At 53.8% G+C, this 113,794-nt stretch carries 103 protein-coding genes and 5 tRNA genes (1 of these 108 cut by a window edge); 58 read left to right on the top strand and 50 right to left on the bottom strand.

What is annotated here, in order from left to right:
* The 8 genes from ychF to FKN99_RS06520 form a co-directional block, all read right to left on the bottom strand.
* Positions 1-186 carry the 5' portion of a redox-regulated ATPase YchF gene (ychF, locus tag FKN99_RS06555; protein WP_172117130.1) on the bottom strand. The gene continues 906 nt to the left of window position 1, outside the view, so the window shows 186 of its 1,092 coding nt (coding positions 1-186); its start codon is at positions 184-186; its stop codon lies beyond the left edge, outside the window.
* An 81-nt stretch (positions 187-267) separates the two neighbouring features.
* Complete coding sequence (pth, locus tag FKN99_RS06550) at positions 268-849, bottom strand: aminoacyl-tRNA hydrolase (RefSeq protein WP_172117129.1); 582 nt, start codon at positions 847-849, stop codon at positions 268-270.
* A gap of 196 nt (positions 850-1,045) precedes the next feature.
* Positions 1,046-1,678 (bottom strand): 50S ribosomal protein L25/general stress protein Ctc, encoded by a 633-nt coding sequence (locus FKN99_RS06545; protein WP_172117128.1) that lies wholly within the window; start codon positions 1,676-1,678, stop codon positions 1,046-1,048.
* Between the two features lie 96 nt (positions 1,679-1,774).
* Positions 1,775-2,716, bottom strand: a complete 942-nt coding sequence (locus tag FKN99_RS06540; protein ID WP_172117127.1) for a ribose-phosphate pyrophosphokinase — start codon at positions 2,714-2,716, stop codon at positions 1,775-1,777.
* A 57-nt stretch (positions 2,717-2,773) separates the two neighbouring features.
* Positions 2,774-2,848: transfer RNA gene (locus FKN99_RS06535), tRNA-Gln, on the bottom strand.
* Between the two features lie 30 nt (positions 2,849-2,878).
* Positions 2,879-3,742: a 4-(cytidine 5'-diphospho)-2-C-methyl-D-erythritol kinase gene (ispE, locus tag FKN99_RS06530; protein WP_172117126.1), complete on the bottom strand. Its 864-nt coding sequence runs from the start codon at positions 3,740-3,742 to the stop codon at positions 2,879-2,881.
* 55 nt (positions 3,743-3,797) lie between these two features.
* Positions 3,798-4,439: a lipoprotein insertase outer membrane protein LolB gene (gene lolB, locus FKN99_RS06525; protein WP_172117125.1), complete on the bottom strand. Its 642-nt coding sequence runs from the start codon at positions 4,437-4,439 to the stop codon at positions 3,798-3,800.
* An 82-nt stretch (positions 4,440-4,521) separates the two neighbouring features.
* A complete protein-coding gene (locus tag FKN99_RS06520) occupies positions 4,522-6,300 on the bottom strand; it encodes a tetratricopeptide repeat protein (protein WP_172117124.1) in 1,779 nt (592 codons plus the stop codon).
* 246 nt (positions 6,301-6,546) lie between these two features.
* On the opposite strand from FKN99_RS06520, the gene hemA reads away from it, so the two are divergent.
* Genes hemA through FKN99_RS06495 form a run of 5 tightly spaced genes read left to right on the top strand, consistent with a single transcriptional unit; the run spans position 6,547 to position 11,100 of the window.
* The gene (gene hemA / locus FKN99_RS06515; protein WP_172117123.1) at positions 6,547-7,857 is read left to right on the top strand and encodes a glutamyl-tRNA reductase; all 1,311 of its coding nucleotides are present in this window, start codon (positions 6,547-6,549) and stop codon (positions 7,855-7,857) included.
* Positions 7,854-8,942: a peptide chain release factor 1 gene (gene prfA, locus FKN99_RS06510; RefSeq protein ID WP_172117122.1), complete on the top strand. Its 1,089-nt coding sequence runs from the start codon at positions 7,854-7,856 to the stop codon at positions 8,940-8,942. The genes hemA and prfA overlap by 4 nt, the downstream gene beginning before the upstream one ends.
* Positions 8,942-9,790 carry a peptide chain release factor N(5)-glutamine methyltransferase gene (prmC, locus tag FKN99_RS06505; RefSeq protein WP_172117121.1) on the top strand — a complete coding sequence of 283 codons (849 nt, stop codon included), beginning with the start codon at positions 8,942-8,944 and terminating at the stop codon, positions 9,788-9,790. The genes prfA and prmC overlap by 1 nt, the downstream gene beginning before the upstream one ends.
* Before the next feature lie 31 nt (positions 9,791-9,821).
* Entirely contained in the window at positions 9,822-10,322 is a 501-nt protein-coding gene (locus FKN99_RS06500) for an Lrp/AsnC ligand binding domain-containing protein (RefSeq protein ID WP_087106768.1), read from the top strand.
* Between the two features lie 4 nt (positions 10,323-10,326).
* Positions 10,327-11,100: a HesA/MoeB/ThiF family protein gene (locus tag FKN99_RS06495; protein WP_172117120.1), complete on the top strand. Its 774-nt coding sequence runs from the start codon at positions 10,327-10,329 to the stop codon at positions 11,098-11,100.
* A 296-nt stretch (positions 11,101-11,396) separates the two neighbouring features.
* On the opposite strand, the gene ahpF is transcribed toward FKN99_RS06495, so the two are convergent.
* Together ahpF and ahpC are read right to left on the bottom strand one after the other, a co-directional pair.
* Complete coding sequence (ahpF, locus tag FKN99_RS06490; protein ID WP_172117119.1) at positions 11,397-12,953, bottom strand: alkyl hydroperoxide reductase subunit F; 1,557 nt, start codon at positions 12,951-12,953, stop codon at positions 11,397-11,399.
* Between the two features lie 232 nt (positions 12,954-13,185).
* On the bottom strand, positions 13,186-13,749 hold the full coding sequence (gene ahpC / locus FKN99_RS06485) for an alkyl hydroperoxide reductase subunit C (RefSeq protein ID WP_172117118.1): 564 nt from the start codon (positions 13,747-13,749) through the stop codon (positions 13,186-13,188).
* Between the two features lie 358 nt (positions 13,750-14,107).
* Between ahpC and FKN99_RS06480 the strand changes: the two genes are divergently transcribed.
* The 4 genes from FKN99_RS06480 (at position 14,108) to FKN99_RS06465 (ending at position 18,287) form a co-directional block, all read left to right on the top strand.
* A complete protein-coding gene (locus tag FKN99_RS06480) occupies positions 14,108-15,211 on the top strand; it encodes a polyamine ABC transporter substrate-binding protein (protein ID WP_172117117.1) in 1,104 nt (367 codons plus the stop codon).
* A 94-nt stretch (positions 15,212-15,305) separates the two neighbouring features.
* The gene (gene potA, locus FKN99_RS06475) at positions 15,306-16,523 is read left to right on the top strand and encodes a polyamine ABC transporter ATP-binding protein (RefSeq protein ID WP_172117116.1); all 1,218 of its coding nucleotides are present in this window, start codon (positions 15,306-15,308) and stop codon (positions 16,521-16,523) included.
* A gap of 34 nt (positions 16,524-16,557) precedes the next feature.
* Positions 16,558-17,469 carry an ABC transporter permease subunit gene (locus FKN99_RS06470; RefSeq protein WP_172117115.1) on the top strand — a complete coding sequence of 304 codons (912 nt, stop codon included), beginning with the start codon at positions 16,558-16,560 and terminating at the stop codon, positions 17,467-17,469.
* Positions 17,466-18,287, top strand: a complete 822-nt coding sequence (locus FKN99_RS06465; protein ID WP_172117114.1) for an ABC transporter permease subunit — start codon at positions 17,466-17,468, stop codon at positions 18,285-18,287. Before FKN99_RS06470 ends, FKN99_RS06465 begins: the two co-directional genes overlap by 4 nt.
* An 18-nt stretch (positions 18,288-18,305) precedes the next feature.
* Here FKN99_RS06465 and FKN99_RS06460 read toward each other — a convergent pair whose 3' ends face one another.
* Positions 18,306-18,515, bottom strand: coding sequence for a CPXCG motif-containing cysteine-rich protein (locus tag FKN99_RS06460; RefSeq protein ID WP_087106752.1), 210 nt, complete (start codon positions 18,513-18,515; stop codon positions 18,306-18,308).
* A 136-nt stretch (positions 18,516-18,651) separates the two neighbouring features.
* Here FKN99_RS06460 and FKN99_RS06455 point away from each other — a divergent pair, with 136 nt between their 5' ends.
* Positions 18,652-19,080, top strand: coding sequence for a DUF3617 domain-containing protein (locus tag FKN99_RS06455; protein ID WP_172117113.1), 429 nt, complete (start codon positions 18,652-18,654; stop codon positions 19,078-19,080).
* 104 nt (positions 19,081-19,184) lie between these two features.
* Here the strand turns inward: FKN99_RS06455 and FKN99_RS06450 are convergent, their stop codons facing one another.
* Positions 19,185-22,292 (bottom strand): efflux RND transporter permease subunit, encoded by a 3,108-nt coding sequence (locus tag FKN99_RS06450; RefSeq protein ID WP_172117112.1) that lies wholly within the window; start codon positions 22,290-22,292, stop codon positions 19,185-19,187.
* Complete coding sequence (locus tag FKN99_RS06445) at positions 22,292-23,371, bottom strand: efflux RND transporter periplasmic adaptor subunit (protein ID WP_172117111.1); 1,080 nt, start codon at positions 23,369-23,371, stop codon at positions 22,292-22,294. Before FKN99_RS06445 ends, FKN99_RS06450 begins: the two co-directional genes overlap by 1 nt.
* Before the next feature lie 132 nt (positions 23,372-23,503).
* Here FKN99_RS06445 and FKN99_RS06440 point away from each other — a divergent pair, with 132 nt between their 5' ends.
* The gene (locus FKN99_RS06440) at positions 23,504-24,688 is read left to right on the top strand and encodes a BaiN/RdsA family NAD(P)/FAD-dependent oxidoreductase (RefSeq protein ID WP_172117110.1); all 1,185 of its coding nucleotides are present in this window, start codon (positions 23,504-23,506) and stop codon (positions 24,686-24,688) included.
* Positions 24,689-24,709: 21 nt separating this feature from the next.
* On the opposite strand, the gene FKN99_RS06435 is transcribed toward FKN99_RS06440, so the two are convergent.
* The 4 genes from FKN99_RS06435 to FKN99_RS06420 form a co-directional block, all read right to left on the bottom strand.
* On the bottom strand, positions 24,710-25,027 hold the full coding sequence (locus tag FKN99_RS06435) for a YqjK family protein (RefSeq protein WP_172117109.1): 318 nt from the start codon (positions 25,025-25,027) through the stop codon (positions 24,710-24,712).
* Positions 25,002-25,406 carry a phage holin family protein gene (locus FKN99_RS06430; protein ID WP_172117108.1) on the bottom strand — a complete coding sequence of 135 codons (405 nt, stop codon included), beginning with the start codon at positions 25,404-25,406 and terminating at the stop codon, positions 25,002-25,004. Before FKN99_RS06430 ends, FKN99_RS06435 begins: the two co-directional genes overlap by 26 nt.
* Complete coding sequence (locus FKN99_RS06425) at positions 25,406-25,738, bottom strand: DUF883 family protein (protein WP_172117107.1); 333 nt, start codon at positions 25,736-25,738, stop codon at positions 25,406-25,408. Before FKN99_RS06425 ends, FKN99_RS06430 begins: the two co-directional genes overlap by 1 nt.
* A gap of 76 nt (positions 25,739-25,814) precedes the next feature.
* A complete protein-coding gene (locus FKN99_RS06420; RefSeq protein WP_172117313.1) occupies positions 25,815-26,846 on the bottom strand; it encodes a phospholipase A in 1,032 nt (343 codons plus the stop codon).
* A 181-nt stretch (positions 26,847-27,027) separates the two neighbouring features.
* Here FKN99_RS06420 and mscK point away from each other — a divergent pair, with 181 nt between their 5' ends.
* The gene (gene mscK / locus FKN99_RS06415; RefSeq protein ID WP_319941243.1) at positions 27,028-30,363 is read left to right on the top strand and encodes a mechanosensitive channel MscK; all 3,336 of its coding nucleotides are present in this window, start codon (positions 27,028-27,030) and stop codon (positions 30,361-30,363) included.
* 7 nt (positions 30,364-30,370) lie between these two features.
* Here the strand turns inward: mscK and FKN99_RS06410 are convergent, their stop codons facing one another.
* On the bottom strand, positions 30,371-31,132 hold the full coding sequence (locus tag FKN99_RS06410; protein ID WP_172117311.1) for a TlyA family RNA methyltransferase: 762 nt from the start codon (positions 31,130-31,132) through the stop codon (positions 30,371-30,373).
* Between the two features lie 584 nt (positions 31,133-31,716).
* On the opposite strand from FKN99_RS06410, the gene FKN99_RS06405 reads away from it, so the two are divergent.
* The 3 genes from FKN99_RS06405 (at position 31,717) to FKN99_RS06395 (ending at position 33,483) form a co-directional block, all read left to right on the top strand.
* Positions 31,717-32,046, top strand: coding sequence for a DUF1820 family protein (locus tag FKN99_RS06405; protein ID WP_018916745.1), 330 nt, complete (start codon positions 31,717-31,719; stop codon positions 32,044-32,046).
* Between the two features lie 81 nt (positions 32,047-32,127).
* Positions 32,128-32,757, top strand: coding sequence for a TIGR04211 family SH3 domain-containing protein (locus FKN99_RS06400; RefSeq protein ID WP_172117106.1), 630 nt, complete (start codon positions 32,128-32,130; stop codon positions 32,755-32,757).
* Between the two features lie 93 nt (positions 32,758-32,850).
* Positions 32,851-33,483 (top strand): thiopurine S-methyltransferase, encoded by a 633-nt coding sequence (locus FKN99_RS06395; protein ID WP_172117105.1) that lies wholly within the window; start codon positions 32,851-32,853, stop codon positions 33,481-33,483.
* A gap of 25 nt (positions 33,484-33,508) precedes the next feature.
* On the opposite strand, the gene FKN99_RS06390 is transcribed toward FKN99_RS06395, so the two are convergent.
* The 5 genes from FKN99_RS06390 to cysP form a co-directional block, all read right to left on the bottom strand.
* The gene (locus tag FKN99_RS06390) at positions 33,509-34,102 is read right to left on the bottom strand and encodes a YajG family lipoprotein (protein WP_172117104.1); all 594 of its coding nucleotides are present in this window, start codon (positions 34,100-34,102) and stop codon (positions 33,509-33,511) included.
* Between the two features lie 173 nt (positions 34,103-34,275).
* Positions 34,276-35,370: a sulfate/molybdate ABC transporter ATP-binding protein gene (locus tag FKN99_RS06385; protein WP_172117103.1), complete on the bottom strand. Its 1,095-nt coding sequence runs from the start codon at positions 35,368-35,370 to the stop codon at positions 34,276-34,278.
* Positions 35,367-36,194, bottom strand: a complete 828-nt coding sequence (cysW, locus tag FKN99_RS06380; RefSeq protein WP_172117102.1) for a sulfate ABC transporter permease subunit CysW — start codon at positions 36,192-36,194, stop codon at positions 35,367-35,369. The genes FKN99_RS06385 and cysW overlap by 4 nt, the downstream gene beginning before the upstream one ends.
* Complete coding sequence (gene cysT, locus FKN99_RS06375) at positions 36,194-37,048, bottom strand: sulfate ABC transporter permease subunit CysT (protein WP_087106725.1); 855 nt, start codon at positions 37,046-37,048, stop codon at positions 36,194-36,196. Before cysT ends, cysW begins: the two co-directional genes overlap by 1 nt.
* 27 nt (positions 37,049-37,075) lie before the next feature.
* Positions 37,076-38,086 (bottom strand): thiosulfate ABC transporter substrate-binding protein CysP, encoded by a 1,011-nt coding sequence (gene cysP / locus FKN99_RS06370; RefSeq protein ID WP_172117101.1) that lies wholly within the window; start codon positions 38,084-38,086, stop codon positions 37,076-37,078.
* 287 nt (positions 38,087-38,373) lie between these two features.
* Between cysP and rpe the strand changes: the two genes are divergently transcribed.
* The gene (gene rpe / locus FKN99_RS06365) at positions 38,374-39,069 is read left to right on the top strand and encodes a ribulose-phosphate 3-epimerase (protein WP_172117100.1); all 696 of its coding nucleotides are present in this window, start codon (positions 38,374-38,376) and stop codon (positions 39,067-39,069) included.
* 5 nt (positions 39,070-39,074) lie between these two features.
* Here rpe and FKN99_RS06360 read toward each other — a convergent pair whose 3' ends face one another.
* The gene (locus tag FKN99_RS06360; RefSeq protein WP_172117099.1) at positions 39,075-40,373 is read right to left on the bottom strand and encodes an NAD(P)/FAD-dependent oxidoreductase; all 1,299 of its coding nucleotides are present in this window, start codon (positions 40,371-40,373) and stop codon (positions 39,075-39,077) included.
* 173 nt (positions 40,374-40,546) lie between these two features.
* Here FKN99_RS06360 and FKN99_RS06355 point away from each other — a divergent pair, with 173 nt between their 5' ends.
* Complete coding sequence (locus FKN99_RS06355) at positions 40,547-41,215, top strand: phosphoglycolate phosphatase (RefSeq protein ID WP_172117098.1); 669 nt, start codon at positions 40,547-40,549, stop codon at positions 41,213-41,215.
* A gap of 25 nt (positions 41,216-41,240) precedes the next feature.
* Here the strand turns inward: FKN99_RS06355 and FKN99_RS06350 are convergent, their stop codons facing one another.
* Both FKN99_RS06350 and FKN99_RS06345 read right to left on the bottom strand, forming a co-directional pair.
* A complete protein-coding gene (locus FKN99_RS06350) occupies positions 41,241-42,155 on the bottom strand; it encodes a metal ABC transporter solute-binding protein, Zn/Mn family (protein ID WP_172117097.1) in 915 nt (304 codons plus the stop codon).
* Between the two features lie 463 nt (positions 42,156-42,618).
* Positions 42,619-42,816, bottom strand: coding sequence for a hypothetical protein (locus tag FKN99_RS06345; RefSeq protein ID WP_172117096.1), 198 nt, complete (start codon positions 42,814-42,816; stop codon positions 42,619-42,621).
* Positions 42,817-43,080: 264 nt separating this feature from the next.
* Between FKN99_RS06345 and FKN99_RS06340 the strand changes: the two genes are divergently transcribed.
* The 3 genes from FKN99_RS06340 to trpC are packed head-to-tail and all read left to right on the top strand — an operon-like array spanning position 43,081 to position 45,540.
* Positions 43,081-43,671: an anthranilate synthase component II gene (locus FKN99_RS06340; RefSeq protein ID WP_253926986.1), complete on the top strand. Its 591-nt coding sequence runs from the start codon at positions 43,081-43,083 to the stop codon at positions 43,669-43,671.
* Positions 43,672-43,707: 36 nt separating this feature from the next.
* Positions 43,708-44,727 carry an anthranilate phosphoribosyltransferase gene (gene trpD, locus FKN99_RS06335; protein WP_172117095.1) on the top strand — a complete coding sequence of 340 codons (1,020 nt, stop codon included), beginning with the start codon at positions 43,708-43,710 and terminating at the stop codon, positions 44,725-44,727.
* A 9-nt stretch (positions 44,728-44,736) separates the two neighbouring features.
* On the top strand, positions 44,737-45,540 hold the full coding sequence (gene trpC, locus FKN99_RS06330) for an indole-3-glycerol phosphate synthase TrpC (protein WP_172117094.1): 804 nt from the start codon (positions 44,737-44,739) through the stop codon (positions 45,538-45,540).
* 6 nt (positions 45,541-45,546) lie between these two features.
* On the opposite strand, the gene ydiJ is transcribed toward trpC, so the two are convergent.
* From ydiJ to FKN99_RS06315, 3 genes are all read right to left on the bottom strand, one after another.
* Positions 45,547-48,660, bottom strand: a complete 3,114-nt coding sequence (ydiJ, locus tag FKN99_RS06325) for a D-2-hydroxyglutarate dehydrogenase YdiJ (protein WP_172117093.1) — start codon at positions 48,658-48,660, stop codon at positions 45,547-45,549.
* Between the two features lie 90 nt (positions 48,661-48,750).
* Positions 48,751-49,332 (bottom strand): DUF4202 domain-containing protein, encoded by a 582-nt coding sequence (locus FKN99_RS06320; RefSeq protein ID WP_172117092.1) that lies wholly within the window; start codon positions 49,330-49,332, stop codon positions 48,751-48,753.
* A gap of 74 nt (positions 49,333-49,406) precedes the next feature.
* A complete protein-coding gene (locus tag FKN99_RS06315) occupies positions 49,407-50,657 on the bottom strand; it encodes a dicarboxylate/amino acid:cation symporter (RefSeq protein ID WP_172117091.1) in 1,251 nt (416 codons plus the stop codon).
* Between the two features lie 292 nt (positions 50,658-50,949).
* On the opposite strand from FKN99_RS06315, the gene serS reads away from it, so the two are divergent.
* Positions 50,950-52,227 carry a serine--tRNA ligase gene (gene serS / locus FKN99_RS06310; RefSeq protein ID WP_172117090.1) on the top strand — a complete coding sequence of 426 codons (1,278 nt, stop codon included), beginning with the start codon at positions 50,950-50,952 and terminating at the stop codon, positions 52,225-52,227.
* On the opposite strand, the gene FKN99_RS06305 is transcribed toward serS, so the two are convergent.
* A complete protein-coding gene (locus FKN99_RS06305) occupies positions 52,172-52,999 on the bottom strand; it encodes an SIMPL domain-containing protein (protein WP_172117089.1) in 828 nt (275 codons plus the stop codon). The genes serS and FKN99_RS06305 overlap by 56 nt on opposite strands.
* A gap of 195 nt (positions 53,000-53,194) precedes the next feature.
* Here FKN99_RS06305 and FKN99_RS06300 point away from each other — a divergent pair, with 195 nt between their 5' ends.
* Positions 53,195-54,346 carry an AI-2E family transporter gene (locus FKN99_RS06300; RefSeq protein ID WP_172117088.1) on the top strand — a complete coding sequence of 384 codons (1,152 nt, stop codon included), beginning with the start codon at positions 53,195-53,197 and terminating at the stop codon, positions 54,344-54,346.
* A gap of 51 nt (positions 54,347-54,397) precedes the next feature.
* Here the strand turns inward: FKN99_RS06300 and trxA are convergent, their stop codons facing one another.
* Complete coding sequence (trxA, locus tag FKN99_RS06295) at positions 54,398-54,781, bottom strand: thioredoxin (protein WP_140398967.1); 384 nt, start codon at positions 54,779-54,781, stop codon at positions 54,398-54,400.
* A 256-nt stretch (positions 54,782-55,037) separates the two neighbouring features.
* On the opposite strand from trxA, the gene cysB reads away from it, so the two are divergent.
* Entirely contained in the window at positions 55,038-56,012 is a 975-nt protein-coding gene (gene cysB, locus FKN99_RS06290) for an HTH-type transcriptional regulator CysB (RefSeq protein WP_172117087.1), read from the top strand.
* A 278-nt stretch (positions 56,013-56,290) separates the two neighbouring features.
* Here cysB and FKN99_RS06285 read toward each other — a convergent pair whose 3' ends face one another.
* A complete protein-coding gene (locus FKN99_RS06285) occupies positions 56,291-56,926 on the bottom strand; it encodes a phosphoadenosine phosphosulfate reductase domain-containing protein (protein ID WP_172117086.1) in 636 nt (211 codons plus the stop codon).
* A 117-nt stretch (positions 56,927-57,043) separates the two neighbouring features.
* Positions 57,044-58,414, bottom strand: a complete 1,371-nt coding sequence (gene pabB, locus FKN99_RS06280; RefSeq protein WP_172117085.1) for an aminodeoxychorismate synthase component I — start codon at positions 58,412-58,414, stop codon at positions 57,044-57,046.
* A gap of 233 nt (positions 58,415-58,647) precedes the next feature.
* Here pabB and FKN99_RS06275 point away from each other — a divergent pair, with 233 nt between their 5' ends.
* The 6 genes from FKN99_RS06275 (at position 58,648) to prpD (ending at position 66,928) form a co-directional block, all read left to right on the top strand.
* Positions 58,648-59,421: a GntR family transcriptional regulator gene (locus FKN99_RS06275; RefSeq protein ID WP_172117084.1), complete on the top strand. Its 774-nt coding sequence runs from the start codon at positions 58,648-58,650 to the stop codon at positions 59,419-59,421.
* Entirely contained in the window at positions 59,421-60,314 is an 894-nt protein-coding gene (gene prpB, locus FKN99_RS06270; protein ID WP_087106685.1) for a methylisocitrate lyase, read from the top strand. Before FKN99_RS06275 ends, prpB begins: the two co-directional genes overlap by 1 nt.
* 70 nt (positions 60,315-60,384) lie before the next feature.
* Positions 60,385-61,512 (top strand): bifunctional 2-methylcitrate synthase/citrate synthase, encoded by a 1,128-nt coding sequence (gene prpC, locus FKN99_RS06265; RefSeq protein ID WP_172117083.1) that lies wholly within the window; start codon positions 60,385-60,387, stop codon positions 61,510-61,512.
* A gap of 67 nt (positions 61,513-61,579) precedes the next feature.
* Positions 61,580-64,189 (top strand): Fe/S-dependent 2-methylisocitrate dehydratase AcnD, encoded by a 2,610-nt coding sequence (acnD, locus tag FKN99_RS06260; RefSeq protein WP_172117082.1) that lies wholly within the window; start codon positions 61,580-61,582, stop codon positions 64,187-64,189.
* A gap of 29 nt (positions 64,190-64,218) precedes the next feature.
* Positions 64,219-65,415 carry a 2-methylaconitate cis-trans isomerase PrpF gene (gene prpF, locus FKN99_RS06255; protein ID WP_172117081.1) on the top strand — a complete coding sequence of 399 codons (1,197 nt, stop codon included), beginning with the start codon at positions 64,219-64,221 and terminating at the stop codon, positions 65,413-65,415.
* Between the two features lie 28 nt (positions 65,416-65,443).
* A complete protein-coding gene (gene prpD, locus FKN99_RS06250; protein ID WP_172117080.1) occupies positions 65,444-66,928 on the top strand; it encodes a 2-methylcitrate dehydratase in 1,485 nt (494 codons plus the stop codon).
* A 176-nt stretch (positions 66,929-67,104) separates the two neighbouring features.
* On the opposite strand, the gene FKN99_RS06245 is transcribed toward prpD, so the two are convergent.
* Positions 67,105-67,389, bottom strand: coding sequence for a ComEA family DNA-binding protein (locus FKN99_RS06245; protein ID WP_172117079.1), 285 nt, complete (start codon positions 67,387-67,389; stop codon positions 67,105-67,107).
* Positions 67,390-67,605: 216 nt separating this feature from the next.
* Between FKN99_RS06245 and pyrF the strand changes: the two genes are divergently transcribed.
* The gene (pyrF, locus tag FKN99_RS06240) at positions 67,606-68,298 is read left to right on the top strand and encodes an orotidine-5'-phosphate decarboxylase (protein ID WP_172117078.1); all 693 of its coding nucleotides are present in this window, start codon (positions 67,606-67,608) and stop codon (positions 68,296-68,298) included.
* 22 nt (positions 68,299-68,320) lie between these two features.
* Here the strand turns inward: pyrF and lapB are convergent, their stop codons facing one another.
* The 3 genes from lapB to FKN99_RS06225 all read right to left on the bottom strand — a co-directional run bounded on the left by lapB (position 68,321) and on the right by FKN99_RS06225 (position 70,235).
* Positions 68,321-69,520, bottom strand: coding sequence for a lipopolysaccharide assembly protein LapB (gene lapB / locus FKN99_RS06235; RefSeq protein ID WP_172117077.1), 1,200 nt, complete (start codon positions 69,518-69,520; stop codon positions 68,321-68,323).
* Complete coding sequence (locus FKN99_RS06230; RefSeq protein WP_087106669.1) at positions 69,521-69,826, bottom strand: lipopolysaccharide assembly protein LapA domain-containing protein; 306 nt, start codon at positions 69,824-69,826, stop codon at positions 69,521-69,523.
* Positions 69,827-69,938: 112 nt separating this feature from the next.
* Positions 69,939-70,235 carry an integration host factor subunit beta gene (locus FKN99_RS06225; RefSeq protein WP_172117076.1) on the bottom strand — a complete coding sequence of 99 codons (297 nt, stop codon included), beginning with the start codon at positions 70,233-70,235 and terminating at the stop codon, positions 69,939-69,941.
* A gap of 213 nt (positions 70,236-70,448) precedes the next feature.
* On the opposite strand from FKN99_RS06225, the gene FKN99_RS06220 reads away from it, so the two are divergent.
* Complete coding sequence (locus tag FKN99_RS06220; protein WP_087106665.1) at positions 70,449-70,742, top strand: FAD assembly factor SdhE; 294 nt, start codon at positions 70,449-70,451, stop codon at positions 70,740-70,742.
* Positions 70,702-71,100, top strand: coding sequence for a hypothetical protein (locus FKN99_RS06215; protein ID WP_253926985.1), 399 nt, complete (start codon positions 70,702-70,704; stop codon positions 71,098-71,100). Before FKN99_RS06220 ends, FKN99_RS06215 begins: the two co-directional genes overlap by 41 nt.
* Here FKN99_RS06215 and nadB read toward each other — a convergent pair.
* From nadB to uvrY, 7 genes are all read right to left on the bottom strand, one after another.
* Complete coding sequence (gene nadB, locus FKN99_RS06210; RefSeq protein ID WP_172117075.1) at positions 71,077-72,675, bottom strand: L-aspartate oxidase; 1,599 nt, start codon at positions 72,673-72,675, stop codon at positions 71,077-71,079. The genes FKN99_RS06215 and nadB overlap by 24 nt on opposite strands.
* 157 nt (positions 72,676-72,832) lie before the next feature.
* Positions 72,833-72,919: transfer RNA gene (locus tag FKN99_RS06205), tRNA-Leu, on the bottom strand.
* A gap of 36 nt (positions 72,920-72,955) precedes the next feature.
* Positions 72,956-73,029, bottom strand: a tRNA-Cys gene (locus tag FKN99_RS06200).
* An 11-nt stretch (positions 73,030-73,040) separates the two neighbouring features.
* Positions 73,041-73,115 (bottom strand) — tRNA-Gly (locus tag FKN99_RS06195).
* A gap of 83 nt (positions 73,116-73,198) precedes the next feature.
* Complete coding sequence (gene pgsA, locus FKN99_RS06190) at positions 73,199-73,747, bottom strand: CDP-diacylglycerol--glycerol-3-phosphate 3-phosphatidyltransferase (RefSeq protein ID WP_087106661.1); 549 nt, start codon at positions 73,745-73,747, stop codon at positions 73,199-73,201.
* 97 nt (positions 73,748-73,844) lie between these two features.
* On the bottom strand, positions 73,845-75,659 hold the full coding sequence (gene uvrC, locus FKN99_RS06185; protein ID WP_172117074.1) for an excinuclease ABC subunit UvrC: 1,815 nt from the start codon (positions 75,657-75,659) through the stop codon (positions 73,845-73,847).
* A 42-nt stretch (positions 75,660-75,701) separates the two neighbouring features.
* On the bottom strand, positions 75,702-76,352 hold the full coding sequence (gene uvrY, locus FKN99_RS06180; protein WP_172117073.1) for a UvrY/SirA/GacA family response regulator transcription factor: 651 nt from the start codon (positions 76,350-76,352) through the stop codon (positions 75,702-75,704).
* Between the two features lie 180 nt (positions 76,353-76,532).
* On the opposite strand from uvrY, the gene FKN99_RS06175 reads away from it, so the two are divergent.
* Positions 76,533-76,608, top strand: a tRNA-Ala gene (locus FKN99_RS06175).
* A gap of 157 nt (positions 76,609-76,765) precedes the next feature.
* On the opposite strand, the gene argF is transcribed toward FKN99_RS06175, so the two are convergent.
* Positions 76,766-77,686 (bottom strand): ornithine carbamoyltransferase, encoded by a 921-nt coding sequence (gene argF / locus FKN99_RS06170; protein ID WP_172117072.1) that lies wholly within the window; start codon positions 77,684-77,686, stop codon positions 76,766-76,768.
* Positions 77,687-77,888: 202 nt separating this feature from the next.
* On the opposite strand from argF, the gene grxD reads away from it, so the two are divergent.
* From grxD to FKN99_RS06130, 8 genes are all read left to right on the top strand, one after another.
* On the top strand, positions 77,889-78,239 hold the full coding sequence (gene grxD, locus FKN99_RS06165) for a Grx4 family monothiol glutaredoxin (protein ID WP_172117071.1): 351 nt from the start codon (positions 77,889-77,891) through the stop codon (positions 78,237-78,239).
* Between the two features lie 140 nt (positions 78,240-78,379).
* Complete coding sequence (dnaX, locus tag FKN99_RS06160) at positions 78,380-80,479, top strand: DNA polymerase III subunit gamma/tau (protein WP_172117070.1); 2,100 nt, start codon at positions 78,380-78,382, stop codon at positions 80,477-80,479.
* 60 nt (positions 80,480-80,539) lie between these two features.
* A complete protein-coding gene (locus FKN99_RS06155) occupies positions 80,540-80,866 on the top strand; it encodes a YbaB/EbfC family nucleoid-associated protein (protein ID WP_172117069.1) in 327 nt (108 codons plus the stop codon).
* Positions 80,867-80,869: 3 nt separating this feature from the next.
* Complete coding sequence (gene recR, locus FKN99_RS06150; protein ID WP_172117068.1) at positions 80,870-81,475, top strand: recombination mediator RecR; 606 nt, start codon at positions 80,870-80,872, stop codon at positions 81,473-81,475.
* Between the two features lie 51 nt (positions 81,476-81,526).
* Positions 81,527-82,660 (top strand): ribonuclease D, encoded by a 1,134-nt coding sequence (rnd, locus tag FKN99_RS06145; protein ID WP_172117067.1) that lies wholly within the window; start codon positions 81,527-81,529, stop codon positions 82,658-82,660.
* Complete coding sequence (locus FKN99_RS06140; RefSeq protein ID WP_172117066.1) at positions 82,657-82,971, top strand: YcgL domain-containing protein; 315 nt, start codon at positions 82,657-82,659, stop codon at positions 82,969-82,971. Before rnd ends, FKN99_RS06140 begins: the two co-directional genes overlap by 4 nt.
* Positions 82,968-83,567, top strand: a complete 600-nt coding sequence (locus FKN99_RS06135; RefSeq protein ID WP_172117065.1) for an acyl carrier protein phosphodiesterase — start codon at positions 82,968-82,970, stop codon at positions 83,565-83,567. The genes FKN99_RS06140 and FKN99_RS06135 overlap by 4 nt, the downstream gene beginning before the upstream one ends.
* A 2-nt stretch (positions 83,568-83,569) precedes the next feature.
* A complete protein-coding gene (locus FKN99_RS06130) occupies positions 83,570-84,025 on the top strand; it encodes a YcgN family cysteine cluster protein (RefSeq protein ID WP_172117064.1) in 456 nt (151 codons plus the stop codon).
* A gap of 396 nt (positions 84,026-84,421) precedes the next feature.
* On the opposite strand, the gene FKN99_RS06125 is transcribed toward FKN99_RS06130, so the two are convergent.
* Positions 84,422-86,524, bottom strand: coding sequence for a S9 family peptidase (locus FKN99_RS06125; RefSeq protein ID WP_172117308.1), 2,103 nt, complete (start codon positions 86,522-86,524; stop codon positions 84,422-84,424).
* Positions 86,525-86,586: 62 nt separating this feature from the next.
* Here FKN99_RS06125 and FKN99_RS06120 point away from each other — a divergent pair, with 62 nt between their 5' ends.
* The 8 genes from FKN99_RS06120 (at position 86,587) to FKN99_RS06085 (ending at position 97,747) form a co-directional block, all read left to right on the top strand.
* Positions 86,587-87,015 carry a hypothetical protein gene (locus FKN99_RS06120; protein WP_172117063.1) on the top strand — a complete coding sequence of 143 codons (429 nt, stop codon included), beginning with the start codon at positions 86,587-86,589 and terminating at the stop codon, positions 87,013-87,015.
* A 33-nt stretch (positions 87,016-87,048) separates the two neighbouring features.
* Positions 87,049-87,828 carry a class II glutamine amidotransferase gene (locus FKN99_RS06115; protein ID WP_172117062.1) on the top strand — a complete coding sequence of 260 codons (780 nt, stop codon included), beginning with the start codon at positions 87,049-87,051 and terminating at the stop codon, positions 87,826-87,828.
* Between the two features lie 246 nt (positions 87,829-88,074).
* The gene (locus FKN99_RS06110; protein WP_172117061.1) at positions 88,075-89,760 is read left to right on the top strand and encodes an AMP-binding protein; all 1,686 of its coding nucleotides are present in this window, start codon (positions 88,075-88,077) and stop codon (positions 89,758-89,760) included.
* 169 nt (positions 89,761-89,929) lie between these two features.
* The gene (gene hrpA / locus FKN99_RS06105) at positions 89,930-93,934 is read left to right on the top strand and encodes an ATP-dependent RNA helicase HrpA (protein WP_172117060.1); all 4,005 of its coding nucleotides are present in this window, start codon (positions 89,930-89,932) and stop codon (positions 93,932-93,934) included.
* 112 nt (positions 93,935-94,046) lie between these two features.
* Positions 94,047-95,168: a beta-ketoacyl-ACP synthase III gene (locus FKN99_RS06100; RefSeq protein ID WP_172117059.1), complete on the top strand. Its 1,122-nt coding sequence runs from the start codon at positions 94,047-94,049 to the stop codon at positions 95,166-95,168.
* A gap of 47 nt (positions 95,169-95,215) precedes the next feature.
* Entirely contained in the window at positions 95,216-96,040 is an 825-nt protein-coding gene (locus tag FKN99_RS06095) for an MlaA family lipoprotein (protein WP_172117058.1), read from the top strand.
* Positions 96,041-96,048: 8 nt separating this feature from the next.
* Positions 96,049-97,239 (top strand): PP2C family protein-serine/threonine phosphatase, encoded by a 1,191-nt coding sequence (locus FKN99_RS06090; protein WP_172117057.1) that lies wholly within the window; start codon positions 96,049-96,051, stop codon positions 97,237-97,239.
* Positions 97,229-97,747: an STAS domain-containing protein gene (locus FKN99_RS06085; RefSeq protein WP_172117056.1), complete on the top strand. Its 519-nt coding sequence runs from the start codon at positions 97,229-97,231 to the stop codon at positions 97,745-97,747. The genes FKN99_RS06090 and FKN99_RS06085 overlap by 11 nt, the downstream gene beginning before the upstream one ends.
* A 95-nt stretch (positions 97,748-97,842) precedes the next feature.
* Here the strand turns inward: FKN99_RS06085 and tal are convergent, their stop codons facing one another.
* Positions 97,843-98,781, bottom strand: a complete 939-nt coding sequence (gene tal / locus FKN99_RS06080; protein WP_172117055.1) for a transaldolase — start codon at positions 98,779-98,781, stop codon at positions 97,843-97,845.
* 26 nt (positions 98,782-98,807) lie between these two features.
* A complete protein-coding gene (locus FKN99_RS06075) occupies positions 98,808-100,472 on the bottom strand; it encodes a methyl-accepting chemotaxis protein (RefSeq protein WP_172117054.1) in 1,665 nt (554 codons plus the stop codon).
* A gap of 166 nt (positions 100,473-100,638) precedes the next feature.
* Between FKN99_RS06075 and FKN99_RS06070 the strand changes: the two genes are divergently transcribed.
* The 5 genes from FKN99_RS06070 (at position 100,639) to pstB (ending at position 106,708) form a co-directional block, all read left to right on the top strand.
* Positions 100,639-101,826, top strand: a complete 1,188-nt coding sequence (locus FKN99_RS06070; RefSeq protein WP_172117053.1) for a multidrug effflux MFS transporter — start codon at positions 100,639-100,641, stop codon at positions 101,824-101,826.
* A gap of 179 nt (positions 101,827-102,005) precedes the next feature.
* Entirely contained in the window at positions 102,006-103,016 is a 1,011-nt protein-coding gene (locus tag FKN99_RS06065; RefSeq protein ID WP_172117052.1) for a substrate-binding domain-containing protein, read from the top strand.
* A 107-nt stretch (positions 103,017-103,123) separates the two neighbouring features.
* Complete coding sequence (gene pstC / locus FKN99_RS06060) at positions 103,124-104,503, top strand: phosphate ABC transporter permease subunit PstC (RefSeq protein ID WP_172117051.1); 1,380 nt, start codon at positions 103,124-103,126, stop codon at positions 104,501-104,503.
* A 6-nt stretch (positions 104,504-104,509) separates the two neighbouring features.
* On the top strand, positions 104,510-105,868 hold the full coding sequence (pstA, locus tag FKN99_RS06055) for a phosphate ABC transporter permease PstA (RefSeq protein ID WP_172117050.1): 1,359 nt from the start codon (positions 104,510-104,512) through the stop codon (positions 105,866-105,868).
* A gap of 36 nt (positions 105,869-105,904) precedes the next feature.
* Entirely contained in the window at positions 105,905-106,708 is an 804-nt protein-coding gene (gene pstB / locus FKN99_RS06050; protein ID WP_172117307.1) for a phosphate ABC transporter ATP-binding protein PstB, read from the top strand.
* 75 nt (positions 106,709-106,783) lie between these two features.
* On the opposite strand, the gene FKN99_RS06045 is transcribed toward pstB, so the two are convergent.
* Positions 106,784-107,971, bottom strand: a complete 1,188-nt coding sequence (locus FKN99_RS06045) for an acetyl-CoA C-acyltransferase (RefSeq protein WP_172117049.1) — start codon at positions 107,969-107,971, stop codon at positions 106,784-106,786.
* A gap of 117 nt (positions 107,972-108,088) precedes the next feature.
* On the opposite strand from FKN99_RS06045, the gene FKN99_RS06040 reads away from it, so the two are divergent.
* From FKN99_RS06040 to FKN99_RS06025, 4 genes are all read left to right on the top strand, one after another.
* Positions 108,089-108,661, top strand: a complete 573-nt coding sequence (locus FKN99_RS06040; protein ID WP_172117048.1) for a TetR/AcrR family transcriptional regulator — start codon at positions 108,089-108,091, stop codon at positions 108,659-108,661.
* Positions 108,662-108,935: 274 nt separating this feature from the next.
* A complete protein-coding gene (locus FKN99_RS06035; RefSeq protein WP_172117047.1) occupies positions 108,936-110,600 on the top strand; it encodes an AMP-binding protein in 1,665 nt (554 codons plus the stop codon).
* A 20-nt stretch (positions 110,601-110,620) separates the two neighbouring features.
* Positions 110,621-111,388, top strand: coding sequence for an SDR family NAD(P)-dependent oxidoreductase (locus FKN99_RS06030; RefSeq protein ID WP_172117046.1), 768 nt, complete (start codon positions 110,621-110,623; stop codon positions 111,386-111,388).
* Between the two features lie 230 nt (positions 111,389-111,618).
* Positions 111,619-113,424: an acyl-CoA dehydrogenase C-terminal domain-containing protein gene (locus FKN99_RS06025; protein WP_172117045.1), complete on the top strand. Its 1,806-nt coding sequence runs from the start codon at positions 111,619-111,621 to the stop codon at positions 113,422-113,424.
* Here the strand turns inward: FKN99_RS06025 and FKN99_RS17765 are convergent.
* Positions 113,384-113,794 (bottom strand): hypothetical protein (locus tag FKN99_RS17765; RefSeq protein ID WP_216657998.1); only part of this gene is annotated, 411 nt, incomplete at its 5' end. The genes FKN99_RS06025 and FKN99_RS17765 overlap by 41 nt on opposite strands.

The following is a 113,794-nucleotide window of genomic DNA, read 5'->3' as shown; positions in this document are numbered from 1 at the left end:
TCGTTCAGGTTTGACGATCGCAGCCAGCTTGTCCAAACGCGGGTCAGGCATGGGAACGATGCCTACGTTGGGTTCTATCGTACAAAACGGGAAGTTTTCCGCATCAATGCCTGATTTTGTCAACGCATTGAAGAGCGTGGATTTGCCTACGTTGGGTAGGCCGACGATGCCGCAGTTAAAGCCCATAAGTTCATTCCTGGCCGCTAGGCGCGCGCTAACGAAAGGATGTGTTCAGCGCGGGTCTAAAGTGAAAAAAATCGATAGTAACTATTTTACGCTATGCAGGCGATTCATGGCTTTCGCCCAATCGCCATCAAGTACAAGCGGAAGTGTGGCTTCGCACTCGTTAAGCACATGATCAATGGCCGCCTGCTCGTCTTTGCCGGGCCGACCAAGCACGTAGTGGGTGACCTGACGTGCCTCACCTGGGTGGCCGATGCCTATGCGTAGACGGTGGAACTGCTTTTGGTTGCCAAGTGCGCTGATGATATCGCGCAGGCCGTTATGACCACCGTGGCCACCGCCTGTTTTATAGCGCGCCTGCCCCGGGGGGAGGTCTAGCTCATCATGAGCGACCAGTAAATTCTCGGGGGCAAGTTTAAAAAACTGGGTAAGCGCTGCCACAGAGGCGCCGCTTCGGTTCATGAAGGTGGTAGGGTTGAGCAGATGAAGCTCGTGGTCGCCCACGCGGGCCTTGGCATACAGGCCGAGGAACTTCTTTTCCGGGCGCAGTTCGGTATGGGCGCTGCGCGCAATGACATCGACCAGCCAGAAACCCGCATTGTGCCGGGTGGTATCATACTCGGCGCCGGGGTTGCCTAGTCCTATCAGGGCCGTTACCTGACTCATTGACCTACCTCCAAAAAAATCCGGGCGTATTCTTGACGTCGTGCGTCATTGGCGGCTTGAGGTGCAGTTGCAAAAAGGCAAGTCGCAAAAAAAATCAAGCGCCGAAGCGCTTGATCTTATCATTCCCGGGCCATACGAGCATGGCCCGGGCCAGGTACGTATTCAGCCATTAAGGCGATGCGCACCCTTATCGGCCTTACTCAGCGCTGGTGCCTTCTTCGCCTTCGTCTGCTTCTTCGTCATTACGTACTTTAACTTTCGTAATGCTGAGAATGGCGTGGTTGTGCTCCTCACCGTGAGACAGGTCAACGGAGGAAACGCCCTTCGGCAGTGTCAGGTCAGACAGGTGCAGGATCGTGCCCAGCTCAACCTCGGAAATATCAACTTCCAGGTAGTCAGGCAGGTCTTTCGGTAGGCAGCTGATGGCAACTTCGTTAGCCAGTACGTGCAATTCGCCGCCCTGGTCTTTGATGCCCACACACTTTTCTTCGCTGATTACGTGAAGCGGTACGTTCATGGTGATTTCATGAGTAGCGTCAACACGCAGGAAGTCAGCGTGAGTCAGAAGCGGCTTGTAGGGGTGACGCTGAAGGTCACGTACCACTACTTGCTCTTCTTTACCATCGATAACCAGCTTGATTACTGAGGAGAAGAAGACTTCGTCTTCAATCGCTTTGTAGAAAGCAGTTTTTTCTACAGAGATTGATTGCGCGCCTTTTTCACCGCCGTAAACAACGGCCGGTACTTGTTGGTTCGCACGACGCAGGCGGCGGCTCGCACCTTTCCCCAGGTCGTTACGAACGCTGGCTTTCAGGATAAAATCAGACATGTAATTTGCCTCTTGGTTTAAGTAAGAAAACGCCGCTGTCCGCGACCAGACGACGACGTTTCCAAGGCCCCAGAAGGGGGCTATATCGTTAGGCGATCAATGGAACATCGCGCTAACAGATTCTTCGTTGCTAACCCGACGGATCGCTTCTGCAATCAAACCGGCAACGCTCAACTGACGAATTTTTCCACTGCGACGCGCATGGTCAGCAAGCGGAATAGTGTCGGCCACGACAACTTCGTCCAGTACAGAGTTGGTGATGTTGTCAACGGCAGGGCCGGACAAGATCGGATGTGTCGCATAGGCCACTACGCGTGCAGCGCCATGATCTTTCAGCGCTTCACCGGCTTTGCAAAGCGTACCAGCGGTGTCGATCATGTCGTCAACGACTACGCAAGTACGGCCTTCAATTTCACCGATGATGTGCATCACCTGAGCCTGATTGGCTTGGGGGCGACGCTTGTCGATAATCGCAAGGTCAGCATTCAGCTGTTTGGCGATAGCACGAGCACGAACGACACCGCCTACGTCGGGTGAAACCACGACCAGGTCAGCGTAGTTTTGGCGCTCGATATCATCCAGAAGAATCGGCGAACCGTAGACGTTGTCTACCGGGACATCGAAGAAACCCTGGATTTGGTCGGCGTGCAGGTCCATCGTCATTACGCGATCAACACCCGCTTTTACCATCATGTCCGCCACCACTTTAGCGGAAATAGGGACACGAGCAGAGCGTACGCGGCGATCCTGACGGGCATAGCCGAAATACGGCACAACCGCCGTAATCCGCGCCGCTGAGGCACGACGCAGAGCATCAACCATCAGGATCAGCTCCATCAGGTTGTCATTCGTCGGTGCACAGGTGGACTGGAGGATAAACACGTCCTTACCGCGCACGTTCTCATTGATCTCGACTGCGATTTCGCCGTCGCTAAATTGGCCAACCGTGGCATTACCCATACGGCTGTCCAAGCTCTCGGCAATCTTTTGAGCGAGTTCGGGATTGGCGTTCCCGGTGAAAACCATCAATTTTGACACGCGCAGCCACCTTTGCAGTGTTTGGAATCAGGGGAGAAAACGCAGATCATGTCAGGTTGGCTGGGGTACCAGGATTCGAACCTGGGAATGCCGATACCAAAAACCGGTGCCTTACCACTTGGCGATACCCCAGCAATAACCTAATGCGATGACCGGGCGCTTTCAGCAGCCCAGAGCATTTTGTAGGGGAGAGGTGTTCAGGCCGCGTGCGACCCATGTCGGCCAGCGTTGACCTGCCAATTCAGCGACTGTACGTGCGGCTTGTTCAGACTCAAACGTCGCAAACAGACAAGCGCCAGTACCGGTCAGCCGAACAGGTGCATACTGCGCGAGCCAATCAAGCGCTTCCGCCACCAGCGGATAGCGTTTTTTTACGATGGCCTCGCAGTCGTTACGCCACTCAGACGCTCCCCCCTGCAGTGCGCGCGCCATAGTAATGGGGCGGCTGTCGCGTGTCAATTCCGGGTCCTGGAAGATTAGGGGGGTTGAGACGCTCACTTTCGGGTGAATAATCACAAACCAGGGCGTATCCAGGGTCACGGAAGTCAGCTTTTCACCAACCCCTTCAGCCCAGGCGCTGTGCCCATAAATAAAGACCGGGACATCGGCGCCAAGCTGTAAGCCCAGCCTGGCTAATGCCTCCATTGAAAGCCCTAATTGCCACAGCTTGTTTAACCCCAGTAATACGGTGGCGGCATTCGAGCTGCCCCCACCCAGCCCGCCTCCCATGGGAAGCTTCTTCTCAATGGTTAGCGTAGCCCCCGGCATAGCTTTTGGTGACGTGCCTGCTGAGCGCTGAAGCAGGCGGGCTGCGCGAACCATCAAGTTGTCATCGTGAGCCACACCGTTTATCGGAGTGGCGAGCGTGATATCGCTGTCTTCGCGCAGGGTGAGTGTGAGCTGATCACTGATGTCAACGATTTGAAACAGGGTTTGCAATTCGTGGTAGCCGTCGTCGCGACGGCCCACAATGTGCAGCATGCGATTGAGCTTCGCAGGTGCGGGTAGTGTTAAAGAAGCAGGCATTAACGCTCTCACGTGACTTGAATTAGGCGCGACAACTCAACGGGCGCATACAGCGTTATTGAGAGCGCCACTGGTTAACGACCAGGGTGATGCGTACATCGTCATAGTTCATCACCAGGCGGCGAGGTAGCCACATGCCTTCAACCTCTTCCCAGTCGCGGTAATCAATTTCCCAGCCATCCTGCTGCATGTGCTGCGGAAAGCCCAGCTCGTCGGTTTCCAACTGATAACTTGCATGTTCACCGGGCAGGCCGCGCACCCAGTCAGGCATGGCGCTAACCGGAAGTGACCAGCCTAACTGCTCTTCCATCAGAGCTTCCGGTGTTTCTGCTTCAAAGCGGCCATCACCCGTGGTTAGCGAGAAGCGGCCTTCACGACCTTCAAGTACGCTGCGGCCCCCACCAAACGGCCCGCTGATCAGCATGCGGAAATAGTGGGGGTGTTGGCTCCAGTCCAGGTTGGCGCTCTGATTCTCTTGTGGTGTGCGAAGGCCTGCCTTGCCGATCAACGTCCAGGTATCAAAGGCTTCAACATCCGCTTGCTGGCGTTCCCATTGACCTGCTTGGCGGCCACCTTCTTCCATCGGGCCTTGCGTCGCGCACCCGGCAAGCAGCAGTAACGCTATGCTGGCAAGCAAGAGGCGAGGGGCGCGAGCAGTGCTGGTAAAGCGCATAAAAGTGGGCAGTGTGTTCAACATAACAGGCTCCATGTCAATGTGTTGAGAGGGTAATGGCAGCGTCTTGATGGCGTATCAAGCATAAAGAGAGGCGCCAGCCCCGTTAGGGAGCACCTGACGGGGTTAGTTCAGGATGACGTTCAAGTAACTCGTCAACCTGGGGGTGACGCGTTGTGTTATCAAGCACCCGTTGGATTAACATGCGAGCCTCATCGCTACGACCAAGAGCATGTAAGACTTCGGCCAAATGAGCGGCCACTTCCTGGTCGGGCATCTGGTTATAGGCACTTTCAAGCCAGACAAGCGCTTCTTCATTTTGGCCCAGCCGGAAATATACCCAGCCCATGCTATCAAGTATCGCCGGGTTGCTGGGGTCTTCTTCGTAGGCGCGCTCAATCAGCTCGCGGGCTTCTTCCATGCGTCCTGGCAAGTTAAGGTCTGCCAAGGTATAGCCCAGTGCATTTAAGGCATTTGCGTTGTTGGGTTCAACACGCAAAAGCTGACGTAAATCTTGCTCCATGCCTGGGAAATTGCCACTCTGCCAGGAGCGCATGGCGCGTAAATAAAGCAGGTTAACGTCATCCGGTGTGCGCGCCAATTCGCGGTCAAGTAACGCTAATGCTTCATCGGGCGCGTTCAGTTCGTCCAGCAGTTGCACTTCAAGGGCGACCAGGTCGTCAAAGTAATTTTCATAGCGCATTCGCTCAATGCGTAAAAAAGCCCGCGCATCCATTACACGGTCATCGTCAATCAACATGCGAGCGGCTGCCGCACGGGCGGGTAAAAACTCGTCTCCCTCGCCTACCTGGCGGTAGTAAAGCAGTGCGTTATCGGTATCGCCCTGGGACTGCGTAATAGCGCCCAGCAGGTAGTAGGCAAGGTCGGGAACATTGTCCTGACTTGTGAGTGGCTGCAGCAGGCGGTAAGCAGGCTCGCTGTAGCCTTCCTCAAGGTAGAGTTGCGTTAGGGCCAAGCGTAAGCGCTGGTTTCCGTCATGGCTTTCCAGTAGCGCATCCGTTTGTGCTTCTGCAGCGGCAATATTATTCAAACGAATTTCGGCTTGAACCAGCAGCAGCGTAAACCGCACGTCATCGGGGGCAATGCTGGCGCCGTGTTGCGCGGCTCGCCTGGCTGTGTGTAGATCGCCAGCTTCGAGCGCCAGTTGTGCTTGGGCAAGCCAAAGCGTCGCCGATTCTGGCGCTTGCTTTGCAACGTCGTCCAGATACGCTTGCGCTTGGCGGGTATTGCCAAGCGCTGATTCAAGTAGCGCAGTGGCAAGCAAGGCATCGCTATGATACTCAAGCCGCTCTGCACTGGGCTGAGCCAGGTGGGCGCGCATTGATTGGGCCAGTAAGTTGAGTGGTGCGCTCCCCTCCGTGATAGCGATGTCGACGAAGGCCGCAAGCTCGCCATTGCCGCCTGCTTGAGTGATCGCTAGCCGCTGTTCAAGGCTGTCCAGCCAGTCACCGCGCTGTAAAGAGATCGCGGCCAGTAGCTGGTTGGGTGATTCTGCCGAGGGGGCCAGTTCACGCCAACGCAGTGCGGATGCCTCCATTAACGCTACATCGTCACCAAACCGAGCCGCAAAAGTGGCGCGTTCAGCCAGCGCCGCAACGCTATAGCGTTGCGATGCCTCCAGGTAACCTTGGCTGGCAGAGCGGTAATCGCCACGTTGGCCCGCTAATTCCGCCGTAAGCAGCGTACGTAGACCATCGGCGTCCAGACCTCGGGTAATAGGTGGGGCCGACTGCATGGGGTCAGAAGCTATCAGGTCTGGCAAGCCGCCTTTATAAGAGGGTGCTGACTGGCAGCCGCTCAGGAATACCACGGTGGCGGCCAAGGGCAGTAGGGATGAACCCAATTGTAGTGAGCGAAGGGGCATGCGTCTCTCATTTTAGTGGCCGAGCGTTCAGCATAGCGGCTTGGCTGGCTGCGGCAAAGTGATGTACGCCAGATGTTAGTCTGCTGTGATAGAATAGTCGGCCTTGAAAGGCTGGCAGATAAGCGCAATTGAGTAATGATCAGCCGTTGCCCAGACTTGCGCTAATTAAGCGTAAGACGTAAACCATTGAGACTTCAAGACCGATAGCAACGTGATGACCGAACCACTAGCGAAGACGCATACCGTATGACGCTTCTTGCCTTGGGAATCAATCACCGTACTGCCAGTGTGGCCGTACGCGAGCAGGTAGCCTTTACTCCGACGCAGTTAGAACACGCGCTGGAGCAACTGCGTGGTCTGTCACATATTAGCGAAGCGGCGGTGCTCTCCACCTGCAACCGTACTGAACTATATTGCGTAACGGACGCTGCTGGCGAGCAAGCCGTGCTTGAGTGGCTAGGGCGTTTTCATAACTTGAGTGTTGAGGAACTGACCCGCTGCGCGTACCACTATTTAGACAATGACGCTGCGCGCCATTTAATGCGTGTGGCCGTTGGTCTGGATTCCATGGTCTTGGGTGAGCCACAAATACTTGGGCAATTGAAAGATGCCTACCAACAGGCGCGCCAAATGCAGGGGTTAGGCGGCGAGCTTGAGCGTCTTTTTCAGCATACCTTTGCAATTGCCAAGCAGGTACGTACCGAAACCGGGATTGGCAAAAATCCGGTTTCGGTGGCCTATGCTGCGGTGAGCATGGCAAGCCGAATTTTTGATGATTTTAGTCGCTCGCGGGCGTTGTTAATCGGTGCGGGTGAAACCATCGAGCTGGTCGCGCGTCATCTACATGAAGCCGGTGTACGTCAATTAACCGTGGCTAACCGCACACGTGAGCGTGCTGAGCTTGTCTCCTCGCGATTGGGTGGTAAGGCGATTACGCTGTCTGAAATTCCGGCCGCGCTGGAAGAGGCCGATATCGTTATTTCTTCCACCGCATCCCCCCTGCCGATTTTAGGCAAGGGGATGGTTGAAAGCGCACTTAAAAAGCGTCGCCACCGCCCGGTTTTTATGGTGGATATCGCCGTGCCGCGGGATATTGAATCCGAAGTAGGCGAGCTTGCCGATGTATTCCTTTATACGGTCGATGATCTGGAAGAGGTGATCGAAGAGAATCGTCGCTATCGCCAAGTGGCTGCTGACCAGGCCGAGTCACTGATTGAACACGGTGTCAGTAGTTGGCAGCATGAAAAACGTATTCGTAACGGTGGCGAGTTGATTCGTGATTACCGTCAGCACGCCGAAACCCTGCGCGATCAATCGCGCGATCAGGCGTTGGAGCGCTTGGCGCGCGGTGAAGACCCAACCAAAGTGATTGAACGGCTGGCTCACCAACTGGCTAATCGCTTAATGCACCAGCCCACGCAAGCAATACGCGATGCCGCCTCGCAAGAGCAGCATGACTTGCTGGAGGCCGCGCCACGCTTACTATTGCCTGTTAAACCCGCCTTTGAAAAGCCCGCGCCCACGGCTAACCGCCAGAAGGATAATACGCCCGCATGAAAGATACCTTGCGCCAACGCCTCGATAGCTTTACCGAACGTTTTGAAGAGCTGGCGATGCTGCTGTCTGACCCTGAGGTCATTAATAATCAGCAGCGCTTTCGCGACTATTCACGTGAGTACGCCGAGCTGGATGAGCTGGTAGCGGCTTGGCAGCGCTATCGCAGCGTTGAAAACGATATTGAGGCAGCCCAGCAGCTTAGTCGGGACGATGATCCTGATATGCGTGAGCTTGCCGAGATGGAAGTCAGTGAAGGGCGCGAGCAGCTAGACCTACTGGATACTGAGCTAAAGCGTTTGCTGGTGCCTAAAGACCCCGATGATGGCCGAGGCGTGTTTTTGGAAGTACGTGCCGGTACCGGTGGTGATGAAGCCGCGATTTTTGCAGGTGATCTGTTTCGTATGTATTCACGCTATGCGGAAAAACGTGGCTGGCGCGTCGAAGTAGTGAGTACCAACCATGGCGAGCAGGGCGGCTATAAAGAGATTATTTCCCGCGTTAAGGGGGATAGCGTCTATGCGCGTTTGAAATTTGAGTCGGGTGCTCACCGGGTGCAACGCGTTCCTGCTACTGAATCTCAAGGGCGTATTCATACGTCGGCATGTACTGTGGCGGTGATGCCTGAAGTTGATGATGTTGGCGATATCGATATTAATTCATCGGATTTACGCGTCGATACCTACCGTTCAAGTGGAGCAGGTGGCCAGCACGTTAACACCACCGACTCAGCGATTCGTATTACCCACATACCGACAGGCGTAGTGGTTGAGTGCCAGGAAGAGCGTAGTCAGCATAAAAACCGGGCCAAGGCGATGTCGCTGCTTGCCGCGAAATTGAAGCGTAATGCGGTCGATAGTCAACGTCAGGAGCAGGCGGATGCCCGTCGCTCGCTGGTAGGCTCTGGTGATCGTAGCGAACGTATCCGTACCTACAACTTCCCTCAGGGGCGAATTACCGATCATCGTATCAACCTGACGCTTTATAAGCTCAATGAAGTGGTGAGCGGCGAGCAGTTGGATGAGGTCATTGAGCCCTTGATCCACGAGTATCAGGCCGAACAGCTATCGGCGCTTCAGGACACGTAATGACGTTTGATGCGCTTTTACAGGCCGCAGCAGAGCGCTTAAAAGCCGCCGGCTCAGCCTCGCCGCGCTTGGATGCCGACGTCCTGCTTGCCCACGTAATTCAACGGGACCGCACATGGCTATATACCTGGGGCGACCGTGATTGTCCCGGGTGGGAGCATGCGCGCTTTGATGCACTAGTGGCGGCGCGTGCTCAGGGGCAGCCAGTGGCCTACCTGACCGGTGAGCGAGAGTTTTGGGGGTTGCGGTTGGTCACTTCAAAAGAGACGCTAATACCGCGGCCGGATACCGAAACGCTGGTAGAAACAGCGCTCAACCACGTTGCCTCTCCCGTCGGGCGCTTGCTGGATTTAGGTACGGGCACCGGAGCCATTGCACTGGCCTTTGCCAGTGAGCAGCCTGGTTGGCAGGTGGTTGGTGTCGACCTTCGCTCAGAAGCGGTTTCTTTGGCACAGCGAAACGCAGCCGCGTTAGGGATCAATAACGTAGCGTTCATGCAAAGCAATTGGTTTGCTGCCTTTGAGCAGGATGCGGCACCCATAGAGCGGTTTGATCTTATTGTGAGTAATCCGCCGTATATTGCCGCTGACGATCCGCATTTGCACCAAGGGGATGTGCGCTTTGAGCCGCTGAGTGCGCTGGTGGCAGGGGGCGGTGGGCTGGCCGATTTGATACATTTAGTGGCCACGGCGCGGCGCTACTTAACAGCCTCAGGGTGGCTGCTGCTAGAGCATGGCTATCGTCAGGCAGCCTCAGTGCGCGCAGCGCTGGTGGATGCGGGTTATCAAAACGTTGAAAGTATTCGCGACCTCGGTGGGCATGAGCGTATTACCCTTGGGCGCTGCTAGCTCGTCTGGCTTATCTGTAGTGGATCCTGCTATGAAACCTAAAAATAGAACGCTAGACCGTATCGACCTTAAAATTCTGCGCTGCCTGCAGGAAAATGCACGTATTTCCTATGTTGATTTGGCATCAGAGGTTGGTTTATCCACAACTCCTTGTTTGGAGCGTGTCAAGCGCCTGGAGCGCGCGGGCATTATTCGTGGCTACCAGGCGATTCTTGACCCCCAGGCGCTAAAAGCCAATTTACTGGTCTTTGTTGAAATTAGCCTGGAAACTCAGTCGCCAGCCGTATTTGATGAATTTCGTCGAGCCGTTGAAAAGCTGCCGCAAATCCAGGAGTGCCATCTGGTCTCTGGGCAGTTTGATTACATCTTGAAATGCCGTATTCCAGAAATGGCCGCCTACCGTCAGCTATTAGGAGACGTGGTGCTTACGCTCCCCGGCGTCAAAGAGTCTAAAAGTTACGTGGTGATGGAAGAGGTGAAAGAAAGCTTTAGCCTGCATGTACCCGACGTTGAGCACTTTGAGGACAAATAAGTCGATGATGGATGATCAGACACTGCTGCGCTACAGCCGCCACATTATGCTGCCTGAAGTGGATATCGAAGGGCAAGAGCGCTTGCGTAGTGCCCACGCTCTGATCATCGGTGCGGGAGGGTTGGGCTCGCCGGCGGCACTTTACCTGGCTGCTGCGGGTGTCGGGCAGATAACGATTGTAGATGCTGATCATGTCGAGTTGTCTAACCTTCAGCGTCAAATTGCTCATCAGCAGGCAAGCATTGGGCAGAACAAGGCGGCTTCTGCCAAGGCCAGTATGCAGGCGCTAAACCCGGATTGCCGTATTACAGCACTTGAAACTCATGCGGAGGGTGAAGCCCTGGAGCAGCTCGTTGCTGCTGCCGATGTGGTGCTGGATTGTACGGATCGTTTTTCCAGCCGCTATGCCATCAATGCTGCCACGCAAAAAGTAGGTGCTCCGTTGGTGTCAGGCGCTGCCATTCGCTTTTCTGGTCAGCTTGCGGTGTTTAGCCCCCGTGACCCAAACTGCCCCTGCTATGCTTGCCTTTACCCACCGGACGATATGGGCGATGAAGCACTTGGCTGCGCAGAAAGCGGTGTGATGGCGCCGTTGGTGGGGTTAATCGGATGTTTTCAAGCTGTTGAGGCGTTCAAATTGCTAAGCGGCGCCGGGCAAACCCACCAAGGGCTTGCAACCTTTGATGGCCTACGAGGCCAGTGGCGCCACTTCAACGTACCGCGTGATCCGGCGTGCACTGTGTGCAGTGTGATACCTAAACAGAGCGATGTTTCGTAGAAGAGGCATTAGTTGGTTCATCTGCAAGCGTTGTCCTGCTCAGAATCCCTTTTTTTGATGAGTTGCTGCGACTAGACTATCTGGTTGGTGGCTGCTGGCCGGTGGGTTAAAGACAAAGAAATCCGGCCTCCAGGGGAGAGAGCCGGATTTTCTTAGAGCCTTCGGTATCGGCAAGCCTTGGCCGAATAATATTACGTAGGGCAGCGGTTATGACGTCACGGTCTTATACGTCAAAGGGATAGGGGAGGCGGGGAGTGGAAAACCACTACCCGCTTTTGGGTGTTGGTGCTTGGCGATTAGTTACGGATCAGGTAATCAAACGCGCCAAGTGAGGCTTTTGCGCCTTCGCCCATGGCAATAATAATCTGCTTGTAAGGCACCGTGGTAACATCACCCGCGGCAAATACGCCGGGTACCGAGGTCATGCCGTGAGAGTCGACGATGATCTCCCCGCGCGGCGTCATTTCGATGGGCGAGTCTTTCAGCCACTCGGTATTTGGCACCAGGCCAATCTGGACAAAGATGCCTTCCAGCGCGATGTTTTTAGTCTCATCGGTGTTGCGGTCTTTGTAGGTCAGGCCATTAACGCGGCTGCCGTCACCGGTTACTTCGGTGGTTTGAGCATTTAAGATAATGTCCACGTTGGGCAGGCTCTTAAGTTTTTTCTGCAGTACCGCATCGGCACGCATTTCACCCATAAATTCGAAAAGGGTGACGTGAGCAACGATGCCCGCCAAGTCAATGGCAGCTTCAACGCCAGAGTTGCCGCCGCCAATAACCGCGACGCGCTTGCCTTTAAATAGCGGGCCGTCGCAGTGCGGGCAGTAAGCAACGCCTTTGTTGCGGTATTGCTGCTCGCCGGGGACATTCATTTCGCGCCAACGGGCGCCGGTCGCCAGAACCAGTGTTTTGCTCTTGAGTTTTGCACCTGACTCAAAGGTCACTTCGTGCAAGCCACCTTCGGCCTCAGCGGCTTTAAAGGCAGTTGCCGTTTGCAAGTTCATTACATCAACGTCGTAATCCTTGACGTGCTCTTCAAGCGCGCTAACAAGCTTGGGACCTTCTGTATGAGTGACCGAAATAAAGTTTTCGATACTCATGGTATCCGATACCTGGCCACCAAAACGCTCAGCCGCAACACCGGTACTAATGCCTTTGCGTGCAGAATAAATGGCAGCCGCAGCACCCGCGGGGCCACCGCCGATCACCAGCGTATCGAATGCGGCTTTGGTGCTTAGCTTTTTGGCTTCGCGGTCGGCGGCGCCCGTGTCCACTTTGGCCAGAATTTGCTCAAGGGTCATGCGGCCCTGATCGAACGGCTTACCGTTTAGATAAATACTGGGCACTGACATAATTTCACGCTCTTCAACTTCGTCCTGGAAGAGCGCCCCATCAATCGCCACATGGCGGACGTTGGGGTTAAAGATCGCCATCAGGTTTAACGCCTGAACCACATCGGGGCAGTTCTGGCAGGACAGCGAGTAGTAGGTCTCAAAGAGCATGTCGCCTTCGAGCGCTTTAATCTGATTAAGCACCTCGTCAGAGGTTTTCGGTGGGTGTCCGCCTACTTGCAGCAGTGCCAGAACCAGCGATGTAAACTCGTGGCCCATGGGGATACCGGCAAATACAACACCCGTCTCTTCACCTGTGCGGTTGATCGCAAAAGAGGGTGTGCGGCTATCCTGACCATCCGTTTTCAGGGTGATCATGTCACTCAGCCCGTTGATATCTTCCAACAAGCCGTGAAGTTCACGTGACTTGTCACCGTCATCAAGGGACGCAACGATCTCGAACGGTTGAGTCACTTTTTCCAAGTAAGCTTTCAACTGATTTTTTAAATTAGCGTCCAACATGACAGTGAATTCCTCGTAATCTGTAAAAGGTGTTCTCAACCCTTAGCCACATTTAGCCCGCGCTTGTGATAATCACAGCGAAGATCGGTATAAAAGGGAGAACAAATAGCGCGATGTAAAGAGAACACCCGGGTGAAAAAAGCCCGGGTGTTAGGCTGCCATCTGGTTAAGCCGTTATCGTAAGCGGCGCTTCAAGAGCGGTTAAGATAACGAAGATGGCAGCACTCGCCGTTTAGATTTTGCCAACGAGGTCTAAAGAGGGCGCGAGTGTTTCTTCGCCTTCTTTCCATTTGGCCGGGCATACTTCGTTGGGGTTTTCACGAACATACTGGGCAGCTTTAACTTTGCGCAGTAGCTCTTCGGCATTACGGCCGATGTTGCCCGCATTGATTTCAACGATCTGAACTTTACCGTCGGGATCGATAACAAACGTGCCGCGTTCTGCAAGGCCTGCTTCTTCAATCAGGACTTCAAAATTACGCGAGATTTGCAGCGTGGGATCGGCCAGCATTGGGTACTGAAGCTTGCCGATCGTTTCGGAGCTATCGTGCCATGCTTTATGGGTGAAGTGGGTATCGGTTGAAACGCTGTAAATTTCAACGCCCAGCTTTTTGAAGGCTTCGTAGTTGTCGGCTAGGTCGCCAAGCTCCGTTGGGCAAACAAACGTAAAGTCAGCCGGATAAAAGAAGAAGACGGACCATTTTCCCTTCAGGTCAGCGTCGGTGACATCGATAAATTCGCCATCTAGATAGGCGGTAGCTTTAAACGGTTTTACTTCAGTGTTGATCAAGGACATCCAGATTATCTCCGTGTCTTGTGAATGAAGGTGAAAATGTTGAGGACTATAGTAGGGGTATTTTCCTGATAGCTAAAATTGAAAAACACCATTTAGCGTATAGTCTTTTACTATTATGCAGCAGCCTATCTACGCTCCGCAGACCTTGAAGTGGGGGCAGGCCCACTATAATGCAAGAATCTTTCACATTGACTTGCGATAGAGACCGCTGCGACGCAAAATTCGCACGTTCAGTAGAAAAGCCTATGCTAACGGCGAGTGGCTGATGGCTGGCGTTAATCTAGATGGTACTGTTTTGAAGAGCTGTTTTTGAATAACCGTTGCTGAATAACTGTTTTTGGATAATGAGGAGCACGAAATGGGGAACATTCACAAACTTTCCGGGGCCGTTGCGGCCGTTTCTTTAGCCGCAGCGGCGACAGTCGCCCATGCCGATGAGGTACGGGTATATAACTGGTCAGATTATATAGCACCGGAAACGCTTGAAAAATTCACCGAGCGTACCGGCATTGATGTTACCTACGATGTTTATGATAGTAATGAGACGCTTGACGCTGCCTTGCTGGCAGGCCGTTCGGGGTATGACGTAGTGGTGCCTTCTACGCACTTCTTTACGCGTCAACGCCAAGCGGGCGTTTATCAAGCGCTTGATAAAGAGCAGTTACCTAACCTGGAAAATCTCAATACCGAGTTGATGGAAAATTTAGACGCGATTGACCCTGATGGCGACTACTCAGTGCCTTACATGTGGGGCACTAACGGTATTGGCTACAATGTTGAGCGCGTGAAAGAAATCCTGGGCGATGATGCGCCGGTAGATAGTTGGGCAATGCTATTTGACCCTGAAATTACCTCCGCGTTAAAAAAGGCGGGTTGCGGTATTTCAATGCTGGATACGGGTGAGGAAATGCTGCCCGCGGCCATGGCTTACCTGGGCCTGAGCCCGCTAAGCGAAAACGCGGAAGACTTTGAAGCCGCCGGTGAAGTGATTAGCGCCGTGCGCGATGATATTACCTATTTCCACTCTTCACGCTACGTATCTGACTTGGCCAATGGCGATATTTGTGTGGCAGGCGGATATTCAGGCGATGTATTCCAGGCTGCTGAGCGTGCCGAGGAAGCAGGGCGTGATTTTGACATTGGCTATAGCATTCCTAAAGAAGGCGCCGCCTTGTGGTTTGATGTTATGGCGGTCCCGGCGGACGCGCCCAATGCTGAAAACGCCCATGCCTTTATTAACTTTATCCTGGACCCGGAAATTGCCGCAGAAATTACCGATTACGTCAGCTACGCCAACCCCAATGCGGCGGCCGATGCTTACCTTCCGGAAGAAATTCTGAATGACCCGGCGATCTATCCCGAAGCCGAGGTTATGCAAAACCTGTATGTGGCGCTTGACATGCCACAGCCGGTACAACGTATCCGTACGCGTGTGTGGAACCGTGTAAAGTCTGGCCGTTAAGCTAACCTCATCCGGCAGCGAGCCAGGCCTTTTGCCTGTCTCGCTGTTCATCTTTTAATGCCCGGTTTTCCGGGCCTTTTGATGGGAGTGGCGAATGGTCACTACGCCCCTGTCGGACGGAAATTCGGCGAGCGAACCCTCGGCAAACGAACCTTCAGTGAACGAAACGGCAGCGTCTCCCTTGGCGGTACAGCGCCCACAAGGCAAGACACCGCGGTTTGCAGAAGACATCGTGCTAGAAGTTAAAGGCTTATGTAAGCGCTTTGACGAGGCCTTGGCGGTAGATAATGTAAATTTACAGGTGAAGCGTGGTGAGATTTTTGCGCTTTTAGGCGGGTCGGGTTCGGGGAAGTCGACGCTGTTGCGTATGCTTGCCGGGTTTGAAACTCCCACGGACGGGCATATTTTGCTGGGCGGTCAAGACATTACTGCGGTCCCGCCCTACAAGCGCCCGATTAACATGATGTTTCAATCCTATGCGCTATTTCCGCACATGACGGTGGCGCAAAATATTGCCTTTGGGCTAAAACAGGACAAGCTTGCCAAGGCTGAAGTAGATGCGCGCGTGGCGCAAATGCTGAAACTGGTGCATATGGAACGCTTTGCCAAGCGTAAGCCGCATCAGCTTTCCGGTGGCCAGCGTCAACGGGTGGCGCTGGCGCGCTCCCTCGCCAAACGGCCAAAACTGTTGCTGCTTGATGAGCCCATGGGCGCGCTGGATAAAAAGTTGCGTACTGAAATGCAGTTGGAAGTGGTCGAGATTATTGAGCAGGTAGGCGTGACCTGCATTATGGTGACCCACGATCAGGAAGAGGCCATGACCATGGCGGATCGTGTCGCCATTATGGCCGATGGCTGGATTGAGCAGGTCGGCTCGCCGGTCGATGTGTATGAAAGCCCAGCCAGCCGTATGGTGGCGGAATTTGTCGGTACGGTGAACCTGTTTGAAGGCGAGATTGTGGAAGATGCCGCTGACCACTGCCAAATCGTATCGCCTGAGCTTGAACGCCCCATTTATATCGACCACGGCATTACAACTCAAGCGGTTGATCGGCGGGTATGGGCAGCGCTGCGCCCGGAAAAAATCTGGCTAACGCGTGAGAAACCCTCGTCTGACTACAACTGGGCAGAGGGTAAGGTCCACGATATCGCCTACCTGGGTGGTTTTTCGCTTTACTACGTACGCACCGCCTCGGGTCAGTTGATTAAGGTCAGCATGGCGAATACCGAACGGCGAGGTGACCGGCCAACTTGGGAAGACAGTGTGTATGTCTACTGGGAAGACCACAGTGCCATCGTGTTGAACCGCTAATGGCCCTTTCTGGCTACTTGGGAGATTGCTTGCGATGATGCCATCTCAACTCACCGTCCTGTTCAAACGCTTACAGTTAGGGCGTCGGGCGGTGATTGCCTTGCCGCTTGTATGGCTACTGCTGTTTTTTTTGCTGCCCTTTGGCCTGGTACTGAAGATCAGTTTGTCAGAAGGAGTTGTGGCGATCCCTCCTTATGGGCCGCTGCTTGAGTATACCAACCAGACCCTGCATATCTTTTTAAACGTGGGCAACTATCTGTTTTTGCTCTCCGATTCGCTGTATGCAGCCGCCTATTGGGGATCTGTGAAAACGGCGTTTATCTCAACCGTGGCCTGTTTGTTGATCGGCTACCCGATGGCGTACGCCATGGCCCGTGCTCCGGCACGTTGGCAGCTTCTATTGTTGTTGCTGGTGATGTTGCCCTCCTGGACCTCGTTTTTGATTCGAGTATATGCCTGGATGGGAATTTTAAGTAACAGCGGCCTTATCAATAATCTACTGATAGGGTTGGGTCTGATCGATACGCCTTTACGAATGATGAACACGCAGTTTGCCGTGGTGATAGGTATTGTCTATGCCTATCTTCCCTTTATGGTGTTGCCGCTTTATGCCCATCTAACCCGGCTGGATAATTCACTACTGGAGGCCGCTTCGGACCTTGGGTCACGTAAACTCAATACTTTTATCAAGGTAACGCTGCCCCTTTCGATGGGGGGAATTATTGCGGGGTCAATGTTGGTATTTATCCCGGCCGTGGGCGAGTTTGTTATTCCCGAGCTATTGGGCGGTCCGGATACGCTGATGATTGGTAAGGTACTTTGGGAGGAGTTTTTCCTTAATCGCGATTGGCCCGTTGCCTCGGCGCTGGCAATGGTGATGTTACTGCTGCTGTTAATACCGATTGTTTGGTTTCACCGTTACCAGTCTCGGGGGCTTGAAGAATGAGCGTAGTACGACGGCGGCCGCATTTTTCAACCGTGATGCTGATACTCGGCCTGGTGTTCCTCTATCTGCCGATGGCGGTGTTGGTGGTGTACTCCTTCAACTCTTCCAGGCTCGTTACCGTGTGGGCGGGCTTTTCAACCCAGTGGTACGGGGCGCTGTTCCAGGACCAACAAATTCTCTCGGCAGTATGGACGAGTCTAAAAATCGCGTTTTTTGCCGCGAGCATGGCGGTATGTTTGGGAACGGTCGCGGCGTTTGTAATGACGCGATTTGGACGCTTCCGTGGAAAAACGGCGCTTTCCAGCATGGTAACGGCACCCCTTGTCATGCCCGAGGTCATTACCGGGCTGTCGTTGCTACTGCTATTTGTTCAAATGGCACAGCTGACAGGCTGGCCCGCCGACCGTGGTGTAGGCACTATCTGGATTGCGCATACTACCTTTTGCAGCGCTTACGTTGCCATTGTAGTGGCGGCACGGCTGCGCGAGTTGGATAGCTCGATAGAAGAGGCGGCAATGGATTTAGGTTCACCACCGCTTAAAACATTCTTTTTTATCACGCTGCCCATTATTGCCCCTGCGCTAGCGGCGGGCTGGCTGCTTGCCTTCACTCTGTCGTTGGATGACCTGGTCATCGCAAGCTTTGTGTCTGGTCCTGGCGCCAATACGCTGCCCATGGTGGTGTTTTCATCCGTACGCATGGGCGTATCGCCTAAAATTAACGCGCTGGCGACGCTGATTATTTTGACGGTATCGCTGGTGACGTTTTTGGCGTGGTACCTGATGCGTCGTAGCGAAGCCAAGCGGCAAATAAATTAGCAATAAGGAGGCGTCAGGCTAGAAAACGTCATCGTCTCGGCCGGTTAACACGGCTTCAAGTTCGCCGGTCATGGGCGAGATGATGATTTCAAGCTGAATAGGCGCACAGCATTGATGGCAATCTTCCCACGTGGCGTGGCTGCCTTGAGATGTATCGATGACAAACGTCAGAGGCGCATCGCAATAGGGGCAGTTAAAATCGTGGTTTACCAGGGCATCATCGTGCATAAGCAGCTACCTTTAAAAGTTTGGAGCTTGGCGGCAGTGTAGCAGTCTGCGCGAAGCCGGGCATGGCGGTGATGAATCAGGTAGGATATACGCGGTTTTCCACGGACTGTTTTTCAACGTGCTAAAGAGAGAAACGATGATGTTACGAAACATGGTAGTAGCGGCCACTTTGGCCTTCCCGATGGTCGCCTTGGCGGAAACACCGAATGTTACCCCAGGCGAGTGGGAGTTCGTCAGCGTGACCAGCATCAGTGGCGACATGGATATTCCGGATCAAACGGAAACCGAGCGTCAATGTATTACTCAGGATGACCTTGAAGGCGCCGAGTTTGGGTTTATCGAAGAAGAAGATGGCTGCGAGCTTCTCAATCAGGAAATGAGTGCTGACGGTCTCTCTTACAGCATGGTATGTCGCGCAGAGGGTGGTGAAGCCAATATTGATGGCGATATGAGCTTTATGGGCGAGCAAATCAGCGGCAGCGTTGATATTCTCACTCAGTCGCCAATGGGCGAGCTGACCATGAATACCGCTATTGAAGGTCAGCGTGTAGGTGAGTGTGAATAATCACTTGCGTTGATGCCTGGAAAGGGCGCCTCTTTTTGAAGAGGCGCCCTTTTTTTGACCGATAGCCTTTCTTTACCTCTAGAAAGAAAAGCAGCAATACGTCGCTAACCGGCGGAGTCGGAAATTTCCTCTTCCAGACGCCGTTTAACCGCACCGGGGGAGCCGGTATGACGTGCCAAAAGGTCGTATGCAACCGGCACTACAAACAGCGTGAACAGTGTCGCCGCACCAACGCCTGCCATTATCACCGTGCCAATCACCAGGCGGGATTCAGCGCCTGGCCCGCTTGAAATAATCAGTGGTATGGCACCTGCCATGGTGGTGATTGCGGTCATCAAAATAGGTCGTAGCCGGGTGACGGAGGCTTCAATGAGCGCTGTACGAAAGGCTTTGCCCTCATCGCGTAGCTGGTTGGCAAACTCGACGATTAAAATACCATTTTTAGCAGCCAGACCAATCAATAGTACCAGGCCAACCTGACTATAAATGTTAAGCGACTGCCCGCTTAGCAAAAGCGCCAATAGGGCGCCGCTCATCGCGAGCGGTACTGTCAACATAATGACAAAGGGGTGGATAAGGCTTTCAAACTGTGCGGCTAGCACTAGAAATACCACGATAGCGCCTAATATCAGCAGGAAGGTGGTCGCGCCACTTGCCTGCTGAAAATCACGTGAAGGGCCTGCCACGTTGGTTTGTGCTTCTTCGGGCAACAGCGTGTCGGCGGTAGCTTGTAGATATGTAAGCGCCTCCCCAAGCGGGTAGCCGTCAGCCAGGTTGGCCTCGATGGTAATGGCTCGAATACGGTCAAAGCGGTTTAACGTGCTGGCGCCAGCAACGTCGGTAAGCGTCACGAGGCTTGCGAGAGGGATCAGTTCACCAGAACGTGCCGAGCGTACCTGTATATTATCCAGGGCGCGGGGGCTGTTCTGCCGATCGCGATCACCTTCGATAATCACGTCGTACTCTTCGCCGTTATCCACGTAGCGGGTAACGTTGCGACCGCCTAACAGCACTTCAAGCGTACGGCCTATTTCGGTAATCGTTACGCCCAACGCTGCTGCCCGCTCATAGTTAATCTCGACACTGAGCTGTGGCTGGGTCTCGTTATAGTTGCTTTCAAGCGCCGTAATGCGTGGGTTATCCTCCCGCACATAGTCCATCAGCAGGGTGCGCCAGCGAGCGAGTTCTGCGTAATTACCGCCGCCAATCACAAACTGCACAGGCTTTTGTGTACGTTGACCAAAGCCCTGGCGCATAACGGGGAACGCCTGAACGCCGGGCAGCGGCCTTAGCAGCGCTCGCACGTCATCCATTACTTCCCATGCGCTGCGGCGGCTGCCCCAATCGGCCATATTGATGATGACAAAACCGCCGTTAAAATTCTCGATATTGCCAAAGCCGCGTGGCGCACGCACGACCACACGTTCAAGCTCACCCGTTTCTATCAGGGGAGCCAGTCGTGCTTCGATTTCATCCATGTAGTCCATCATGTAATCGAAGGTGGCGCCTTCAGGGCCATTCACCAATACGATAAAGTTGCCACGATCCTCTTGTGGGGTGTACTCATTGGGTAGCTCGGTAGTCAGCCATGCCGTCATGGCGATCAACAGCGCAAACACCCCGACAACTATCCAACTGCGTGCAAGCAGCCACTCAAGGATACGCTGGTAACGTCGCTGAGTAACACCCAGTAGCCACTGGACACCTTTACCCACGGCGCTGTCGTGCATGCCGGGTTTAAGAATCTTGGACGCCATCATGGGGGTTAGGGTAAGCGCCAGGAGTGTCGAGAAAACAACGGCTGCCGCCATCGTGAGGGCAAACTCGGAAAAGAGCCGACCAATGTCGCCCTGCAGCATGCTTAACGGAACAAATACCGCGACCAACACCAGCGTGGTGGCAATAACCGCAAACGCGATCTGGCGTGTTCCTCTAAAAGCGGCTACCAGCGGCGTTTCACCATAGTCGTGCATGCGGCGATTGATATTTTCCAGTACCACAATGGCATCATCAACAATCAAACCAATCGCCAACACCAGCGCCAGCAGAGTGAGCAAGTTGATTGAAAAGTTCATTACGGCAAGCGCGGTAAAAGCCCCAATGACCGCAATAGGAACGGTAACGGCAGGCACCAGCGTGGTCCGCAGGTTACCCAGGAATAAAAAGATCACCACGACGACCAGGCCCATGGCAATAAACAGGGTCATCACGACTTGTTTAATGGCACCGGAAACAAAGACCGAGGCATCATGGGTTAGGCCAAGCGTCATGCCCTCGGGGAGCGTCTCTTGAAGGCGCTCCAACTCATGCCGCACTGCACTTGAAAGCTCAATGACATTAGCGGTCGACTGCATAACGATGCCAAGCCCGACCATGGGAATACCATTGGCGCGAAATACGGAGCGATCTTCTACCGAGCCGACCTCTACCCGGGCAACGTCGTCCAGCCGTACTAGATAGCCATTATCATATTGATTTAGAGCCAGGCGTTTAAAGTCATCGGCGGTTGCAAAGCTGCGCGGGAGGCGAACGATAAACTGGCGATCTTGTGATTCAATGGAGCCAGCTGGTAGCTCAACGTTTTCGGCGCGCAGGGCATCTTCAATATCGCCGACGGTCAGGCCGCGAGCGGCAAGTGCATTGCGGTCCAGCCATACGCGCATGGCGTAATCCCGGCCACCGCCGATACGAACGCGGGCAACGCCCGGTTGCACAGACAGGCTGTCAACCAGAAAGCGGTTGGCGTAATCCGTAAGCTCGGTAATTGAGTAGTCGGCGCCCGAGAGGCTTAGCCATACCACGATCTCTTCGCTGCTATCGGCCTTGGTGACTTCCGGAGCGTCGGCATCGTCGGGCAGGTTACGCAAGGCACCCGAAATTCGGTCACGGATATCGTTCGCCGCCGCGTTGATATCCATTTCAATGCCAAACTCAATTTCAATGCGCGATCGGCCATCTTCGCTACGGGAAGTAATTAACTCAATGCCCTCGACGCCTGCAATTCGGTCTTCCAATACTTGGGTAATGCGCGTTTCGACGACATCGGCGGACGCGCCCGGATAGCGGGTATCAATACTGACGATGGGAGGATCCACGGTGGGATACTCTTGCAGAGGAAGCCGATTAAGCGCCAGCAAGCCAAAGGCAATGATCAGCGCGGCGATGACCATGGCAAGCACGGGTCGCTGTACGGAAATGTCCGATAGACGCATTATCGATCGGCCTCCAATAAGGCGCGAATACTCGTTTCATCGTCCACGATGCCCAGTAAACGTACTTCCAGCCCGTCTCTTGCCAGTTGCAAGCCGTGAACCACCACCAGGTCGCCAGCTTCAATGCCTTCAAGAATTTCTACCTGCCCATAGCGCCGTTCACCTATCACTACGCTGTGCCTTTCAAGGCGCGGGGTAGGACCACTTTGGTCAATCACCATGACATAGTGTTGGTCGCCACTGGGTTCGAGTGCCGCTTCGGGCAGCACGATGGCATCGCGTACGCGCTGTTGAACGACCACTTCCATCAACATACCCGGCCGAAGGCGCATATCGGGGTTTTCAAGCACGGCTCGCACGTTAACGCTTCGCGAGACAGGGTCAATGCGTGTATCGATACTGGCAATGTCGCCAGTAAAACTATCGTCGGGGTAGGCGGCTGTCGTAGCACTAAGCGGCAGCCCGATTGAAAGGCGGCTTAGAAAGCGTTCAGGAACGCTAAAATCAAGCTTCATCACATCCAGCTTGTCGAGCGTTACCAATTCCATGCCGGGCGTTACCAGTGTGCCGGTACTAAGGGTACGCAACCCCACGCGGCCGCTGAACGGCGCTTTGATTTGGTAGTTGGTAAGCCGCGCTTCGATAACCTGTGTATTGGCTTGCGCTTGGCGAAGCTGTGCTTGAAAGTCTTCGAGGTCCGCCCGAGCGGCCAGGTTGCGTTCCTGTAGCTGGATGGTACGACCAAGCGTGTTACTTCGTTCGTCACTGATGGCTTGAGCTGAGCGCAACTGGGCTTGCTCTTCGGCATCGTCCAGGCGAATCAGTACTTGCCCCTGTTCAACCTGGGCGCCATCCTCAAAATTGATCTCGGCCACAATATCGGTGACCGTCGCAGAAAGCGTAACGCTCTCATCGGCACGCAGGGTGCCCAAGGCTTCCAGTGGGTCAGACCACGTCATTATTTCTGCGCGGCTGCCAATCACAGAAGGTGCAGGCTGTGCTGCGGTTTGCCCTTGGGCGGGACTCGAGAGTAAAACAAAGAGCAAAACAAGCAAATACGGTCGGGCATACGCGGACATAGGTTTCTCGGTATCAGGCGTGGGGGTAATCCTGGTTAGCACTCTTATATGATGTCATGAAACGTGAAGAAACATTTTCTCTTGGTCTTGAACTGTTAAAATGCGAGTCTTCTCCCCCAAGAGCAATTCTCTATGGTTTATGATGTCGTGGTTATCGGCGCCGGTGCCGCAGGCCTAATGTGCGCTGCACAGGCTGGCTATGCAGGCCGACGCGTGCTGGTACTCGACCACGCCAACAAGGCAGGTAAGAAGATACTGATGTCCGGCGGTGGCCGCTGCAACTTTACCAATCTTGGCACCACACCTCAGCATTTTTACTCTGAAAATCCGTATTTTTGTATTTCCGCGCTTAAGCGCTATCGGCCGGAACACTTTGTAGAGCTGGTTGACCGGCATGGCGTCGAGTACGTGGAAAAAGCCCCTGGACAGCTATTCTGTGCAACGTCGGCTAAAGAGATTGTGCGAGTGCTATGGACAGAGTGCGAATGGGCGGGTGTAGAAATAGCGCTAAATACCCAGATCAATAAAGTCGCCAGGCAAGGCGACGCCATGCGCCTGATGACATCCATGGGGAGCATTGATGCTGGGATTGTAGTGGTGGCGAGCGGTGGTTTATCGATTCCCACGATGGGCGCCACCGGGTTTGGTTATGAGCTGGCACGCCAGTTTGGCCTGGACGTGTTACCTACTCGACCTGGGCTAGTGCCTTTTGCCCTGAGTGATTTCTGGAAGGAGCGCAGTGCTGCGCTTTCCGGACTCAGCTTGCCTGTCGCGGTGAGCTGTGCAGGGCGGCGGTTTGTTGAGCCGATGCTGTTCACGCACCGGGGCTTGTCGGGCCCCTCTATGCTACAGATATCCAGCGTATGGCAACCCGGCTCATCCATAGAAATTGATACATTGCCGGGCGAGGATGCCGCCGCGTCACTGCGTGAGGCGCGTCAAACAACGCCCAAACGTCAGCTATCCACCTGGTTGGGAGAGCGCTTTCCCAAACGCTTTGCTCAGGCACTTTTAGAGTGGTACCCAGACTCGAATCAGGCAGCGCCGCTTGCTCAATACAGTAACGATGAAGTAGATCAATGGGCCTATCGGCTTAACCAATGGCAGCTTAAACCAGCGGGCACTGAAGGGTGGCGTACGGCAGAGGTAACCATGGGCGGGGTCAATACAGACGCTATCTCATCGAAATCGTTTGAGGTGAAAGATGTGCCTCAACTGCGCTTTATAGGAGAAGTGCTGGATGTAACCGGTGAGCTTGGAGGGTATAACTTTCAGTGGGCGTGGGCGAGTGGGGTTGCTTGTGGGCAAGCTTGCTAGGCCGCATGTGCGGCCCGGCAATTAAGTAACAACGTTAGAAAGCAGCTTCAGTTTGCGAAAAAGCATATAGCCTGCAAGTGCTTTTCTACCGGCTGCCATTACTCCGCCCGGTCTGCGTACAAATTTGTAGGCGAGCAGACCGCCAGCGGCATAAAGCGGTAACTTGATGCTGCGCCACTTTTGATCAAGTGGGGAGGCCGAACGCTGTAGATAATCGCTGCATACCAGAATATCAATGCGCTGCTGCTCAAGCTGTGCAAGTAATGCTGCTTTGCGCTCAGCACGGCTTATACGCTTAGAGCGGTTGGGCGGCTTAACGCTCTTGTTGGTTTGCTTCATCGCTTTTCACCTCAAGCAGAGCACGATCAGCCGCTAGTTGTTTAAGCGTTTCTTTTAAAAACGTATGCCGTTTGGCCTGACGAATAGCAATGGCTGCCAATAATAAACTGGCTGCTATTAGGACACCCGCGCTGACACCAATCGCCAGCAGCCTGTAAGAGTCCCAAAAAACCACGATGACTAGCGCGGTAAGCGTTATTACACCTAGCAATAAAAGTAATAAGCTGGCGCCGGTCAAAAGAAACAGGGTGACTAAACGAGCGCGCTCTTCTTCGAGTTCTAAAACCGCCAAACGCAGTCGGGTTTCACTGTTAGCGACCAGTGACCTTACCAAGCGCTTGGCGGCAGAAAATACGCGTTGGGTTGGCCCCAAAGACATTAGCGGCGTCCGAGCAGCATACCTACTAATAGACCGACGGCTGCGCCGATACCGATGCTGGACCACGGGTTTTCGCGTACATAACGATCACAGCAGTCAACTTGATTTGAAAGCGTTTCACGGGTTTCATCATAAATTCGCTCGCCGCGAGCTTCCAGGCGTTCACGAGCGTTTTTAAGGCGGCTTTCTGCACGAGCACGAAGGTCGTGCATTTCGCTGCTGGCATCCTTGGACGTTGCGTTAACCAGTTCTTCTATGGTGTCGCTTAAGTGGCGCAGATCTTCTTTCCACTGGTCAGCGCGGTGCTCAGTATCGAATTGACGCTTAGCCATTTTGTCTTCCTTTGACGAATGAATGAATTAATCTATATCAGCATAGCAGCCGGCACATGATAGACAAGGCCATTTTTTACCGGTTCAAACCCGTCGCACTAAACAGGGGATTTAAACTAAAACCAATGCTTAGACGGTTAACACGATCATCGTAGTCAATCATGCTTTCACCATAGCCATAGTAATACTGGATGTGCCCGCGCAGGTTGCCAAACGTAGGCCAGCTGTAGTCAATTTGAGTGCCATAGTTACCTGCGCCCGGGTTGCCTCGAAATAACGCGCTGATTTCATGATTGTTATTGAGCCGCTTGGCAATATGGATATCGCCATAGCCCATATAACGTTCAATATCAGGATTATCATCATCACTGGCAGACTCTGGAACGCGCCAAAAAGGAGCGAGCGTAACTGCCCAGTCGCCACGTTGAAATGTGCTTTCCAGGTAGACGCGGTTCCAACTGCGCGAGAGAGGGTCTGAGCGGCCATTCGATTGGTGATTAAATGCAACGCGATTGCGTGTATTTACCCAGCCAAGCGCATCCCAAGCGTTATCGAAGTCGATAAACAGCTCGGGTTCGTAATTGGTTTCTCTAAACGGGGAGGAGGCATCGGTATTGTAAGCCTGCCACCAACTGCGCTGGGTATAGCCAAAATAGAGGTCCCCCACATCGCCGAAAACATCTTCTACCAGGTTGGCTTTAACGCTTAATTGGAACTTGATTTCGTAGCGATCCGCGCCTGAGTCAGTGGTAATTTCCCGAAAATTCTCAGCATTCGGTTTTGCGTTATAGCTGACAGGGAACAAATAGTTAAGGCGGTGTGTGGTGATCGAAAAGGGGTTGCGTGTTGATTCTTGCTCAAGCAGCCGGCGTTCGATGATATCTTCACGAGCAGCGACTTCGGGTGGTTGCTCTACCGTTACTTTTGAAGACGTGTCGCCAAGTGCTGTCTGGTTATTTAGTTGTTGTTGAAGCTGGTAGAGTTCACTATTGAGCTCACGAATACGCGCTTCAATTTCTTCCTGGGAGTCGGCTAAGGCAGAACTACTGTACGTTACTGTGCTTAGCAAGGCTATTACGCTTGCATACAGCAGTTTTCGGGTGACCATTTTTCGGGTGACCATTGAAGCGACTCGCAAATAATAAGGGGGAAGGATCAATTATCAGAGTCGTTTCTATACATGCCAAGAGAGTAAGTCAACCTCTTCGTTGCGCAGGTCAATGGAACCCCTGACAATGTCTGGTATTTAATTTTTACCACTATCATTTTTTTCTGAGGGTATATCAACCGTGGTTAGATGTATCTGTAATTATACCTTGAAGGTGCTATTGGCGCTTTATTTGATGACGGTGTGCGTTAGCGTTCAGGGCGCCTTTGACGTTGATCAAGTACCCTCACAAGAGACAATAGCAGCGCGCTTGGCAGCGCTCGATTCAGTAGACGGTGAGCTGACCGCGCAGCAGGTTAGCGAGCAGACCAATTTAAGGGCCGCGCTGGAAATTTACCAACGTTTGGATGCTAATGATGAACGTTTAAAGGTACTTAACCAGCGGGTTGGTGAGGCGCCTGAACAGTTGTACCAGTTAGAGCTTGCGCTGAGTGAGGTGGAAGAGAATTCTCGGCAGCTAACTGCCCAAACGTTCGCCGATATGCCGTTGGACGATTTAACGTCACAGCAGGCAGATGCTGTCCTTGAACTGCAGCAGCTGCAAGGGGAGTTGGCCGATGTAAACTCGCAGTTACTGGCCTCGATTACGTTACCCGAGCGAGCCCAGCAGGCAATCTCCAATGCCCTTCAACGTGCTGAAACGCTACGCCGCGAGTACGATGATCGCGAAGCGCTATTAACGGATAGCCAGCTCTCACTCTCAAAGGATGCGCAGCTCATACAGCTTGGCTTGGCACGTCTCTTGGCGGAACGAGATGCCGCTTATAACCAACAAGAGTTAAGTGTTAATAGCCGATTGCGTAAGCTCGCGCAACAACGGCGTGACCTCTTTTCGTTGCAAATTGATTACCAGGAAAAGCGTTTGGGTTTACTTGAGGATGCCATTGACCTTCAGCGTACCCTTGAGTCTGAGCAAGTGGCGGCCGAGGCCATCGTGGATAATTCACTTTTGGCTGAGGGCAACCCTGTCATACGTGATGCCCAGCAAGTTAATCAACGCATAAGCCAGGAACTGCTGCAGGCAACTGACCGCAGCAACACTATCTTGCGTGAAAATTTTGAGGCGCAGCGTGATCTGGACTATGTACTCCAATTGCAACGTAGTCTCAATGAACAGATCGATGCCATGCGTGGGAGTCATTTGTTATCACTTATTTTAAATGAGCAGCGCCAATCATTGCCTACGCCAGTTCCGCATCGACATTTGCAGGATGAAATTGCGGATCTTCGATTGAGACAGTTTGATTTAACCCGCCAGAGTGACCAGTTGCGCCACGGCAGACGGTTAGCCATTCAGCGCGTGGAGGAGGCAGGCCTTGAGGCAGCCCCAAGTGTGATCGACGCATTGAACCAGATTTATAGAGAGCGTCGTGAGCTGGTAGAGCAGTTGGAGCAATCCTACAGCAGCCTTTTAAGTTCTGCGATTGAGCTACAGCTGAATCAGAAGCAGCTGCTCACCACGACACGCGAGCTACGTACCACCATTTATGAGCAGTTATTTTGGGTCGCTAACAGTCAGCCTGTGGATATTAACTGGCTGCGCCAGTTGCCCAACAACATTCGCCTGGAGTGGCGAGAAGGCGAGTGGCGAGTCATTTTTTCAAACCACTGGCAGGCGCTTTCCTGGAAAATAGTGTTTGGGCTGCCATGGATGCTGCTTGGTCTGTTGCTCATCGGGTTACGCGCGCGGATAAAAGAGCGCTTGGCGACTATCCATTCTCAGATTGGTCGTTTAAAAAGCGATACTCAGTTACACACACCAAAAGCAGTGCTGTTAAACGCGCTATTGGCTATTCCGGGGCCGTTGATGCTAGCCGGTGTTGGAGTAGGGCTTCGCGAAACAGACGATGCATTAACCCACAGTATTGCGCCTGCGTTAATGCAACTCGCGTTAAGCTGGGGGGTGGTGGCGTGGGGGCGGCGTTTGCTCGCACCTGATGGCGTTGCCGAACGGCACTTTACCTGGCCTGCTCGTTATAACGCCCAGATTCGTAAGCTATTACGTTGGCTGGGGTTTGCGCTGGTTCCGGTGATAGCGATTGCGACAATATCGGGGCAGGTGCAAGCACCTCTAGCCTTGCGTCCTATTGCACTGGGCCTGATGGTCGCGGGGCTGTTAGCCATGAGCTGGTGGCTAACGAAGCTGATTTTGGCACATGTTCCTTTTTTTGGGCTTCGCTTATTCCGTTTGGTGTTGGGACTCGCCATGGCTGCCATCCCGCTCGTATTGGTGGGCTTGATCGTGTGGGGGTATGAATATACCGCACTGCGTTTGGCGGGACGGTTTGCTATCACGCTTTATTTATTGGGGCTGTGGGTGGTTGTTGAGGCGACGGTAGTGCGTAGTTTGGCTGTTGCCGCCAGACGCTTGGCTTACCGACGAGCACTTGCCCGACGTGCTCAAGCGCAGGAGGAAGCTGAAGGGGGGCTGGAGGTGGTGGAAGAGCCGCCGCTGGATATGGAGAAAATCAATACTCAGTCGCTACGCCTCTCCAAGCTGATTTTATTAATCGGCTTCAGCTTACTTTTATATCTTGTCTGGTCGGATCTTTTATCCGTGGTGGGATATCTGGATCACGTTTCCCTGTGGGATTCTGGCGATGAGGATTTGATTGGCAGTGAACTGTCTGTCACGGATGTTATTGCCGCGCTGCTGGTGGTCGCGGTCACCTTTATTATGGCGCGTAACCTGCCTGGCCTTTTAGAGGTAATGGTCTTGTCTCGCTTGGCACTAAAGCAGGGCAGTGCCTATGCCATCAGTTCGCTGCTCTCGTATGCGATTGTGGGTACGGGCATGCTGATTGCGTTGGCCACTCTGGGCGTTTCCTGGGACAAGTTACAGTGGCTGGTGGCGGCGCTCAGTGTGGGGCTGGGCTTTGGGTTACAGGAAATCTTTGCCAACTTCATTTCAGGTTTGATTATCCTGTTCGAGCGGCCTATCCGCATTGGGGATACGATTACGCTGGGTAACTTGCACGGGACCGTGAACCGCATAAGGATACGAGCAACAACCGTTACTGACTTCGATCGCAAAGAAATTATTATTCCCAATAAAACCTTTGTGACGGATCAGCTTATTAACTGGTCACTTTCAGATAACGTGACCAGGGTCGTGCTGACGTATGGCGTTGCGCATAACTCGGACTTGGCCAAAGTGCATCAGCTTTTACGCCAGGCGGCAGATGAAAACGAGCGGGTGTTGATTGACCCGGAGCCTCAGGTGTTCTGTTTGAGCTATGGCAACCATAGCTTCAATTTTGAGCTGCGCATTTTTGTTGATGACATCAAGGAGCGCTTGCCTGCGACGGATGAAATCAATTGTCGGGTAAATGAGCTGTTTCAAAAAGCAGGTGTTCGTGTGGCGTTTGAGCAGATGGATGTATGGCTGCACCGTGACCAAGGGGAGTCGGTCAAAGTGCAGTCAATTAATAAGTTACCGCCGTCTACGCACAGTTAGGCGTATGTCAGGGGGTAGGCTTAAGGGCATGAAGAAGAAACTCCCGATTACCGTCTCCTCCGGTAATCGGGCTCTCTTGCCAGTGCTGCACCGCTAACCCACAAGCGTCACAGGCCTTGCGAATCTTTTCTTCCACCGCGTGGTAGTCGGCCGTGCGTCGAACGATGCCCCGCTTATCCAGCGCTCCAGGGGTTAGTTCAAACTGAGGTTTAACCAGCGAAATTAGCTCTCCTCCTGTTGGCAGCAGTGCGGCGATCTCCGGCAAAATCAGCGTCTGAGAAATAAAGGAGACGTCCATCACTGCGGTATCAATAGGAGTCGCGGTAATCGCTTCTTGCAGTGCTACGGATGAACTCATGTGCCTGGCGTTAAGGCCTTCGAGGCACGTAACACGCGGGTTGGTACGTAGCGATTCCGCGAGCTGACTATGGCCAACTTCTACACCCACCACGTGGCGTGCGCCAAAGTGTAGCGCGCAGTCGGTAAAGCCCCCCGTGGACTGCCCTACATCCAAAATGACATGGTCATCCAGGCGCTTATTTAAAACCGTTAATACGCTTTCAAGTTTTAAACCGGCGCGAGAGACATAACGCTCCTCAGGGTCGTCGTCGACCAATAGCGGTGTATCCTCAGGCCACTTTTCAGAGGGTTTGGTAAGCACGCGCGAAGGCGCCTCTAAACGCACACGCCCATGGCGAATAAGCCGCTGGGCACGTGTACGCGAACTGGCTAACCCTTGGCTGACCAGTAGTTGATCGAGTCTTAACATTGATGACATGGTTAATTAAACGCGTGGCTATAACGGGTTAAGTGGCGAGTGAGACCCTTCAAGGGCCTGTAACTCGGTATCTGGCAAGCGAGAGACTCCCCAACTGCGATATAAAGACTGTTTGACGCTATCAAGCTCGTCATCCGTTACCTGCGGTGCTCACAATAGCGCCATTATGAGGCGTCACAATGACTCCTTGTCCCGGTGATCACGGGGATTATACATAGAAGTCGAGGTCTTCCTGTCGTTTTAGAAGGTCACGCAGGGTATGGGCATCATCGCCTTTAAAATAAATCAGCCCCCAGTGAGTGCCAAAGGCGGTGCGGATAACGGGTGCCCCAGGCGGCCTGCTTTATCGTGGGCCTCTTCTTTTGCATGACCGTTACTTCTGTAGGGCGAGAGTATTCCCGTTCACTCTCTTCACCCTACGCGACGCCCGCTATATCGGCCAATTAGTAGATCGTAAAGTGGGCAGTTAGCGTTTATTAACGCATTGAGTCAGGTCAGCTAAGGCTCTGCTGATAGGGTTATGGTACGCTAGGTCGGAAAATTTTATGTTCATAGGGCAAGAGGGATAGGCCAAAATGGCGGCCAAGCCGATTTATCGAGTAGTGGTTCACCAACAGGGTGAAATTTGGGATTTATACGTTCGAGAAATATTTCAAAGCGAACTCTGGGGCTTTATTGAAGTCGAGGAGTTTGTCTTTGACGACGCGTCACGGGTAGTTGTTGATCCTGCAACTGAAAAATTGCAGCGAACCTTCGAGGGTGTCAAACGTAGCTACCTGCCTCTTAATGCGATTGTGCGTATTGATGAGGTGGAGCGTGAAGGCCCTTTGAAGGCAGTAAAAAGCGATGCCCGCGTTGCTGAGTTTCCTCGTCCCTTCCCCCTACCACCACGTAGCGAAGGATAAGCGCTCAAGACAGGCGCGACGCTGTAAGCGCTGGTGGCCTCGTCCGCTATGCAGCGTTTTTTTTAATCAGGACATGACGTTATGCAAGCAGATAAATTTCGTTTCTCTTATATCGCGGCCGGTGTTTTATTAAGTGTGGCCAGCGCACAAGCAATGGCACAAACCGACGGTCAAGCGTGGGTGAGCGATGAGTTGAGCACTTACGTGCGCAGCGGGCCTACGGATGGATACCGCATTATTGGCACGTTAAATGCCGGTGAGCAGGTAGAGGTACTGGAAGAGAGCGGTGATTACACCCGGGTGCGTGGCCAAAGTGGCGACACTGTGTGGGTATTGACGAACGAAATCCAGGAAACGCCTAGTGCTCGCGAGCAGTTGCCGGTGCTCCAGGCCCGGGTCGATGAGCTCACCGCAGAGCTTGATGGTATTAACGATACCTGGGAGCAGCGCACCTCCTCGATGACAGAGACGCTTGAACTGCGCGAGCAGCGCATTGCTGACCTTGAAACGCGCAATAACGAGCTTGATAACGAGGCCGAGCAGTCGCGCCAGCAGGTACGCGCGCTTCAGGCTCGGCTGGATACCCAGGAAGAAGACCTGTTAATGCGCTACTTCATGTATGGCGGCGGTGTGGCGGGTGCCGGGCTGTTAGTGGGGCTTATCGTTCCGCACTTGCCGCGTCGGCGTAAAAAGCGTGATCGCTGGTTCTAGGTTCCGGGTTTTAAGCTTCAGGTTTTAAGTTCCAGGTTCTAAGCATCAGGACCCGTTTCTTAGGTTCTGGGTTCAAGGGTAAAAGGGCGTCTAATGAGCACTTCCTGGCGGCAGCGCTGGCAAGAAGGTCGGATTGGTTTTCATCTGTCTCAGCCGCATCCAGCGCTGCTTGAGTACTGGCCCACATTGGGCGTTGAGCAGGGCACTAAAGTGCTGGTGCCCTTGTGTGGTAAAAGCCTGGACATGCGCTGGCTGGCTGATGCGGGACATCCGGTGCTAGGCATTGAGTTGGCGCCTGAGGCAATAGCGCAATTCCTGGCCCAGCGCCAGACGCATGTATCGCGCTATACCCAAGCGGGGTTTGAAATATCACGTCAAGGTAGTGTGGAACTCTGGTGTGGGGATTTTTTTCATTTGCACATACGCCAAGCTGCCGAAGTAGGCGCGTTTTATGATCGTGCAGCACTGATTGCGTTACCGCCTGCCACGCGCGAGCGCTATGCATTCCACTTGGCCCAGCTGGTTCCGCCCGGAGCCGCTGGGCTGTTGGTGAGCATAACGCACGAGGATGACGGTGCGGGCCCGCCGTATAGCGTGCCTGAACAGGAAGTGGCTCAACTGTTCACACCCAACTTTCGCGTCACGCTGCTTGAGCAAGGAAGCCCCGATGAACGGGGCCGAACGGAGTCTGTCTGGTCATTAGAGCGACGCGGACCACACAAATAGCGCGTACCAGCGCGCTCAATGTATATCAGCGGGCGAGTAGCTGACCAAGCTCTGGGTCGTTGAAGGCCCGGTTAAGGCCGTCGCTGAGCAGGTCATTCAGCATACGTGTATTAGCGTCTTCACCCGGCCTAACGGCATAGCCTTGTGTGCGGCGCGAGGTGTAGGTGCCGGTATACGTGGTGCCTTTATTCTGGGCAATGGCCCGGAAAACACCCTCAATACGTGCCTCGTCTACCAAAGGCTGACCGCTATCGCCCCGCCCATACTGTAGGCTAACAAGCTCCAGGGTAAGGGTAGGTCGGCCTTGGGCCTGCTCGGTGGTGGGGGTAAAGCCCATATCGTGAACCGCGCGCTCGGCTTCTGCTTGCAGTTGGGGAATCAGTTCATGGCTGCTAACGGTAATCTGAGCCGTTGACATGCTGCCGCCAGCCCTTGTGCCAATAACCTCGCTTTCTCGAGCATCAACGGCGACGACCGTGACATGTTGGCCTGACCCGGTTTGCGGCACGTTCGTACTACGCTCCGGGCTAAGCTGAAGGTATTGAGGCCCTGAGCAGCCTGCTAACCAGAGGCCTGCCAACAGCACTCCTGAAAGACATAAAAACTGGCGCCGAAGCATATTTTATTCCCCGCAGTAACGGTTTGTTCCAAGAACTGGTTCTAATAACCTGTTTCAGATAATTTGTTTCAAAACGCTTGTTTCAAAGAGCTAGTTCACAGGGCTCTCTGAATAACTATGCCGCTGTTATGCGCAAAACGCCAGCAGGATAAAGGGTGGGCGCTGTTGGCTAGTTAAGCGGCTCGTGCCTGTTTTGCTGAGTCCGTTACCCCGTCTTTAAACCGGTGCCACTGGCGCGGGTGGGCATAAAGGCGTTGTCCGCGGCGCATCGCTAAACGTTCAAAATCCGCATGACGCACGGTCGCAAGCCAGGGCTTCTCCAGCCAGTCAGCTTCCAGCTCTACACGCACTTCGGCACCTACGGGGGAGATCGCCGTTATCACTACCGGTAGATGGCAGGTGTCGCTTGGCTGTTCTGCCAGGCGTACCTCGTGAGGGCGCAAAAGCAGTTCTTCGCTACCTTCGGGTAGGTCAACGTGCAAATAGGCATCGCCGCAGGTCAAAATGCCGTTACGAACGCTGCCTTCCAAGTGGTTGACGTCACCCAAAAACTCGAAGACAAAGCGATTTTTTGGCGAATGATAGAGTGTGTCCGGAGCATCAATTTGCTCAATGCGCCCGTTGCTCATCACCACGACCCGGTCGGAAAGCTCCAGCGCTTCTTCCTGGTCATGGGTAACAAAAACGCTGGTAAAATTTAGCTCGCTGTGTAGGCGACGAAGCCAGCGGCGTAAGTCCTGGCGTACCTTGGCATCCAGCGCGCCAAACGGCTCATCAAGTAACAGTACGTCGGGTTTTACCGCTAACGCACGGGCGAGAGAAACACGCTGCTGTTGGCCGCCTGAAAGCTGGGCGGGGTAGCGCTTGGCCAGGTGTTCAAGCTGAACCATTTCAAGCAGGCGAAACACGCGTGCACGAATTTCACCGCTGGAAGGGCGCTCTTTTTTGGCCATCACCGTCAAGCCAAACGCGACGTTATCGTAAACGCTCATATGACGAAACAGCGCATAGTGCTGAAATACGAAGCCGATACGCCGGTCGCGCACATGTACATTTGTGACATCACGTTCGCCGAACATGATTCTGGCCGACTGGGTAGCGTGGTCAGCACTTTCAAGGCCAGCAATAATCCGCAAAAGCGTGGTCTTGCCCGACCCCGAGGGCCCCAGAAGGCCGACTAATTCGCCCTCATGGATATCCAGATTGACAGGTTCAAGGGCCTGCGTGTTGCCAAAGTGTTTTGCAATATTTTCTAAGCGAATGCTCATAAGAGCGCCTCCCGGCGCGATGCGCGCCATTCCAGGCTAGCCTTGGCCGCCAGGGTAAGCAGGGCAATCAGTGCTAACAGTGCCGCGCATGCAAATGCACCAACCGCATTGTAGTCCTGGTAAAGCTGTTCAAGGTGAAGAGGAAGTGTATTGGTTTGACCACGTATCGCGCCTGAGACTACCGATACTGCGCCAAATTCACCGACGGCGCGGGCGTTGGTTAAAATAATCCCGTAAAGCAGTGCCCAGCGGATATTCGGCAGTGTGACCCGCCAAAAGGTTACCCACCCTTTGGCTCCTAGCGTGGCGGCTGCCTCCTCCTCACGCGAGCCCTGCGCCTGCATCAGCGGAATCAGCTCGCGGGCAACGAAGGGGCAGGTAACAAACACGGTCACCATCAAAATTCCAGGCCAGGCAAACATCAGCTGAATATCATGGCCATCCAGCCAACTGCCGATCCACCCATTGCGGCCGTAAAGCAGCAGGTAAATAAGCCCGGCAACAACAGGGGAAACGGCAAAGGGGATATCAATCAAGGTTTGCAGAATGCGTCGACCTGGAAAGCTAAACCGCGTAACAAGCCACGCCAGGGCCACGCCAAACACCAGACAGATAGGAATGGTGAGCAGGGCGATGACCAGCGTTAGACCAATCGCATGCAGGGTAAAGTAATTGCTTACATTGACCCAGAAAGTCGCAACGCCCTGAGAAAAGGCCTGAGCGAAAATGGCGACAAGCGGCAGCAATAAAAACAGTGCCGAGAGGATTAACGCCGCGCCAATTAACAGGCGCTTGACGCCCGGTGCATCACCAATTCTACGCATTATCCCTTACCTCCATGCAGGCGGCGGACAAAACGGCCTTGCCAAATGTTGATGGCAAGCAGTAGCGCGAGCGAAACAAACAGCACCACGGAGGCCACTGCGGAGGCGCCTGCGTAGTCATACTCCTGCAGCTTGACGAAAATCATTAACGCGGTAATTTCCGTTTCGTAGGGCATATTGCCTGCGATAAAGATAATCGCGCCAAATTCGCCAAGCGAGCGCACAAATGCAAGGCCTGTTCCTGTAACCAAGGCGGGCCATAAGTGCGGCATGATCACCCGGCGAAAGGCCACCCAGTCGGTTGCGCCCAGTGACATGGCGGCTTCGTCAACCTCAGCGGGTAAGTCTTCCAGTACGGGCTGCACGGTGCGTACCACAAACGGGATACTGGTAAATGCCATGGCCAGCGCGATACCGACCCAGGTGTAGGCCACTTGAAGGCCCAAAGGCTCAAGCAGGCGCCCCATCCAGCCACTGCTGGCATAGAGAGTGGCCAGCGTAATGCCCGCCACCGCTGTGGGGAGAGCAAACGGCAGGTCCATTAAAGCATCCAGCAGTCGCTTGCCGGGAAACTCGTAGCGCACCAATACCCAAGCGAGTAGCAGACCGAAGACCGCATTAATTAATGCCGCCACCGCCGCTGCGCCCATGGTGACCATATAGCTTGCGACCACTCGGCCTTCGGTAATAATTGACCAGTATTGGGCAAGGCTTAGCTCGGCAAGCTGCCCGAAAAGCCCGGTGATAGGTAGTACCAGCACCAGCGAGATAAACAGCACGCTGATGCCCATTGAAAGGCCAAAACCCGGCAGCACTCGCGTGCTGCCGGTTAGTCGTAAAGCGCGTTGATTCATAATATTTTGATAACGACTGACGTCCTGTTAACGGCGCTGTAGTTGATCGAGCAGCGCGCCACCCTCGAAGTGCGTTTCCATTACTTCGTCCCAGCTACCAAATACGTCTTCTACGCTGAACAGCTCAGTTTCCGGGAAATGGTCGGAAAACTCTTCAACCACGGTTTCGTTATGTACGCGATAGTTAAAGTTCGCCAGCAGTCGCTGGGCATCTTCAGTGTAGAGATACTCAAGGTATCCTTGCGCTAAATCGGTATTGCCGTTGCGCTCAGCATTTTCAGTAACGACCGCGACGGGGAATTCGGCTAAAACGCTCATGGGAGGAACGACCACTTCGTAGTCGTCGCTGCCATACTCCTGGCGAATGTTATTCACTTCGGATTCAAAACTGATCAGCACATCACCGATACCGCGCTCTATAAAGCTGGTGGTCGCGCCGCGGCCACCAGTGTCAAAAACAGCCACATTGCCCAAGAACGTGCGCATAAAGTCTTGGATCTGCTCTTCATCACCGTCAAATTCCTTGTCGGCGAATCCCCATGCCGCTAAATAGGTGTAGCGTGCATTACCGGACGTTTTGGGGTTAGGAAAGACGACTTGAACATCTTCTTTTACCAGGTCATCCCAGTTTTCAATGCCTTTGGGATTGTCCTTGCGAACCAGAAAGGCCGTCGTGGAGTAGTAAGGCGATGCATTGTTATCCAACGCGCTCTGCCAATCCTCATTCGCCAAGCCAGCATCCGCTAGTACCTGAACGTCGGTTACCTGGTTAAATGTGACGACGTCTGCTCGCAGACCCTGCAGGATGGCACGCGCCTGAGCAGAAGAGCCGCCGTGGGACTGGTTAACGCTGATTTGTTCGTCATTCTGTTCTTGCCACCAAGCGATAAACTCAGGGTTGATCGCGCTAAATAGCTCGCGCCCGATATCGTAGGAGGAGTTAAGCATTTCGCGCTCTTGCGCCATGGCAGGGCTAGCGATGCTAGCGCCTAGTGTAATGGCAAGCAGGCTGCGACGGAAAAAGAGTGGCAGAGACATGGCAAGCTCCTTCTTAAAGCGGTAAACGATATGGATCGTAATTGGCATAAGATTAAACCTGACATTGTGGAATTACAATTGCGATTGTTATTCTTTTTGGAAATAACGGTGTGCCTGATTGATAAAGGGGGCAGACACATGGTTGGAAATGATTAACTGCAATGGGTAGCCAAAACCGCGCCGTTTTTTCAATTGCTCTGTTAAAATGCCCGTTATCCAAGGGCATCACCAGGTTGTCGCTGCGCCACTTGGTAATCCCTCATTTCAATGGCTAGTCAGGAGTGCCCATGACCGCTGCGCATGATTTTTTAATTGCCCCTTCTATTCTCTCCGCTGATTTTGCACGCCTAGGGGAGGAGGTGGATAACGTGCTGGCCGCGGGCGCTGATATTGTCCACTTTGATGTAATGGACAACCATTACGTGCCGAACCTGACGATTGGTCCCATGGTATGTAAAGCATTGCGACATCATGGTGTAACGGCGCCTATTGATGTCCATTTGATGGTGAAGCCGGTTGATCGCATGATTAGTGATTTTATTGAGGCAGGGGCCAGTTATATTACGTTTCACCCGGAAGCATCTGAGCATGTCGATCGCTCGCTTCAGTTGATTCGTGATGGTGGCTGCAAGGCAGGGCTGGTATTTAATCCGGCAACGCCGCTCTCTTATCTTGACTATGTGATGGATAAGGTCGATATGGTGCTTCTAATGAGCGTTAACCCAGGGTTTGGTGGCCAGTCGTTTATTCCTGGCACACTGGATAAACTGCGCGAGGCGCGTGCTCGTATTGATGCATCCGGTAAAGCGATTCGTTTGGAAATTGACGGCGGCGTAAAAGCCGACAATATTGCCGAGATCGCAGCGGCAGGGGCGGATACCTTTGTGGCGGGCTCCGCTATTTTTAACGCGCATCAGGCCAGCGACCCACACGGCTATGACTCGGTTATCAAGAAAATGCGTGCGGCGCTGGCCAAGGTTTAAGACGCTTAATGTAGCTTCATGCGAGGCCTGAGGTAGCGGTTAATCTTATCGACTAGCCACGTAAGCCCGGTTTTCGGGACGCCATGGATCGACACTTGATGCATGCGATAAAGCGATGCGTAGCACTGGCGAGCAAACCAGCCTTCTAAAAAGAGGCCGCGCGACGCTGAGCTGCGCATCAGATTACCCACCGCGTCGTAGCGTGCCAGCGAAACAAGCGAGCCGTGGTCGCGGTAGTGAAATTCGTTAAGTGCTTTGCCTTCCAGCAAATGGTTGATATTTTTGGCTAGCAGTTTCGCCTGCTGATGAGCCGCTTGAGCGCGTGGAGGTACGGTGCCATCTTCACCCTGCGGGCAGCTGGCGCAATCACCCAAGGCAAAAATGCTGGGGTCATCAACACTCTGCAGTGTTTTTTCAACGTTAATCTGATTTTTCTTGTTGGTTGAAAGCCCCAGTTTGGTTAAAAACTCGGGGGCTTTAATGCCTGCCGCCCATACGTTTAAGTCGGTTTCAATGGTGTCGCCGTCGGCTGTAATGAGTTGGTTGGCGTGGGCTTCTTTAATCGCCGTGCCGATATGCACCGTTACGCCCATTTTCTCCAGTTCTTGTTGCACGGTCTGGCTAATACGTTCGGAAAGGCCAGGCAGTAGTCGAGGGGCCGCTTCAAGGATATGCACGCTAATTTGCTGATGGTCCAGCGCGGTTACCCCATAAGCGTTAAGTAAGCGCGAAGCGTCGAAAAGCTCGGCGGCAAGCTCAACCCCTGTGGCGCCTCCGCCCACAATGCCGATGGTCAGCACGGTATGCTGACGTAATGAGGGGTCGGTATAGCGCAAAAACGTATTGATCATCTCCCGTTGAAACAGCTTGGCCTGCTGGGGAGAGTCGATGAAGTGGCAGTGCTCGGCCACTCCTTGAGTGCCAAAGTCGTTGGAAACGCTGCCCAAGGCGAGCACCAGGAAGTCGTATTTTAGCGCGCGCTCTGGGAGCACTTCATTGCCGTCTTCATCATAAATAGGCGATAAATGTAGTACTTTCTGTTCGCGATCCAGGCCATGCAGTGAGCCGCGTTGGTAGCGGTAGAAATGCGCAGATGAATGCCCGCGATAATCCACCTCATCCATGCTGGAGTTTAAAACCCCCGTCGCTAACTCATGAAGCAGCGGTTTCCATACATGGGTTGCATTGCGATCAAGCAATACAATTTCAGCGCGCTTGCGTTTTCCTAACGTATGCCCTAACCGAGTCGCAAGCGCTAAACCGCCTGCGCCGCCACCGACAATAACAATCCTGGGTATGGCCATTGGTTTCTCCTTGGCTAATCTGGCTTTAGCATAGAAGCTTCTCTCTCTTCTGACTAATGCGCTAGCGCCATGGACGCAGTAAGATGCTGAGCAATTTGGCAGGTTAAGACATTGAAAATGGTAGGCGTGTCATTGCCAATGCCTACATAAGTCAGCGTTAAGGGAGCAGGGCAGTGCACTCAATACTCACGGGAAAACGATTAGTCGCGTTCGATTTAGACGGCACGCTGGTTGATTCCGTACCTGACTTGGCCGTTGCGGTGCAGAAAATGTTAGGCGAGCTTAATTTGCCCACACCTGACGGTGTTCAGGTGCGCGACTGGGTGGGCAATGGTGCGCCGATCCTGGTGGAGCGTGCACTTACCTGGGCGTTGGGCCGGTCTCCTGAGGAAGCGCTTCAAGCGCGCGCCTTTGATGCTTTTATGGCGTATTACGGTGCGGCACCGAATGCGTTAACGACGCTCTATCCCGGTGTAAAAACAGCACTCGAAGCGCTGCATGGCGCGGGCTTTACGCTGGTGCTCATCACCAATAAGCCAGAGCGGTTTATTGTGCCCATTCTTGATCACTTCGGGATTCGTCAATGGTTTACGCTATGGGTAGGAGGAGACACCCTGGCGGAGAAGAAGCCTTCCCCCTTACCCCTTTTACATGCCGCGCAGGCGTGCCAGTTTTCGCCAAGTGAGTGCCTAATGGTCGGCGATTCTCGTCATGATATTGCCGCGGGCAAGGCCGCCGGGTTTGCCACCCTCGCACTGCCTTATGGCTATAACCATGGCGATCCTATTGAACTCAGCCAGCCTGATTGTGTGATGGCGTCGCTGCTGGCGCTTGTCACTTAAGATTGACTGACTGGCTGCCAAAAGGCTATTCCGGGCGAGCGCCACCTAATGCACCATGAATAAGCTCGGCGTTATAGTGCAGCATGGCGGGGTAGTCATCGGCTTGATCGTCTTGTGAGCTAAATGAGTCAACATAGAGCGGGCCAGCCAGTGAGATGCCGGTGGCGCGTGACAACGCATCCATGTGGATACAGGGAACAGTGCTTTCATAAAATAGTGCCGGGGGGCGTGTTTTGGCTAGGCGCTCGTTCATCTCGGCCATTGCCCGGGCGTTACCCTGTGTTTCGTTATTCAGCCCCCAAATAGCGTCGTACTCAAAACCATAGGCGCGCGCAAAGTACCTAAACCCGGCCTCACTGGTCACCAGGGAACGGTTCGTTTTGGGGATGCCTTCCAGGCGCTCGTTGATGGCCTGGTCTAACGTATCCAGCGCGCGATAGGTGTCCTCCGCACGGGCATAAAACGCCCCCGCTTTTTCGGGGTAGTGCTCGGCCAGCGTTTCAGCAATCACCTTGATGTAGGCGGCCGCACCTTTCGGATCCATCCACATATGCGGGTCATTTGTGCCTTGATACTGCCCTGTAATAATAGGGAGCGGCGCAAAGTCAGCGTTTTCAGCCACGGCCTTTAGGGTAAGCGAATCATTTGCGATGGCCTCTACATGGCGTAGCCAAGGCTCTAGCCCAAAGCCGTTATAAAACATGATGTCGGCTTCTTCGATGGACAGCACATTGGGCGGCGTCAATTCCCACGTATGGACATCCTCACCGGGGGGGACGATAACGTTTACGTCAATATCTTCGCCGGCAATGCGCTTGACCAGGTCTTCAAGTATGGAAAAAGAAGCGATAACGTTGAGTGTCGAAGCGCCTGCTAGCGGTGACACACTTACCAAAACTCCTAGCAAGAGCGTGCTTACCCAGCTCACTTGCTTTTGCATTTCACGCTCCCACTCGTTTGAAGGCTCAAGATAATAAAGACTGCTACGCTCTGTGGCTAGCTCCTCCCGGCTAAAAAAAAATGGATATAAGTTATTGTTCTTTTTGGCGTATGCATTGTGCAAACGCAATGTCGCTGGCGGTGCGGCTGTCTTTAGATAACTAACGTTAAAAATAGAGCGCTGGCCTGTGTTACTTGACCATTACAACCGTTTTCGCGCTGTAATAGCAAAATATAGCGTTAACGGCGAAAGTTGCTAACAGTAGCACTTGGGAAGGTTCTCTCAGGCCGATAACACTTCTGTTGTCTCCTACGCTACTCGCCAGGAAGCCGAGAGCGAGGCAAAGCGCCTCAATGAAAACTCACTTGGTTAACGGTTGAGGAAATATCGTTTCGTACCCTAACAGAAAGCCCAAAGGCTTGCTGTTAGGGGCTTGTTGTATAAGGTTATACCGTGCCTGGTATTACTTCTTTTTTTTCATAAAGGGGAGAACCCTGGCCGTGGCGTCAGCGAGCTGCTGATCAAGCGGCGTATGGTCCAGGCTGATAGCGGCTCTCGCAGCGGTATAGGTGCCCTTATACTCCTTGGCGATCTCGCTATCGGTCATGTGGTCGGGTAGCTGTTCATTTTCTCGAATAACGTCAATGATGGCCTTGTCCATGGCGCACTCCTTTTGATCGCACTTTTGTTGAACATGCTGTTGAGCATATTGTTCAGCGTACTTTTCAGCATGCTTTCCTGCATATTTTCTAGCATAGCCCAGTGCGACGAAAACGTAACTGCGCGCAACTGTCGTGGCGATTAACCTCGTCTGGCGATACAATCCAGCACACTTACGTAAAATCGCTAGCAATGGCATACCTGGCTAATAGTCTGGGTAACGATACGCTGATTGCCATGCAATAATTAAGGTAATCAATAGGCTATGCCGAAAAAAGTCTTGATGTTGGACAATTACGACAGCTTCACTTTTAACATTGTCCAATACTTGAATGAATTGGGTGCAGAGGTGGTAACGCACCGAAACGATGCCATTACCCTTGAACAGATTGAAGCCCTGGCGCCTACGCATCTGGTTATTTCCCCGGGGCCATGCACACCCAACGAATCGGGGATTTCAATGGCCGCTATTCGTCACTTTGCCGGTAAACTGCCTGTATTGGGTGTTTGTTTGGGGCATCAGGCGATTGGTCAGGTATACGGTGCTCGGGTGGTCCGTGCACCCCAGGTGATGCATGGTAAAACATCGGCTGTTTTACATACCCATCAGGGTGTTTTTGAAGGGTTGGATAACCCCCTCGAAGTGACCCGCTATCACTCGTTAGTGGTGGAAAGGGAAACGCTCCCCAACTGCCTGGAAATAACGGCCTGGACAACAGACAATGATGTGACGCCTGGTTTGATCATGGGACTGCGCCATAGCACACTGGATGTAGAAGGGGTGCAGTTTCACCCTGAATCAATACTGACTCGCCAAGGCCATGAGCTATTGGCAAATTTTTTAAAACGTGGCTGATTGCCTGGTTCACACGCTTTAGAGGCTCCTCTGTTCATGCAAATGCGAGATGCAATTAATGCGGTGATACACCGTGAAGACCTCCCTTTTGACGTTATGCATGCCCTGATGCGCCAGATAATGACGGGTGAAGCGTCCGATGCTCAAGTAGGCGGCTTATTGGTCGGGCTTGCCATGAAAGGGGAGAGCGCGGTGGAAATTAGCGCTGCCGCCCAGGTCATGCGCGATTTAATGCGCCGTGTTGAGCTAAACGCTGAGAACGTCGTGGATATCGTAGGTACCGGCGGCGATGGCGCTAATCTATTTAACGTATCCACGGCGTCCAGCTTTGTGGCCGCAGCGGCGGGTGCGCATGTCGCAAAGCACGGTAATCGCAGCGTATCGTCGTCTTCCGGCAGCGCCGATCTTTTTGATATTGCCGGTATTTACCTCGATCTTAAGCCTCAGCAGGTCGCCCGTTGTATTGAGCAGGTGGGGGTTGGCTTTATGTTTGCGCCGAATCACCACCCGGCGATGCGTTATGCCATTGGCCCGCGCCGTGAGATGGGCGTGCGCACGCTCTTCAATATTCTGGGCCCGCTGACTAACCCTGCAGGGGCGCCCAACCAGGTGGTCGGTGTGTACTCGCCAGAACTGGTGCCGCTGATGGCCGAAGTGCTTAAAAAGCTGGGCAGCCGCCATGTCATGGTGGTTCATTCAGAAGATGGCTTGGATGAAATATCGCTGGCAGCTTCTACGCAAGTGGCGGAGCTTAAAGAGGGCGAGATTACTCAGTACACGGTTTCCCCTGAAGCGTTTGGCATTGAGCGCCAGAGCCTGGCAACGCTGAAGGCCGCTAACGCAGAAGATAGCCTGCGGTTGGTAAAGGCGGCATTGAGCGGTGAAGGCCCTGCATCCGACATGGTGGCCTTGAACGCAGGTGCCGCCCTTTACTGTGCGGGTGTGGCTGACAGCCTGAAAGAGGGCGTTCTGATCGCTCAGGACGCTCAGGGGTCTAAACTGCCGCTTGAGAAGCTCAGAGAGCTTTCACACTTCACCAGCGTTTTCAAAGAGTAAGTGACCGCTATGAACCAACAGGCAACACCCACTATTTTGACGCGAATTCTTGCCCGCAAGGATCAGGAAGTCGCCGAGCGCCAGCAGGCGGTATCCGAGACGGATTTGCTCGCGCTTGCCAAGCAGCAGAGTGCTCCGCGCGGGTTCATCAACGCGCTTAATCAGCGTATTGCGGTCGGTGACCCGGCGATTATTGCCGAAGTTAAAAAGGCGTCGCCCTCCAAAGGCGTCATTCGAGAAGAGTTTCATCCGGCGGATATCGCCAAAAGCTACGCTCAAGGCGGTGCGGCCTGCTTGTCCGTACTAACCGATGCGGACTTTTTCCAGGGGCATGAAGACTATTTGATCGTCTCGCGGGACGTCTGCGAGCTGCCGGTTATTCGCAAAGACTTTATTACCCACGGTTACCAGGTCTCTGAAGCACGCGCCATTGGAGCCGACTGTATTTTGCTGATTGTCGCCGCACTGGATGATGCCAGGCTGCTTGACTTGCATCAGCAGGCCAATCAACTGGGAATGGATGTGTTGGTAGAAGTCCATGATGCCGATGAGCTAACGCGTGCGCTTAAGCTTGATTTGGCGTTGGTAGGCATTAACAACCGTAACCTGCACACGTTCGATACCAGCCTCAACACGACGCTGGATTTACTGGCGCATATTCCTGAAAACGTAACCGTTATTACTGAGTCGGGTATCCATACTCAGGCGGATGTTCAGTTAATGCGGGATCACCACGTTAATGGTTTTTTGGTTGGGGAGGCTTTTATGCGCCAAGCCGACCCTGGCCTGGCGCTTAAAAAGCTGTTCTTCTAAGCCTTGTTAATCACCGGGGTGTTCGCCCGCGCTGCGTAAGGCATAAAGCAGGGCTTGCAGCGGGTGGTGAAGCGTTTGTTCTGAAAAACGCTTCACCTGGCTGCGGCACGAATACCCCGTGGCCAGTAGCCTGTCGGTGTTTTCCTCTGCCTCGACCTGGGGTTGCCAGGATTGGGCGTAAATCGTTTTGGACGTTTCGGCGTTGCGCGTTTCATGGCCGTAGGTGCCGGACATTCCACAGCAGCCGGTATTGACCAGCTCCAACGGTAGGCCAAACGCGGCAAATACTTGCTGCCACGCCTTCGGGCTTCCGGGCGCGTTGGTTTTTTCGGTGCAGTGCGAAAGCAGCTTAAAGCCAAGGGCATTGGGCGCTAGCTGTCGGGGTGCCAGGGTGGGCAGCCGAATAGCCAGCCACTCCTGCAGCATCAATACCTCGGGCACGGCGTCGGGTCCCAGCGCTTTTACGTACTCCTGGCGGTAGGTCAGGGTCATCGCCGGGTCGATCCCCACCATGGGCACCTCAAACTCGCGCAACGCCCGCAGGCGTTTCGCCTGCTTTTCGGCCGTACGCTCAAACGCACCCAAAAAGCCCTGGACGTGTAGCGGTTTGCCGTTGGCGCTATAGGGCATCACAAACACGCGCAAGTTGAGCCGTGAGAGCAGTTCGACCACGTCCATGACCAGTTTGGCTTCAAAGTGCGTGGTGAACGCATCCTGAACCACAATCACGCTATTGGCGCGCTGCTGGTCGGTGAGCAGAGCAAGCGAGGTGGGCGTGGCTTCCGCTACACCCCAGGCACGCAGCTGCTTTTTAACACTGGCGCGAGAGAGCTGCGGCGAGTCGCTCATCCCCACGCTACGGCGCATCAGCGTTTCCACCCAGCGCTGGCCCATCACGGCGTTATACAGTGGCGCTGCCCTGGCAAGCGTGGGCAGCATGAACTCTGTGCTGCCTATTACGTAGTCGCGCAGGGGGCGTAAATAGCGTCCGTGATACACCTCCAAGAACTGCGAACGGAACTGCGGCACGTTGACCTTGATGGGGCACTGGCCCGCGCAGGACTTGCACGCCAGGCAGCCGGCCATGGCGTCGTAGACCTGATGAGAGTAGTCATGATGCTGCCGGCGGCTGAACGTATTCGCCAGGCGTTTTGGAAAGTGTTTAACAAAGCCCCATCGGCCTTCCGCCTTTTTCTTGCGCGACTCCTCGACCACGTCAATGCCCGCCTGGGATTGCAGACGTAGCCATTCACGCATCAGGCTGGCGCGCCCCTTGGGCGAGTGAATACGGTTGCGGGTCGCCTTCCACGACGGGCACATGGGGTCGTCCACGTCGTAGTTGTAGCAGGCGCCGTTGCCGTTGCAGTACACCGCTGCGTCATAGGCCTGCCAGGCGCGCTCATCAATGGTGCGGTCCAGCTGGCCGCGCATCGGCACGGCGTCGATGCTTAGCAGGTTCGGGTCGCTGTCTTTGGCGATCAGCGCGCCGTTCTCTGCCGGTGAAGCGATCTTGCCAGGGTTAAGCTGGTTAAACGGGTCAAACGCGGCCTTGACCCGCTGCAGGCTGGGGTAAAGCTCGCCAAAAAATTTGGGTGCATACTCGGAGCGTACCCCTTTGCCGTGCTCACCCCACAACAATCCGCCGTATTTTTGGGTCAGGGCGGCGACTTCATCGGAGATGTCCCGAATCAGTGCTTCCTGGGCCGGGTCTTTCATGTCCAGCGCGGGGCGCACATGCAGCACGCCCGCATCGACATGCCCAAACATGCCGTAAGCGAGCCCACGTGCGTCCAGCGCAGCGCGGAACTCGCTAATAAAATCGGCCAGATGTTCTGGTGGTACGGCGGTATCTTCAACAAACGGCAGTGGGCGCTTCTCACCCTGCACATTGCCCAAAAGGCCCACCGAGCGTTTGCGCATGCCGTAAACCGCGCTGATCTGCTCACGGCCTTCGGCCAGGGTATAGCCTAATCGCGTGACCGTGGCATCCTGGTTCAGGTGACGGGTAAAGGCGTCTACCTGTTCGGCCAGCGCCGCAGGGTCGTCGTCGCTAAACTCGATCAGGTTGATACCCCGAATCGGTGTATCGCTCTCGGGGAAGAACTCGGCCACGCTGCCCCACACAAAATCGGCCATGGCGAGCGTGAGCACCGTATCGTCGATGGTTTCGATCGACACAGGCCTGGCGCTGGCCATCAGCGTTTTGGCATCGCGCAGCGCATCCATAAAGCTTGTATAGCGTACGTTGACCAGGGTGGCGTGCAGGGGGATGGGCAGTACGTTCAACACGGCTTCGTTCAGAAACCCCAGCGAGCCTTCCGAGCCACACAGCAAACTGTTGAGATCAAGCGCATGCTGGTCGTTGCGCAGGTGAGCCAGGTCGTAACCGGTCAGGCAGCGGTTAAGCGGCGGAAAGGTCGCCTTAATCAGATCGCGCTGCTGATCAATAATACTGGCCGTTGTGCGGTGCACCTGCCCAATAATACCGTCCTGCTGGCAGGCCTGCTGTTCCTCATCGGCACTGAGTGCCCGGCTATGCAGATGCTGGCCACCCAGCAGTACCGTGTCGAGTTCCAGCACGTGGTCACGGGTTTTTCCGTAAGCACAGCTACCCTGACCGCTGGCATCGGTCGAGATCATGCCGCCGATGGTCGCTCGATTGGAGGTCGAAAGCTCCGGGGCAAAAAACAGCCCGTAGGGCTTTAAGGCGGCATTCAACTGATCCTTGACCACCCCTGCTTGAACGCGTACCCGACGGTTCTCGACATCAATGTCCAGCACCTGATTCATGTGCCTGGAGATATCCACCACGATGCCATCGGTAAGCGACTGACCGTTGGTACCGGTGCCGCCGCCTCGCGGCGTTAACACCACCTCGCGGTAAGGCACTTCAGCGGCCAGTTTGGCCAGGCATTCCAGGTCTTCTGCATGGCGGGGAAACACCGCCGCCTGGGGCAGACGCTGATAGATCGAGTTGTCGGTTGCCAGCACCGTGCGGTGGGCATAGTCAGGGGCAATCTCACCATCGAAGCCGCGTGTTTTAAGGGCTTCCAGAAAGCGCAGGTAGTGGGAGGCCAAGCGTTCAAACGGGGCGGTCCGAGAGTCCAGCGATACAATCATAATCGTTCAAGCCGTCAGTGCCGGGGCATCAAAAAAAGAGAGCGCTACTTTACCTCAGTGCCTGCCTGGCTGCACCCTGCGCTAAACATGCTAGCTCAAAGCTTCTTTTACCAAGGCGGCAGAAGCCGGTGACATGGGCAGTGTCAGGGCTAATTCATGAGCCTGGGGTGACATCTTGCGCCAGGTTTTTTGAATAATTCGCACCATATGGTCATGTTCGACCTTGCGCGAGAAATCGGCAAAATAGTTTTCCAAAAATACCAGACAGGCGCAGTCTTCAAGTGTCTGTACATCGGCATCACGGCCCAACCCCTTTTTGGTGATGAGTGTGATAACTCGCTCGGCGTCCTCAGTGCTATAGCCTGCTTCACGCATTAATTGGGCGGCCGTGTCGCCCGCGCGGATACCCTGGTCGCGCCGCCAAGTTAAGTAGCCTACTCGACCTTCAGGGTACGCTTCGCGCGCTACCTGCCAGCGCTGCAAGTGCTGGGCGCGGACAGCAATCTGTAAGCACTCGCTGGGTGTCTGGTTAAGGTGAGCAAGCCATTTGCTCATGCGCTGTGCGTAAAGCAGCTCGGCGGGGAGCGGCTCATCGGCCACGTTGACCGTTTTTGGGTCTTCGCTGTGAAGCTGGTCCAGCGCAGTTAATACCTGTTCAAGGCGGTGGGGCATGATGCTCTCCTGGTTAGCTGTCGCGATACTCTGCAACGGTCTCGTCGCAGAGTATTCTGGCGTGGGGCGGGCGGTCAGGCTTTATTATCGGCGTTATAAACGTCGAGGTTCAATTCGCCTTCGCTTTTACCTACCAGGGTGGTGACCATAATGTCGCCCGCCACGTTAACGCTGGTGCGCGCCATATCGAGAATACGGTCGATGCCTGCTACGACGGCGATGGCCTCAAGCGGTAAGCCAATTTGAGCCATCACGATAGAGAGCATGATAAGACCCGCACCGGGTACGCCCGCGGTGCCAATGGAAGCAAGCGTGCCGGTGGCGACAATCATGCCATAGTCGACCAGGCTCAGCTCAATACCCAGCATTTGGGCAATAAACAGTACGACGACGCCCTGGTAAAGCGCTGTACCATCCATATTAATGGTCGCGCCCACCGGCAGTACAAAGCTTGAAACGCCTTCAGATACGCCCAGGTTTTTCTGTGCACAGCGAATCGATACCGGCAGTGATCCTGCCGAAGAGGCGGAGGAGAACGCTATCATCATGGCGTCCAAGCTACCCTGGAGATAACGCACTGGATTAAGCCGCCCCAATAGGCGAATAAAGCCTGAATAAATCACCAGAACATGCAGCGCACAGGCCAAATACACCACGCCAATCAGCTTGGCGAGTGGTAACAGGATTTCCAGCCCGTATTGGCCAGATACATGCGCCATTAGGCCAAACACCCCAAAAGGTGCAAAGGCCATGACGATGCCCGTGAGCTTGTACATTGCCTCGGCAAAGCTATCGAACACCACGACCAGTGCTTCACCCTTTTCACCAATCAGAGTCAGTGAAATGCCCAGGCCAATCGCAAATACAATAATTTGCAGAATGTTGCCATTGGCCAGTGCATCAATGGGGTTGCGGGGCACCAGGTTAATCAAGATGGATGCCAGGGTAGGCGCCTCGCTTGCATTCACGCTGCTATCAAAACTGATGTTAACGCCTGCTCCAGGCTGTAGCAGTGTCGAAAGCAGTAGCCCAATACTGATAGCAAAGGCCGTGGTCAAAAGATAAAGGCCGATGGTACGGGCGCCAATGCGACCCATTTTTTGCGGGTCGCGCATCGACGTAATGCCGACCACTAGCGTTGAGAACACTAGCGGTACGATCAGCATCATGATCGCGTTGATAAAAATATCGCCCAGTGGCTTAAAGATGCTGGCGTTTTCACCCAGTAGTGCGCCCGCCGCTATCCCTAGCGCTAAACCTGCGAGAATTTTCTTCCAGAGGGCGATGCCTCTCCACCAGCCGAAGGCGCCTTGTGATGTGCTCACGGATCTCTCTCCTTGGAGTTTTATTTACGGTTGATCAATAGCAGGATTACGATTCGGCGCGCACTTTATCACTTTTTAGTAAGAAGGGCGGGGGCTTGTAATGGGCGAAGTGAGCGCTTACGGGCGGCCGCGGCTTCGAAGCAGCCTCTGGTTATTTAATCGCCGACGTGAGTTGCCGGGCACGTTGCTATAACGCCCCCATAGCTCCCCGCCGTGCTTTTGCCTACAATAGGGGCCTTTGATACTGGCGTTTGGCGCCGTGTTTAACTGAATACAGGCCAAGGAATAACTCATGCTCGATCCGAAACTGCTGCGCGGTGATCTGGACGCGCTAGCGCAACAACTAGCTCGTCGCGGCTTTGTACTGGATAAAGAGGGGCTTCAGGCGCTGGAGTCGCGCCGCCGTGAATTGCAAACGCAGACCGAGCAACTGCAAAGCGAGCGTAATACGCGCTCAAAAGCCATTGGCAAGGCCAAAGCCAGTGGCGAAGATATCCAGCCGCTGTTGGATGAAGTCAGCGATTTAGGCGATCGTCTGGATAACGCCAAGTGTGAGTTGGCCAAGGTGCAAGAGGCCTGGGATGACGCGGTCAGCGGTATTCCTAACCTGCCTCATGAAAGCGTGCCGGAAGGTGAAAAAGAAGAAGACAACGTTGAACTGCACCGTTGGGGTACACCACGTGAGTTCGATTTTGACGTGCTCGATCATGTCGATTTAGGCAAAAAATCCGGTTATCTGGATTTTGAATTGGCCGTTAAACTGACCGGTGCCCGCTTTGCCGTTATGCGTGGGCCCATTGCTCGTCTGCACCGTGCGCTGGCTCAATTTATGCTGGATACCCAAACCGAGAAGCACGGCTATGAAGAGTGCTACGTGCCCTATATGGTGAATCGCGACTCACTAACGGGCACCGGCCAGCTGCCGAAGTTTGGCGAAGACCTGTTCAAGCTGGATGATGAGCGCGAGTACTACTTGATTCCTACTTCTGAAGTGCCGCTCACCAACTTTGTGCGTGATGAGATTGTGGATCAAGCGGCATTGCCGATGAAGCTTACGGCGCACACGCCGTGTTTTCGTAGCGAGGCCGGTTCGCATGGGCGTGATACTCGCGGCATGATCCGCCAGCATCAGTTTGATAAAGTGGAAATGGTGCAGATTGTAGAACCAGAGAAGAGCTATGAAGCGCTGGATGAAATGCGTGGTCATGCAGAGGCGATCTTACAAGCGTTAGAGTTGCCGTACCGCGTAGTGACTCTTTGCACGGGCGATATGGGCTTTGGCGCGGCGAAGACCTACGACCTGGAAGTCTGGCTGCCCAGCCAGAGCACTTATCGGGAAATTTCGTCTGTTTCCAACTGCGAAGACTTTCAGGCACGACGTATGCAGGCGCGCTTCCGTCAACCGGATGTGAAAAAGCCACAGCTCCTGCATACGTTAAATGGTTCTGGCTTGGCCGTTGGCCGTTGCCTGCTGGCAATACTTGAAAATCACCAGCAGGCAGACGGCTCGGTGGTTATTCCTGAGCCGCTACGTCCCTATCTTGGTGGTCAGGAGCGTCTGGCCCTTTAAGCGTCCATTCGACGTTAACCCCGGCATCAATACGGATGGTGCCGGGGCTGTAATCGCTTTGTGATCCGCTACTGGCCATATCACTCTCAGCCCGCATGGCCATCATGCGGGGCTGAAACATAGGCGCTTGCGTCTCTTCAATACGCTGAACGTGGCCGAGTTCGGTTTCCAGCGTGCTGGCCATCAGGTTGGCTTTGTGGCGAGCTTTCTCCAGTGCTTTTACCAGCGCTTCATCGGTGGCGGCTTCTCTGTCCTGTAAATCAAATTGGACGCCGTCCATTGCATTCACACCCACCCTGATCAGCGCGTTGAGCACATCGCCCAATTGATCAAGGTCGGTTAGCTCTATGCTGAACGGGCGTTCAAGACGCGTGCGTTGGAGCATCTCCTGGTCGCCATTTTCGCTGCGTGGCGCAGCGACATGGTCAGAATAAACGTTCAACGACCCGGCATTGATAGCGCGTCGCTCGATTCCCAGGGCTTCAATGGCTTCGATCAGTTCGCTGGCACGATTCTCAAGGCGTTCACGGGCTTCTCCTAACGCTTCGCCGTCGGTATCTTCCAGTGAAGAAACGGCAGGCGTGTTTTCCCAAAGGCGCGCTGTGAACGTCGCCTGGTCGGGTTCAACCTCAACCCAGGACTGTGCCTGGACATTTAAGCTGGGCGGTGCAGGCGGGGCCGCAAAGGCGAGGGGAGTGCTCAGAAACGCCAACAGAGCACCACTTAAAATTCCATAACGAAAACGCGGTAAACGTGCCGATACTGGGCTCATAGAGAAACTCCTTGAGGTAGAGAGAACTAGCCGGGTACGCGTCAATTAAAAGTATAGACGCTTGCTTGGAATAGCGACTACAGGGAAAGTTCAGCGTAAAAGAGGTGACGCAAAACAGTTGCTTATTATTTGCACGGTTTGTGCAATACCTTTATTACCGCCATTATGTACGGGTAACGAGCTAAGGATGAGGCTATGTCGAGATTATCGGATGAGGATTATCGAAGTATCCCCTTAAATGCCACGTTGGCGCTAGCGGCATTAGTGGTAATTATTGCGGGAATGAAAGGGGGGGCAGATTTACTTGTACCCTTGCTGCTGGCGGTATTTATCGCGGTAGTGTGTACCTCTCCGGTGCAGTGGCTACACCGTTGTGGCCTAAGCATGAGAATGTCGGCTTTTTTAACCCTGATGGTGTTGTTGGGGTTTCTTTCACTGATTGGCGTGTTGGTCGTCAACAGTTTTAGCACCTTTGTGGCGGCGCTGCCTGATATTGAGGAGCGGCTTTATGAGCACTATTGGGATCTGCTTAATACGCTCGCCATGCATGGCTTCAATATTGACCCTGATGAGCTTAGCGCCGTCTTTTTCAATGAGGATGAGGAAGGCTCTTCTTGGGTGGCAACGCTGTTGGGTGAACTGGGCAACCTGGTGATGCAGAGTATCATCGTGGGGTTGCTGGTTATTTTTATGCTGTTTGAAACGCTGAACCTTCGCCAAAAAGTTTCGCGTGCCTTGGAAAACCCTGCGCCTAGTTTAAAGCGATTTAGCGAATTCAGCTTAACGCTAAAGCGCTATTTGGCCGTAAAAACAATGATTAGCCTGGCCACAGCGGTATTAATTTGGCTCTCCTGTGTGATTGTCGGGGTTGATTTCCCATTGCTTTGGGGCGTTCTGGCGTTTGGGCTTAACTTCATCCCTAACATTGGCTCAGCACTTGCGGCTATTCCTCCAGTGCTGCTGCTTCTGGTGTCCCAGGACGGTGGCGCGCTACAGGCGCTGCTGCTGGCGTCCGCTTATCTGGTCATTAACTTTGTACTGGGTAACCTGATTGAGCCGCGTGTCATGGGGCAAGCGCTAGGGCTTTCAACGTTTGTGGCGTTTCTTTCGCTGGTTGTTTGGGGGTGGATTTTTGGACCGGCGGGGATGCTGCTATCTGTCGTGTTAACCATGACCCTAAAAATTGCCTTGGATAGCCATCCGCAGACGCGTTGGATTGCTCATTTTCTGGGGCCAGGGAGGCACCGCACGGGGCGTTATCTTAGCCAGCAAGATGCAGGTCGCGCACCGTGGAAACGTAAAAATAGTGCTACGCCCGAAGAGCATCTAAAAGAGGGGGAGAGTTAACAGGAGGGACCGCACGGCCACCACCGGTTGTGCCGGCGGTGGCCAATTTCATCAAGCGTTTTGGTCGATGAATTGCGTTAGTTGAGACTTGGATTGCGCGCCTACCAGTGAAGCGACTTTGGTACCAGACTTGAACAGCATAACGGTCGGTACACCGCGTACGCCTTGTTCTGCGGCAATTTCAGGCGCATCGTCAACGTTTACGCTGACCACTTTTAAGTTATCACCGCGCTCGGCAGCCACTTCATCGACAACCGGTGCCATAACTTTACACGGGCCACACCAGGGTGCCCAAAATTTTAGCAGGACAGGCTGGTCGGCGTTGAGGACTTCTTGCTCAAAATTAGCGTTAGTGACGTCAACATTATTAGCCATTTGCTTCTCCCGTTTGCGTTGCTCTTGCAGTGTCGTTGCCTCAAATGGAGCAACGGTCATTACGCGTTAAACCTGCGCACTTTCATTACGCCAAGTCGGCAGATGTTAGCGGGCGCGGCGTTTGCTGGCAAATATCTGCGCTTATTTTTGTGCTTAATTACAAAATTAATAGATGCTAATAGAGATTATCTCTTATAATATAAGTGAATTATAGAATGTTTTTTTATGCCAAATAGTGCTTTGTGGCGAGTGCAAGATAGGCGGTGCCAGCGTTAGATGACCTGCCTGCTATCGGTATAGATAATGAGGTGATGATATGAAGCTACAACAACTTCGCTATATTTGGGAAGTTAACCGACACAACCTAAATGTATCGGCGACCGCTCAAAGCCTGTTTACCTCTCAGCCTGGTATTTCCAAGCAAATACGGCTGTTGGAGGATGAGTTGGGCGTTGAGATTTTCGCGCGTAGCGGAAAACATCTAACCCGGGTAACGCCAGCAGGTCAGTCCATTATTAACCTAGCGGGCCAGGTGCTCAAGCTTACCGAAAATATTAAACAGGTGGCCCAGGAGCATAGCGATGAGCGGCGGGGAAGCTTATCTATTGCGACCACGCATACCCAAGCACGCTATGCACTTCCGCCGATCATCAGTGAATTTACGCTGAAATATCCGGAAGTCGCGCTACATATGCAGCAGGGTACGCCTAAGCAAATTGCTCAAATGGTGAGTGAGGGGCAGGCCGATTTTGCGATTGCCACTGAATCGCTGGAGCTGTTTACAGACTTGGTACTCTTGCCTTGTTACCGCTGGAATCGCTGTATCCTGGTGCCTAAAGGCCACCCACTGGCAGCGCTGAGTGGACCTTTAACGCTGGAAGCGTTGGCAGAACATCCGCTGGTGACGTATGTCTTTGGATTTACTGGCCGTTCCCAGTTGGATGATGCGTTTAAAGCGAAGGGTTTGACGCCTAACGTTGTGCTAACGGCAGCGGATGCCGACGTGATTAAAACCTATGTGCGGCTCGGCATGGGCGTTGGGATCGTGGCACATATGGCGGTAGACGATAAGTTGGACGGGGATTTAGTCGCGGTGGATGCCAGCCACCTGTTTGCGAGTTCAACGACTAAAATAGGCATTCGCCGGGGCACGTTTATGCGTGGCTATATGTACGATTTCCTGGCGCGCTTTGCCCCACACTTGACGCGAGACCGTGTGGATGAGGCGCTCATTGCTGGCCCACGCTTTGAACAAGCGCTGTTTGAAGGGATAGAGCTGCCCGAGTACTGATAGCTTGTGGCACTGATGTGTGACAAGTGCTTGTTACACGCACTTACCACACGTACTTATCACAAGCACTTATTACAAGTACGGATTAGAAGTACCTACGAAAACACTAACGCTTTAAACGCTCACGTTGTTAGGGGGCATGATGCCAGCGAAACCGCTGGCAAGCTGCTAACAACGTGAGTCGTACGTTTGGCTTGTGGCCTAACCTCGGTGCCAGGTTTCTCAGCACCTGGTTTTTCAGTATCTGGTTTTTCAATGACAGGTTTTCAGAGAAAGGCTTAATGCTGTAGGTGCAAGCCACACTCGCGTTTTTCCTCCACCTTGGTGGGGTCGAAGTAATCGAAGTTGTTGGGCAGGTCGTGCGCCTGTAAATATTGATACATCTCTTTAGCACTCCAATGCAACACCGGCGCCACTTTAACCAGCCCATCACTGTTACGGCTGACGGGCTGCATTTTGGCCCGTTCGGGCGTGTCTTCTGCACGAAGCGCTGTAAACCATACGTCAGGGCGCATCTCACTTAATGCACGTTCAAACGGCTCGATTTTGACCTCTTGGGTGAAGGCCGCATGGCGCGAGTTATCAATGCCCGGCATGGGGCCTTCGAGCGCTTCACGATGCGCGCGCGTCCGCTTGGGTATATAGCTGACCATGTTCAGGTTCAAGCGCGTTATTAGCTCGTCGGCGAATTGATAAGTGGCTTCGGTGTTATAGCCACTGTCCATCCAGACAATCGGCATGTCAGGACGTACCTGTGTCACCATGTGCAGAATAACGGCTTCAAAAGGGCGAAAGTTCGTCGTACAGATCGCCCTTTCGCCTTGTGTTAACGCCCACTCAATAAGTGCTTGTGGGTTCTTGCTAAAATCGTTCTCGGAAAAATCACGATTGATCGCATCTAGCGATGAGGACATGCTGCCTCCTTGTCATATTAATGAACCATACCGCTAGGCTATCAAACTGTCCGCCGTTCCCCCCAATACCGTTTGGTTTGGCTTTTATATTCCTTTTTGATTTAAGTACGGCGGCTGTTATTCCAGTGCCTTAATAAGGTGGCGAATTTTATCCAGTGTCTCCACGTACTCTTCCTCAAGTGCTGAGTCGGCAACCAGCCCACCGCCGCCCCACACGTGAAGCCTCCCGGCATCCGCCGCTAACGTACGAATAGTAATAGAAGTGTCCATGCTGCCACGTATATCAACGTATCCCATGCTTCCGCAGTACACGCTGCGCTGACACGGCTCAAGCTCGGCGATAATCTGCATGGCGCGAACCTTGGGCGCGCCGGTAATCGACCCGCCGGGAAAGGCCGCCGCCAATAAGGCAAGAGGGGAGGCGCCGGACGCGAGCTGTCCGCGCACTACGCTCACCAGATGATGCACATTAGGGTAGCTTTCCAGCTTGCAGAGTTGGGGCACATTGATACTGCCCGGCTTACATACACGGCCCAGGTCATTGCGCAGTAAATCAACGATCATGACGTTTTCAGCACGATCTTTAAGGCTGCTCGTTAGATCATTGGCCAGAGCAAGATCCTCATCAGCCGTAGCGCCCCGTGGTCGGGTGCCTTTTATAGGACGAGCCTCAACCGCGCCATTATTGCTTTTGATAAACCGCTCGGGTGAAAGAGAGAGAACGGCCTGCTGGCCCCAAGCCATGAAGCCTGAAAACGGTGTGGGCGTGGCGTTGCGTAAGCGTAAATAGGCCTGCCATTCATCGCCCTGGTAGGCAGCAGAAAAGCGCTGGGCGAGGTTAATCTGATAACAGTCGCCCGCCAGAATATAGCGCTGAACGGCTTTGAAGCGTTCAGCGTAATCGCTCTGGCTAAGCTCTGCTTGAAAGGGTTCGGTTAAGGCAAAAGGAGGGCGTTTGGGCGGCGCCTGGTCTAGCCACTCTAGAACCTGCTCTCGACGCTGCGCGGTGGCTACCAGCCACGCCCGCTTTGCTACGTGGTCAAGGGTGATGCACCAGTCATAAAGGCCCAGGCGCGCCTGAGGAAGGTGAGTCACCTGAGGTTGTTGGTGGGTCGCCAGTGAGCGCCCAAGGTCATAGCCCCAGTAGCCTATCAGCCCGCCCATAAAGGGCAGCTCGCTATGTAAAGCGTGTTGATTAACCTCCGTAGCCTGGTGCGGTAGCTGATTTAACAGCCACTGCTGCTGAGCAAAGCAATCGCCTGGCGGTAGAGCCGCTATATTGAGCTGTTCACTCGCAAGCTCTGACTTGCCTGTGGCGTCCACTTCCAGCGTCGCTAAGGGGTCGCTGCTCAGAATATCGTAGCGGCCTTGAGCGACGGGGCGGCCACTATCCAAAAGTACTGCACCTGGGCGTTGGCGAAGCGAATCAAACAGCGCTAACGGGTCAGAAGAATAGGGCAGCGTAAATATCGACAATGCCGTGGTCATGGAGCAAACGCCTCGCCGGTAAAAGGCTGCTCATTTTAGAGGGCGTTGAAGGCCGACACCAGCAATGCAATCGATGTGCTTCAAACGGTTTTAGCGAGATTGTTGACACTAAGGAAAGGGATAGACTTTTTGCTTACAACCAAAGATGCATAAAATCGCCAGTATTCTATGGTTGACGCTAGAAAGGCGCGCAGCTAAAGTTTGAACACTTTCCTAATTGTCGACAATTCGCCATGAGTTCATTCATTAGCGCCCCCTATTCTGTTGATTCGTCGCTTGAAATAGCGCCGCCTGAAGTGCGCACGCTAGCCGAGCGGGTATTTCATCAACTGCAAAGCGATATTGTGCGTGGCGTCTTGGCGCCAGGCAGCAAAATCACTGAGCCCGGGCTTTCAAAAACGTACGGCATTTCTCGTGGTCCGCTTCGCGAAGCCATGCGGCGTTTAGAGTCTCATCGCTTGATTGAGCGCGTACCTCACGTCGGCGCACGCGTCGTTAAGCTCTCAATGAAAGAGCTGATAGAGCTGTTTGATGTACGCGAAGCGTTGGAAAGCATGGCCGCAAGGCTAGCAGCGGAGCATATGTCGGCAGAGGAAATACAAGGCCTTCGTGATGTGCTGGCACTGCACGAAGGGCAGGCTGATTTACAACGCGGTGAAGCTTACTATCAGCGTGAGGGTGATCTCGACTTTCATTACCGCATTGTGCAAGGCAGCCACAACAAGATGCTAATGAGCCTGCTGTGCAATGACTTGTATTACCTGGTGCGCCTTTATCGTACGCAGTTTAGTGCTAGCGGTACGCGCCCGCAGCGTGCCTTTGTTGAGCACCACCGGATCGTGGACGCCATTGAAGCAGGCGACGCCGAACTTGCTGAGCTATTAATGCGCCGCCACGTCAGTGCCTCGCGTGCCAATGTTGCCGACCGTTATGCCGCGATTCTTAAACAGCAATCATCTGAGCCTGCCGAGGAACGGCAGGCCCCTACCCTTCAGGAGACACGCTAATGTCAACGCTCACCCCAGGCGCCCGTTTTAAAGCCGCCCTTGACGCCCAGCGCCCGCTGGCCATTTTAGGCACTATTAACGCGTATACGGCGATGATGGCTGAACGTGTCGGCCATCAGGCGATCTACCTTTCCGGCGGTGGGGTGGCAAATGCCTCGTTTGGCCTGCCTGATTTAGGGATGACCAGCATGAACGATGTCGCCGAGGATGCGCGCCGTATCTGTGGTGCAACGGACCTGCCGTTGCTGGTGGATATTGATACCGGATGGGGCGGCGCGTTCAATATTGCCCGTACAGTGAAAGAGATGCAGCGTGCTGGCGTCGCCGCCGTTCATCTGGAGGACCAGGTGGCGCAAAAACGTTGTGGTCATCGACCCAACAAGGCAATCGTTTCCCAGGCTGAGATGGTTGATCGCATTAAAGCGGCCGCCGATGCCCGAATAGATCCCGATTTTTATCTGATTGCACGCACCGATGCTTTTCAAAAAGAGGGCCTGGACGCGGCTATTGAGCGCGCCAATGCCTGCGTTGAAGCCGGTGCGGATGCCATCTTTGCTGAAGCCGTATATACCCTTTCCGATTACCAGGCATTCTGCGAGCGAGTGGATGCCCCGATTCTGGCCAATATCACTGAGTTTGGTGCGACGCCGCTCTTTACTCAAGCCGAGCTTGGCGAGGTTGGTTGTCGCATGGTGCTTTACCCGCTCTCTGCGTTTCGAGCGATGAACGCTGCTGCCCTGAATGTCTATCAAAGCATTCTGGATAATGGCCATCAAAAAGAAGTCGTTAACACCATGCAGACGCGCGATGAACTCTACGATTTCCTCAACTATCACGATTTCGAGCAGAAACTGGATGCGTTATTCGCCGAAAAGGGCGAAGAGCCGCAATGAGGCGCGCACGACAACACGGTTATCTGCAATTAATGATAGGTACAACGATAAGCACACCAGGAGACTCGTCATGGCTGATAAACCGCTAGCGGGAGCAGGGCTGCGTGGACAAAGTGCGGGAACTACCGCCTTGTGTACTGTTGGAAAGACTGGCTCGGGCCTAACGTACCGTGGCTTTGATATCAAAGAGCTGGCTGAAAAGGCTAAATTTGAAGAAGTCGCCTACCTGCTCTTGAAAGGTAAATTGCCTAATCAGGCAGAGCTTGACGACTACATCCGCAAATTAAAGGGCTTGCGTGGGTTGCCCGATGCGCTGAAAACGGTGCTTGAGCAAATTCCGAAAGATGCTCACCCGATGGATGTCATGCGGACCGGCACCTCCATGCTGGGCAATCTTGAAACCGAAGAGAGTTTTGACGAGCAGCAGGACGTTGCTGATCGGCTGCTGGCCGTGTTGCCTTCGATCATTTGCTACTGGTATCGCTACTCTCATGACGGAGTGCGGATTGATACCCAAACCGACGCTGCATCGGTTGGCGGGCACTTCTTGCATCTACTGCGTGGCGAGCCGGCCTCTGAGCTCCATGCGCGAGTGATGAACGTATCGCTTATTTTATATGCCGAGCATGAGTTTAATGCGTCGACCTTTACCGCCCGGGTGTGTGCCTCAACGCTTTCTGATATGCACTCTTGCGTCACTGGCGCCATCGGTTCGCTGCGTGGCCCGCTGCATGGCGGTGCCAATGAAGCGGCCATGGCGATGATCGAAAACTGGAAATCGCCAGAAGAAGCGGAAAGCCAGATCATGGGCATGCTGGCGCGTAAGGATAAAATTATGGGATTTGGCCACGCGATTTATCGCGAGTCTGATCCACGCAACGAGATCATCAAGCAGTGGGCCAAAAAGCTTGCCGATGACGTAGGCGATACGGTGCTTTATCCCGTATCTGAAAGGGTCGAAGAAGTGATGTGGCGTGAGAAAAAGCTGTTCTGCAACGCAGACTTCTTCCATGCCAGCGCCTATCACTTTATGGATATTCCCACCAAGCTGTTCACACCAATTTTTGTCATGTCCCGGCTAACGGGGTGGGCCGCACATGTCTTTGAACAGCGCGCCAACAATCGAATTATCCGCCCCAGCGCTGACTATATTGGTCCCGAGAAAAGCGAGTGGGTGCCGATAGAAGCGCGAGATTAATCAGCGTGCTGCCTGGCGGCTTGGCTGCCGGGCTTGTTTAAGCTCCTCCTTTCGCGAGTCTGTTTTTATGAATAGCCAATATCGTCAACCACTGCCAGGCACCAGCCTTGATTACTTTAATGCGCGCCAAGCCGTTGAGGATATTCAGCCAGGAGCCTACGCCACGCTCCCTTACACATCACGCGTGCTGGCAGAGCAATTGGTACGCCGCTGTGATCCTGAGCTTCTCACCGATGCCCTTAAACAGCTCATTGAACGCCGGCGCGACCTGGACTTCCCTTGGTATCCTGCGCGGGTGGTATGCCACGATATTCTAGGCCAGACGGCGCTGGTTGATTTGGCCGGGCTGCGCGATGCTATCGCCGAGAAGGGCGGTGACCCGGCCAAGGTCAATCCCGTAGTTCCCACCCAGCTGATTGTCGATCATTCGTTGGCGGTAGAACACCCGGGCTTTGAAGAGGGGGCCTTTGAGAAAAATCGCGCCATTGAAGACCGGCGCAACGATGACCGCTTCCACTTTATCAACTGGACCAAAACGGCTTTTGAAAACGTTGATGTCATTCCGCCTGGCAATGGCATCATGCACCAGATCAATCTGGAGAAAATGTCGCCGGTAGTGCAGAACCGGGACGGCATTGCTTATCCTGATACCTGCGTGGGTACCGATAGCCATACCCCCATGGTGGACGCGCTCGGGGTTATTTCAGTCGGCGTTGGTGGCCTGGAAGCTGAGAGCGTCATGCTTGGTCGCGCTTCCATGATGCGCTTGCCCGATATCGTCGGGGTAGAGCTGACCGGTAAGCTGCAGCCAGGAATCACGGGCACCGATATGGTGCTGGCGATCACCGAGTTTCTGCGTAAAGAGCGCGTGGTCGGTGCCTATCTGGAATTTTATGGCGAGGGCGCCGATGCGCTGACGGTCGGCGATCGCGCCACGATTTCAAACATGACGCCCGAGTACGGTGCGACGGCGGCGATGTTCTATATCGATAGCCAAACCATCGATTATTTGAAGCTCACCGGTCGTGAAGATGAACAGGTGGCGCTGGTGGAAACCTATGCCAAGCACACCGGCCTTTGGGCGGACAGCCTGACACAGGTTGAGTACGAGCGAGTGCTGAGCTTTGATCTTTCATCGGTTGCGCGGACGTTGGCAGGGCCTTCCAACCCGCATGCGCACCTGCCCACTTCCGAGCTTGTTCAGCGCGGTATTGCGGTAGGGCTTGATGCAGCACGCGAAGAAGAGAAAGCGGGCAAAATGCCTGATGGCGCCGTTATTATCGCCGCTATCACCAGCTGCACCAATACGTCCAACCCGCGTAATATGGTGGCGGCTGGGTTAATTGCGCGCAACGCCAACCGGCTCGGCTTGTTGCGTAAACCCTGGGTAAAGTCATCCCTGGCGCCTGGTTCAAAAACGGTCAAGATGTACCTGGAAGAAGCCGGTTTGATGAATGAGCTGGAAGATCTGGGTTTTGGCGTGGTGGCTTATGCGTGCACCACCTGTAACGGCATGTCGGGTGCGCTTGACCCTGTTATTCAGCAGGAAATTATCGACCGGGACCTTTACGCCACGGCAGTGCTTTCCGGTAACCGCAACTTTGATGGGCGGATTCACCCCTACGCCCAGCAGGCCTTTTTGGCCTCGCCGCCATTAGTGGTTGCTTACGCCATTGCAGGCACTATTCGCTTTGATATTGAAAAAGACGTGCTGGGGATCGACCAGGCGGGGAATCCCGTTACCTTGAAGGATATCTGGCCAGCGGATGAAGAGATCGACGCTATTGTGAAATCCTCGGTGAAGCCCGAGCAGTTCCGCCAGACCTATATCCCCATGTTCGATATTGATAAAAGCGCGCGTGCCCAGGTTAATCCGCTATATGACTGGCGCCCCCAGAGTACCTACATTCGTCGCCCACCTTACTGGGAGGGCAATATGGCGAAAGAGCGTACCCTGAAAGGCATGCGCCCGCTGGCCATCTTGCCGGACAATATCACCACCGATCACCTATCGCCTTCCAACGCCATTCAGCTTAACAGCGCGGCGGGTGAGTATTTGGCGAAAATGGGCCTGCCGGAGGAGGACTTCAACTCCTACGCGACTCATCGCGGCGATCACCTCACCGCCCAGCGCGCTACCTTTGCCAATCCCAAGCTGTTTAACGAAATGGTCCGCGATGAAGAAGGCAATGTCGTTCAGGGATCGCTGGCGCGGGTCGAACCTGAAGGGGAAGTGACCCGCATGTGGGAAGCTATCGAAACCTACATGGCGCGTAAGCAGCCGCTGATCATTATTGCTGGCGCCGATTATGGCCAAGGCTCATCAAGAGACTGGGCTGCCAAAGGCGTGGCGCTTGCTGGTGTGGAAGCCATTGCTGCTGAAGGGTTTGAGCGTATTCATCGCACAAACCTGATTGGTATGGGCGTAATGCCGCTAGAGTTTGAGCCGGGAACCACGCGCACGACATTAGGCCTGGATGGCACCGAAACCTTTGATGTTGAGGGGGCTGTTTCGCCGGGCGCGATGCTTACGCTGGTGATCCATCGTCAAAACGGGGGCAGCGAGCGCGTAGCGGTCAAATGCCGCCTGGATACCGCCGAGGAAGTATCAATTTACGCCGCCGGTGGTGTGCTGCAGCGCTTTGCCCAGGACTTCCTCGAGTCAACGGCTGCGTAAGTGCCGGGTTATTTTTCGGAGTGAACAAGATGACTGATGTCGCCAACGCCCGCCATGTGCCGCAAATAAAAATCCCCGCCACCTATATGCGTGGCGGTACCAGCAAAGGCGTGTTTTTTAAATTAAGCGATTTACCCCAGGCTGCTCAGGTGCCGGGCGAGGCGCGTGACAAGCTGCTGCTGCGTGTGATTGGAAGCCCCGACCCGTACGAAAAACAGATTGACGGTATGGGCGGCGCGACCTCAAGCACCAGTAAAACGGTCATTCTTTCCAAAAGCCACTCGGCTGATCACGATGTGGATTATGTGTTTGGCCAAGTATCCATCGATAAGCCCTACGTGGATTGGAGCGGCAACTGCGGCAATCTTTCGGCGGCGGTAGGCCCATTTGCCGTAGCGAACGGGCTGGTTGATCCGGCACGTCTGCCTGAAAACGGTGTGGTCGAGGTGAGAATCTGGCAGGTCAATATCCAGAAAACTATCGTATCGCAGGTGCCCATCGTGAATGGGGAGGTTCAGGAGACCGGCGATTTCGAGTTGGATGGCGTGACCTTTCCCGCCGCCGAAATTCCCGTGGCTTTTATGGACCCGGCTGACGGCGAGGGGGCGATTTTTCCCACCGGCAACCTGGTGGATGACCTGAATGTGCCGGGTGTGGGTATTCTGAAAGCTACCCTTATCAATGCAGGTATCCCCACGGTGTTTATTAATGCCGCTGATATTGGTTACCGCGGTACCGAGCTGCAAAACGCCATCAATGGCGACGGTAAAGCATTAAGTATGTTTGAGACTATCCGTGCCCATGGCGCTGTACGTATGGGGTTGATAGGGGATGTCAGTGAGGCTGCGAGCCGCCAACATACGCCCAAGGTAGCGTTTGTTGGGCCGCCAACTGATTATGTTTCCTCGAGCGGTCAGACCGTTAACGCTGGTGATATCGATCTGGTGGTGCGGGCGCTGTCCATGGGTAAATTGCATCACGCCATGATGGGCACTGCCGCCGTGGCAATTGCCGCCGCCGCTGCGATAGACGGTACGCTGGTTAACTTGGCGGCCGGGGGCGGCAAGCGTCAGTCCGTTACGTTTGGCCACCCGTCGGGCAGTTTGCGCGTTGGCGCTGAGGCCAACCTGGTTGACGGGCACTGGCAGATTGATCAGGCCATTATGAGCCGCAGCGCGCGCGTGCTAATGGAAGGTGCGGTACGCGTACCGGGCGACAGCTTTTAACTCACTGCATTGATTGGGAGGCGACTCCATGAATGTCACAGCGGAGATAAACGAGCGGCCAGAATACGATGATGAGCTACAGCTAATCGCTGATTATGTGCTGAGCTTTGATACTCCCTCGCCGGCGGCACTGTCTACGGCTCGTTACTGCTTAATGGATACGTTGGGCTGTGGGCTTCTGGCGCTGCGTTTTCCAGAGTGCACCAAGCATCTTGGCCCGCTGGTAGAAGGTACCCAGGTTCCTTTTGGGGCGCGTGTGCCGGGCACTTCGCTACGCCTTGAACCGGTAAAAGCGGCCTGGGATATCGGCGCAACTATCCGCTGGCTGGATTATAACGATACCTGGCTTGCCGCCGAGTGGGGTCATCCCTCTGACAACCTTGGTGGCATCCTGGCGGTTGCCGATCACCTGTCGCAAAAGCGGGTTGCCCAGGGGGACGTCCCTCTGACGATGCGTGATGTGTTGAACGCCATGATCATGGCGCATGAAATTCAGGGAGTGTTGGCCCTGGAAAACAGCTTCAACCGGGTGGGGCTGGATCATGTACTGTTGGTGAAAGTGGCTTCAACGGCGGTGGTTGCCAAGCTAATGGGCGCTACGCGCGAGCAGTTGCTGGCCGCGCTTTCCCATGCGTGGGTAGACGGCCAGAGCCTGCGCACCTACCGACATGCACCCAATGCCGGGCCGCGCAAAAGCTGGGCGGCTGGCGATGCCACTTCCCGAGGCGTTCGTCTGGCAGATATGGCATTGCGCGGCGAGATGGGTATTCCCAGCGCGCTCAGCGCACCGCAATGGGGGTTTTACGATGTGTCCTTTAGCCATAGTAATAAAGATCTGAGCCTTAAACCTGAAGCAGAGCGGCGCCTGCGTTTTCAGCGTGAGTTTGGGTGCTATGTTATGGAAAACATTTTATTCAAAATTGCTTTCCCGGCGGAGTTCCATGCCCAAACCGCCTGCGAAGCGGCCGTGCTTCTGCACGCTCAGGTAAAAGAGCGCTTGGCTGATATTGAGCGCATTGTGATTACCACACATGATTCAGCGATTCGGATAATTTCCAAAACCGGAGCGTTGGCTAACCCCGCTGACCGCGATCACTGCCTGCAATACATGACGGCCGTGCCGCTTATCTTTGGCTCGCTTACCGCCGAGCACTATGAAGACAGCTTTCATGCGGCTCATCCGCTAATTGATGTACTGCGCGACAAAATGGTGGTCGAGGAGAATAGCGACTATTCAGCGGATTACCACGACCCGCAGAAGCGCTCTATCGCGAATGCGGTACAGGTCTTTTTCCGTGATGGTAGTGCAACAGACAAAGTTGCAGTGGAGTATCCGATAGGCCATCAGCGACGTCGAGAAGAGGGCATGCCGCTATTGGTCGATAAGTTTGAGCGCCATCTCGCCACCCGTTTCCCTGCATTTCGCTGCGAAAAGATTAGCCAGCTCTGCGGCAATCAAGCGACGCTTGAAGCAATGCCGGTGGATCAATTCATGTCACTTTGGATGATTTAAAAGTTTGCCTAGTCACGAGGTCACGGGCAGTAATGCGGAAGAGAGGAGTCGTTAGGTGAGCTTTTCAATGTTGGGTATGTGATAAACACTTGCCCGGCAAACAGCAGCTGTGCTGCCGCCGGGCAATAGTAATCCTGCTATGTTGCAGGGCTTACTGCAGGGCTTACTTCAGGGCTTTAGTCTTCGAGTACGATTTGGTCGCGCATGCGATCTACGGTTGCTGCGCCGATGCCGCTGACGCGCGTTAAATCATCAATACTTGCAAATTCTCCCTTGGTATCACGCTCTTCGATAATGGCGGTAGCGCGGCTTGGTCCAATGCCGGGAAGCTCGCTCAACAGCTCGGCGTTGGCGGTATTAACATTGATAGGCGCGACGGCTTGAGCCAGTGCGCTACTGGATAATCCCAGACTTAAACTAAGTAACAGGGCGGCAAACAAGCTTTTTAATGTCATGTTCATTACGCGTATTGTTCCTTCTTGTCGATAAAGAAAAGTAGCATAACCAGGCACTGTGCTAACGGGTGCCTTAACTAACTTAACGCGTTCGCTATCCTATTGTTGTCAGTGATGTAGGACACTGTTTGTAGGATTTTCGCTTGTACTGGTTAGCAAATAGCTTACAAGCGGGTCGTGTTGGACTGATATAATGCTTAAAAATGCGTATGGAGTAGTGTTGTGTCTGAATCCCCGTTGATTATCGCGCTTGATTACCCGTCACTTGACGCCGCCTTGTGCATGGCGGACCAACTAGACCCCGCCCGGTGTCGTTTAAAAGTAGGTAAAGAGCTTTATACCCGCAGCGGCCCGGCTATCCTTGAAGCGCTGCATGGGCGCGGGTTTGACGTGTTCCTTGACCTCAAGTTTCATGATATTCCCAATACGGTGGCGGGGGCTGTTCAGGCCGCAGCAGAGCAAGGCGTCTGGATGGTGAATGTGCACGCCAGCGGTGGCCGCAAGATGATGGAAGCAGCCGCCGAGCGTTTGGTCAGCCAAGGTTTAGACACGCACCTAATCGCCGTTACCGTATTAACCAGCCTCCAGGAGAGCGACCTGCGCGAAGTGGGTTTAAACGTTTCACCCGCTGAACAGGTAGAGCGCTTGGCGCTGTTGACCCAACAAAGCGGCCTGCACGGCGTTGTATGCTCAGCCCAAGAGGCGGCACATTTAAAGGCTGTGTGTGGTGAGTCGTTTTTAAAAGTAACGCCCGGTATTCGGCCGAGTTTTGCCGCCGTTAACGATCAGCAGCGTATTATGACGCCGAGCGAAGCGATGCAGGCAGGGAGTACACATTTGGTGATAGGGCGGCCTGTTACTCAGGCGTCTGACCCCATGGCGGCGCTGGCGGCTATCGAAGCAGAGCTTCAGTAGCACGATATGTGTGCGGGTTTGTTTACTCGCCCTCTACACCGGTAATCGGCTTGGTAGTGCCCCAGCGGCGGCAGCTGGGGCACTGCCAGGCAAGGGCATCACTTGTAAAACCACAGCGTCTGCATTGATGGCGTGGACGATCTTTTAAAAGCGCATCCGTGTGGTATTTCAGCAGTGATAAGCGAGTGTCCGGCGCCGTTCTTCCACTTAGCTTCTGGCTTTCGACATACAGATCCAGCAGATAGTCCAACCCGCCAAGGCTCGGCGCATCACGTAGCCAGTTTCCGGTTAACTCAATGGCGGTATCCACGCCATCCCGCTGGTGAATAAGCTCGCCGAGCATCACGATAACGCTGGTGTAAGGTGCCTGGCCCAGTAGACGGTATAAGTGTTTCTCTAGACCTGCTATATCGTCGTTACGCGCATAGGCCCGCTGAAGGGTTGGCAGCATGGTTGGGATATGCGCGGCATCCTGCGCAGGGATATGGTCAAGGCGTTCTATCGCGCGGCCATAGTGGCCGTTATCCATCTCAAGATCCGCCAACAGTAGTGTGGCGCGAATGCAACGTTCATCCAGCAGTAAGGCTTTTTTTAGATGCTTTTTCGCGAGCGCACGGCTGGACTGTTGGATCTCTTCTATGGCCAGCTCGCATAGCCAGTGTGACGCTGGGCGCCGCATACCTGGGTGCTGCTTTAGCAGGGGGTGGATTACCTCTAAAGCGGTTTGCCACTCCTTTTCGCGCTCCAGAAGATCCACCAGTAGCTGCTTGGCCGCATAGCGGCGATCATCGTCGGTGGATTGCTCAAGCAGCGAGTGCAGCAGTCTCTGGGCACGGTCATGAACACCTAGCGCTATAAAATCGCGCGCAAGCTCAAGCTGGATGCGTTCGTTGGTGCCATGCGATAGGGCCGGGCGTGCAAGCAGGTTTTGGTGAATACTGACGGCTTTGTCTGCCTCGCCACGTGTGCGAAAGAGCTTACCCAGCGCGATATGGGTATCTACCGTATCGCTATTAACATCAAGTGCACTGATAAACGTGTTAATGGCTTCATCGGGTTGCTCATTCAGCAGGTAATTTAACCCAACGAAATATTCGCGCGACAGTTGAGAAGGCGGCGCTGTTGGCGCTCGCCGGTGGCGCTGGGCAGCGTATCGAATGCCTAGCCCGAAGCCTATGGCAATCGCTACCAATAGTAGCCCTAGCAGCATGACATCATGCATTTACGCTAGTTCCTTAAACTCCTGGGTGCGTAAACGATCAAGCTCTTTGCGCTGCTGTTTGTTATGGCGCTCGCTGCGTGCAAGACGTGCTTTCAACCGTACGTATACCCCCATCATTGCGAGCATGCCGAGTATGACGCCAAACGTTAATGTCGCCAGCAGCCATACCGAGAGTGTGATGGGGGGGAGTTCAACCCAGATCAGATTCAAGGCAATGGTTTGCTGATTGTTGACGGCAAACAAGATGCCTACCAGTAGAACAACCAGCAAAATAATGGCGAGAATCAGCCCTTTAATCCAACGCATGAGAGTTTCCTAGTCAGTGACGTTCGCAGTATGACCCTATTGTGTATGAGTCTTGGCGCGACGTCATCCCACAGTCACAGATTATCAAAGTATGGCGGCTTCGGGCTCTGTGTTAGTAACCCAACGCACGGCTGGCATCTACCTGTTCGCGCAGCTCTTTGCCGGGCTTAAAGTGCGGTACATATTTACCGTCCAGCTCGACCGGGTCGCCCGTTTTGGGGTTACGGCCAGTACGCGGCTCACGGAAATGCAGTGAGAAACTGCCAAAGCCACGTATTTCCACACGACCGCCGCTGGAAAGAGCGTCCGTCATATCATCCAGTATAATACGTACCGCCGTCTCGACTTCTTTGGCGGATAGCTCCGGTTGACGCATCGCGATTTGTTCGATTAGTTCAGATTTTGTCATCGGTTGGCTCCCTGTAAACGGTGAAGGCTGCCGTTAATAATAGCGGCTGACCTTGATAACCTCGAATTCAGCATACTGTGCAAATTGATATTAAACAATTCAGATAAAACAAGGTACTAGACTGAATAACAGCATAGGCGAAGCTTGGCGCTGGCGCGACCCTTTAGCTTAGGTATACTGACGCTTCATTTTTACCAATGAAAGAGGCTGACCTTGAACGACGATACATCCCCAGCAGCCGTGCTACGTAAGCGACTCTACTGGCATTCGCGTCGCGGTATGTGGGAGCTTGATCTGTTGCTGATCCCGTTTTTAGAAAAACGCTTTGACACACTTAGCGAAGAGGAGCAGTTGACTTATCAGCGCCTAATTGAAGAAGAAGACCAGGACTTGTTTGTTTGGCTCATGCACCGTGAATGGCCTGAAGACCCAGCGTTAAAGCATATGGTGAAAATGATCGTTGAGCATGCAGAAAACACCGATAATTCTGCCTATCGTACCCTCTAAAATGGCAGGCCTGCTTCACTCGGGTTTGGCGATGGGGCTCTGTTCGTTGAGCTACTGGGTATTGGGGCTTTGGGTAGGCAGCGGCATTACCTTTGTCATCAGCCTTTTGCTATGGCGTACTCTCCATAGGCAAGTCCATGGCGTGCTTTATCTAAGCAAGCGTGATACGGCTATTTATGGCCGTTGGCGAAAGCCCTATGGAGAGCTGAGCGATGAAGTGGTGGTTCGCTGTGATTACCTGGGGCCTTGGTTGGTGGGCTTGTGGGTGGGGCCACAGCGGCTCTGGCTGTGGCCCGATAGTTTCTCTCGTCATCATCACCGTTTGTTGCGCCGCTTATACCACCGTGCCGGGCATTAAATCCGCTAGCGTTAAACAAGAAATCGCAGGGGCGGGAAGGTGAGACGGCCAATCCATAGAGTAATGTAACCCGCGTGATTCATGCCGTTTCAATGCGGCGATAACGGTTAGCTGAGCCAGCCTGATTGCTTGACGTAACTGCATATACTCAGGTTGAAACTGGCCGGCTCCTAAGCGTTCCAAACGCTTATCCAATAACGCCAACTGCTCATGAGCGGCAGCCAATCCTGAGTTGCTGCGTACAATCGACACCTGTTGGCTCATCGTGGTTCGTAGCTCGTGGCGCCATTGAGCCAGTAGGTCCTGCTCTTCAACGCTTAATAACCGGGCGGACGGTGGTAGGGGCGTAATGGGCGGCGCGTGCCATTCGTTGAGATGTTGTTCTCGAAGTGCGCTTGCACAGCTACGCGCATACACCAGGCACTCCAATAGTGAGTTGCTGGCCATGCGGTTGGCACCATGTAGGCCGGTACAGGCAGCTTCACCGACTGCATAAAGCCCCGGTATGCCTGTCGCGCCCTGATGATCGGTGGCAATGCCCCCGCAGCTATAATGGGCGGCGGGGACGACGGGGATGGGTTGCTGGGTGATATCAATCCCGCGGGAGGCGCAGTGCGCCAAAATGGTTGGGAAGTGGTGGTGAATAGCTTTTTCACCAAGGTGGCGGATATCCAGCCATACGTGCCTTTGGGTGCCTTGCTGAATTTGAGCATCGATGGCTCGCGCAACAACGTCCCTGGGAGCAAGTTCTGCGCGAGGATCAATGGCTGGCATAAACCGCTCGCCGGCTTCATTGAGCAAGTAACCACCTTCGCCACGTACCGCTTCGCTAATTAAAAACGCGGGACCGTCAGGATCATACAGGCTGGTCGGGTGAAACTGCTGGAACTCCAGGTTCATTAATCGCGCGCCAAGCTCCGCAGCCATCATCATGCCTTCGCCGCTACCGGGGGTAGGGGTTGTGGTATGGCGATAAAGGCCGCTAGCGCCCCCGGTGGCTAGCGTGGTGTAAGTCGCGGTGAGTGTGTGCCGTTGTCGCTCTGTATCGATGCCATAGGCACCTGTGCAGTGCCCGTGGCAGTTTTGGAGTAACCCTAAAATAGTGATATCGCGGCGCAGGGTAATATTGGCATGCGCGGCGACTTTGTCTTGCAGGGTATCTACAACGGCGCGTCCCGTGGCATCGTCGGCATGAATAATACGCCGGGCGTTATGGCCGCCTTCACGGGTCAGGTGATACGGATAGCAAGCGTCAGGGGCGGGGTCCGGGGTAAAGTGTACCCCTTGATCAATTAACCATTGGATGGCCGCCGGGCCGTGGGTAACGGTAAAACGTACAGCCTGCTCATCACATAACCCGTCACCAGCGACAAGTGTGTCACGAATATGCGCTCCTAGGTTGTCTTCGGGGGAGAGCACCGCTGCAATGCCACCCTGGGCCCATCGACTGGCGCCTTTATCATTGTGGGCTGGATTTACCAGTGTCACCGACAGGTGGTCGGCAATATCCAGGGCGAGGGTTAACCCGGCGACGCCGCCGCCAATAATTAATACATCCGTTGTTGGCGTGCTCATGCGGCCCGCTCCTTGTTTTTGCTATCTGGCGCTATGGCGCATAAAAGGTAAGCGCATCGCGTAGTCATTAGCCGTTGACGATGTATAGACGCAAAAAAATCCGCGTCGATCAAAATGATCTCGCAGATAATAAAGTCATAGGGGGAGATAAAAACAATGGTGCCCGGAGCCGGACTTGAACCGGCACGGAGTTACCTCCGAGAGATTTTAAGTCTCTTGCGTCTACCAATTTCGCCATCCGGGCAGTGCAATTGGTGTATCGTTGCACTTAACACAAAAGTGGAGGCTGGAGTCGGAATCGAACCGGCGTACACGGAGTTGCAGTCCGCTGCATAACCACTCTGCCATCCAGCCTAAAGAGTCGATGGAGCGGGAAAAGAGATTCGAACTCTCGACCCTCGCCTTGGCAAGGCGATGCTCTACCACTGAGCTATTCCCGCTCGACTCGAGGGCGAATTATACGCATCGTTGAGCGGTTGTCAATCATCAATGATGCAAACATCCCCTTCGAGGAATCAACTGCTTACATGGAGCGGCTAAGGTGCGGCCAGGCAGCCTTTAAATATTGGATCATGGACCAAAGCGTTAAGGCCGCAGCGACGTACAGCACTACCACACCCAGTAGGGCGATCTCGTGTGTGGGCGGCAGCGCCAAAAGGATCAGCAGGGCCACCATCTGGAGCGTGGTTTTAAGCTTGCCTATCCAGGAAACCGCGACCAAACCCCGCTTGCCCATTTCTGCCATCCATTCGCGCAGGGCCGATATGACGATTTCACGGCCAATAATGACAAGCGCAGGCAAGGTCAGAATGAGTGTATCGTAGCGCTCAATCAGCAGCGCGAGTGCCACAACGACCATTAGTTTGTCGGCCACTGGGTCTAAGAAAGCGCCAAAGGGGGTTGACTGATTCCAGCGGCGGGCCAAATAGCCATCTAGCCAATCGGTCATCGAGGCTAGCGCAAAAAGGCCAGCCGCCAGCGGCATGCTCCAGTTAAAAGGCAAGTAAAACAGCACAACGAGCAAGGGAATAAAGGCAACTCTTGCCAGTGTAAGTACGTTGGGTATATTCATCGCGGCTGGCGATCCTTACCGGAGAGTCATTAAATTCGAAATGTAGTAAAGGCTATTCTATCCGCCTTAGCGACTAGCATCTATGCCCAATGGTGGTTTATCCATTCAGGGCCAAATAAATACTCTCTGCAAGTGCGGCACTAATGCCTGGGACTCTTGCCAGCTCGGCGCGGCTCGCTTTCTGCACACCTTGCAATCCGCCAAAAAAACGTAACAACTCACGGCGCCGTTTAGGACCAATGCCGGGAATGTCTTGCAGAGTAGAAGTGCGCCTGGCCTTGTCGCGCTGGGCTCGGTGGCCTGCAATTGCAAAACGGTGCGATTCATCCCGGATATGCTGAATTAAGTGCAGAGCAGGGGAAGCGGGGTCCAAGGGAAGTGGGTTATCCGATGTTTCCAAAAAGAGTGTCTCAAGCCCGGCTTTGCGTGTGGTGCCTTTGGCAACGCCTAGCAAAATGATCGTGGTAATGCCGAGTTGGTTAAGCACCTCTCGGGCCATATTAAGCTGACCTTTGCCGCCATCGACAATCACAATATCCGGGGCGATGGCTTCGCCGCTTTCTACGCGTTTCAGCCTTCGCGTCAGCGCTTGCTGCATGGCGGCGTAATCATCGCCCGCCGCCACGCCTTCTATGCGGAAATGGCGATAGTCGCTCTTGCGCGGTCCTTGATGGTCAAAGACCACGCAGGAGGCCACAGTGGCTTCACCCTGGCTATGGCTGATATCGAAACACTCAAGCCGTTCGGGCATGGATTCAAGGCCCAGCGCTTTCTGAAGCGCTGCAAAGCGTTGGGTGAGCTGCGTATGGTTCGCCAATTGAGACGCTAACTGCTGCTCAGCATTGGTCATCGCCAACTGCTGCCACTGGGCGCGATGCCCGCGTACCTGGCTTGTCACACGAATACGCTTGCCCGCTTGCTGTGTGAGTGCCTCGGCAATCAGGTCGCTGTCATCCAGCGCATGGCTGGTAATGACTTCACTGGGCACGTTATGCGGCTGGCCAAAATAGTACTGGCTTACCACCTCGGTCAGTAGGGCTTCTGGGGAAAGGTCCAGACCGTTTTTGGGCGCATGGTGGCGGGCGCCGAGCATGCGTCCATCGCGAACGCTTAACACCGAAACGCCTAGCGCGCCTGGCCGTTGGGCGAGCGCGAAAATATCGGCATCGCCGTTCTGGTTATCGACAAACTGGCGCTGCTGTAGCTGGCGTAATTGCTGTATCTGGTCACGAAAGCGGGCAGCCTCCTCAAAATCCAGGTCTTGGCTGGCGGCTTCCATCGCCTCGGTCAGCGCTTGGGTTACGTGCTCACTTTTGCCTTCCAGACACATAACGGCGTGTTCAACGTCGCGGCGGTAATCCTCTTTTGCAATGTAGTCTACGCAAGGGGCGCTACAGCGCTGGATTTGATGCTGTAGGCACGGACGAGAGCGATGGGCAAAAACGCTGTCTTCGCAGTTGCGAATGCGGAAGATTTTCTGCATGAGTGACAGACTTTCGCGTACCGCGCCGCTGCTGGGATAGGGGCCCAAGTAGCGGCCGTCGTCACGCCGTTGACGTGCGCGTTTATATTCAAGTCTGGGATAGTTGTGGCGGTCGGTGACGAAGATAAACGGATAGGACTTATCATCCCGTAATAAAATATTGTAGGGCGGGCGAAGCTCCTTGATCAGAGTTTGCTCAAGTAGCAGTGCCTCGGTTTCGCTGCGGGTTACGGTGATTTGAATATCCGCAATCCGTGCCACCATCGCCTGCGTTTTCGTGTTCAACTGGCCACGAAAATAGCTGGCAAGGCGGGCTTTTAAGCGTTTCGCTTTGCCTACATAGAGCGTATCGCTGTGTTCATCAAGCATACGGTAAACGCCGGGGGAGGTGCTTACCGAGCTTAAAAACTGTTTTGCATTAAATGTCATTGCACCGTATCGAACGCCGAGGAGTGGCTAAGGATGTTAGGTTTATCCCTGACTGGCGTCAAAGCCATCCACTAGCCCATGACGTAGAGCCAGGTGTGTCAGTTCGACATCGGTGGCCACCTGAAGTTTATCAAATAGCCGATAGCGGTATGTATTCACGGTTTTGGGACTCAAATGCAAGCGGTCAGAAATATCCTGAACGCGCTGACAATTGACGATCATTAACGCAATTTGTAGTTCGCGATGGGAGAGATGGCTAAACGGGTTGTCTTCGTTAGTAAAGTGAGACAAGGCCAAGCGCTGGGCTATCTCTTGGCTGACGTAGCGACGACCATGAAATACCTGGCGGATCGCATCGGTCATTTCTGTTGCGCCGGCGCCCTTGCTTAAAAACCCGGATGCGCCAGCCTCCAACATGCGGCGTAGTACACTGTCTTCCATGTGCGCCGTTAAGATCAGTACCTTGATATCTTCCATCGTACGATGGATGCGGCGCGTTGCTTCCAGCCCGCCTATCCCCGGCATGCGTATGTCCATCAGGACAATGTCCGGTTTTAAATGACGGCACTGGGTGACTGCGCTTTCGCCATCGTCGACCTCGCTGACAATTTTGATATCGCTCTCTTCATTTAGCAGATGAGCAATACTGGTTCTTACCAGATGATGATCATCGGCGATTAGAACGTTGATCAAGGGGGCTGGCTCCTGCGTGGAAACATAGTGGGCTCAGAAGGTAGCCTCTGACGCTGACCCATAGAGTGCCACAGCTGACTATAAAGTAGAATTAGCAAACGCGTATTTGAATGGTTTCTTGACCTTGGTCCGGTTTCATAATAGCATGCGCCTCGCTTAGTCCGTAAGGGCGATGGCATTGGGGCCTTAGCTCAGCTGGGAGAGCGCAACACTGGCAGTGTTGAGGTCAGCGGTTCGATCCCGCTAGGCTCCACCAGAATTAATCGAAAAAGCCTCGCTATGAATAGCGAGGCTTTTTCGTATGTGTGTATCAATGGCTCTTGGGTGATGGTTGCCTAAAACTCGCCATCTGATGCAAGCCATCAATATCAATAGCCACCAAACAGGGCTCTTTGGTGGCTATTGATGCGGGTTTATTCGCTAATCTGGCCAAGCAGTAGAAACTCGATTAGCGCCTTTTGCGCGTGTAAGCGGTTTCCAGCTTCTTGCCAGACCACGGCGCGGGGGTCATCAAGCAGCGTATGGCTGATCTCTTCGCCACGGTGTGCAGGTAGGCAGTGCAAGAACAGTACATCGCTTTGCGCCTGATCCAGCATGGTTTCTGTGACCTGGAAACCGGCAAAATCCGCTTCACGCTTGGCTTGCTCTTCCTCTTGACCCATGGACGCCCAAACATCGGTGGTCACCAGGTCTACGCCCTGAACGGCTGCCTGCGGGTCGTGCATTAGTGTGACGTGATCCCCAGCGGCCTCCATGATGTCGGCGCGTGGTTCGTAGCCTTTCGGGCAGCAAATGCGCAGATGGAAATCAAACTGGCGCGCCGCGTTAATCCACGAGTGACACATGTTATTGCCGTCGCCAATCCAGACGGCGGTGCGGCCCTTAACGCTTCCGCGTAGCTCGGTCCAGGTCATCACGTCGGCCAGTAGCTGGCAGGGGTGATAGTCATCGCTTAACGCGTTAATGACGGGAACGCTGCTGGCGCTGGCGTAGGTTTCAAGGCCTGCATGAGAGAAGGTGCGGATCATAACGGCATCGACCATCTCGGAAAGCACGCGAGCGGTGTCTTCGATTGGCTCGCCGCGCCCTAACTGAGTGTCGCGCGGAGATAAGAACAGCGCGTGCCCGCCAAATTGCGCCATGCCGGTTTCAAACGATACGCGTGTACGTGTCGACGATTTTTCAAAGATCATCGCCAGCGTGCGGTTCGCCAGCGGCGCATACTCCGGCCCGTTGGCTTTAAGATCTGTTTTAATTTTAATGGCACGCTGAATCAAATAACTCAGTTCATCAGGCGTCAAATCCAGCAGGGTAAGGAAATGGCGTGTCGCCATGATTGCTTCTCTCCGCGTAAAAACACCATCCTAGCGAGGCGGCGGGGGATGCGCAACGCGAACGGCACGCGTAGAATGGCCTCCAAAGATGAAGGCCGAGTACCGTACTCAGGTATTAAGTCAGGCGCCTGGGTGATCTACGGTTTATTTCGTGCGTATACTGACCTTCGTTGCGCTAGTTCTTTACTTAAGGAGTACTTTTATGAGCACAACAGCCGAAAATATTCAGCGCCAAATTAGCGAAAATCCCATTTTGCTTTACATGAAAGGCTCGCCTCAGCTGCCGCAGTGTGGCTTCTCAGCCCAGACGGTCCAGGCCTTGATGAACTGCGGTGAGCGCTTTGCGTTCGTTAATATTTTGGATAACCCGGATATCCGTGCTGAGCTGCCTAAAATCGCCAATTGGCCTACTTTCCCGCAGCTGTGGGTTGAAGGTGAGCTGGTCGGTGGCTGCGATATTGTCGTGGAAATGCATCAAAACGGCGAGCTCGAAAAGCTGGTTAAAGAAGCTGCCCAGCGGGCAGGTGCGGAAGATGGTGCAGATAACGCCTAACGATAACGCCCGAGTTCCCCGCTCGGGCGGTTGGCGGGCTGCGGCGTAGCCGCTAGAATGGCGTTTTATCACGCATTGTGGCACCTGCTGTTATTGAAAGATACATCATCAGGACAGCCCGCCGAAGGAAGTATTGCTCAATGAGCTATCAGGTTCTGGCCCGCAAGTGGCGACCACGTACATTCCACGAACTCGTGGGTCAGGCCCATGTTCAGCGCGCCTTGGTCAATGCGCTTGACCAGGGGCGTCTTCACCACGCCTATTTATTTACTGGCACCCGCGGTGTCGGTAAAACCACGCTTGCTCGTATATTGGCCAAATGCTTGAACTGCACGGCTAACGGGCGCGGCGATGAGGGCATTACCTCAACACCGTGTGGTCAGTGTGATAGCTGCATAGCCATTGATGAAGGGCGTTTTGTCGACTTGATCGAAGTCGATGCGGCGTCGCGCACCAAGGTAGAAGATACCCGCGAATTACTGGATAACGTGCAGTACGCGCCCACCCAGGGGCGTTACAAGGTGTACCTGATTGATGAGGTGCACATGCTTTCAACCAGCAGTTTTAACGCGCTATTGAAAACGCTGGAAGAGCCGCCTCCTCACGTTAAGTTTCTGCTTGCCACTACGGATCCGCAAAAGCTGCCTGCAACGGTGCTGTCGCGCTGTCTTCAGTTCACGCTTAAACACATGCCGCCTGAGCGAGTTGTTGAGCATCTCACCTATGTACTGGGTGAAGAGGGCGTGGCCTTCGATGAAAGCGCGCTATGGCTATTAGGCAAAGCAGCTGAAGGCTCAATGCGTGACGCCATGAGTCTGACCGACCAGGCGATTGCCTTTGGGCAGGGCGCCGTCCGTCATGCCGATGTAGCGGCGATGCTGGGAACCCTGGATCACCGGCATATTTTAGCGCTGGTAAGCGCGCTGGCGGATGTAGATGTGCAGCAACTGCTGGCTGAAGTAGCACAGTTGGCAGAACAGGGCCCTGATTTTGCTGCCGTGCTAGACGAGCTGTCGGCTATTTTGCACCGTCTTGCCGTTGCCCAAATGGTGCCGGACGCCGTGGATAACAGTCATGGTGATCGAGAGGCTATTTTACAGCTCGCCAGCCGCTTTACCGCTGAAGATATTCAGCTCTACTACCAAATAGGGCTTCAAGGCCGAGGCGATATGGCACACGCGCCTGACTTGCGCAGTGCGCTGGAAATGACGCTACTGCGCATGCTGGCGTTCCGGCCGCAGGGCGTGCCCAAGCCGCCCCGCACGCCGCTACCGCTGCGTGCTGAGCCAACAGGGTCGGAGGGCAGTCAAAGCGTGGGGCAGAGCGCAGCGCCAGCCAGTACGGCGACTCAGTCACCTGCTTCAGCCTCGGCCAGCAATTATGTTCAATCAGAGCCCGAAGCGTCTGCCGCGTCTGCGGTTAGCTCTCTATCCGATGCTCCCGTACCTGGGACTGGGGATCAGCCAAAGGCAGACACAGACTATATAGACACGCCGCAAGCAGAGCTCGAAAAAAAACATGCCCAGCAGCCAGCGTCTGATGCACGTGTTGAAGGGGAAGCGCTTGGCGATAGTCCCGAAATACGGATGGGTTCAACAGGGTATAAAGCAGACGATAACGAGGCAGCTGCCGCGGATAGCCCAATGCCGCCGCCATGGTCGCTTGATGAGGTGGAGCAAGCCGAAGCACATGAAAGCGGCCAAACGGAAGCGCCTTCGCCAAGTGCTCGCAAAGCCCCCGATTCCGAGACCGTGTTGGCTTCAGCGCCGGTATCAACCTCTGAGTCAGAAGCCGTGCCAGCCCCTGAGCAGACAGCGCCCATCGCTGACGTCGGTAATGAAGTGCTGGACCATGCAAAATGGCTGCTATGCTTTGATTCTTTAGGCTTGGGCGGCTTAACGCGCAGTTTGGCGGCGAACTGTCTGCTGGAGAGCGACGATGGCAATACGCTGACGTTGCGCCTGGATCCAAGTCAGGCGGCCATGCAGGCAGAGATTCATAAAACGCGCATCGAACGCGCATTAAGTGAACAAGGGGTGCCGCGCCGGGTCGAATTCGTGGTGGCCGAGCTGTCGACACAGAGTGAGACACCGCGTCAGCGCGAAGAGCGGTTGAATCAAGAGCAGCATGCGCAGGCTGTTGATCTCTTGAACCACGATCCCAATATACAGAAGTTACAGCAGGCGTTTGGTGCGACGCTGATAGAATCAACCGTCAAGCCCGCGGCCGCCAAGCGTTAGCATTGCACCGGATACTCGTTTTTTAACAACCCCGTCTTTAATTAGCCAGGAGAGCACACCATGTTGAAAGGTGGAATGGGCAACTTGATGAAGCAAGCCCAAGAGATGCAGGAAAAAATGCAGCGCATTCAGGAAGAAGCCGCTCAGTCAGAAGTATACGGTGAAGCCGGCGCAGGCATGGTTAAAGTCACCATGAACGGACGCCATGACGTGAGCCAGGTCAGCATCGATCCAAGCGTAATGGAAGAAGATAAAGAGCTGCTTGAAGATCTTTTAGCCGCCGCGGTGAATGATGCTGTACGTAAAGTTGAAACAAACTCTAAAGCTCGGATGGAAGAAGCAACGGCTGGATTGAACCTGCCACCTGGTTTCAAGATGCCGTTCTAAGTAATGCGCTTCTCTCCTCTTATTGAACAACTGATGGATGCGTTTCGTGTGTTGCCAGGGGTTGGGCCGAAGACGGCCCAACGTATGGCAATGCATTTGCTTGAGCGTGAGCGGGCAGGCGGTCAGCGTCTTGCTTCGGTCATTCAAAAAGCGATTGACGAGGTTGGCTACTGTCAGCGCTGTCGCACGCTGACCGAAGCTGATATTTGCGCGATATGCGAAACGCCTCGCCGCGACGATGCCTTATTGTGTGTGGTTGAGTCACCCGCTGATCAGCTGGCGATTGAGGAAGCGGGCGGCTTTCAGGGCCGCTATTTTGTGCTTCATGGGCACTTGTCGCCTCTGGATGGTATCGGTCCTGACGCGATTGGGCTTGAGCAGTTGGAAACGCGTGTAGCAGAAGGCCATATCGAAGAAATTGTACTGGCGACCAACCCAACCGTCGAAGGTGAAGCAACCGCGCACTATATCGCCGCTCAATTGGCCCACTACGGCGTGAAGTTTTCACGTTTAGCTTATGGTGTGCCTATGGGTGGTGAGCTTGAGTATGTCGATGGCGGTACCTTAAGCCGTGCGTTTAATGGCCGACAGCCCTTTACCAGCGATTAACCCATCAACATTGCAAGCGCAATCGCGGTTGTAGCAACCTGGAAGTATGCTTTGTCTTCTCTAGCCTCCCCCGTATACCAGTGGATTGACAGTCCCGAGGCGCTTGATGCGGCCTGCGCACAAGTGGCCAACGCCCCTGTCATCGCGCTGGATACAGAGTTTTTCCGTGAAAACACGTTTTTCCCCGTCCCTGCATTAATTCAATTTGCTGCCGGGGACGTTGCGTATTTGGTTGACCCGCTGGCCACGTCCTGCACGCCCGCCTTTCGGCAGTTACTGCAAAATAGCGCCATTAAACTGCTGCATGCGTGTAGTGAAGATTTAGAAGTTTTTCAGCATTGGGCCGGGGTGTTACCAACGCCATTGGTGGATACGCAGGTTGCTCAAGGGTTTCTTGGTGAAGTGCCCTCGATGGGGTATCAAAAACTGGTGGAGTTTTGGATAGGCGAAACGCTGCCCAAAGAGGAGACGCGCTCCAACTGGCTAGAGCGGCCTTTGACGCCCTCTCAGTGTGACTATGCGGCGTTGGATGTTATTTACCTGCTTCAAGTATGGGCGCATCAGGCTGAACGACTGGAAGGGTTAGGCCGCGGCCAATGGCTGCATGAAGAGTGTGCCAGTTTGATCGAACAGGCCGGGCGCAGCGTTGAAGCGGATGGCCAGTGGTACGCCCGTCACCGTCAGCTATGGCGGCTTGATCCGCGCCAATTAGAGGCTTATCGGCTGATGACCATTTGGCGGGAAGGCGAAACACGGCGGCGTAATTTGCCGCGCAATTGGCTTATTAGTGACAAGTTGCTGTTTGCGGCTGCTGACGCCATGCCGAAAAATCGCTATGAGTTGGCCGAGGTGGAAGGCTTTAAACCAGCGTTGGTCAAAAAAGAGGGCGACACGCTATTGGCAATGGTTAAAAAGGCCCAGCACTGCGACGAAAATGAGCTGTTGGCGCGTTGGCCGGACCCGATGCAGCCCGCCTTTAAACAACGTTTCAAAGCCCTAAAATCCGTTATTAACACGAAAGCGGCCGGGCTTGGCATGGCGTCTGAAGTGTTGATGCGCCGCCGTGATATTGAGGCGTTGGTCATGCAGGACATGGCAAGCCAGCCTTTAACTCTGCCACAAGGATGGCGGGGCGAATGTTTGGCCGATGAGCTTGAGCAGGCATTAAAGGAGTTGTCTAAATGAGTGACAAGCTGCTTTGTGAGATTTTTAAAAGCTCGCGAAAAGATGAAATGTATTTATACGTTGATAAGCGCAAAGGCCTCACGCCCGTTCCTGAGGCGCTGCTTGCAACGTTTGGAAAGCCCGTCGCGGTATTCACCATGATTCTCACCGCCGATAAAAAACTGGCCCGAGTAAATGTTGATGACGTTATAGCCGCTATTGATGAACAGGGCTTTTATCTGCAGATGCCGCCTGCAAAAGAGGATTACTTGCTTGATGTACATCGCGCGCAATTAAACGCGCGCGATGCGGCGCAGTATCCACTACCGTGAATTTCCTGGCCCATGCCTGGCTTGCCTGTGAAGGGAGTGATGATTTTCTTTACGGCAACCTGATTGCCGATGGTGTTAAAGGTAGTGATCTGGGTGATTGGCCAGTCGATGTCGCGAGCGGCATACAGCATCACCGTAAAGTGGATGCCTGGGTCGACCAGCATCCAAGCGTGCTAAATGCGAAACATCGGGCGCCTGCAGGTAAGCGACGCTACGCTGGTATTGCACTGGATATTGTGTGGGATCATTTTTTAGCGCGAGATAAGGCCGGCTTGCTTGAGCAGCAGCAAATGGTAGAGCGCTGTTATCGCCTGTTGTCAGCGAGACCGGCGCCCAATCGGCTGGAGGCGATGATGCCCTTTATGATCAAGCACGATTGGCTAAGAAATTACGCCGATTTTGATTTTACCTGCAAGGCAGTTGCAGGCCTTGGTCAGCGCTTGTCAGGACCAAATCGGCTTGCTGAACTCATCCCTTGGCTGCAAAGCGACTATCGTTTACTGGAAGCGGATTATCATTCGCTATGGCCAGCGTTAAGCGCCACGTTAAGCAGCGATGGGGCTGTAAATTACGCGTATAACCCGCAAGAGGAGTAAGAATGGAAACCGGAATGCGCGAGCGCTTTTGGGAGCGTTACACGCTGGAAGAGCTTACCCCGCAAGAGTGGGAGGCGCTTTGCGATGGCTGCGGGCAGTGTTGCCTGTTAAAGCTACATGATGATGAAACGCAGGAGCTGGCTGTCTTGAACGTCGCCTGCCGCCTGCTGGATATTCAAAGCTGCCAATGCAGTGATTACCCGAATCGCTTTGATAGTGTGCCTGACTGCACCCAACTGACGCCTGCACTGGTAAAAGAGTTTACCTGGCTGCCCGCTTCGTGCGCGTATCGCCGAGTATCCGAAGGGCGGAAGTTAGCTGGCTGGCATCCGCTGCTGAGTAATGATGCCGAGCGCGTGCACCGTAAAGGCATCAGCGTGCGTAGCTTTGCGGTCTCTCAGGATGATGTGCCTGAACGAGAACTTGAATCCCACATTATTGCTGTACTGCCCATGTAAGTAACCATCCTGCAAGTGGCAGCCCCAGCCCTCTCCTTTTTGACGACATTAAGCCGGTCCACACAAATATCCAGCCTGACGTGATCGTTAGGCGACGGGCTTGTGCTTGGCTATATTTCTTAAGGCAAGCATTATGCCTTTGAACAAGGATGGTTGAGCCGCTGTGTTTTTAGCTGCTCTGTTTTTATTCGGCTTGGCGGACGGTTGCTTAAGCGGCATGTCCCAAATGGTTGGGAAGTGGTCCTGGTGCTTCATTGCTTGCTCCAATAGTAAAGGTAAAAGCATTCGACTAAAGTTGAGTATGAAGCAAAATTGTTTTTGTGGAAAGTATTTTCAAAAAAATAAAAGGCAGCGCGAAGGCTGCCTAACGGTGGGAGGTTTACAACAGTGGGCTGCTTAGATGGTGCTATCCTTGAAATCGGCGGCTAACCCCAATGCCCAAAGGATAAACGCGTCTTGCCTAGCGGTATCTTGCCACGCTTTAAATCGGCCGGATGCACCGCCATGCCCGCTGCTCATATCGGTATGCATCAAAACAGGGGCGCTGCCTAGCTGCTGTTGGGTGACTTGCGCGTAATATTTGGCAGGCTCCCAGTAGCTCACCCGTGTATCAAACCAACTGCCTTCAATCCAAAGCGCGGGATACTCTTGGGCCGTTATATTGTCCATGGGCGAGTAGTGACGAATGCGTTCGGCCACTTCGGGTGTTTCGGGGTTTCCCCATTCGCTGTACTCAGCGGTGGTTAGGGGAAGTTCGGGGTTTTGCATCGTGCGTAAGACATCCAAAAACGGCACATCAAGCACAGCGGCACAAAAAGCCTTGGGAGCACGATTAACACACGTGCCGACCAATAAACCGCCAGCGCTGGCGCCGTAAGCGACTACTCGCGCAGGGTCACTTACTCCGCACTCCACCAGCGCATCCCGCGCGGCCAGAAAGTCGTTAAAGCTATTCTCCTTATGCGCCATTTTACCCTGCAAGTACCAGGGTTCACCCCGCTCGCCACCGCCGCGCACATGGGCAACTACAAACGCGGCGCCGCGTTCAAGCAACTCCAGGCGGGCAATAGAAAACCACGGGTCAAGCGCTTCCCCGTAAGCACCGTAGCCATAAAGTAGCGTGGGTAATGGCTCGCCGACCAGGTCCGCACGCATTACGATAGAGACCGGTACTTGCTCGCCATCTGCGCTGGTGGCCCATATTCGGCGGCTTACCAACTGCTCCGGTGTTAAACCACCATAAACGGGAACGCGCTTAAGGAGTGTTCGCTCGCCACTGGCAAGATCAAGCGCAAACCAGCTGGGGGGCTGTGTAAAGGACTCCTCGCGTAAGCGTAATTCCTGGGTGTCAAAATGCGGCGCATCTTCAAGTGATTGGGAACAAGGTTGCTCTGGCAGGCTAAGGTAGTCGTCAACCAAGCGATGATGCTGTGCATCCAACACCCAGCGACGCAGCACTACCTGCGCTTGGGTATGGTCGCGCTCTGCGATAATCAGCCCCCAGGAAAACGCATCAATACCTTCCAGTGTGGTGTCATCGCGCGGCGCAATAAGCGGCTGCCAGCGTGCTTCAGGGTTGCCCAGGGCTGGTTCGTCCAGGAAGTCGAGCTGAAAATGCGCGCTTGTCTGGTTATGGACGCGGTAAAAGGTGCCTGGCCGGTGATCAATCGTGTACTCAACGCCGGATTGACGGGGCTGCACACAGAGTGGCACGGCCGATGGCCGATGCGCGGGCAGCGCGTAAATCTCGTTGGTATCTTTCGAGCCGCTTTCGATCAGTAACCACTGGCGCGAGCGGGTTTTGCCAATGCCCAGCCAAAACTCAGGGTCCTTTTCACGCAGCACCAGAGTAGGCGCTGAGTGCTGTGCAGGTGCGTTAAAAGGGAGCGATACTTGCCAAATACTGTCAGGGCGTTGGGTTGCATCAAATCGAGTAAAAAAGAGAGTTGCCGAGCTTGCTGTCTGGTCTTCAGCCCAACATAAGCCCGCACCAATATCGCTGAGCAGAGAGACAGGCTCGCCGCTGGGCAGCGATTTTATCCAAAGCGTGTAGCGCTCGTCTCCTTGTGTGTCCTCTGTCCAGGCGAGCCACTGCTCGTCAGGAGAGAGTGCCATATCGCCCATGTCATAAAATTCTTCATCCGCAGCACGGGCTTGAACATCAAAAAAACATTCACGCTGTGCCGGTTGCCCGTTTGGGAAACGCCACCAGTGAGGGTAATCATCGTCGGCGCCGGTCTCGCTCCAGAACGTAAAGTGGTCAAGCGCTGTCTCAAGGCTGGTGACGGCAAGCTCACGGCGCGCAAGATGGCTTTTATAGAGCGTTTCGGCCAGCGGAGCCAGCGGTGCAAACCATTGGGCCTGCTGCTGGTTGGCGGCTTCTAAAAATGCGCTAACATCAGGCGAATCTCGTGCTTCCAACCAGTGCCATTTGGGATCATTAGCGCGATAATAGCGCGCGACGGGTGAGCCTGCGAGCGTGTCTGGCTGTGCTTTCATAAATTGATAGGTACCATAGCGGGAAATTAACGTCGGGTGCATGCACCCACATGAGGGGTATTATGCTGTTTACAGGTTCAATGTCACAGCTGTGGCTAAGTTATTACGGTATTTCGCTGCTGGTCGTCATTGCCATCTATTTTGCGGTGGCGTTTCTACCGCGTTTGCCGCGCCTGGTGGTGACGTGGGGAATGGCGGGCGCCATGTGGACGCCAGCGATGTTTCGTCTACCGCTAGTAGAAGAGGGTGAGTTCTATACCGGTTGGGCGCCTGCGGCGATGGTGGCCGCGGTTGGTTTTCTTGAGCATAACGTTAATGCGCTGCGTGGCAGCCTGTTGTGCCTGGTCGCTGGGATTGCTATCGGCGCAGCGATAGGCATCGCTCTCTGGTGGTGGCGTCGGCCGCCAAGTGCGCCGCCCGCCAAGCGCGTGAAACAGGAGGAAGCTGAAGACCCACAGCCTACGCGTCGTCGCGAACCGGTTATTGGTTAATGCAGATAATGAAAAGCGGAAGGAGGCGCGGTTATGTGTGAGCTGTTGGGGATGAGCGCTAACGTCCCGACCGATATCTGCTTTAGTTTTTCAGGCTTTTTACATCGTGGTGGCGGCACTGGGCCGCACCGCGACGGGTGGGGTATCGCTTTTTATGAAGAGGGCGGGTACCGCGAGTTTCGTGACCCGCATCCTTCTGTCAACTCGCCCATCGCACGGCTAATCTGCGACTACCCGATTAAATCAAACGTAGTGATTAGCCATATCCGCCAAGCAAACGTTGGCGGTGTGCGCCTGGCGAATACTCACCCTTTTACGCGTGAAATGTGGGGCCGCCCTTGGTGCTATGCGCACAATGGTCAGCTAAGCGAATGGCAGCACTTACCGTTGGGGGTGTACACGCCGGTTGGCAATACCGATAGCGAACATGCTTTTTGTTGGCTAATGGGTCAACTGCGAGACGCTTTTCCAACGGCCCCGGCATCGCCTGAATCTTTATGGGAGACGCTGCATGCACGATGTGAACAGCTACGTGCTTTGGGCGTGTTTAACTTGTTGCTGTCCGATGGTCAGTATCTCTATACCTACTGCTCGACGAAGCTTGCGCATATTACCCGGCGAGCACCCTTTGGTGATGCCGAGCTTTCTGATGCCGAACTTACGGTTAATTTTGCCGAGCACACGACACCCAATGATGTGGTTTCTGTTATAGCCACCGAGCCGCTAACCCACAATGAAGCCTGGTGCACCATGGTGCCCGGCGAGCTTTTAGTGTGGCGTGAAGGAGAAATCGAGGCGCGTTACTGTCCATAAGGGCTTGTCCATAAGAACTGGCCATAAGAACTGCCCATTACGCTACATTGTTACGTAGACATTTAGAAAAGATGGGAGGAAGGTTAGGAGGAAAGTTAAGAGCTCGGCCCTTTATCGGCTAAAGTTGAAACACAAGTTTCAATCGATCGTTTTACAGCATGTCTGGGGTCGTATATCGTTGGCCCTCTTGCCTCGCGACAATAACAAGGTCGGTTATAACATCGACATGGATAGCGGAGATTGCCCATGAGCGAACACGCCACAGCGCCTATTTTACGCGGCCCAGCGCTTGAAGGGTTGGATAAGTACAACTCTGTCACAGATGTTTTTCACGCGGCAGTAAGCCGGTATCAGCAAAAGCCTGCTTTTAGCTGCATGGGCAAAACGCTTACTTTTGCTGATCTTGACCGTCTTTCAGCAGACTTTGCCGCTTGGCTTCAGCACGAGACTGATTTGAAGCCGGGCGACCGGATCGCCATTCAACTGCCCAATGTCTTGCAGTTCCCCGTGGCGGTATTTGGCGCCATGCGGGCAGGTCTGGTCGTGGTAAATACCAACCCGCTTTACACCGAGCGGGAGATGACCCACCAGTTTAAGGATTCTGGCGCCAAGGCTGTGTTGATATTAGCCAATATGGCTAAAAAGCTTGAAAACGTCGTTGATAAAACCGATATCAAACATGTGCTGGTCACCGAGCTGGGAGACCTGCACGGCCTGCCCAAACGGTGGTTGATTAATGCGGTCGTGAAGCATGTGAAAAAGATGGTGCCTGCCTACTCGCTGCCCACCGCGTTAAGTTTTCGTGATGTTTTGAAAAAAGGCGCTTCTTTAAATCACACTGAGGTAAGTCGAGAACAGGATGATTTGGCCGCGCTGCAGTACACCGGCGGCACAACCGGCCTGCCAAAAGGGGCGATGCTAACCCACCGTAACTTGATTGCTAATATGCTACAGGCACGTGCCGCTATTGGTAAGCACCTAAACGCGGGCGAGGAGTTAGTAATAGCGCCGCTGCCGGTTTACCACATCTACACCTTTACAGTTAACTGCCTGTTTTTAATGGAGTCGGGCAATCATTCGCTGCTGATTACCAACCCTCGTGATCTGGACAGCTTTATAAAAGAGCTTAAAGGGCTAAAGTTCACAGCGTTTATTGGCTTAAATACGCTGTTCAATGCGCTGTGTAATCGTGACGACTTTAAGCAGCTCGATTTTTCCCATCTAAAGCTGACTATTTCTGGTGGTATGGCGCTAACCAAGGCAGCCGCCCAGCGTTGGGAGCAAACGACAGGTTGCCCAGTTGCTGAGGGGTATGGATTGACAGAAACCTCGCCAATAGTGAGCTTTAACCCAACCGATGCTATTCAACTGGGTACGATCGGTAAGCCCGTTGCAGGCACCTCGGTAAAAGTAGTGGATGCTAATGGCAGTGATGTGGCTCTGGGCGAGCCGGGCGAGCTTTGCGTGCAGGGCCCTCAAGTGATGAAGGGATACTGGCAGCGCGACGATGAAACCCGTAACTCCATCGATGAGGGCGGCTGGTTCCATACCGGTGATATCGCAGTGCTTCAGGACGACGGCTACATCCGCATCGTTGACCGCAAGAAGGATATGATTCTGGTGTCGGGCTTTAACGTCTACCCCAATGAGGTGGAAGACGTGGTCGCCGCCCATCCGGATATTATCGAAGCGGCGGTAGTCGGTGTGCCGGACGATGACGCAGGTGAAGTCATCAAGCTGTTTGTCGTCTCCAAAAACAGTCAGTTGGATGCCGAAACGCTGCGCAGCTGGTGCAAAAAAGAGCTAACCGGCTATAAAGTGCCCAGGTTTATCGAGTTTCGTGATGAACTGCCCAAAACCAATGTGGGCAAAGTATTGCGTCGTGAACTGCGCGATGAAAATAAGCCTGCGGCCAGTGAGGCAGATAGTTAGAGGAAGCGTCTATAGTGACGAAAATAGATAACGCACTGATGAGCGATTACGCCACTGGTTAGGCGTCGCGTTGGTGAAAGCGTTACAATATTCGGCCCGCTCGCGTAGCGGGCCGAATAGTTATTTGCCCTACCGATAATCCATTGGTACATCTGCTTTTCAATAACGAATGGAAACTGAGCCTAACGTGACCACCGATATGCCCTCTGATCTTACCGATAATCAACGCTTGGCTAAGCTTAATGAAACCATAAGCAACGTTATGCTGCGTGATGCCCAGCGCCTTGAGCGGCGCGTAGCAGGGCTGGCGCGTCGCCTGCGCGACAACAAGCCGATTGGTCACGGTTTGCACGAGGTGCAGCGCGATATTCACCGGGCACAGCAAGTGTTTAACCAGCGCGAGGCGTTGAAGGTGACCTTTAACTATCCGGCTGAGTTGCCGGTGGTTGAGCGTCGGGAAGATATTTTAAATGCCCTTCGTGACCATCAGGTGGTGGTAGTGGCGGGGGAGACCGGGTCGGGCAAAACGACTCAGCTCCCCAAAATGTGCCTGGAGTTAGGCCGTGGACGTAAAGGACTTATTGGCCATACACAGCCACGGCGTTTAGCGGCGCGCAGTGTTGCCGGGCGGCTGGCCGAAGAGCTTGAGGTGTCGCTTGGCGAGCAGGTGGGCTATCAGGTACGTTTTACGGATCAAAGCAGCCCCACCACGCTAGTGAAGCTAATGACCGATGGTATCTTGCTGGCTGAAACCCAGCACGATCCCTTGCTGCTGCGCTACGACACCATCATTATTGATGAAGCTCATGAGCGCAGCCTGAACATCGATTTTCTGCTGGGCTATTTAAAAAGGTTGTTGCCTAAACGTCCTGACCTTAAAGTGATTATTACCTCGGCAACCATTGATGTTGATCGTTTTGCCGCGCATTTCGGTACGCCTAAAGCACCCGCACCCGTCGTTGAGGTATCAGGACGTACGTATCCGGTCGACGTGCATTATCGCCCTTTGGTGCGTGATGAAGAAGATGAAGAGGATCGCACCTTACAAGAAGGGATTTTGCACGCCGTTCTCGAAATCGAAGCCATCGAGCGCGAAAAAGGCTGGCTACATGGCCCCCGGGATGTTCTGGTATTTTTGCCGGGCGAGCGAGAAATTCGTGAAACAGCCGATACGTTACGCCGGGCTGATTTGCAAGGGACGGAAATTCTGCCGCTGTACGCACGTCTCTCCAATGAGGAGCAGAACCGGGTTTTTTCTGCCCACCGTGGAAGGCGCATTGTGTTGGCCACTAACGTTGCGGAAACCTCGTTGACGGTGCCCGGCATTCGCTATGTGGTGGACCCGGGGCTTGTCCGGATTAGCCGCTACAGCTATCGGGCAAAAATTCAGCGCCTGCCGATTGAGCCGGTAAGCCAGGCCAGTGCCAATCAGCGCAAGGGGCGCTGCGGTAGGGTGGCAGAAGGGGTGTGTATTCGTCTTTACGACGAAGAGGACTTCGTCTCGCGTCCAGCCTTTACCGATCCTGAAATTCAGCGGACCAATTTAGCCTCGGTCATTCTGTCGATGCTGGCGCTAAAACTGGGTGATATTGAGGCGTTTCCCTTTGTAGACCCACCGGACAGCCGCTTTGTAAAAGATGGTTTTCGGCTACTGTTTGAGCTGGGCGCGGTCAACGAAAAACATCACCTGAGCGAGTTGGGGCGAAAGTTAGCGAAACTGCCCATCGACCCGCGCTTGGCACGGATGGTGTTAGCAGGTGCGGAGCGCGGTAGCCTGCGTGATGTTCTGGTGGTGGTGTCCGCGCTTGCCATTCAGGACCCGCGAGACCGTCCGGCCGATAAACGCCAAGCTGCCGATCAGGCGCACCAGCGTTGGCACGACCCGGATTCGGATTTTGTCGCGCTGCTCAACTTGTGGCATGGCATTGAGAATGCCCGCGAAGCATTATCCGGCAATCAGCTGCGCCGCTGGTGTCGCGAGCACTATATTAATTATCTGCGCATGCGTGAATGGCACGATACGTTCCGCCAACTTAGGCAGTTGCTGCGCGATATGCAGATTGATGTTCCTGCGCCGCTACCGCGCAATGACGAGGAGAGCGAAGAGCAAGCGCGTCAGGCCAGACGCAAGACATCAGGTAAGTTACACCAGGCGCTTCTTTCAGGCCTTTTGTCTAACCTGGGCACGGTAGTGGAAAATCGCGAGTACCTGGGCGCACGTAATCGTAAATTCATGATTCACCCCGGCTCGGGGCTCGCCAAAAAATCGCCCAAATGGCTAATGGCATTTGAGCTGATTGAAACCACAAAACTGTATGCACGCACCGTTGCCAAGATCGATCCCCAGTGGATCGAACCGCAGGCTCAGCACTTGGTGAAACGCAGCTATAGCGAACCTCATTGGGAACAAAAGCGCGCGCAGGTCGTTGCTTTTGAGCAAGTAACGCTGTTTGGCCTGCCTATTGTCGCGCGTCGGCGTGTGCACTATGGGCCGATTGCCCCCAAAGAATCGCGCGAGCTGTTTATCCGCCGTGCGCTGGTGGAAGGCGAGTTTACGACTCAGGGCGCGTTTTTTGCTCATAACCGCGCACTCATTGACGAAGTGGAGGCGCTTGAAGACCGCGCCCGCCGCCGTGATATTCTGGTCGATGAAAAGGCGTTGTTTGCGTTTTACGACGCGCGTATTCCAGACGACATTGTCAATGGTAAAGGCTTCGAGCACTGGCGCAAGCAGGCTGAACGCCAGACGCCTGCGCTGTTGAATTTTGATCTAGATGCGCTGAAAGCGCGTGACGCCGCCGATGTCACCCAAGCGCAGTACCCTGACCATTTAACACTTGCCGGGGTGGCTTATCCGGTGAGTTATCACTTTGATCCTAACGCAGACGATGATGGCGTTACATTGACCGTACCAGCCGCCATGCTGCCTCAATTGCCTGTGCACGCATTAGAGTGGTTGGTGCCTGGGCTTTTAAGAGAAAAGTGCATTGCGCTTTTAAAGTCGCTGCCTAAAAGCATTCGCCGCCAGGTGGTACCCATTCCTGATTGGGTCGATGCAGCGCTGGAAACCCTGGTGCCCGATCAGCGCCCGCTCACAGAAGCATTGGGCGAATTTATACGTCGACGTACCGCAACGCGTGTTCATCCGGATGACTGGCGGCTGGATTTACTCGATGCCCACCTGATTATGAACATTCGAGTCGTCAATCATGCTGGAGAGCTGCTGGGCCAAGGGCGTGATGTCAGAGCGCTGGAGCAGCGCTTTGAAGCGGCGGCCAGTGCCGGTGCCCAAGCGTTGGCCGAGCAGGCAAACCAGGCGCCTACGCTTGACGGCCTGCCTGAGGAGCCATTGCCTGATTCGCGTGTGACTACGCAGGCGGGCATTCGTGTCGAGGCCTACCCGGCGTTGGTGGCTGAAGCCAGTGAGTTTAAGGTCGCGCTTTTTGATCATCCGGCAAAGGCATTGGCGGCGCATCAAGAGGGCGTTGCCCGGCTGGCAATTGCCAAACAGCCTGACCAGGTAAAAGCGATTAAGCGCCTACCCGGTGTTGAAAAATGCGCGCTGCTGTTTGCCAAAGTGGGTAGCAAGCAAGCGTTGCTGGATGACCTGATGTTAGCCGTCTTTACTCAAGTTGTTGCCCAGCACCCTTTGCCGCGCTCATCGGCCGAATTGAGCGCTCGCCTAGACGCTACCAAAGCAGAATTGGTTGATTACGCGACTTCCCTGCTTGAAGAGGTCGAGGCGGCGCTAAAAGGTCACTTGGCAGTGAGTAAAGTGCTTAAAGGCAAGCTCAATTTTGCGCTTGCCCTAGTGTATAACGATATCAGCGTACAGATGCAGCGGCTGGTCTACCCGGGGTTCATTCGTGATGCAGGCCAATGGCTGACAGAGTATCCTCGTTACACCGAAGCCGCGCTCATCCGCCTTGAAAAAGCTGCACGTGAGCGCGGGCGTGACCAGATGCTGATGCATGACGTTCAGGCCCTTGAAACTCGCTTTGATGCGCGGCGTAAAAGCGAGCGTCGGGGGCGTGTTGAAGATCCCGAGTTGGTGGAATTTGGCTGGTGGATACAGGAGCTTCGCGTTTCCCTTTTTGCTCAGCAGTTGGGAACGCTGATGCCTGTATCGGCAAAGCGCCTTGAAAAGCGTTGGCAAGAAATAATTAGCGTTTAAAAGATGACTGGTAAACCCTGCAAATAACGCACACAGTAATATTAAGCGCGAGCCTTGGGCCTGAGTCTAAACAGCAAGTAATAGGGGCAAAAGCCGCTTAGAGGAGATAGGCATGACAAACGTGGTGATAACCGGGACAGGGCTTTATACACCGGAACACGCCATTGATAATGCGGCGCTGGTGGCTGCATTTAATACGTGGGTGGATAACGAAAATGCGTGTCATGCGGATGCGATTGCACGGGGTGAGCGTGAGCCGCTAGCCCACTCCAGCAGTGAGTTCATCGAAAAAGCCTCTGGTATTAAAAGTCGTTACGTATTGGATGCTTCAGGTATTTTAGATCCTGAGCGGATGTGTCCTCGGCTGCCATTACGTCAAAATGACGAGCCCTCTATTCAGTGTGACATGGCCGTCTCTGCCGCACGCCAAGCGCTGGAAAAGGCCCAGGTAGCACCTGGTGACATCGAACTGGTGATTGTGGCTTGCTCCAATATGGAGCGTGCCTATCCTGCGTTAGCGGTAGAAGTGCAGCAGATGCTGGGTGCCAAGGGTTATGGATTTGATATGAACGTGGCTTGCAGCTCTGCTACGTTCGCCCTTGAATCGGCCGCTAATGCTATTGCGTCCGGCAGTATTAAGCGCGCCCTGGTAGTGAACCCGGAAATCTGTTCGGCACATTTAAACTTTCGAGACCGTGACAGCCACTTTATTTTCGGCGATGCTTGCACCGCTGTGGTCCTGGAAAACAGTGTCGATGCAGTGGCCGATGAGCGCTTTGAAATTATAGGTACGCGGCTTGTTACCCGGTTTTCCAATGCCATTCGCAATAATGCCGGCTTTTTAAACCGTGTGACGGACAGTGATCCGTTAGCAATTGATAAGCTCTTTGTGCAAGAAGGGCGGCGAGTTTTCAAAGAAGTGTGTCCCATGGTAGCCCAGTTGATTACAGATCACTTGACCTCGTTGGAGCTATCGGGAAGTGATCTCAAAAAAATGTGGCTGCATCAGGCTAACCGCCATATGAACGATCTTATCGCTCGCAGGGTATTGGGTTTTGAGCCCAGTGAGGCGCAAGCGCCCATCATTTTAGACCGCTATGCAAACACAAGCTCCGCTGGTTCCATTATTGCCTTTCATTTACATCATGAGGATATGGTGGAGGGCGACATTGGTGTGATTTGCTCCTTTGGAGCAGGCTACAGCGCAGGGTGCGTCGTAGTTCGACGTCAGTAACAGTACGACGTCAGTGACAGTACGTTAGTTTTTGAAGAGGAATAACCATGCTGCGGTTGTTAGCCAGGCAAGCCACCACTTTTTCACTGCGTAACGCAGCCCTACCAGCTGTGCTGCTTATCACCATGGCGGCTAGCGGTTGTGCCAGCACGCAAATGGCTCAAGATGCGAATCCGGATGATCCGTGGGAGGGCTTTAATCGCCGCGTTTTTGCCTTTAACGATGTCGTTGATCAGTATACGTTGAAGCCGGTAGCCCAAGGGTATCGCACGATTACGCCGAGCCCTGTACAAACCGGTGTCAGCAACTTTTTCTCCAACCTTGGAGAAATTCGTACGGCCATAAATAGTCTTCTTCAAGGAAAACCGGCGAACGCTGGGTTGGCAACATCCCGTTTTTTGATCAACACAACGGTGGGTATCGGTGGGTTGCTTGATTACGCGACGTTGATGGAGATTAACGCAAGCGACGAGGATTTCGGGCAAACGCTGGCGGCCTGGGGGTGGGATGACTCACGCTACCTTGTCTTGCCGTTTTTGGGGCCCAGTACGTTACGTGATGCTACGGGTCGGCCTGCTGATATCATGACCTACCCCATCGTTTACGTGGATGATAACACCACCGAGCTTGTATTAAGCGCGCTCAATATTATTGACCGACGCGCCGCGTTACTTGATCGGGAAAACTTGATTAGTGGTGATCGCTACAGCTTTGTGCGCGACGCTTATTTGCAGAGCCGCCAGTTTGAAATTAGTGACGGCGAGTTAGGCGATGACCCGTTTGCAATGGATGATTTTGACTTTAACGACAGCGATTTCAATGACAGTGATTTCGACGACAGCGATGCTAGTGACGACGATTTCGCCGATTGAGGCTTGATATGGATCATTCCAGGCAACTGGTTGCGGTAATTGACGCGCCCGGTCCGGAGCGCGATGCGCTGGCAGAAGCCATCACGTGTGACGGTATGGGCGTATATGCTGCAGATAATATCGACTATCTTCCAGCAGAAACCGCTTTGATTGTTGCGCATGCGCACTCGGTGCCTCAGCAGCAGTGGTCGCAGTTGACGCGTCGCTTACCCACGTTGGTGGTAAGCGACTCACGTCAGGATGCGGACCTGATCAAGGCGATTGACATAGGGTTGGTGGACTATATCGTTCATCCTCTACGCCATGCTGAACTGCTGCGACGAATGATTCGTAAGGCTATTGAGCTCAATGAGTTAGCCATTGAGCGAGACCGTGATAGAGAAAGACTCGCTGAATTAAACGAGAGCCTGGAGACACATCTGGCGCTGCTGCGCATGGACCAGCAAAGTGGGGGGCATATTCAGCGTCGGTTATTGCCTGCTCACCCCAAGGTGGTGAACGGCGTTTACTATGATTATTGGTTTGCGCCCTCGCTTTATCTATCCGGCGACTTTCTGGATTATCAGCGTTACAACGACCGTTACAGTGCGTTTTATTTTGCAGACGTTTCTGGGCACGGCGCATCCTCGGCGTTTGTGACCGTGCTGTTAAAGTATTTATGCAACCGTTGGCTGAATGAGTGGGACGGCCAAAAGCCCGAGTGCTTGGCGCCGGACTGGTTGGCCGCTATGAATCGAGAGTTGCAGGGGACCGATATCGGTAAACATGCAACATTGTTTGTAGGCGTTATTGACCATCACTCTCATACTCTTCACTATTCGCTCGGTGCACAGCTGCCGATGCCTTTTTTGGTTGCGGGCGGTAAGCTCTCTCGGCTCGAAGGAGAGGGGATGCCAGTAGGCCTTTTCCCCGATATAGAGTATCCTTCGCTGAGCTGTGCCTTGCCGGCCGAATTTCGATTATGGCTGTGTTCAGATGGTGTATTGGAATGCTTGCCGGGTAAAACGCTCGACACGCGGCTCAAGGAGCTTGAGCAATTAGTAAGCGAAAGTGTCACGCTTGAGCAGTTGCGCGAACGGCTAGCCAAAACAAGTGTCCTGCTGGCAGCAGGGGAGACGGGTGAGGCGAACCAGGAACGCGGTGCTTTACCCGATGATCTAACAATCATGATGGTGAGCGGATTTGGTCATGCTGATTGATGAAGGCCGTATTAAAGCGGCGTTCGAGTCCGGTGTTTTTGTCTTAAAACTCTGTGGCGATGTGCGGTTAACGCTTTGTGCCACGCTGGATACCCAGGCACAACATCTGGCTGAAACGCCTGGGTTACGTGCGGTAATAATTGACTTGCGTGAAGCGACCAATGTCGATTCAACGGCATTGGGTTTTCTTGCAAAGGTGGCGATGGCTGTAAAAGGGCGCTTGGCCCACCCGCCTACTATCATTGCGGATAATCCTGATGTTCGTAAAATGCTCGATGTTATGGGCTTTGCGCGTTTTTTTACATTGATGGAGGCGCCGCTTCAACAGCCGCCAGCGCTTAGCGATGCGCTTGTTGAGCTGCCTGAAGAGCCTGCGGATGAAGATGGGCTGCGCGAGCGAATTCTTGAAGCGCATCGTATTTTAATGCACATGAATGAGCATAATCGCGAGCAGTTCCAGCCGTTGGTTGAGATGTTGGAAGCGCAGAATACAGAACCCCACCATTAAAAAAGCCTCCCTGATAAAGAAAGGGAGGCTCCGACGACTGACAACCCCCCACTTTTGTGGGGGGTTGTCGTTTAAGCGTGGCGCAATTTAATAACTTATGACTTTCGCAGTGTGCCGAGCAATGTTTCCAGCTCACGCTGGTCGGCCATAAATTTGCGAATACCTTCCGCTAGTTTATCAGACGCCATTTCATCTTCATTCATGGCCCAGCGGAAATCGCTTTGCGTTAATGGCTCGTCCGCTGAGCTACTCGCGCCCATCGGCGTTAGCTGGCGAGTTAGATCGCCCTGCTGTTCATCCAACTCGGTAAGCAACTTGGGCGAAATGGTCAGACGGTCGCAGCCTGCCAGAGATATAATCTCGCCGATATTACGAAAGCTTGCGCCCATTACGATGGTGGCGTAGTTATGGCCCTTGTAGTAGCTGTAAATCTGTTTGACAGACTGTACGCCTGGGTCATTGTTACCGTTAAAATCGGCTTCAGGCTGACGAGATTTATGCCAATCGAGGATGCGCCCGACAAACGGCGAAATCAAAGTGACGCCTGCATCGGCACATGCTTGAGCCTGAGCAAAACCAAATAGCAGCGTGAGGTTGGTACGGATGCCTTCACGCTCAAGCTGCTGCGCTGCCTGAATACCCTCCCAAGTGGAGGCCATCTTGATTAGTATGCGCTCAGGACCCACGCCCTTTTGGGCGTACCGCTCGATCAATGAATGCGCGCGCGCAATAGTGGCATCACGGTCAAATGAAAGCCGAGCACTTACTTCGGTGGATACGTAGCCGGGCACCAGTTCACTAATTTCACTGCCAATCTCGACAGCCACGCGGTCAACCGCATCATCAATGTCCTTACTTTCCTTGGCAATAGCGGCCAAGTGGGCGCGGCGCTGCTCTTGCTGAGCGGCTTGTAGGATGAGCGAAGGGTTCGTCGTTGCATCTTGTGGCGCAAAACGTCGGATGGCTTCAAGGTCGCCGGTATCGGCGACTACCGAGGTCATTTCTTTAAGCTGTGTTAGCAGGCTAGTGGCCATTCATTACTCCTTGCGTCGTTAGTCCTTTACTGTAGCAAGGCAGGCGCTCGCTGAATATTATCCGATGTGGGGGTATTGGATAAGTCAGGTGTTGGCGGAGAGGCTTGCCAAATAAAATCATCGCTGGATATCTCTCCGATTTTAAAGCGTGCGGCTTGTTCACGCATCCTTTCAGCTGCGGCTTCAAGCGACATTGCATCCTGGGCGGTGGTTTCAACCTGCTTGGTATTGGCCCGATTCACCTGGGTCTGTTCGTGCAGTGTTGAATTCAGATGTTCAATGTGGCGGTGCTGCTCATTAGCCGCATCAGCGATTTGAAGCATGATGCTATTGGCTTGTTCGGTCGTTTCAACAATCGCGTTCATGCCGTGGCTGGCCTTGTTGGATAAGGTATGGCCACGCTCAATACTGTTGCCTGATGCGACAAGCAAGGTTTGGATTTGGCGCGCAGCTTCAGCGCTGCGTGAGGCTAGTTGGCGTACTTCGCCCGCCACTACGGCAAAGCCTCGGCCTTGTTCGCCAGCGCGAGCGGCCTCTACAGAGGCGTTTAACGCAAGAATATTGGTTTGAAAAGCGATGGAATCAATAACGTTAACAATCTCATCGACTTCTTTTGAGCGTGCGTGAATCTCCTCCATGGTGGTCAGGAAGTTGGTCATTATCTGGCTACCGTCTTGGGTTTGTGATGCCGCCGTAGACGTTAGCTGGGTTGCATCGGCGGCAAAACCAGCGGTGGTGGCAACGTTCTCTGTCAGCTCATCCAGGTTAGCTGCGGTCGTTTCGTGGGATGCGTTTTGCTGGCGCGTTCGGATAGCAAGGTCTTCATTGCCTAGCGCCAGGCGTTGAGCGCTATCGAAAATATGGCGGCTATTACTATGAAGCTCTGACACGGTTTCAATGAGTGCACGCTGCATATTATCCAGCTCTTGGTAGAGCTGGCCTATTTCATTATTGCCTTGAGCCGGGACCTTAACGCTTAAATCACCCTCGGCCATTGTACGAAAGTGTGCGACCAAGCGGTTAATAGGTAATAGAACATGACGCTGTCCAATCCAGGCCATTAAACCTAGCAGTGCCAAGGCAATAGCAATGCCTCCTGACAGCAATTGACCAATCAACTGACCGCGGCGTTGAGCGTTAGTCATTAGCTCTGTACCCTGACGGTCAGCCAGTTGATAAAAGCTACGTGCCTCTTCGGTTAGGGCTTGGCTATGTGCTAACGCATCAAGCGTCAATTGCCGGTAGCCGCCGCGGTCACCTGTCTGAACGGCGTTTAATTGTTCATTCATCGTGCCAATAAGCGCTGTTGCCTGCTGCTCTATAGCGTCTCGAAGTGTCGGGTGAGGTGTTTCAGCGGTTGCTTCCAAAAACGTTGCCAGTGCTACTGCCATTTCAGAGAGCTCATTTTCGACCGCTTGAAGTGCCTCTGTCGGGTCTCCTAGCGAGGGGCGCAATTGGCGTTCAAGCGCTCTGTCCAAACGGTGCAACCCCTCAAGGCCCGCTATATGAAGCCGGTTTAGCGATGACGACTGTTGAACATTAACCTGTTCAAGAAGCGCTAAATCGTTCTGGCTCTGCTGCATCATTTTCCATGTCAGTAGGGCAAACATGAGCACACACAGTGCGACAAGCAGTAAGGCGGATAGGCTTAGCCAGCGTAGTGGGATATTTTTCAGCGCTCTAAAATTCATAGTGCTTCCATGAGTTGGTCTTGGAAAAGGCTTATGAATCCTAGGCTAAGCAGTTTATGTTTCAGTTTTTCGGGGCTGCGGTGCTTAATTTTCATCACCGCGTTACTATTAGCGGCCTATCGATTGCTGCCGTGCTTGATGGTGGCTAATTAATTCAGGGAGTCCTATGGAACTTAACCCACGACGGGTTGCTTTGCTGGTTGCTGCCAACACAGCGCTTGCCCCTTTTGCGATTGACGCCTATTTACCTGCGATTGGTGTGTTAGCGGAATCCGTTAATGCCAGCATTCATCACGCGGAGCTTTCGATTAGTGTGTTCCTGTTTGGTTTTGCCATTGGCCAACTTGTCTTTGGACCGCTTTCTGACCGGATAGGACGCAAGCCGGTACTCATGGGTGGTTTAGTCGTATTTATGCTGGCAAGCCTGATGATTACCACGGCTGATAGCCTCAACTCGCTTTTGTTTTGGCGATTTATCCAGGCGCTGGGTGGCGGAGCCTGCGTGGTTAACTCTGCCGCCATTGTACGCGACTGCTTTAGCGGCCGAGAGGCTGCCAAAGTGATGTCGACCATGGCCATGATCATGATGTTGGCTCCCCTGGTGGCACCGGCGGTGGGGAGTATGCTGCTGCATGTGGCAGGCTGGTGGCTGATTTTTGTTTTTCTTGCGGCATATGCCGGTTTTTTGCTTTGGCTGCTGGGGACGCGGTTACCCGAAACCCGTGATATGACACTGCCTGCAGCGTCGCCTCGTCAGGTGCTCGGCAATTATGTAAGCGTGCTGCGGCATAAAGAAGGCATGGGGTATATCTGTGCAGTGGCCGCCTCTTTTGCCGGTCTTTTCGCCTTTGTAACAGCATCGCCCTTTGTCTATCTTGATTATTTTGGTCTCTCTCCGGGGATGTATCCGCTGATTTTCGGGGTTAACGTCGTTGTTATTGCGCTCTCCAACCGCGTTAATATTTATATGCTGCGTCAACGCACACCCCAACAAAACCTGCGCTTGGGGTTAATGATCCAGATGATCGCGGGCTTGGGCTTGGTGATCGTTACAGCGCTGGATATGGTCACTCTATATACCGTTGTGCCTCTGGTGATGGTATTTACTGGCATGATTGGCTTGATCACTCCGAATGCCATCTCGTCACTGCTGGATCACTTTGGGCATATCAGTGCGACCGCAACGGCGTTGCTGGGTGGCATCCAGTTTAGCTGTGGCGCGCTTGCCGGGGTGTTGGTCGGGGCGTTTGAAGTCGCCCACCTGTGGCCCATGGTATTGACCATGCTGGGGGCGTCATTGTTGGGCAATATTGGCGTGCGGATGCTAACCGCCAATTCAGAACAAAGTCGCTAGTCGTTTTATCCTGTCGTAGTGTTCTCATTTGCTATACGACGTTTTGCGTATTTAACGATTTAGAGATTGTCATATTTCTGCAATGATACGTGTGCAAACTCTCCTTTGTGAAAGGCCAGAAGGCCAACTCTTCCGGTAAGCATCAGCTGGCCGGATATCAAACCAGAGGGGAACACGACGTGAAAAAGCATACGCTAAGTGTTGCAGTAGTAGCCGGTCTAGCGGTAGGTGTTTCAAGCGCTGCCATGGCTCGCGACACAATCCAAATTGCGGGCTCTTCTACTGTACTGCCGTTTGCAGGTATCGTGGCTGAAGAGTTTGGTAATACGTATTCTCAGTTTAATACGCCGGTAGTTGGTTCTGGTGGTTCAAGTGGCGGCCTTCGTCAGTTCTGCCAGGGCGTTGGTGAAAACACCATCGATATCGCTAACGCTTCTCGCTCAATTCGTAGCGGTGAGGTTGAGAGCTGTGCCGAAAACGGTGTTAACGAAATTATTGAAATCCAATTCGGCTACGACGGCATTGTATTTGCCTCGCGCCTTGATCGTGGCGAGTTTGCACTAACGCCTGAGCATGTTTTCAAAGCGGCGGCTGCTCAACTGCCGCAAAACGGCGAACTGGTTGATAACCCCTACACCCGCTGGTCTGAAATCGACAGCAACCTGCCTGACCAGGAAATCGTACTGGTTATCCCGGCTTCCAACCACGGTACGCGTGAAGTCTTTGAAGAGAAAGTCGTTCACCCGGGTTGTGACACTGTTGCTGAAGTAGAAGGCGATGCTTGCATCAACCTGCGTGGCGATGGCCGTATCGTTGAAATTGCCGGCGATTACACCGAAACACTGGCACGTCTGGATGCTCAGGAAGATGCAGTAGGTGTCTTCGGTCTTAGCTTCTACGATCAAAACCGTGACCGCTTGCAAGTGGCGACCGTTGATGGTGTAACGCCTAGCCTGGAAACGATTGGTTCTGGTGAGTATCCGGTTTCTCGTCCGCTGTTCTTCTACGTGAAAGGCGAGCACATTGACGTGATTCCTGGCCTGGCGGAATACACGGAGTTCTTCCTGAACGAAATGACCTCTGGCTATGGCAGCCCGCTGGAAGACGCTGGTCTGATCCCGATGGATGAGAGCGAGCGTAGCCAAGTGCTTGAGCAGTTCGAATCCCGTACGGTCGTAAGCGTCGACTAAGTGCGGCACTGCTTCAGATTCGGTGTACCTTATTAAGTTTGTTTTTGCGCCAGCATCATGCAGTTGATGCTGGCGCTTAAACGTAGCAAGTCAAAGGCGGAAAGATAATGAGCAACTTTGCCTTGATAGCCACGCTGTTGGTGTTGATGGCCTTGGCATACCATTTAGGCTTGACGCGCAGCCGTGCGGTTGCGGCAACTCAAGATGTACGAATGCATTCGCGGCCGGGCTATTACGGTACGCTTGTGGCGCTTTGGTGCGGCTTGCCTGCACTCGCTATATTTTTGTTATGGTCATTTTTAGCCCCTCAGTTAATCGACATGCTGGTTATTCAGCAGTTGCCTACTGACATGGTTGCCAGTATGAGCGACCGTGAAATGCAAACGTTTCTGGATCGTGTAACTGCCTTGGCAAACGAACGTGGCGTAGCGGGTGGTGGTAGTCCTGAAGAGTGGGCCGCTGCGGCACATATGGCAAGGCTCCAAACGTTTGAAAATTTTAGCCTGGTGGCATTAGTCGCCGTGCTATCTGTGGCGGGCCTGGTCATTGCACGGCGGCGTATCACGCCCCAGTGGCGCGCCCGTAACCAGGTTGAACGGGTTATTATGTTTGCGCTAGCCGCAAGCTCGGCTGTCGCTATATTTACAACGATTGGCATTGTGCTCTCCATGCTGGGCGAGGCAATGAAGTTCTTTAGTTTTATTAGTCCCGTCGACTTCTTTTTTGGCACTACCTGGAACCCTCGATTTAGCACCTCTGGTACCTCTGACCAAGGGGAGTTTGGTTTATTACCCCTCCTCTGGGGCACCATAATGGTCAGTGGCATTGCACTGTTGGTAGCGATTCCTGTTGGGTTAATGACCGCAATCTACATGGCAGAGTACGCGCCGCCCTGGTTGCGCAATGTGGCCAAGCCGGTGATTGAGATTTTGGCGGGTATCCCGACCATTGTTTATGGCTTTTTCGCGCTGATGGTTGTGGGCCCCTTTCTCTCCGCTTTTGGTGATCTGATTGGCATTAATATTCGCACAACCAGCGCGATAACAGCGGGCCTGGTCATGGGGATCATGATCATTCCTTTTGTCTCCTCGCTGTCTGACGACATTATTACCCAAGTGCCTAAGTCGCTGAGGGATGGTGCATTAGGTTTGGGCGCCACCAAGTCAGAAACGATTCGACAGGTGGTATTGCCCGCCGCGCTTCCCGGCATTGTGGGGGCTTTTTTGCTGGCAGCTAGCCGCGCGATTGGGGAAACCATGATTGTGGTATTGGCCGCTGGTAATAACCCTGTACTGCATGCCAACCCTTTCGAGGCGGTATCGACTATTACCGTAACGATTGTTAACCAATTGACCGGGGATATGGATTTTGCAAGCCCCCAGTCCCTGGTTGCGTTTGCCCTCGGTCTTACCCTGTTTGTGATCACCTTAGGCCTAAACGTCATCGCACTGGTTGTCGTGCGTAAATATCGCCAGCAATACGAGTAAGTGACTATGTCCATAACGATTGAGCAGCGCCGGCAACACCGGCTGATGACGATAGAAAAGTCGCTGGCGAAACGGCATCGTAAAGAAAACAGCTTTCGGCGGATGGGACTTGCCGCCGTTATTACCGGTATGGTGCTGGTCGCCATCCTGTTTATCAGCATACTGATGCGTGGTGTGCCAGCGTTTTGGCAAGCCACCATGTACATGGATGTGTATTTCGACCCTGAGATTATCCAGCTTGAGCCCAAGCCTGAACGCGCTAGTGGCGAGAGCCAGTTTGAGTTTGAAGAGCGTTTTTTACAGTGGGAAACACAAGCAGGGCTGGTCAATTGGCAATCCTTAATTGATAACGCTCTGGAAGAGGCGTTGGGGGTAGAGGTAGAGGGGCCGCAGTTACGTGATCTGCGTGCGCTTGTCACCTCTGGCGAGCGCTATGCGTTGCGTGATCGGTTTGTTGAAGATCCTTCGCTGTTGGGGCAAACCGTCGAACTCAAGATGCTGGCGAGTGCGAACGTGGATGTCTGGATCAAAGGCAATATTGATCGTGATTTGCCTGATGCACGCCAACAGCTAAGTGCTCAAACGCGTGCCTGGGCTGACCAGCTTGAAGCGTCTGGTGTCATTCGTAACGCGTTTAGTACCTCGTTATTTTTAAATACTGACTCACGCAGCTCTTTGGCATCAGCGGGCCTGGCCGGTGCCTTTATGGGGTCGCTGTTTATGATGATCATCGTCATCGCGCTGTCTGTGCCGTTAGGGGTATCAAGCGCTATTTATCTGGAAGAGTTTGCGCCCAAGAATCGCTTAACCGATCTAATTGAAATCAATATCAATAACCTGGCAGCGGTTCCTTCCATTGTGTTTGGTTTGCTGGGCGCATCTATCTTTATTGGCTATTTAAGATTGCCTATTTCAGCGCCGCTGGTAGGGGGGCTGGTGCTTACGTTGATGACGTTACCGACCATTATTATCGCTACGCGGGCATCGTTACGCTCCATTCCGCCCTCTATTCGTCAAGCGGCGTTGGGGATTGGGGCATCGCGAGTGCAGACGGTATTTCACCACGTATTGCCCTTGGCGCTTCCCGGTATTTTGACAGGCTCTATTTTGGGTGTTGCTCAAGCATTGGGGGAAACAGCGCCCTTGCTTCTGATCGGTATGAACGCGTTTGTCGCGAGTGTGCCAGCAACACCGTTGGATCAATCAACCGCGCTGCCAGTACAGATTTATCTATGGCAAGGCAATGAGCTGCGTAATTTCTTCGAAGCACGCACGTCTGCGGCCATCATTGTATTGCTGGGACTAATGTTAAGCTTGAATGCATTGGCGATTTGGTTGCGTAAAAAATTCGAGACGAGGTGGTAAGTGAATACTTCAACAGAGCCGATGACAACAACTCCCATGGTTAGCGTCGGGGGCGGTGAAAGCCGCACCAGCAAGGCGAAAGACAAGGTCAAAATGAGTGCCGAAGCCGTTAAGGTGTTTTACGGTGACTCTCAGGCAATTAACGGTATTGACCTGGATATCTACGAAAACGAAGTGCTAGCCTTTATTGGGCCTTCCGGTTGCGGTAAATCGACATTTTTACGCTGCTTAAACCGCATGAATGACACCATCGATATCTGTCGTGTTGAAGGCAAGATTACATTAGATCAAAACGATATTTATGCGGCTAACCGTGATGTAGTATTGCTGCGCGCTCAAGTGGGGATTGTGTTCCAAAAGCCGAACCCCTTCCCGAAATCCATCTACGAAAATATTGCATATGGGCCGCGCTTGCACGGCTTGGCTCGGCGTAAGGCCGAGCTTGACGATATTGTAGAAAGCAGCCTGCGCCGCGCAGGGCTTTGGGAAGAGGTAAAAGACCGTCTTGATCAGCCAGGTACCGGGTTGTCAGGTGGTCAGCAGCAGCGTTTGTGTATTGCACGAACGGTAGCGGTAAGCCCGGATGTCATTTTGATGGATGAGCCGTGCTCTGCACTTGACCCGATTGCCACGGCTAAAGTGGAGCAGCTGATTGATGAGTTAAGTGAGAGCTATACCATCGTCATGGTTACTCACAATATGCAGCAGGCTGCTCGAGTGGCAGACCGCACTGCGTTCTTCCATATGGGCGACCTGGTCGAAGTGGATAGCACTGATCAGATATTCACTAATCCCCAGGACCAGCGTACTCACGACTACATTACCGGGCGGTTTGGATAAGCAACAACTTCCTGGCGTGAGTGGTAGGAAAGCGCGGGGCTAACGCTGTAAGGCGTTGGCCCCGCGTCGTTTATGTTAGTCGATAAGCTCAACGGCAACCGCTGTGGCCTCGCCGCCACCAATACACAGGCTGGCAATGCCACGTTTGCCGCCTTGAGTACGTAGGGCATGAATAAGCGTGGCAATGATGCGTGAACCGGTAGAGCCAACCGGGTGCCCTTGGGCGCAGGCGCCACCAAAAATATTGACCTTGCTGTGAGGTAAGCCCAGATCGTCCATTGCCATTAGCGTCACCACGGCAAAGGCTTCGTTAATCTCAAATAAATCGACGTCGCCGACGCTCCAGCCAAGCTTTTTCATCAGGCTTTCTATGGCGCCTACCGGGGCAATCGTAAACTCGCTGGGGTGGCGAGCGTGGGTTGCATGCCCCAGCATTCTGGCTAATGGCTTCACGCCGTGGCGTTCGGCTGCTTCTGCGCTTGCCACGATAAGCGCTGAAGCGCCATCGGAGATAGAGCTGGCATTTGCTGCGGTGATGGTGCCATCTTTAGAAAAGGCTGGTCGCATGTGGCGAATTTTGTCGAGTTTGGCTTGAAACGGTTGTTCATCATGTTCAATAAGCGTGTCGCCTTGGCGCGTAGATACGGTGACGGGCGCCATTTCAGCATCCAGTTGCCCACCGTTGGAAGCAGCGATAGCGCGCTCGAGCGAGGCAATGGCAAAATCATCCAAACGCTCCCGCGTGTAGCCTCGCCGTGAAGCGATATCCTGAGCGAAAACGCCCATTAATGTGCCCGTTTCAGCATCCTCAAGGCCATCCAGAAACATGTGGTCTTTGAGTTCGCCGTGGCCTAACCGATAACCGCCGCGGGCTTTGGTCAGCACGTAGGGGGCGTTGGACATGGACTCCATGCCCCCCGCCAGTAGAATTTGCCCGCTACCCGCTTTAATCACGTCGTGGGCGAGCATGGCGGCCTTCATGCCCGAACCGCATAGCTTGTTAATCGTCATTGCGCCGCACGCATCTGGTATGCCGGCCTGACGCATGGCTTGGCGAGCGGGGCCTTGTTTGACACCCCCCGGAAGCACGCAGCCCATAATGCCTTCATCAATGGCATCGGGCTCAATGCCCGCGCGTTGAACCGCTGCACGAATAGCAACCGCGCCCAGTCCAGGGGCGCTCATGCTCGATAAGTTGCCCATCATGCCTCCCATGGGGGTGCGTGCAGCGGATAGAAATACGATATCGGTTGCAGTATTCATTAGCTAACTCCTTAGGATTTATTGTGATTATTCTGCTGGGCGGTAAGCGATGCGTTGACCCGTTGGCGGGGCTGTGGTTTTCTCGTAGATAACCAAGCAAGCGCTAGTGTGAGTGAAATGAATGTAATAAATGCATCTGTGCGCCGCAAGGAATTGACGCGTTTAGCGGCTCAGCTCTTTGTCCAAGAGGGCTTTGATCGTACCACTGTACGTATGCTGGCGCAGGAAATGGGGATCAAGTCCGGCAGCCTGTTTCATCACTTCAAGGATAAACAGGAAATCCTTGCTGCGGTGATCGAGGAAGGAATGCAGAATGCGCTAATGATTGCTCGTCAATCGATTGAGCGCTGCTCGTCTGACCCTGAAGCGCGGCTGCGGGCGATGGCACGTGCTCATCTGGAAACGCTGTTTACCGACCGCAATTCTCATGTAGTGGCCCTGTTTGAATGGCGGCGCCTGGACCCTGCCGCTAGCGCACACTTAAGCCATTTGCGCGATGCATATGAGGCTTTGTGGGTGCAGGTTATAGACGATGCTTTGGAAGCGAAGCTTATCCGTGGGGATCGCTTTCTGGTTTCGCGATTTATATTGGGTGCCTTGAACTGGACCGTGCGCTGGTATGACCCTGGTGGCCCACGTACGCCAGATGACCTTGCGGATGAGTTGGTGGCGATGATCATGGCGCGCTAAGCGCTATTTTTTAAGCAACCAGCCAGCGTCCTCAATGCTTTTTTCTAGCAGTAGTAAATAGGCACTTTCTGCCAGCGACTCGTCTGTGTATTTCCTCGACCAACGTATAACCCTTTAACGCGGTAGATAGCTTGCGCTTCCTGCGGATTGCTTTTAGCGTTGAGGTTATCTGTGGGGTTCCGTTAACGTAAACTGAAAGCAATGTACGCATGACTTAAAACGTTACCCCGTCTGTTGCAAGACTGCTCATTACCAACAACATAAGAGAGCCATCATGACAGCGACACCACTCCCCGATTATTCGGGTTATCTTGAGCATTTCTCAATCGGCCAGATGGTTGCCCGTCTGGATGATCATCAGGACGGCCAGCTCAATGCTTTTGAAGCGTGCTGTGGACGCCATGTGCGAGCGGGGTGCGGAGAAGTGCTGGCGCTGATTCATGAGGATGCCCAAGGTGTAACGCACACCCTGACGTATGCCGAGCTGGACGAACAGAGTGGCAAACTGGCGGGTTGGTTGGTAGCGCAAGGCCTAAAAGAGGGAGACCGCATTGCCTGCATGCTGCCTCGGTCAGAGGCGTTGCTGATAGCTGTGCTTGCTACCTGGCGGATAGGAGGCGTATATCAGCCGCTATTTACAGCCTTTGGGCCTGATGCAGTGGATTACCGTTTGGGCCGGGCAGATACCAAACTGGTGATCACCGATCACGCCAACCGCGATAAATTTGACGGCTTGAGTCAGTGCCCGTCAATACTGACGGTGGGAGGGGCGAGCCGCGAACATCCAAATGATCTGGATTGGCAGGCTGCCTTGGCGCACGTGTCAATGACGGCCCAGCCGCCTCGCCTTGATCCTACCCAGCCTTTTTTGCAAATGTTCACCTCGGGTACCGTGGGCAAGCCCAAGGGTGTGGCCGTACCGCTTTCGGCAATGACCGCCTTTGCGCTGTATATGGAACTTGCCGTTGACCTGCGTGATGATGACTGCTTCTGGAATATGGCGGACCCTGGGTGGGCGTATGGCCTTTACTACGCCATTACCGGACCGCTGCTGTTAGGTGTGACCACGCATTTCTGCGAAGCCGGGTTTAGTGCCGAAGGGGCGCTTGACTTTATGAAACGTCACCGGATCACCAATTTTGCGGCAGCCCCCACGGCCTATCGTTTAATGAAGGCGTCAGGGTTGTTCGATGATGCCTATCAAACGTTATCGCTGCGCGCTGCCAGCTCGGCAGGCGAGCCGTTAAATACTGAAGTGGTCAACTGGGTCGAAAAATCGCTTGGCTGTTCAGTGATGGACCACTACGGGCAAACCGAAACGGGCATGACCTGCAACAATCATCATACCCTTGATCACCCCAAGCATGTAGGTGGCATGGGCGTACCTTTGCCGGGCTATCGGCTGGCCATTCTGGATGCAGAGTATAATGAGTTGCCAGCGGGAGAGCCGGGCGTACTGGCCGTGGATATTGAGCATTCGCCGGCGCATTTTTTCCAAGGGTATACGTGGCAAGAGAAAAATCCCTTTGTGAAAGGCTATTATCTGACCGGCGATGTAGTGATCTGTAATGAGGATGGTTCGTTCCAGTTTGCAGGCCGTGATGATGACATCATTACCACCGCTGGCTACCGGGTAGGACCTACCGATGTGGAGAATAGCGTCATGATGCATCCTGCCGTGGCGGAATCTGCGGCGGTCGGGCAGCCTGATGAAATTCGCGGCGAGGTGATCAAGTCCTATATTGTGCTTCGCGAAGGGTACGAGCCAAGCAATGAGCTGGCTGAGGCGATTCGCCAGCAGGTGCGTGAACGTCTATCTGCCCATGCGTTCCCTCGGGTCATTGAATTCGTCGAGGAGCTGCCTAAAACGCCTAGCGGCAAGATCCAACGCTTCAAGCTACGTGCGCAAGCGGTTGAACAAACCGGCCATAACAATTAATCAATCCAGGGAGAGCCATTATGCAGATAAAGGAGAGCACGTTTTTAATTACCGGGGCGGCGTCTGGGTTGGGCGCAGCAACGGCTGAGCGGTTGGTGGCTGCTGGCGCCAAGGTGGTGCTGTGTGATGTAAGCGACAGTATTCGCCGTCATGCTGCCCAACTAGGAGAGCGCGCAAAAGCCTGTACGGCCGATATTACCTCTTCAGAGCAGATGCAGCAGGCGTTCGAGGTCGCTGCCAAATTGAGCGAAGAAAAAGGGCTCGCGGGTGTTATTCACTGTGCTGGCGTGATTAGCGTGGCCAAGCTAGTGGATCGGGAGGGTAATCCGGCTGACCTAGATGCCTATGCCAAAACAATCCATATCAATCTGGTAGGCACCTTCAACGTCATGCGCTTAGCAGCGGCGGCCATGGCAAAAAACACGCCCAATCAGGATGGCGAGCGTGGCGTGATTATTAACACGGCATCTATTGCCGCCTTCGATGGCCAGGTGGGGCAGTGCGCTTACAGCGCCTCTAAAGCAGGCGTAGTGGGGATGAGTTTGCCTGCCGCTAGAGAGCTTTCTCGGCATGCTATTCGTGTCATGGCGATTGCGCCGGGCGTGTTTGAAACGCCGATGATGGGCGACATACCTGATGAAGCCGCCCAAGCGCTTGCCGCCTCCGTTCCTTTTCCAAAGCGGCTAGGCAGGGCGGAGGAGTTTGCCCAGCTAGCCGAGCATATCATTGTTAATTCCATGCTTAATGGTGAGGTGATTCGGTTGGACGGTGGTATTCGGATGCAGTGAAAGCGCATCCGTTGCTTAGACATCAACTCGCCAGCAATTCGGCTGGCGAGTTTTTTGCGTTTAGCCGATCAATTCTCAATGCTTCGACCAAAGGACTAGCGTTAATGTGGCTTTAATTCAAACGCTCGCTTGACTCGCTTTGCGGTGCGCGCTAGCTTTCAAACATGTGTTTGAAAGCTGTTTTTTTGAAATCCAGCGCTGCTTTCAATTCCCCGTTTAGGAGAAGTGCTATGCCAAGTTATCAGGCCCCTCTGCGTGATATGCGTTTCGTCATGGACGAAATGCTTGATTATCCTGCTCACTACGCTGCATTGCCAGAAGGTGATGACGCTTCACCCGACGTAGTGGCCGCCATTCTGGAAGAGGGCGCGCGCTTTTCTCGTGATGTTCTCCTGCCAATTAATCAAAGCGGCGATGAAGAGGGTTGTGTGCTAGAGGGAGGTGAGGTGAAAGCGCCTCAAGGCTTCAAGGAGGCGTACCAGCAGTACGTAGAAGGCGGTTGGCCAAGTCTGGCGGCTGATCCCGAGCACGGTGGGCAAGGGTTGCCGCCTTCGCTTGCTATGGTGCTTTCGGAAATGATCTGCGCGACCAATTTAGCTTGGGGTATGTATCCAGGGCTTTCTCATGGTGCCGCTGACGCGCTGCGCCATCATGGCACCGACGAGCAGAAAGCGACGTATCTTACCAAGCTGGTGGAAGGCGTTTGGACGGGCACCATGTGCTTAACAGAGCCTCACTGTGGTACCGATCTCGGGTTAATCAAGACTCGCGCCGTGCCAGCTGCTGGAGAGGCTTATACCATTACCGGCACCAAGATATTTATCTCCGCTGGTGAGCATGACTTGGCCGAAAACATTGTCCATCTGGTGCTCGCCAAATTGCCTGATGCGCCAGAAGGGTCAAAAGGTATTTCACTCTTTGTCGTGCCTAAGTTTTTACCTGATGCAGATGGCAATCCCGGTGAGCGCAATGGGGTAACCTGCGGCTCCCTGGAACATAAAATGGGCATTCATGGTAACGCGACGTGCGTTATGAACTTTGATGGTGCCACTGGTTATCTGGTTGGGCCGCCTAATAAAGGGCTGGTGTGCATGTTTACCATGATGAATGCTGCGCGCCTTGGCGTGGGTATCCAAGGGCTTGGTCTCATTGAAGCCAGTTTTCAAAATTCGTTGAGTTACGCCCGTGACCGCCTACAGATGCGTGGTTTGTCAGGCAAGCAGGCGCCCGAAAAACCTGCCGACCCGATTATCGTTCATCCGGATGTGCGCCGGATGCTGCTAACGCAAAAAGCGTTTGCCGAAGGTGGGCGCATGCTGGTGCTTTACGCTGCCCAGTTGCTGGACACCGTTGAGCTTGGTCAGCCTGGTGAAGAAAAAGAGCGTGCTGAAACCTTGCTGGGACTGCTTACGCCGATCGTTAAAGCGTTTCTAACGGAAGTTGGTTTTGAGAGTACTAATGAAGGCGTACAAATTTTTGGTGGTCACGGCTTTATTAAAGAGTGGGGAATGGAGCAGTTAGTGCGTGATGCACGTATTACGCGGCTCTATGAAGGTACTACCGGCATTCAGGCGCTTGACCTGCTGGGGCGAAAAGTGCTGATGAGCCAAGGGGAGTCGCTTAAGGTCTTTACCAAAGAGGTTCATAAATTCTGTAAAGCCGAGGCTGATAACCCTGCGCTTAAAGAGTTTGTTACGCCGCTGTCTAAGCTCAACGCAGAGTGGGGTGAGCTGACGATGGGGGTTGGCATGAAAGCGATGCAGGATCGTGAGGAAGTTGGGGCGGCAAGTGTCGACTACCTGATGTATTCCGGCTATGTCGCGCTTGCTTATCTGTTTGCGCGAGCGGCTAAACAAGCATCTGTTGCGCTTGAAGGTGATGATAAGGCGTTTTATGCCGCCAAGCTTAATACTGCGCGATTCTACTATCAGCGGCTACTGCCGCGTACGAAAGCGCATGCGCAGATGATCCAGGCCGGTGCTGGCAGCTTAATGGCTATCTCCAGCGAAGATTTTGGTCTGGGCTTTGAGATCTAGCATGTAGTGTGTGCAGGCACGCTTTGGTTATTCGCCAAACGTTTTTATCAGTACTGTGTTCGGTGGTTTGCGGCAGTCTCTTGTTATGGAGCATATCCATCAAGCAGGCCTGCCGCTTTTTTATAGGGCGCTGGATCTTTTTAAAGATAGTGCTTGCCAAACGTCCGACGAATCCGTAAAGTACGCATCCGCTGCCGGGGACGCCCAGCGTTGCCAGCGGTGAAGAAGGTGAAAACCTTCGGTTTGTCAGGAAGTTAGCGAGGTTTAAGTCGCTTGCTTCATCCGCTGAAAACAGCGGTTGACAAATATCAGGAAATGCGTAGAATACGCCTTCCTCGCTGAGGCAGGCGGCTCCGGTCATCGAGTCGAA

The sequence above is a fragment of the Halomonas hibernica genome (genome assembly GCF_013183775.1).
In the GTDB taxonomy this organism is placed as follows: domain Bacteria; phylum Pseudomonadota; class Gammaproteobacteria; order Pseudomonadales; family Halomonadaceae; genus Vreelandella; species Vreelandella citrativorans.
This window is presented reverse-complemented; position numbering and strand designations above follow the sequence as displayed.

Excerpts from the sequence above, each read along its gene's own strand:
- FKN99_RS06480 (WP_172117117.1), top strand. The coding sequence starts at position 14,108 with ATGGGGAACATTCACAAACTTTCCGGGGCCGTTGCGGCCGTTTCTTTA.
- FKN99_RS06230 (WP_087106669.1), bottom strand. The coding sequence starts at position 69,826 with ATGCGTTGGATTAAAGGGCTGATTCTCGCCATTATTTTGCTGGTTGTT.
- FKN99_RS06305 (WP_172117089.1), bottom strand. The coding sequence starts at position 52,999 with ATGAGCCCAGTATCGGCACGTTTACCGCGTTTTCGTTATGGAATTTTA.
- prmC (WP_172117121.1), top strand. The coding sequence starts at position 8,942 with ATGACGTTTGATGCGCTTTTACAGGCCGCAGCAGAGCGCTTAAAAGCC.
- FKN99_RS06430 (WP_172117108.1), bottom strand. The coding sequence starts at position 25,406 with ATGTCTTTGGGGCCAACCCAACGCGTATTTTCTGCCGCCAAGCGCTTG.
- FKN99_RS06425 (WP_172117107.1), bottom strand. The coding sequence starts at position 25,738 with ATGGCTAAGCGTCAATTCGATACTGAGCACCGCGCTGACCAGTGGAAA.
- FKN99_RS06520 (WP_172117124.1), bottom strand. The coding sequence starts at position 6,300 with ATGCCCCTTCGCTCACTACAATTGGGTTCATCCCTACTGCCCTTGGCC.
- FKN99_RS06395 (WP_172117105.1), top strand. The coding sequence starts at position 32,851 with ATGAGCACTTCCTGGCGGCAGCGCTGGCAAGAAGGTCGGATTGGTTTT.
- FKN99_RS06025 (WP_172117045.1), top strand. The coding sequence starts at position 111,619 with ATGCCAAGTTATCAGGCCCCTCTGCGTGATATGCGTTTCGTCATGGAC.
- FKN99_RS06345 (WP_172117096.1), bottom strand. The coding sequence starts at position 42,816 with ATGGACAAGGCCATCATTGACGTTATTCGAGAAAATGAACAGCTACCC.
- prpF (WP_172117081.1), top strand. The coding sequence starts at position 64,219 with ATGACTGATGTCGCCAACGCCCGCCATGTGCCGCAAATAAAAATCCCC.
- FKN99_RS06285 (WP_172117086.1), bottom strand. The coding sequence starts at position 56,926 with ATGTCCTCATCGCTAGATGCGATCAATCGTGATTTTTCCGAGAACGAT.
- pstA (WP_172117050.1), top strand. The coding sequence starts at position 104,510 with ATGTCCATAACGATTGAGCAGCGCCGGCAACACCGGCTGATGACGATA.
- FKN99_RS06495 (WP_172117120.1), top strand. The coding sequence starts at position 10,327 with ATGATGGATGATCAGACACTGCTGCGCTACAGCCGCCACATTATGCTG.
- FKN99_RS06225 (WP_172117076.1), bottom strand. The coding sequence starts at position 70,235 with ATGACAAAATCTGAACTAATCGAACAAATCGCGATGCGTCAACCGGAG.
- ydiJ (WP_172117093.1), bottom strand. The coding sequence starts at position 48,660 with ATGATTGTATCGCTGGACTCTCGGACCGCCCCGTTTGAACGCTTGGCC.
- FKN99_RS06035 (WP_172117047.1), top strand. The coding sequence starts at position 108,936 with ATGACAGCGACACCACTCCCCGATTATTCGGGTTATCTTGAGCATTTC.
- FKN99_RS06155 (WP_172117069.1), top strand. The coding sequence starts at position 80,540 with ATGTTGAAAGGTGGAATGGGCAACTTGATGAAGCAAGCCCAAGAGATG.
- prpD (WP_172117080.1), top strand. The coding sequence starts at position 65,444 with ATGAATGTCACAGCGGAGATAAACGAGCGGCCAGAATACGATGATGAG.
- FKN99_RS06275 (WP_172117084.1), top strand. The coding sequence starts at position 58,648 with ATGAGTTCATTCATTAGCGCCCCCTATTCTGTTGATTCGTCGCTTGAA.
- FKN99_RS06500 (WP_087106768.1), top strand. The coding sequence starts at position 9,822 with ATGAAACCTAAAAATAGAACGCTAGACCGTATCGACCTTAAAATTCTG.
- trpD (WP_172117095.1), top strand. The coding sequence starts at position 43,708 with ATGCAAATGCGAGATGCAATTAATGCGGTGATACACCGTGAAGACCTC.
- FKN99_RS06445 (WP_172117111.1), bottom strand. The coding sequence starts at position 23,371 with ATGTCCGCGTATGCCCGACCGTATTTGCTTGTTTTGCTCTTTGTTTTA.
- cysW (WP_172117102.1), bottom strand. The coding sequence starts at position 36,194 with ATGCGTAGAATTGGTGATGCACCGGGCGTCAAGCGCCTGTTAATTGGC.
- rpe (WP_172117100.1), top strand. The coding sequence starts at position 38,374 with ATGACCGCTGCGCATGATTTTTTAATTGCCCCTTCTATTCTCTCCGCT.
- cysP (WP_172117101.1), bottom strand. The coding sequence starts at position 38,086 with ATGTCTCTGCCACTCTTTTTCCGTCGCAGCCTGCTTGCCATTACACTA.
- cysT (WP_087106725.1), bottom strand. The coding sequence starts at position 37,048 with ATGAATCAACGCGCTTTACGACTAACCGGCAGCACGCGAGTGCTGCCG.
- FKN99_RS06385 (WP_172117103.1), bottom strand. The coding sequence starts at position 35,370 with ATGAGCATTCGCTTAGAAAATATTGCAAAACACTTTGGCAACACGCAG.
- FKN99_RS06545 (WP_172117128.1), bottom strand. The coding sequence starts at position 1,678 with ATGTCTGATTTTATCCTGAAAGCCAGCGTTCGTAACGACCTGGGGAAA.
- prfA (WP_172117122.1), top strand. The coding sequence starts at position 7,854 with ATGAAAGATACCTTGCGCCAACGCCTCGATAGCTTTACCGAACGTTTT.
- FKN99_RS06040 (WP_172117048.1), top strand. The coding sequence starts at position 108,089 with ATGAATGTAATAAATGCATCTGTGCGCCGCAAGGAATTGACGCGTTTA.
- FKN99_RS06090 (WP_172117057.1), top strand. The coding sequence starts at position 96,049 with ATGGATCATTCCAGGCAACTGGTTGCGGTAATTGACGCGCCCGGTCCG.
- acnD (WP_172117082.1), top strand. The coding sequence starts at position 61,580 with ATGAATAGCCAATATCGTCAACCACTGCCAGGCACCAGCCTTGATTAC.
- serS (WP_172117090.1), top strand. The coding sequence starts at position 50,950 with ATGCTCGATCCGAAACTGCTGCGCGGTGATCTGGACGCGCTAGCGCAA.
- prpB (WP_087106685.1), top strand. The coding sequence starts at position 59,421 with ATGTCAACGCTCACCCCAGGCGCCCGTTTTAAAGCCGCCCTTGACGCC.
- FKN99_RS06455 (WP_172117113.1), top strand. The coding sequence starts at position 18,652 with ATGATGTTACGAAACATGGTAGTAGCGGCCACTTTGGCCTTCCCGATG.
- FKN99_RS06095 (WP_172117058.1), top strand. The coding sequence starts at position 95,216 with ATGCTGCGGTTGTTAGCCAGGCAAGCCACCACTTTTTCACTGCGTAAC.
- trpC (WP_172117094.1), top strand. The coding sequence starts at position 44,737 with ATGAACCAACAGGCAACACCCACTATTTTGACGCGAATTCTTGCCCGC.
- FKN99_RS06215 (WP_253926985.1), top strand. The coding sequence starts at position 70,702 with ATGCAGAAAACACCGATAATTCTGCCTATCGTACCCTCTAAAATGGCA.
- FKN99_RS06300 (WP_172117088.1), top strand. The coding sequence starts at position 53,195 with ATGTCGAGATTATCGGATGAGGATTATCGAAGTATCCCCTTAAATGCC.
- FKN99_RS06400 (WP_172117106.1), top strand. The coding sequence starts at position 32,128 with ATGCAAGCAGATAAATTTCGTTTCTCTTATATCGCGGCCGGTGTTTTA.
- FKN99_RS06390 (WP_172117104.1), bottom strand. The coding sequence starts at position 34,102 with ATGCTTCGGCGCCAGTTTTTATGTCTTTCAGGAGTGCTGTTGGCAGGC.
- argF (WP_172117072.1), bottom strand. The coding sequence starts at position 77,686 with ATGGCGACACGCCATTTCCTTACCCTGCTGGATTTGACGCCTGATGAA.
- grxD (WP_172117071.1), top strand. The coding sequence starts at position 77,889 with ATGAGCACAACAGCCGAAAATATTCAGCGCCAAATTAGCGAAAATCCC.
- FKN99_RS06070 (WP_172117053.1), top strand. The coding sequence starts at position 100,639 with ATGGAACTTAACCCACGACGGGTTGCTTTGCTGGTTGCTGCCAACACA.
- FKN99_RS06245 (WP_172117079.1), bottom strand. The coding sequence starts at position 67,389 with ATGAACATGACATTAAAAAGCTTGTTTGCCGCCCTGTTACTTAGTTTA.
- FKN99_RS06405 (WP_018916745.1), top strand. The coding sequence starts at position 31,717 with ATGGCGGCCAAGCCGATTTATCGAGTAGTGGTTCACCAACAGGGTGAA.
- FKN99_RS06030 (WP_172117046.1), top strand. The coding sequence starts at position 110,621 with ATGCAGATAAAGGAGAGCACGTTTTTAATTACCGGGGCGGCGTCTGGG.
- FKN99_RS06140 (WP_172117066.1), top strand. The coding sequence starts at position 82,657 with ATGAGTGACAAGCTGCTTTGTGAGATTTTTAAAAGCTCGCGAAAAGAT.
- FKN99_RS06320 (WP_172117092.1), bottom strand. The coding sequence starts at position 49,332 with ATGCCCCACCGCCTTGAACAGGTATTAACTGCGCTGGACCAGCTTCAC.
- ispE (WP_172117126.1), bottom strand. The coding sequence starts at position 3,742 with ATGCCTGCTTCTTTAACACTACCCGCACCTGCGAAGCTCAATCGCATG.
- tal (WP_172117055.1), bottom strand. The coding sequence starts at position 98,781 with ATGGCCACTAGCCTGCTAACACAGCTTAAAGAAATGACCTCGGTAGTC.
- FKN99_RS06130 (WP_172117064.1), top strand. The coding sequence starts at position 83,570 with ATGGAAACCGGAATGCGCGAGCGCTTTTGGGAGCGTTACACGCTGGAA.
- ahpC (WP_172117118.1), bottom strand. The coding sequence starts at position 13,749 with ATGTCCTTGATCAACACTGAAGTAAAACCGTTTAAAGCTACCGCCTAT.
- pstC (WP_172117051.1), top strand. The coding sequence starts at position 103,124 with ATGAGCAACTTTGCCTTGATAGCCACGCTGTTGGTGTTGATGGCCTTG.
- FKN99_RS06440 (WP_172117110.1), top strand. The coding sequence starts at position 23,504 with ATGGTTTATGATGTCGTGGTTATCGGCGCCGGTGCCGCAGGCCTAATG.
- FKN99_RS06085 (WP_172117056.1), top strand. The coding sequence starts at position 97,229 with ATGCTGATTGATGAAGGCCGTATTAAAGCGGCGTTCGAGTCCGGTGTT.
- FKN99_RS06470 (WP_172117115.1), top strand. The coding sequence starts at position 16,558 with ATGATGCCATCTCAACTCACCGTCCTGTTCAAACGCTTACAGTTAGGG.
- prpC (WP_172117083.1), top strand. The coding sequence starts at position 60,385 with ATGGCTGATAAACCGCTAGCGGGAGCAGGGCTGCGTGGACAAAGTGCG.
- recR (WP_172117068.1), top strand. The coding sequence starts at position 80,870 with ATGCGCTTCTCTCCTCTTATTGAACAACTGATGGATGCGTTTCGTGTG.
- cysB (WP_172117087.1), top strand. The coding sequence starts at position 55,038 with ATGAAGCTACAACAACTTCGCTATATTTGGGAAGTTAACCGACACAAC.
- pabB (WP_172117085.1), bottom strand. The coding sequence starts at position 58,414 with ATGACCACGGCATTGTCGATATTTACGCTGCCCTATTCTTCTGACCCG.
- ahpF (WP_172117119.1), bottom strand. The coding sequence starts at position 12,953 with ATGTTGGACGCTAATTTAAAAAATCAGTTGAAAGCTTACTTGGAAAAA.
- pth (WP_172117129.1), bottom strand. The coding sequence starts at position 849 with ATGAGTCAGGTAACGGCCCTGATAGGACTAGGCAACCCCGGCGCCGAG.
- lolB (WP_172117125.1), bottom strand. The coding sequence starts at position 4,439 with ATGTTGAACACACTGCCCACTTTTATGCGCTTTACCAGCACTGCTCGC.
- hemA (WP_172117123.1), top strand. The coding sequence starts at position 6,547 with ATGACGCTTCTTGCCTTGGGAATCAATCACCGTACTGCCAGTGTGGCC.
- FKN99_RS06460 (WP_087106752.1), bottom strand. The coding sequence starts at position 18,515 with ATGCACGATGATGCCCTGGTAAACCACGATTTTAACTGCCCCTATTGC.
- FKN99_RS06075 (WP_172117054.1), bottom strand. The coding sequence starts at position 100,472 with ATGAATTTTAGAGCGCTGAAAAATATCCCACTACGCTGGCTAAGCCTA.
- lapB (WP_172117077.1), bottom strand. The coding sequence starts at position 69,520 with ATGCATGATGTCATGCTGCTAGGGCTACTATTGGTAGCGATTGCCATA.
- nadB (WP_172117075.1), bottom strand. The coding sequence starts at position 72,675 with ATGAGCACGCCAACAACGGATGTATTAATTATTGGCGGCGGCGTCGCC.
- FKN99_RS06435 (WP_172117109.1), bottom strand. The coding sequence starts at position 25,027 with ATGAAGCAAACCAACAAGAGCGTTAAGCCGCCCAACCGCTCTAAGCGT.
- uvrC (WP_172117074.1), bottom strand. The coding sequence starts at position 75,659 with ATGACATTTAATGCAAAACAGTTTTTAAGCTCGGTAAGCACCTCCCCC.
- FKN99_RS06115 (WP_172117062.1), top strand. The coding sequence starts at position 87,049 with ATGTGTGAGCTGTTGGGGATGAGCGCTAACGTCCCGACCGATATCTGC.
- FKN99_RS06110 (WP_172117061.1), top strand. The coding sequence starts at position 88,075 with ATGAGCGAACACGCCACAGCGCCTATTTTACGCGGCCCAGCGCTTGAA.
- trxA (WP_140398967.1), bottom strand. The coding sequence starts at position 54,781 with ATGACCGTTGCTCCATTTGAGGCAACGACACTGCAAGAGCAACGCAAA.
- FKN99_RS06465 (WP_172117114.1), top strand. The coding sequence starts at position 17,466 with ATGAGCGTAGTACGACGGCGGCCGCATTTTTCAACCGTGATGCTGATA.
- pgsA (WP_087106661.1), bottom strand. The coding sequence starts at position 73,747 with ATGAATATACCCAACGTACTTACACTGGCAAGAGTTGCCTTTATTCCC.
- FKN99_RS06420 (WP_172117313.1), bottom strand. The coding sequence starts at position 26,846 with ATGGTCACCCGAAAACTGCTGTATGCAAGCGTAATAGCCTTGCTAAGC.
- FKN99_RS06450 (WP_172117112.1), bottom strand. The coding sequence starts at position 22,292 with ATGCGTCTATCGGACATTTCCGTACAGCGACCCGTGCTTGCCATGGTC.
- hrpA (WP_172117060.1), top strand. The coding sequence starts at position 89,930 with ATGGAAACTGAGCCTAACGTGACCACCGATATGCCCTCTGATCTTACC.
- dnaX (WP_172117070.1), top strand. The coding sequence starts at position 78,380 with ATGAGCTATCAGGTTCTGGCCCGCAAGTGGCGACCACGTACATTCCAC.
- potA (WP_172117116.1), top strand. The coding sequence starts at position 15,306 with ATGGTCACTACGCCCCTGTCGGACGGAAATTCGGCGAGCGAACCCTCG.
- FKN99_RS06350 (WP_172117097.1), bottom strand. The coding sequence starts at position 42,155 with ATGCAAAAGCAAGTGAGCTGGGTAAGCACGCTCTTGCTAGGAGTTTTG.
- FKN99_RS06120 (WP_172117063.1), top strand. The coding sequence starts at position 86,587 with ATGCTGTTTACAGGTTCAATGTCACAGCTGTGGCTAAGTTATTACGGT.
- FKN99_RS06100 (WP_172117059.1), top strand. The coding sequence starts at position 94,047 with ATGACAAACGTGGTGATAACCGGGACAGGGCTTTATACACCGGAACAC.
- FKN99_RS06340 (WP_253926986.1), top strand. The coding sequence starts at position 43,081 with ATGCCGAAAAAAGTCTTGATGTTGGACAATTACGACAGCTTCACTTTT.
- FKN99_RS06125 (WP_172117308.1), bottom strand. The coding sequence starts at position 86,524 with ATGAAAGCACAGCCAGACACGCTCGCAGGCTCACCCGTCGCGCGCTAT.
- FKN99_RS06410 (WP_172117311.1), bottom strand. The coding sequence starts at position 31,132 with ATGTTAAGACTCGATCAACTACTGGTCAGCCAAGGGTTAGCCAGTTCG.
- FKN99_RS06360 (WP_172117099.1), bottom strand. The coding sequence starts at position 40,373 with ATGGCCATACCCAGGATTGTTATTGTCGGTGGCGGCGCAGGCGGTTTA.
- FKN99_RS06045 (WP_172117049.1), bottom strand. The coding sequence starts at position 107,971 with ATGAATACTGCAACCGATATCGTATTTCTATCCGCTGCACGCACCCCC.
- pstB (WP_172117307.1), top strand. The coding sequence starts at position 105,905 with ATGGTTAGCGTCGGGGGCGGTGAAAGCCGCACCAGCAAGGCGAAAGAC.